This is a genomic window from Streptomyces sp. NPDC091377 (assembly GCF_044757045.1).
GTDB lineage: Bacteria > Actinomycetota > Actinomycetes > Streptomycetales > Streptomycetaceae > Streptomyces.
In genome coordinates this window covers 112047-225217 of record NZ_JBIVUE010000003.1, presented here as the reverse complement: position 1 = coordinate 225217, position 113171 = coordinate 112047, and the positions used below count along the sequence as shown (strand labels likewise).

At 72.2% G+C, this 113171-nt stretch carries 101 protein-coding genes and 1 tRNA gene (1 of these 102 only partly in view); 42 read left to right on the top strand and 60 right to left on the bottom strand.

All coding sequences use genetic code 11. The features are described from left to right. The 24 genes from ACIQNG_RS08730 to ACIQNG_RS08615 all read right to left on the bottom strand — a co-directional run. A protein-coding gene (locus tag ACIQNG_RS08730) for an NtaA/DmoA family FMN-dependent monooxygenase (protein ID WP_401483388.1) crosses the window boundary here: on the bottom strand, positions 1–686 show its start. The gene continues 688 nt to the left of window position 1, outside the view; the window shows 686 of its 1374 coding nt (coding positions 1–686); it begins with the start codon at positions 684–686; its stop codon lies off the left edge, out of view. A gap of 20 nt (positions 687–706) precedes the next feature. After that, entirely contained in the window at positions 707–1927 is a 1221-nt protein-coding gene (locus ACIQNG_RS08725) for an LLM class flavin-dependent oxidoreductase (protein ID WP_401483386.1), read from the bottom strand. A 42-nt stretch (positions 1928–1969) separates the two neighbouring features. Continuing rightward, positions 1970–3007 (bottom strand): transporter substrate-binding domain-containing protein, encoded by a 1038-nt coding sequence (locus ACIQNG_RS08720; protein WP_401424303.1) that lies wholly within the window; start codon positions 3005–3007, stop codon positions 1970–1972. A gap of 89 nt (positions 3008–3096) precedes the next feature. Continuing rightward, positions 3097–3912, bottom strand: coding sequence for an amino acid ABC transporter ATP-binding protein (locus ACIQNG_RS08715; RefSeq protein WP_401483384.1), 816 nt, complete (start codon positions 3910–3912; stop codon positions 3097–3099). Continuing rightward, positions 3909–4901, bottom strand: a complete 993-nt coding sequence (locus ACIQNG_RS08710; RefSeq protein ID WP_401483382.1) for an amino acid ABC transporter permease — start codon at positions 4899–4901, stop codon at positions 3909–3911. Before ACIQNG_RS08710 ends, ACIQNG_RS08715 begins: the two co-directional genes overlap by 4 nt. A 202-nt stretch (positions 4902–5103) precedes the next feature. After that, positions 5104–5274 carry a hypothetical protein gene (locus ACIQNG_RS08705; protein ID WP_401424306.1) on the bottom strand — a complete coding sequence of 57 codons (171 nt, stop codon included), beginning with the start codon at positions 5272–5274 and terminating at the stop codon, positions 5104–5106. A 173-nt stretch (positions 5275–5447) separates the two neighbouring features. Further along, on the bottom strand, positions 5448–6329 hold the full coding sequence (locus ACIQNG_RS08700; RefSeq protein ID WP_401424307.1) for a glutathione S-transferase C-terminal domain-containing protein: 882 nt from the start codon (positions 6327–6329) through the stop codon (positions 5448–5450). A gap of 105 nt (positions 6330–6434) precedes the next feature. Then, entirely contained in the window at positions 6435–6518 is an 84-nt protein-coding gene (locus tag ACIQNG_RS08695) for a putative leader peptide (protein ID WP_401483863.1), read from the bottom strand. Between the two features lie 513 nt (positions 6519–7031). Continuing rightward, positions 7032–8465, bottom strand: a complete 1434-nt coding sequence (locus ACIQNG_RS08690; RefSeq protein ID WP_401483861.1) for a cellulase family glycosylhydrolase — start codon at positions 8463–8465, stop codon at positions 7032–7034. A gap of 279 nt (positions 8466–8744) precedes the next feature. Next, complete coding sequence (locus tag ACIQNG_RS08685) at positions 8745–10403, bottom strand: oxidoreductase (RefSeq protein ID WP_401483380.1); 1659 nt, start codon at positions 10401–10403, stop codon at positions 8745–8747. A gap of 28 nt (positions 10404–10431) precedes the next feature. After that, complete coding sequence (locus ACIQNG_RS08680; RefSeq protein WP_401483378.1) at positions 10432–12195, bottom strand: pyruvate, phosphate dikinase; 1764 nt, start codon at positions 12193–12195, stop codon at positions 10432–10434. A 61-nt stretch (positions 12196–12256) separates the two neighbouring features. Further along, the gene (locus ACIQNG_RS08675) at positions 12257–12907 is read right to left on the bottom strand and encodes a transcriptional regulator (protein WP_401483377.1); all 651 of its coding nucleotides are present in this window, start codon (positions 12905–12907) and stop codon (positions 12257–12259) included. Continuing rightward, positions 12904–14139 carry a TetR/AcrR family transcriptional regulator gene (locus ACIQNG_RS08670; RefSeq protein ID WP_401483375.1) on the bottom strand — a complete coding sequence of 412 codons (1236 nt, stop codon included), beginning with the start codon at positions 14137–14139 and terminating at the stop codon, positions 12904–12906. The genes ACIQNG_RS08675 and ACIQNG_RS08670 overlap by 4 nt, the downstream gene beginning before the upstream one ends. Before the next feature lie 117 nt (positions 14140–14256). Next, positions 14257–14565, bottom strand: coding sequence for a muconolactone Delta-isomerase (locus ACIQNG_RS08665; protein ID WP_401483374.1), 309 nt, complete (start codon positions 14563–14565; stop codon positions 14257–14259). A 43-nt stretch (positions 14566–14608) separates the two neighbouring features. Then, positions 14609–16114 carry an aldehyde dehydrogenase family protein gene (locus tag ACIQNG_RS08660; RefSeq protein ID WP_401483372.1) on the bottom strand — a complete coding sequence of 502 codons (1506 nt, stop codon included), beginning with the start codon at positions 16112–16114 and terminating at the stop codon, positions 14609–14611. Beyond that, a complete protein-coding gene (locus ACIQNG_RS08655; RefSeq protein WP_401483371.1) occupies positions 16111–17190 on the bottom strand; it encodes an ABC transporter ATP-binding protein in 1080 nt (359 codons plus the stop codon). The genes ACIQNG_RS08660 and ACIQNG_RS08655 overlap by 4 nt, the downstream gene beginning before the upstream one ends. After that, positions 17187–18212 carry an ABC transporter ATP-binding protein gene (locus ACIQNG_RS08650; protein ID WP_401483369.1) on the bottom strand — a complete coding sequence of 342 codons (1026 nt, stop codon included), beginning with the start codon at positions 18210–18212 and terminating at the stop codon, positions 17187–17189. Before ACIQNG_RS08650 ends, ACIQNG_RS08655 begins: the two co-directional genes overlap by 4 nt. 14 nt (positions 18213–18226) lie before the next feature. Next, positions 18227–19177: an ABC transporter permease gene (locus ACIQNG_RS08645; protein ID WP_401483367.1), complete on the bottom strand. Its 951-nt coding sequence runs from the start codon at positions 19175–19177 to the stop codon at positions 18227–18229. Positions 19178–19211: 34 nt separating this feature from the next. Further along, positions 19212–20114, bottom strand: a complete 903-nt coding sequence (locus ACIQNG_RS08640) for an ABC transporter permease (protein WP_401424319.1) — start codon at positions 20112–20114, stop codon at positions 19212–19214. 13 nt (positions 20115–20127) lie between these two features. After that, on the bottom strand, positions 20128–21810 hold the full coding sequence (locus ACIQNG_RS08635) for an ABC transporter substrate-binding protein (RefSeq protein WP_401483365.1): 1683 nt from the start codon (positions 21808–21810) through the stop codon (positions 20128–20130). After that, positions 21807–23411, bottom strand: coding sequence for a phytoene desaturase family protein (locus tag ACIQNG_RS08630; RefSeq protein WP_401483363.1), 1605 nt, complete (start codon positions 23409–23411; stop codon positions 21807–21809). The genes ACIQNG_RS08635 and ACIQNG_RS08630 overlap by 4 nt, the downstream gene beginning before the upstream one ends. 60 nt (positions 23412–23471) lie before the next feature. Beyond that, entirely contained in the window at positions 23472–24455 is a 984-nt protein-coding gene (locus tag ACIQNG_RS08625; protein WP_401483361.1) for a dipeptidase, read from the bottom strand. A 62-nt stretch (positions 24456–24517) separates the two neighbouring features. Then, positions 24518–25246: an aspartate/glutamate racemase family protein gene (locus tag ACIQNG_RS08620; protein ID WP_401483359.1), complete on the bottom strand. Its 729-nt coding sequence runs from the start codon at positions 25244–25246 to the stop codon at positions 24518–24520. A gap of 421 nt (positions 25247–25667) precedes the next feature. Then, a complete protein-coding gene (locus tag ACIQNG_RS08615) occupies positions 25668–26507 on the bottom strand; it encodes an IclR family transcriptional regulator (RefSeq protein WP_401483357.1) in 840 nt (279 codons plus the stop codon). A 609-nt stretch (positions 26508–27116) separates the two neighbouring features. On the opposite strand from ACIQNG_RS08615, the gene ACIQNG_RS08610 reads away from it, so the two are divergent. Further along, complete coding sequence (locus ACIQNG_RS08610; RefSeq protein WP_401483355.1) at positions 27117–28190, top strand: TauD/TfdA family dioxygenase; 1074 nt, start codon at positions 27117–27119, stop codon at positions 28188–28190. Between the two features lie 45 nt (positions 28191–28235). Here the strand turns inward: ACIQNG_RS08610 and ACIQNG_RS08605 are convergent, their stop codons facing one another. From ACIQNG_RS08605 to ACIQNG_RS08590, 4 genes are read right to left on the bottom strand one after another with little or no spacing between them, the layout of a single operon-like run. Beyond that, a complete protein-coding gene (locus tag ACIQNG_RS08605) occupies positions 28236–29432 on the bottom strand; it encodes a hypothetical protein (RefSeq protein ID WP_401483354.1) in 1197 nt (398 codons plus the stop codon). Further along, positions 29396–30607, bottom strand: coding sequence for a Dabb family protein (locus ACIQNG_RS08600; protein ID WP_401483352.1), 1212 nt, complete (start codon positions 30605–30607; stop codon positions 29396–29398). Before ACIQNG_RS08600 ends, ACIQNG_RS08605 begins: the two co-directional genes overlap by 37 nt. 21 nt (positions 30608–30628) lie before the next feature. Then, positions 30629–31153, bottom strand: coding sequence for an aromatic-ring-hydroxylating dioxygenase subunit beta (locus ACIQNG_RS08595; protein WP_401424329.1), 525 nt, complete (start codon positions 31151–31153; stop codon positions 30629–30631). After that, positions 31150–32502: an SRPBCC family protein gene (locus tag ACIQNG_RS08590; protein ID WP_401424330.1), complete on the bottom strand. Its 1353-nt coding sequence runs from the start codon at positions 32500–32502 to the stop codon at positions 31150–31152. The genes ACIQNG_RS08595 and ACIQNG_RS08590 overlap by 4 nt, the downstream gene beginning before the upstream one ends. Positions 32503–32708: 206 nt before the next feature. Here ACIQNG_RS08590 and fdxA point away from each other — a divergent pair, with 206 nt between their 5' ends. The 3 genes from fdxA (at position 32709) to ACIQNG_RS08575 (ending at position 34951) form a co-directional block, all read left to right on the top strand. Beyond that, a complete protein-coding gene (fdxA, locus tag ACIQNG_RS08585; RefSeq protein ID WP_401483859.1) occupies positions 32709–33023 on the top strand; it encodes a ferredoxin in 315 nt (104 codons plus the stop codon). After that, positions 33020–34009 carry an NAD(P)/FAD-dependent oxidoreductase gene (locus tag ACIQNG_RS08580; RefSeq protein WP_401483350.1) on the top strand — a complete coding sequence of 330 codons (990 nt, stop codon included), beginning with the start codon at positions 33020–33022 and terminating at the stop codon, positions 34007–34009. Before fdxA ends, ACIQNG_RS08580 begins: the two co-directional genes overlap by 4 nt. Positions 34010–34165: 156 nt before the next feature. Continuing rightward, positions 34166–34951, top strand: a complete 786-nt coding sequence (locus ACIQNG_RS08575) for an IclR family transcriptional regulator (protein ID WP_401424333.1) — start codon at positions 34166–34168, stop codon at positions 34949–34951. A 246-nt stretch (positions 34952–35197) separates the two neighbouring features. Here the strand turns inward: ACIQNG_RS08575 and ACIQNG_RS08570 are convergent, their stop codons facing one another. Genes ACIQNG_RS08570 through ACIQNG_RS08555 form a run of 4 tightly spaced genes read right to left on the bottom strand, consistent with a single transcriptional unit; the run spans position 35198 to position 38596 of the window. After that, positions 35198–35554: a cupin domain-containing protein gene (locus tag ACIQNG_RS08570; RefSeq protein WP_401424334.1), complete on the bottom strand. Its 357-nt coding sequence runs from the start codon at positions 35552–35554 to the stop codon at positions 35198–35200. Beyond that, on the bottom strand, positions 35551–36375 hold the full coding sequence (locus ACIQNG_RS08565) for an HpcH/HpaI aldolase/citrate lyase family protein (protein ID WP_401483348.1): 825 nt from the start codon (positions 36373–36375) through the stop codon (positions 35551–35553). The genes ACIQNG_RS08570 and ACIQNG_RS08565 overlap by 4 nt, the downstream gene beginning before the upstream one ends. A 27-nt stretch (positions 36376–36402) precedes the next feature. Then, positions 36403–37566, bottom strand: a complete 1164-nt coding sequence (locus tag ACIQNG_RS08560; RefSeq protein ID WP_401424336.1) for an amidohydrolase family protein — start codon at positions 37564–37566, stop codon at positions 36403–36405. A 43-nt stretch (positions 37567–37609) separates the two neighbouring features. Further along, a complete protein-coding gene (locus ACIQNG_RS08555; protein ID WP_401483346.1) occupies positions 37610–38596 on the bottom strand; it encodes a fumarylacetoacetate hydrolase family protein in 987 nt (328 codons plus the stop codon). Positions 38597–39014: 418 nt separating this feature from the next. On the opposite strand from ACIQNG_RS08555, the gene ACIQNG_RS08550 reads away from it, so the two are divergent. From ACIQNG_RS08550 to ACIQNG_RS08535, 4 genes are all read left to right on the top strand, one after another. Beyond that, positions 39015–40067, top strand: coding sequence for a zinc-binding dehydrogenase (locus ACIQNG_RS08550; protein WP_401483344.1), 1053 nt, complete (start codon positions 39015–39017; stop codon positions 40065–40067). Further along, positions 40064–41197 carry a methyltransferase gene (locus tag ACIQNG_RS08545; protein WP_401483342.1) on the top strand — a complete coding sequence of 378 codons (1134 nt, stop codon included), beginning with the start codon at positions 40064–40066 and terminating at the stop codon, positions 41195–41197. The genes ACIQNG_RS08550 and ACIQNG_RS08545 overlap by 4 nt, the downstream gene beginning before the upstream one ends. Continuing rightward, complete coding sequence (locus tag ACIQNG_RS08540) at positions 41194–42597, top strand: amidohydrolase family protein (protein WP_401483340.1); 1404 nt, start codon at positions 41194–41196, stop codon at positions 42595–42597. The genes ACIQNG_RS08545 and ACIQNG_RS08540 overlap by 4 nt, the downstream gene beginning before the upstream one ends. Positions 42598–42836: 239 nt before the next feature. Continuing rightward, positions 42837–43304 carry a VOC family protein gene (locus ACIQNG_RS08535; RefSeq protein WP_401424341.1) on the top strand — a complete coding sequence of 156 codons (468 nt, stop codon included), beginning with the start codon at positions 42837–42839 and terminating at the stop codon, positions 43302–43304. 125 nt (positions 43305–43429) lie between these two features. Here ACIQNG_RS08535 and ACIQNG_RS08530 read toward each other — a convergent pair whose 3' ends face one another. The 7 genes from ACIQNG_RS08530 to ACIQNG_RS08500 all read right to left on the bottom strand — a co-directional run bounded on the left by ACIQNG_RS08530 (position 43430) and on the right by ACIQNG_RS08500 (position 52376). Further along, positions 43430–43813, bottom strand: coding sequence for a nuclear transport factor 2 family protein (locus tag ACIQNG_RS08530; protein WP_401483337.1), 384 nt, complete (start codon positions 43811–43813; stop codon positions 43430–43432). A gap of 20 nt (positions 43814–43833) precedes the next feature. Then, complete coding sequence (locus ACIQNG_RS08525; RefSeq protein WP_401424343.1) at positions 43834–44748, bottom strand: ABC transporter permease; 915 nt, start codon at positions 44746–44748, stop codon at positions 43834–43836. Further along, positions 44745–45923 carry an ABC transporter permease gene (locus tag ACIQNG_RS08520; protein WP_401483335.1) on the bottom strand — a complete coding sequence of 393 codons (1179 nt, stop codon included), beginning with the start codon at positions 45921–45923 and terminating at the stop codon, positions 44745–44747. The genes ACIQNG_RS08525 and ACIQNG_RS08520 overlap by 4 nt, the downstream gene beginning before the upstream one ends. Further along, complete coding sequence (locus ACIQNG_RS08515; protein ID WP_401424345.1) at positions 45920–47476, bottom strand: ABC transporter ATP-binding protein; 1557 nt, start codon at positions 47474–47476, stop codon at positions 45920–45922. Before ACIQNG_RS08515 ends, ACIQNG_RS08520 begins: the two co-directional genes overlap by 4 nt. A gap of 35 nt (positions 47477–47511) precedes the next feature. Continuing rightward, positions 47512–48600 carry a BMP family ABC transporter substrate-binding protein gene (locus tag ACIQNG_RS08510; protein ID WP_401483332.1) on the bottom strand — a complete coding sequence of 363 codons (1089 nt, stop codon included), beginning with the start codon at positions 48598–48600 and terminating at the stop codon, positions 47512–47514. 415 nt (positions 48601–49015) lie between these two features. Then, entirely contained in the window at positions 49016–50395 is a 1380-nt protein-coding gene (locus ACIQNG_RS08505; RefSeq protein WP_401483330.1) for an amidohydrolase family protein, read from the bottom strand. A gap of 532 nt (positions 50396–50927) precedes the next feature. Next, positions 50928–52376, bottom strand: coding sequence for an aldehyde dehydrogenase family protein (locus tag ACIQNG_RS08500; protein WP_401483328.1), 1449 nt, complete (start codon positions 52374–52376; stop codon positions 50928–50930). A gap of 73 nt (positions 52377–52449) precedes the next feature. Here ACIQNG_RS08500 and ACIQNG_RS08495 point away from each other — a divergent pair, with 73 nt between their 5' ends. Continuing rightward, positions 52450–53532, top strand: a complete 1083-nt coding sequence (locus ACIQNG_RS08495) for an NAD(P)-dependent alcohol dehydrogenase (RefSeq protein ID WP_401483326.1) — start codon at positions 52450–52452, stop codon at positions 53530–53532. 169 nt (positions 53533–53701) lie between these two features. After that, entirely contained in the window at positions 53702–55909 is a 2208-nt protein-coding gene (locus ACIQNG_RS08490; protein WP_401483324.1) for a cytochrome P450, read from the top strand. Positions 55910–55937: 28 nt separating this feature from the next. Here ACIQNG_RS08490 and ACIQNG_RS08485 read toward each other — a convergent pair whose 3' ends face one another. Next, a complete protein-coding gene (locus ACIQNG_RS08485; protein ID WP_401483322.1) occupies positions 55938–59795 on the bottom strand; it encodes a helix-turn-helix domain-containing protein in 3858 nt (1285 codons plus the stop codon). Positions 59796–60226: 431 nt separating this feature from the next. Between ACIQNG_RS08485 and ACIQNG_RS08480 the strand changes: the two genes are divergently transcribed. The 8 genes from ACIQNG_RS08480 (at position 60227) to ACIQNG_RS08445 (ending at position 67949) form a co-directional block, all read left to right on the top strand. Next, positions 60227–61123, top strand: a complete 897-nt coding sequence (locus ACIQNG_RS08480) for a hypothetical protein (RefSeq protein WP_401483320.1) — start codon at positions 60227–60229, stop codon at positions 61121–61123. 78 nt (positions 61124–61201) lie between these two features. Beyond that, entirely contained in the window at positions 61202–61702 is a 501-nt protein-coding gene (locus ACIQNG_RS08475; RefSeq protein ID WP_401483318.1) for a hypothetical protein, read from the top strand. A gap of 87 nt (positions 61703–61789) precedes the next feature. Next, positions 61790–64048 (top strand): ATP-binding protein, encoded by a 2259-nt coding sequence (locus tag ACIQNG_RS08470; protein ID WP_401483316.1) that lies wholly within the window; start codon positions 61790–61792, stop codon positions 64046–64048. Positions 64049–64170: 122 nt separating this feature from the next. After that, positions 64171–64869, top strand: coding sequence for an alpha/beta fold hydrolase (locus tag ACIQNG_RS08465; RefSeq protein WP_401483314.1), 699 nt, complete (start codon positions 64171–64173; stop codon positions 64867–64869). Between the two features lie 127 nt (positions 64870–64996). Continuing rightward, positions 64997–66211: an FAD-dependent monooxygenase gene (locus ACIQNG_RS08460; protein WP_401424357.1), complete on the top strand. Its 1215-nt coding sequence runs from the start codon at positions 64997–64999 to the stop codon at positions 66209–66211. Further along, a complete protein-coding gene (locus ACIQNG_RS08455) occupies positions 66208–66450 on the top strand; it encodes a hypothetical protein (protein WP_401483312.1) in 243 nt (80 codons plus the stop codon). The genes ACIQNG_RS08460 and ACIQNG_RS08455 overlap by 4 nt, the downstream gene beginning before the upstream one ends. Then, positions 66447–67262: an SDR family NAD(P)-dependent oxidoreductase gene (locus ACIQNG_RS08450; protein WP_401483310.1), complete on the top strand. Its 816-nt coding sequence runs from the start codon at positions 66447–66449 to the stop codon at positions 67260–67262. Before ACIQNG_RS08455 ends, ACIQNG_RS08450 begins: the two co-directional genes overlap by 4 nt. A gap of 93 nt (positions 67263–67355) precedes the next feature. Next, positions 67356–67949 carry a TetR/AcrR family transcriptional regulator C-terminal domain-containing protein gene (locus ACIQNG_RS08445; protein WP_401483308.1) on the top strand — a complete coding sequence of 198 codons (594 nt, stop codon included), beginning with the start codon at positions 67356–67358 and terminating at the stop codon, positions 67947–67949. Between the two features lie 34 nt (positions 67950–67983). Here ACIQNG_RS08445 and ACIQNG_RS08440 read toward each other — a convergent pair whose 3' ends face one another. Further along, complete coding sequence (locus ACIQNG_RS08440; protein ID WP_401483306.1) at positions 67984–68829, bottom strand: helix-turn-helix transcriptional regulator; 846 nt, start codon at positions 68827–68829, stop codon at positions 67984–67986. Positions 68830–69095: 266 nt separating this feature from the next. On the opposite strand from ACIQNG_RS08440, the gene ACIQNG_RS08435 reads away from it, so the two are divergent. The 3 genes from ACIQNG_RS08435 (at position 69096) to ACIQNG_RS08425 (ending at position 71762) form a co-directional block, all read left to right on the top strand. Then, positions 69096–69938: a helix-turn-helix domain-containing protein gene (locus ACIQNG_RS08435; RefSeq protein ID WP_401483304.1), complete on the top strand. Its 843-nt coding sequence runs from the start codon at positions 69096–69098 to the stop codon at positions 69936–69938. Positions 69939–70042: 104 nt separating this feature from the next. Further along, positions 70043–70882, top strand: coding sequence for an SDR family NAD(P)-dependent oxidoreductase (locus ACIQNG_RS08430; protein WP_401483302.1), 840 nt, complete (start codon positions 70043–70045; stop codon positions 70880–70882). A 97-nt stretch (positions 70883–70979) separates the two neighbouring features. Next, on the top strand, positions 70980–71762 hold the full coding sequence (locus tag ACIQNG_RS08425) for an SDR family oxidoreductase (RefSeq protein WP_401483300.1): 783 nt from the start codon (positions 70980–70982) through the stop codon (positions 71760–71762). Positions 71763–71913: 151 nt separating this feature from the next. Here the strand turns inward: ACIQNG_RS08425 and ACIQNG_RS08420 are convergent, their stop codons facing one another. Further along, positions 71914–72399, bottom strand: coding sequence for a MarR family winged helix-turn-helix transcriptional regulator (locus ACIQNG_RS08420; protein WP_401483299.1), 486 nt, complete (start codon positions 72397–72399; stop codon positions 71914–71916). A 202-nt stretch (positions 72400–72601) separates the two neighbouring features. Between ACIQNG_RS08420 and ACIQNG_RS08415 the strand changes: the two genes are divergently transcribed. The 3 genes from ACIQNG_RS08415 (at position 72602) to ACIQNG_RS08405 (ending at position 75132) form a co-directional block, all read left to right on the top strand. Continuing rightward, complete coding sequence (locus ACIQNG_RS08415; protein WP_401483297.1) at positions 72602–73228, top strand: isochorismatase family protein; 627 nt, start codon at positions 72602–72604, stop codon at positions 73226–73228. Between the two features lie 260 nt (positions 73229–73488). Beyond that, the gene (locus ACIQNG_RS08410; RefSeq protein WP_401483295.1) at positions 73489–74034 is read left to right on the top strand and encodes a helix-turn-helix domain-containing protein; all 546 of its coding nucleotides are present in this window, start codon (positions 73489–73491) and stop codon (positions 74032–74034) included. A 36-nt stretch (positions 74035–74070) separates the two neighbouring features. Then, entirely contained in the window at positions 74071–75132 is a 1062-nt protein-coding gene (locus tag ACIQNG_RS08405; RefSeq protein WP_401483293.1) for a threonine aldolase family protein, read from the top strand. A 39-nt stretch (positions 75133–75171) separates the two neighbouring features. On the opposite strand, the gene ACIQNG_RS08400 is transcribed toward ACIQNG_RS08405, so the two are convergent. Further along, on the bottom strand, positions 75172–76467 hold the full coding sequence (locus tag ACIQNG_RS08400) for an MFS transporter (protein WP_401483291.1): 1296 nt from the start codon (positions 76465–76467) through the stop codon (positions 75172–75174). A gap of 408 nt (positions 76468–76875) precedes the next feature. Between ACIQNG_RS08400 and ACIQNG_RS08395 the strand changes: the two genes are divergently transcribed. Both ACIQNG_RS08395 and ACIQNG_RS08390 read left to right on the top strand, forming a co-directional pair. After that, positions 76876–77568, top strand: a complete 693-nt coding sequence (locus ACIQNG_RS08395; protein ID WP_401483289.1) for a TetR/AcrR family transcriptional regulator — start codon at positions 76876–76878, stop codon at positions 77566–77568. A 213-nt stretch (positions 77569–77781) separates the two neighbouring features. Beyond that, a complete protein-coding gene (locus tag ACIQNG_RS08390) occupies positions 77782–78888 on the top strand; it encodes a hypothetical protein (protein WP_401483287.1) in 1107 nt (368 codons plus the stop codon). 41 nt (positions 78889–78929) lie between these two features. Here the strand turns inward: ACIQNG_RS08390 and ACIQNG_RS08385 are convergent, their stop codons facing one another. The 6 genes from ACIQNG_RS08385 to ACIQNG_RS08360 form a co-directional block, all read right to left on the bottom strand. After that, positions 78930–80051: a peptidase C39 family protein gene (locus ACIQNG_RS08385; RefSeq protein ID WP_401483285.1), complete on the bottom strand. Its 1122-nt coding sequence runs from the start codon at positions 80049–80051 to the stop codon at positions 78930–78932. 74 nt (positions 80052–80125) lie between these two features. Further along, entirely contained in the window at positions 80126–82228 is a 2103-nt protein-coding gene (locus ACIQNG_RS08380; RefSeq protein ID WP_401483283.1) for an iron ABC transporter permease, read from the bottom strand. Then, positions 82225–83298 carry an iron-siderophore ABC transporter substrate-binding protein gene (locus tag ACIQNG_RS08375; protein WP_401483281.1) on the bottom strand — a complete coding sequence of 358 codons (1074 nt, stop codon included), beginning with the start codon at positions 83296–83298 and terminating at the stop codon, positions 82225–82227. The genes ACIQNG_RS08380 and ACIQNG_RS08375 overlap by 4 nt, the downstream gene beginning before the upstream one ends. 59 nt (positions 83299–83357) lie before the next feature. After that, positions 83358–84221 carry an ABC transporter ATP-binding protein gene (locus tag ACIQNG_RS08370; protein WP_401483279.1) on the bottom strand — a complete coding sequence of 288 codons (864 nt, stop codon included), beginning with the start codon at positions 84219–84221 and terminating at the stop codon, positions 83358–83360. A gap of 165 nt (positions 84222–84386) precedes the next feature. Continuing rightward, complete coding sequence (locus ACIQNG_RS08365) at positions 84387–85262, bottom strand: helix-turn-helix domain-containing protein (RefSeq protein ID WP_401483278.1); 876 nt, start codon at positions 85260–85262, stop codon at positions 84387–84389. Positions 85263–85309: 47 nt separating this feature from the next. Beyond that, a complete protein-coding gene (locus tag ACIQNG_RS08360) occupies positions 85310–86356 on the bottom strand; it encodes an AraC family transcriptional regulator (protein WP_401483277.1) in 1047 nt (348 codons plus the stop codon). 392 nt (positions 86357–86748) lie between these two features. Between ACIQNG_RS08360 and ACIQNG_RS08355 the strand changes: the two genes are divergently transcribed. From ACIQNG_RS08355 to ACIQNG_RS08335, 5 genes are all read left to right on the top strand, one after another. Next, positions 86749–87771: a Gfo/Idh/MocA family protein gene (locus ACIQNG_RS08355; RefSeq protein WP_401483275.1), complete on the top strand. Its 1023-nt coding sequence runs from the start codon at positions 86749–86751 to the stop codon at positions 87769–87771. A gap of 160 nt (positions 87772–87931) precedes the next feature. Further along, a complete protein-coding gene (locus ACIQNG_RS08350) occupies positions 87932–89242 on the top strand; it encodes a DegT/DnrJ/EryC1/StrS family aminotransferase (protein ID WP_401483273.1) in 1311 nt (436 codons plus the stop codon). Positions 89243–89247: 5 nt separating this feature from the next. Next, positions 89248–89937, top strand: coding sequence for a methyltransferase (locus ACIQNG_RS08345; RefSeq protein WP_401483271.1), 690 nt, complete (start codon positions 89248–89250; stop codon positions 89935–89937). Positions 89938–90046: 109 nt separating this feature from the next. Next, positions 90047–90832: a histidinol-phosphatase gene (hisN, locus tag ACIQNG_RS08340; protein WP_401483269.1), complete on the top strand. Its 786-nt coding sequence runs from the start codon at positions 90047–90049 to the stop codon at positions 90830–90832. A gap of 91 nt (positions 90833–90923) precedes the next feature. Further along, entirely contained in the window at positions 90924–92489 is a 1566-nt protein-coding gene (locus ACIQNG_RS08335) for a carbamoyltransferase C-terminal domain-containing protein (protein WP_401483268.1), read from the top strand. A 45-nt stretch (positions 92490–92534) separates the two neighbouring features. Here the strand turns inward: ACIQNG_RS08335 and ACIQNG_RS08330 are convergent, their stop codons facing one another. The 3 genes from ACIQNG_RS08330 to ACIQNG_RS08320 all read right to left on the bottom strand — a co-directional run bounded on the left by ACIQNG_RS08330 (position 92535) and on the right by ACIQNG_RS08320 (position 94691). Further along, a complete protein-coding gene (locus ACIQNG_RS08330) occupies positions 92535–93017 on the bottom strand; it encodes an NUDIX hydrolase (protein WP_401483266.1) in 483 nt (160 codons plus the stop codon). 9 nt (positions 93018–93026) lie between these two features. Next, positions 93027–93887, bottom strand: coding sequence for an SAM-dependent methyltransferase (locus ACIQNG_RS08325; RefSeq protein WP_401483264.1), 861 nt, complete (start codon positions 93885–93887; stop codon positions 93027–93029). 288 nt (positions 93888–94175) lie between these two features. Then, positions 94176–94691, bottom strand: coding sequence for a flavin reductase family protein (locus ACIQNG_RS08320; RefSeq protein WP_401483263.1), 516 nt, complete (start codon positions 94689–94691; stop codon positions 94176–94178). 335 nt (positions 94692–95026) lie between these two features. Between ACIQNG_RS08320 and ACIQNG_RS08315 the strand changes: the two genes are divergently transcribed. The 5 genes from ACIQNG_RS08315 (at position 95027) to ACIQNG_RS08295 (ending at position 99759) form a co-directional block, all read left to right on the top strand. Beyond that, the gene (locus ACIQNG_RS08315; protein ID WP_401483261.1) at positions 95027–95869 is read left to right on the top strand and encodes a class I SAM-dependent methyltransferase; all 843 of its coding nucleotides are present in this window, start codon (positions 95027–95029) and stop codon (positions 95867–95869) included. After that, on the top strand, positions 95866–96675 hold the full coding sequence (locus tag ACIQNG_RS08310; protein ID WP_401483259.1) for an SDR family NAD(P)-dependent oxidoreductase: 810 nt from the start codon (positions 95866–95868) through the stop codon (positions 96673–96675). The genes ACIQNG_RS08315 and ACIQNG_RS08310 overlap by 4 nt, the downstream gene beginning before the upstream one ends. Before the next feature lie 37 nt (positions 96676–96712). Beyond that, the gene (locus tag ACIQNG_RS08305) at positions 96713–97942 is read left to right on the top strand and encodes a styrene monooxygenase/indole monooxygenase family protein (protein WP_401483257.1); all 1230 of its coding nucleotides are present in this window, start codon (positions 96713–96715) and stop codon (positions 97940–97942) included. Between the two features lie 9 nt (positions 97943–97951). Further along, positions 97952–99031 (top strand): histidinol-phosphate transaminase, encoded by a 1080-nt coding sequence (locus ACIQNG_RS08300; RefSeq protein WP_401483255.1) that lies wholly within the window; start codon positions 97952–97954, stop codon positions 99029–99031. A gap of 74 nt (positions 99032–99105) precedes the next feature. Then, the gene (locus tag ACIQNG_RS08295) at positions 99106–99759 is read left to right on the top strand and encodes a response regulator (RefSeq protein ID WP_401483252.1); all 654 of its coding nucleotides are present in this window, start codon (positions 99106–99108) and stop codon (positions 99757–99759) included. On the opposite strand, the gene ACIQNG_RS08290 is transcribed toward ACIQNG_RS08295, so the two are convergent. After that, positions 99737–100105 carry a response regulator transcription factor gene (locus tag ACIQNG_RS08290; protein WP_401483251.1) on the bottom strand — a complete coding sequence of 123 codons (369 nt, stop codon included), beginning with the start codon at positions 100103–100105 and terminating at the stop codon, positions 99737–99739. The two genes, ACIQNG_RS08295 and ACIQNG_RS08290, sit on opposite strands and share 23 nt — an antisense overlap. Positions 100106–100208: 103 nt before the next feature. Then, positions 100209–102038, bottom strand: coding sequence for a GAF domain-containing protein (locus ACIQNG_RS08285; protein ID WP_401483249.1), 1830 nt, complete (start codon positions 102036–102038; stop codon positions 100209–100211). Between the two features lie 487 nt (positions 102039–102525). Between ACIQNG_RS08285 and ACIQNG_RS08280 the strand changes: the two genes are divergently transcribed. Further along, entirely contained in the window at positions 102526–102777 is a 252-nt protein-coding gene (locus ACIQNG_RS08280) for a hypothetical protein (protein WP_401483247.1), read from the top strand. A 134-nt stretch (positions 102778–102911) separates the two neighbouring features. Here ACIQNG_RS08280 and ACIQNG_RS08275 read toward each other — a convergent pair. The 3 genes from ACIQNG_RS08275 to ACIQNG_RS08265 all read right to left on the bottom strand — a co-directional run bounded on the left by ACIQNG_RS08275 (position 102912) and on the right by ACIQNG_RS08265 (position 104083). Continuing rightward, positions 102912–102985 (bottom strand) — tRNA-Pro (locus ACIQNG_RS08275). 80 nt (positions 102986–103065) lie between these two features. Then, entirely contained in the window at positions 103066–103728 is a 663-nt protein-coding gene (locus tag ACIQNG_RS08270; protein ID WP_401483244.1) for an SRPBCC family protein, read from the bottom strand. Further along, the gene (locus ACIQNG_RS08265; protein WP_401483242.1) at positions 103721–104083 is read right to left on the bottom strand and encodes an ArsR/SmtB family transcription factor; all 363 of its coding nucleotides are present in this window, start codon (positions 104081–104083) and stop codon (positions 103721–103723) included. Before ACIQNG_RS08265 ends, ACIQNG_RS08270 begins: the two co-directional genes overlap by 8 nt. Before the next feature lie 193 nt (positions 104084–104276). Here ACIQNG_RS08265 and ACIQNG_RS08260 point away from each other — a divergent pair, with 193 nt between their 5' ends. After that, positions 104277–104621 (top strand): cupin domain-containing protein, encoded by a 345-nt coding sequence (locus ACIQNG_RS08260; protein ID WP_401483241.1) that lies wholly within the window; start codon positions 104277–104279, stop codon positions 104619–104621. On the opposite strand, the gene ACIQNG_RS08255 is transcribed toward ACIQNG_RS08260, so the two are convergent. Then, positions 104611–105642, bottom strand: a complete 1032-nt coding sequence (locus ACIQNG_RS08255) for a LacI family DNA-binding transcriptional regulator (protein WP_401483239.1) — start codon at positions 105640–105642, stop codon at positions 104611–104613. The genes ACIQNG_RS08260 and ACIQNG_RS08255 overlap by 11 nt on opposite strands. Positions 105643–105874: 232 nt before the next feature. On the opposite strand from ACIQNG_RS08255, the gene ACIQNG_RS08250 reads away from it, so the two are divergent. Continuing rightward, a complete protein-coding gene (locus tag ACIQNG_RS08250) occupies positions 105875–107035 on the top strand; it encodes a Gfo/Idh/MocA family protein (protein ID WP_401483237.1) in 1161 nt (386 codons plus the stop codon). Positions 107036–107062: 27 nt separating this feature from the next. Here ACIQNG_RS08250 and ACIQNG_RS08245 read toward each other — a convergent pair whose 3' ends face one another. After that, positions 107063–108106: a LacI family DNA-binding transcriptional regulator gene (locus tag ACIQNG_RS08245; RefSeq protein WP_401424391.1), complete on the bottom strand. Its 1044-nt coding sequence runs from the start codon at positions 108104–108106 to the stop codon at positions 107063–107065. A gap of 121 nt (positions 108107–108227) precedes the next feature. Between ACIQNG_RS08245 and ACIQNG_RS08240 the strand changes: the two genes are divergently transcribed. The 3 genes from ACIQNG_RS08240 to ACIQNG_RS08230 all read left to right on the top strand — a co-directional run bounded on the left by ACIQNG_RS08240 (position 108228) and on the right by ACIQNG_RS08230 (position 111408). Continuing rightward, positions 108228–109403 (top strand): phytanoyl-CoA dioxygenase family protein, encoded by a 1176-nt coding sequence (locus ACIQNG_RS08240; protein WP_401483235.1) that lies wholly within the window; start codon positions 108228–108230, stop codon positions 109401–109403. A 139-nt stretch (positions 109404–109542) separates the two neighbouring features. Continuing rightward, complete coding sequence (locus tag ACIQNG_RS08235) at positions 109543–110319, top strand: SDR family oxidoreductase (RefSeq protein WP_401424393.1); 777 nt, start codon at positions 109543–109545, stop codon at positions 110317–110319. Positions 110320–110403: 84 nt separating this feature from the next. Continuing rightward, on the top strand, positions 110404–111408 hold the full coding sequence (locus ACIQNG_RS08230) for a Gfo/Idh/MocA family oxidoreductase (protein ID WP_401483233.1): 1005 nt from the start codon (positions 110404–110406) through the stop codon (positions 111406–111408). A 61-nt stretch (positions 111409–111469) separates the two neighbouring features. On the opposite strand, the gene ACIQNG_RS08225 is transcribed toward ACIQNG_RS08230, so the two are convergent. Beyond that, on the bottom strand, positions 111470–112852 hold the full coding sequence (locus ACIQNG_RS08225; RefSeq protein WP_401483231.1) for a glutamate decarboxylase: 1383 nt from the start codon (positions 112850–112852) through the stop codon (positions 111470–111472). Positions 112853–113171 lie beyond the last annotated feature (319 nt).

Here is a 113171-nt window from a genome sequence, read left to right as displayed (position 1 = left end):
GCGAACTCGCGGCCCTCGTCGGAGTCGCCCGCCTGGAAGATCACGGGGCGGCCCTGGGGGCTGCGCGGCACGTTGAACCGGCCGTGGATGTCGAACTGCTGTCCTTCGTGGACGAAGGCCCCGGCCTTCGCGTCGCGCAGGAAGACCCCGGCGGCCTGGTCGGCGACGATCTCGTCGCCCTGCCAGGAGTCGAAGAGTTCGTTGGCGGTGGCGAGGAACTCCTTGGCGCGGGCGTAGCGGTCCTCCTGGGGGAGGAAGCCGCCGCGGCGGAAGTTCTCGCCGGTGAAGGCGTCCCAGGAGGTGACCACGTTCCAGGCGGCCCGGCCGCCGGAGAGATGGTCGAGGCTGGCGAACTGCCGGGCCACCTCGTAGGGCTCGTTGAAGGTGGAGTTGATGGTGCCGGTCAGGCCGAGCCGTTCGGTGACGGCGGCGAGCGCGGCCAGCACGGTGAAGGTGTCGGGGCGGCCGACCACGTCGAGGTCGTAGATCTGCCCGCCCTGCTCACGCAGGCGCAGCCCTTCGGCGAGGAACAGGAAGTCGAACTTCGCGCGTTCGGCGGTGCGGGCGAAGTGGGCGAAGGAGTCGAACTCGATATGGCTCCCGGCCCGGGGATCGCTCCATACGGTGGTGTTGTTGACCCCGGGGAAGTGCGCGGCGAGGTGGACCCGCTTCTTCGGCTTGCTCATGGTCGGATCGTCCTTCCGGCTCAGGCGGTGGTGGTGGCCGCGGTCGTCGCGTACCGGTTGGCGGGGCGTTCGAGGCCCAGGAGTCCGCGCAGGGTGTCGGCCTCGTAGGCGGTGCGGAAGGCGCCGCGCCGCTGGAGTTCGGGGACGAGGCCGCGGGTGATCGCGGGCAGGTCGTGGCCGTGGACGGCGGGTCGCAGCCGGAAGCCGGTCAGCCCGGCGGCCTGGAACTCCTGGAGCAGATCGGCGAGTTGGGCCGGGCTGCCGGTGAAGATCCTGGCGTCGCTGGTGTACGGCTCCCCCGCGAGGGTCTCCAGGCGTTCGCGGCGGGCGACGGCCTCGGCGGGGTCGTCGTCCAGCAGGACCACCAGGTCGCCGAAGACATGCAGGGGTGCGTCGGCCCGGCCGGCCGCGGCCTGCTCGGCGCGGATCTCGGCGACGATCGCCCGGGCCTGACCGGCGTCGTGCGGGGTGGTGTAGCCGATGTCGGCCTGCCGGGCGACCAGCCGGTACGGCACGGTGGCGTGGGCCAGGGCGGTCACCGGCGGCTGTCCCTGCGGCGGGCGGGGGGTGATGGACGGGCCCTTGACGTCGAAGAAGCGGCCCTCGAAGTCGATGTAGTGGAGCTTGTCCCGGTCGATGAACCGTCCGGTGGCGACGGAGCGGATCTCGGCGTCGTCCTCCCAGCTGTCCCAGAGGCGGCGCACCACCTCGACGTAGTCGGCGGCCTCGTCGAACAGGTCGGTGACCACGGGTTCGGTGGCCGCGCTGTCGTAGGACTCGATGCGGGTGAGGGTGCGGCGGCCGAAGTGGGCGGCCTCGTTGGGGCGGGCGGTGATCTGGACGCGCAGTCCGGCGCGGCCGGTGCTGACGTAGTCGAGGGTGGCGATCGCCTTGGAGAGGTGGAACGGTTCGGTGTGGGTGGCGACGACGGTCGGCACCAGGCCGATGTGCCGGGTGAGCGGTGCGACCCGGGAGGCGATCAGGACCGCGTCGAGCCGGCCGCGCACCTGGTCGGTGCGGTCGTCGGGGTCGAGCCAGTGGGACGACTGGGGGCCGAGGCCGTCCTCGACGGTGACGAAGTCGAGCAGCCCGCGCTCGGCCTCGGTGACGAGGTCGGCCCAGTAGCGGGCGGTGAACAGTTCGTTCGGCCGGGAGACCGGCTCCCGCCAGGAGGCGGGGTGCCAGCCGGTGCCGTCCAGGGCGACGGCGAGGTGCAGCGGGGTGCCGGTGAGGGCGGACATGGTGGGTGCCTTCCTTCGGTCGCGGGGCTGCGGCGCTGGTCGTCAGGCGTTGTCGAGCGGCAGGCCGGGCGGGTCGATCTCGGACTTCTCGACGGCGTCGCCGGTCAGGTTCCATGCCGTGAGCCACTGCTCGTACTGGCCGTTCTCGATCAGATGGTTGATCGCGGCGGCGAGCGGCTCGGCGAGTCCGCTGTCCTTCTTCGCGGCTGCGGCGATCAGGCCCTGGAGGGTCTCCCCCGCGCCGGAGAACTGGCCGGCTATCCGGGTGGCGTTGGGGGTGCCGGCCGTCTTGGTGGCGTGGTAGGAGAGGTTGGGGCTCGGTCCGAGGTAGGCGTCGATCTTGCCGCTTTCGAGGGCCAGGTAGAGGCTGTTGGTCTCCTGGTAGTACTTGACCGTGAGGTCCTCGCCCTCCTTGGCCAGCTTGTCCTTCCACTCCAGGAGGATCTTCTCCTGGTTGGTGCCGCTGCCGACGCTGACCGTGCGGCCGGCCAGGGCGCGGTAGTCGCCGTCGAACGTCCAGTCGCTGTCGTCGGTGACCTCGAAGGCGAGATCGTCCTTGCGGTAGGTGGCGAACTCGTACTTCTTCTTGCGCTCCTCGGTGACGGTGACGTTGGAGATGGCCACGTCCACCTTGCCGCCGTCCAGGCCGATGAACATGTTCTCCCAGGTGGAGGGGGAGACATCGGGTTCCAGTCCGAGGACGGCGGCGATCAGTCTGCCGAGGTCGGGTTCGGAACCGGTGAGGGTCTTCTGGTCGTCGCCGATGAATCCGAGGGGCGGGGAGCCGGAGGGCAGGGTGCCGGAGCCGATGACCAGCTTGCCGCTCTTCTTGACCGCGTCGGGCAGCAGGGCGCTGATGGACTTCACCTCGGCGACCTCGACGCTGGTCTCCTCGGCGGCCCCGTTGGACAGCCGGCCCACGGTGACCGTGCCGGCGGCGGCCTTCGTCGTCGTGGCGGCGTCGCTCTCCCCGCCGCAGCCGGCCAGGGCGGTGCCGAGCGCGGCGAAGGCGGTGACGGCGGTGATGCCGCGCAGCAGATGACGTCGGGAGAAGGTGCGTCGGGAGACGGTGCTGGGCATGACGGTCCTTGTCTGTCGGTGAATCGCTGGATCGATGGGAGCGATGGGATCGATGGATCGCTGAGGGGGCTGGGGGTGGAGGGGCGGGGTCAGAGGACCCGGCTCAGGAACTCCCGGGTGCGCTCGTGCCGCGGCTTGTCGAGCACGTCGGCGGGTGGGCCCTGTTCGACGATCCGGCCGGCGTCGAGGAAGACGACCCGGTCGGCGATCTCGCGGGCGAAGCCGATCTCGTGCGTGACGATGACGAGGGTGGTCCCGCTGGTGGCGAGGGCCTTGATGACGGCGAGGACCTCGCCGACGAGTTCGGGGTCGAGCGCGGAGGTCGGTTCGTCGAAGAGGATCACTCCGGGCCGCAGGGCGAGGGCGCGGGCGATGGCCACGCGCTGCTGCTGGCCGCCGGAGAGCTGGCGCGGGTAGGCGTCGGCCTTGTCGGCGAGTCCGACCCGGTCGAGCAGGGAGTCGGCCAGTTCGTGCGCCTGCCGTTTCCCGAGGCGGCCGGTGGCGAAGGGCGCGGCGGCGACGTTCTCCCGTGCGGTCAGATGCGGGAAGAGGTTGAAGTTCTGGAAGACGAAGCCGATCCGCCCGCGCTGGGTGAGGATGGCCCGCTCGCTGAGTTCCTTCAGCCCGTCGCCGTGGCGTCGTACGCCGATGGGTTCGCCGTTGACGCTGACGTACCCGATCTCCGGCTTCTCCAGGTGGTTGATGACACGCAGCAGGGTGGACTTGCCGGAGCCGGAGGGGCCGACGATCACGGTGACCTCGCCGGGCCGGACGGTGAGGTCGATGCCGTCGAGGACGCGGTGGGTGCCGTACCACTTGTGCACGCCGTGCACCTCCACGGCGGCGGCCGGGAGGGTGCCGCCGGCCAGGGTGGCCGGGGTGGCCGGGGTGTCTGTGGTGGTCATACGGCGGTCTCCCTGCGGGCGCGGTCCCGGACCCCGCGCAGGCTCGCGCGCAGGCGTTGCAGCGGGGTCGGCGGCAGGGTGCGGGTGGCGCCCCGGGCGTAGTGCCGCTCGACGTAGTACTGGATGACGGAGACGACGCTGGTCAGGATGAGGTACCAGACGGTGACGACCGCGAGCAGCGGGACGATGTCGCCGGGGTAGGTGGCGCCCATGGTCTGCGCCGTGCCGAAGAGGTCGAGCAGGGACACGTAGAACACCAGCGAGGTGCTCTTGATGAGGCCGATGAGCTGGTTGACGTAGTTCGGGGTGATGGAGCGCAGGGCCTGCGGGAAGACGATGCGGAGGAACTGGTAGCGCTTGGGCAGGCCGAGGGCGGCGGCGGCCTCGTGCTGGCCCTGGTCGACGGAGAGGATGCCACCGCGGACGACCTCGGCGGCGTAGGCGGCCTCGTTGAGGCTGAGGCCGATGACGGCGACGGCCATGTCGGTGGCGAGACGGGACTCGTCGAAGGTGAAGAAGGCGGGTCCGAAGGGGACTCCGAGGCTGAGGGTCTGGTAGAGGGCGCTGAAGTTGTAGAGGAAGAGCAGGACGACGATCAGCGGGATGGAGCGCAGCGCCCAGACGTAGGTCCAGCTGACCGCGCGCAGGACGGGGCTTCTGGAGAGCCGGGCGAGGGCGAGCAGGATGCCGCCGAGCAGTCCGAGGACGGCGCTGTAGGCGGCGACCTCCAGGGTGATGAGCAGTCCGTCGAGGATGGTGGGGCGCAGGAACCAGTAGCCGAAGCGATCCCATTGGTAGAAGGGGTTCGTGACCAACCCGTGGACGAACTGGGCGACCAGGACGAGGACGACGGCGGTGGCGATCCAGCGTCCGGGGCGGCGCAGCGGCTGGACACGCTGGGCGGTCAGGGGTGGTGACGGGGGGTCGGGTGGCGGCGGTGCGGATTTCGCGTCGGCGAGGGACACGGCGGCGCCCGGGGGTTCGCTCATGGGGACTCCGGCTCGGTGGGATCGCCCCGGGCCCGGGCGGAGCACGCGCCGCCGGGCCGCGCCGACGGCCGGGGAGGGCGCGGTGGCGGGTGGGGCGGGGAGCGTGCGGGCGCACGTACCGGGGGCTCTGGCGGGCGGGGACGGCACACCCGGGGGGCCGGGGTGCGTCGGGTGCGGGCCGGGGTCGGACTCGGGAAGGTGGTCAGACCCGGCAGCGGGCTCGGCCCGGAGCGGTACACAGTGCGCTGCTGACGCGGAGCAGATCGACGGCGCGGTCGGCGACGAGGCGGTTGGCGACCAGACGGTCGGCGCGGGGGCTCACGCAGCGGTCGGAGGAACGGCGGTGGGCCGCCGTCCTGCTCGCTGCGCGCATGTCCTTCGTCCTTCGTCGTCTCGGCCCGGGGCCTTGTCGGGCCGACCCCTGGCGGGATTCCGGGCAACCCGCCACCCCTTCGTCCACACTGGTGTCCGAATATGAGGCGGGTGCCCGAAAGTTAAGGACGCGGCCTGCGTCGATGTCAATGCCGGTCCACTGAATGGGACGAGTCAGGGACGGTCGGCCTGGACGCGCGCGTCCGCCGCGTGGGCGGCCCAGTCCAGGATCTGGACGGCGGCACCGGCCCCTTCCAGGCCCTGGCAGTGCGCCTGGTGGCGGCGGGCGATGCCGTCGAGGTCGAGCCGGTCGGCGAAGGCGGGGTGGGCGGTCAGCCGACGGGCGTGCTCCCACAGCGCCGGGTGGTCGGCGACCCGGTGCACCACGGCGGCGTCGAGGTGATGCCGGTGCACGGTGTCGAGTTGGAGCAGGGTGACCCATACGACGACATCGGCGGCGGTGAGCCGCTCGCCGAGCAGATACGGCCGCCGGGCGAGCCGCCGCTCCACCTCCCCCAGCGCGGTGAGCAGGGTGTCCACGGCGGCCGTCCGCTCCCGCGCTTCGGTCCCGGCCGCGCCGGCGCGCTGCGCGGCGGCCTCGATCCCCTCGGCGCAGAGCCGTTCCACCGCCTCGATCTCCGCGTCCAGCGGGTACGGGTGGAGCGCCGGGCGGTCGCTGCCGAAGTGCCGGGCGAGGTCGCGCACGATGTCGGGGGCGTGGCCGCTGACGATCCGTCCGGACCAGTCGTCGGCGAGCACGGGCGCGAGGGCGGGCCCGGTGTGGCGGTGCGCGCTCGCCTCGTACAGCGGGCGCAGCGCGGCGTGTCCGCCCCCGGGACAGTCGGGGACGGCGGGCAGCAGGGTGACGGGACAGCAGTCCGCGAGGCCGAGCAGGCTATGGGTGACGGCGATCCGCAGTCCGTCGGGGTCGGCGGTCGAGAGGTGCAGGCGGTAGCGGCGGGGCACGGCGTAGTGGCCGCTTCGGGCGTCACGCCCGATCCGGCCGCGGAAGGCGGGCGCGGCCGGACGGGTGATGGCATGCGGTGCGACGGTCATGGGTCTCCCCGGATTCGGGCGCGCGGACGGGCGCGCGGTGGGTTCGACGCGCGGTGTGGGGGGCGCGGTGTGGGGGGCCTGGGTGGCCGAAGGCGGGGCGGGTGGTCAGCCCCGGCGGCTGATCGCGCTGCAGACGCGCAGCAGATCGATGTGGCGGCGGGAGGTGAGCAGGGGCGACGCGGGCGGCATCGGCGACCGACGCGATAGGGCCGTGCCCTCGGTGGGGGGCGGCGCGGACGGCAGGGACGCTCGCCGAGCCGTGCGGCTCACCCGGCTGGAGACCGGCTCAAGGCGCCCCATGATTCCCTACCCGTTCACTAGGATTCCCTACTGGAGTGTCGATCGCGCCGGGTCAACCGTCAAGACCATGTCCACTGTCCGGGCGGAAAGTGTCCGGGAGGCGGGCGGGAACGCCCTCGGGGCCGGTCGGACACGGCACCGCCCCGGGCTCCATCGGCGGGGGCCCGGGGCGGTGGGTGTGCGGCCGTGCAGACGGCCGGTCGGGTCGGTCGGTTCGGTCGGCTGGTCGGTGGACCAGGGGTTCAGAGGTTCAGGGTTTCAGAGGTCGGGCCCTTCAGGTCCTTCAGGTCCTTCAGGAACTCAGGTCCTTCAGGAACTCAGGTCCTTCAGGGACTCAGGGACTCAGGGACTCAGGGTTCAGCCAGTCAATCGGTGCGGAGGGTGAGTCGGTGAGCCTTTCGTTCAGCCGGTGGGGAACGCGTCGGGGGTCCGGATGCGGTCGCGGATCCAGACTCCGGCCTGCTTCAGCGCGGAGGTGCCGGCCCAGGGGCCGCCCGCGTTGCAGGTGCCCGCGTTGAAGACGGCTCCGCTGCGGCCGTCGTCGGAGAAGTTCCAGTTGACCCAGGAGATCTTCTTGGCGGCCATCAGGTCGAGGTACCGCTGGGACATGGCGAAGTCGTTCGCGCCCTCACCGGCGTAGTTCTGGGTGCCGAACTCGGTGACGAAGACCGGGATGCGGTCGGCGGCGCGGGAGAGGGTGTTGAGGTACTCGTCGCGGTGCGAGTACGCGTAGAAGTGGAACGTGTACATGATGTTGGCGGCGTTGACCGGGTTGTTGACGACCTCGGACTCGTCCGCGCCCTCGGAGACGCCGAAGGACGACCAGGCGCGGGTGCCGACGAGGACGGGGGCGTTGGAGTCGATGGTCCGGATGACCGGGATGATCTGCTCGGCGTAGGACTTGATGGTGCTCCAGGAGACACCGGAGGGTTCGTTGGCGATCTCGTACAGGACGTTGGGCTTGTCCTTGTGCCGGTTCGCGATCTCGGTGAAGAAGGTCCGCGCGCGGGAGAGGTTGTAGTGGGGGTCGCCGGGGCTGAGCATGTGCCAGTCGACGATGACGTACAGGCCGCGGCTGCTCGCCTGGTCGATCAGCCGGTGGGCGAGGTCGGTGAACTTGCGCGGGTCGGTCTCGTAGCCGCCTTCCTGCACATAGGTCGACACGCGCAGGACGTCGGCGTTCCAGTCCGTGGCGAGGGCGTCGAGGGAGCCGTTGGTGAGGCACTGCGGGTACCACTGGGTGCCGTGGCTGGACATGCCCCGCAACTGGACGGGGTTGCCGTACTGGTTGCACAGCTTGGTGCCGCAGACCCTGAGCTGACCGTTGATGCCGACCGGGGTGGCGACGGGGGTGGGGCCCTGGCCGCCGGTGGTGAGGTGGTCGACGTTGGGGCCGCCGTTCGCGGTGGTGGCGGTGGCCCGGATGGTGTTGGTGCCCGCCCGGAGGGAGGCCGTCACGCTGGTGCTGCTCCAGTTCGTCCAGGCGCCGGTGGGGTGGAAGGACTTCCCTGACGCGACGAGGGTGCCGTTGACCCGCAGGTCCATGGGGCGGTCGGCCGAGGTGCCGTTGGCGAAGCGCAGCGCGACGGTGGTGCTGCCGGCCGTGGTGGCGTCGACGGTCCATTCGACCGAACTGCCGCTCACATTGTCGTAGTTGACGAATCCACTGCCGGTGAACCCGGCGTGGTTCGACTCCACGACGCCCCGCGTCACGGTGGCGCGCTCGGCCTCGTGGATCCGGTCCGCGGCGGCGTCCACCGCGGACCGCGGGGCGTCGGCGGACGCGGACCCGGCCGCGTTCGAGTCGGGAGCCGGTACGGCGGACGCCTGCGGCATCACGAGAGCGCCGGTCAGGGCGGTGGTGAGGAGGACCGACCGCGCCCACAGGCGCCGACGGGTGGTGCGTGGGGGAATCACCATGGTCTCCGTCCGTGTTCGTAAGGAAACTTTCCTAACAGTGAGATAGCAGCGCGGACCTGCGTCGGCAAGGGGTGTGACGGCGAAACACGTACGGGACTGCGGGGGCCGGTTGCGGTGCGGCGCGGGCCCCGCCTCCGGCCGAGCGCCCCTCGCCCGCCCCGGGGCTCGACCGGCACCGCCCCGCCGCGACAGGCCCTAGTTCTTCTGGAGGGTGCGGGTGACGCCCGCGATGAGGGTGGTCGTCAGGATCCAGCCGAAGGCGATCAGCAGGTAGGACAGTGCCTGGAGTCCGTCGTGGTCCCAGTACCAGGCGGTCCGCTGGCCGAGGCCCCCGATGGGGATGAGGAGGTCGAGGGTGTAGACGAAGGGCTGGAACCGGCCGCCCTCGCCCTGCTTGACCGGGGTGGGGGTGTGCGTGTCGAAGGCCAGGCTGCCCAGTGCGGTCAGCGCGAGCAGCCAGACACCGGCCAGCCAGGGGCGGTAGCCGTAGCCCACCGTCGCGTCGAGCAGATGGCCCCACACCCGGGCGGCCGGGGGCAGTGTACGGCGGCGGTGGCGCTGTTTGGCGAGGAGGACGCGGCGGGCGTCGTCGTCGTGGCCGGCTGTGCGGTACCAGCCCGCCAACTGCTCGTAGGGCTGCGGACTGTAGCCCCGGCCGCGTCGTATCCAGGCCACCCGGCGGGCGGCGGAGTCGCGCTGTGCGGATGCCTCACGCCGGGCGCCCGTGGCGTCGTCCGTGGTGATGGAGCCGTAGCCGAACCCGTCCAGTTCCACGGAGTCCGGCCAGCTGCGGTCGTTGTCGTGGAGGTGGGACACCTGGGCCCCGCGCAGGTCGACGGGGCCGCCGGGGGTGCGGGCGAGGGTGAGGTCGAAGTCGACGGCCTGCATGCGGGTGGCGGCGAGGGCGGGGCCTCGGGCGGGGGACGCGGTGGCGGGCAGGACGTCGGCGAGCGGGGCAGGGGCGGGCGGGACGTCGGCGAGCGGGGCGGGGGCGGGCGGGGCGGCGACCGGGGTGGCGGTGGGTGGCCCGTTCAGGATCGCGCCCGCGAAGGTGAGGTCGTCCGCGATCCGGGCGCCCCTGAGCCGTACCGTCCCGTCCGCGGTGAACCCGTCGGAGAAGTCGAGCGTCGAGGCCACGGCGTTGTCCAGGGCGAGCGCCACTCCGCCCGGTCCGGGGTGGCTGACCCGGGCGCCCCGCATGTGCAGTCCGCCGGGGAACTGGGCGCCCATGAACCGGAGTCCGCCCTGGGCGGTGAATCCGTCCAGGCAGTAGAGGCCGCCCTCGGCGACCAGCCCGCCTGCGGACACCGCCCACTCCCCCGGCGCGATCACCTCGGCTCCGCCCAGGTTCACCACACCGCCCACCTGGGTGTTGATGAGGGACAGGGCGGTGATCTTGCGGTGCAGCGGCGAGACGGCACCGCACTCGAAGCGTGAGCGCCGTAGGTCGAGACGGCCCTCGATCCGGGCGATGCCCGCTTCGAGTCCCGGTACCCGGCTGCCCAGCACCACGATCGACTGGGCCGACACCCCGGAGAGGTCCACGCCCTCCTCGAACCAGCAGTCCTCGATCCAGAGGGAGTGGGCGAGTTGCGCGTCGGCCAGGTCGAGCGCCCCGGTGATCCTGGCCCCGCTGAGCCGCAGCCCCGCGACGGCACCGGGGCGTGCCGGGTTCGCCTCCTGGAGCAACGCCGTGAGGACGGCGGCCCGGACGGTCCGCTCCTCCCCCCATCGGCCGCCCCCGGCCACCCGGTCGTCCTCGGGCACCCCGGTCCGCAGATCCACTCCGCGCCGTTCGGGGAACGCGTCCCACAGCGCACGCTCCGGCGGGGTCAAGTCGTCGTAGGAAAGCACCTGTTCAGGGTAGTGATCTCGCCGGGTCCTACGACAGCCGGTGCGGGCCCGGCCGCCCCGCCCTCGGGTCGGCGGGCGGGCGGCGGCGCAGGACGGCCTGGGCGGAGGTGAGACGCGCGGCCTCGTCGTGGGGGCGGTCGTCGTGGGGGCCGTCGTGACGGTGGCTCCCGGCACGGTGGCTGTCGGCGCCGGCCCCGGACCCGGACCCGGCGAGTGGGGCGGCGTCAGCCCCGGTGATCGCGTCGGCCCAGTCCAGCAGCCGTTCCACGTGCGGGTCCGCGGGGTCCGTGACGACCTCGACCGCGCCGACGACGACCTGTCCGCTGGTGCCGTCGATGGTGATGAGGGTGCCTTGGGGCAGGGTGCGTCCGCCCGCCCGGACACAGGCGGCGACGGGGTCGACGGTGAGGTCGGCGGCGCCCACCACCGCCGGTTTCCCCAACGCCCGTGCCACGACGGCCGCGTGGCTGGTCGGTCCGCCGCGCGCGGTGACGATTCCGGCGGCGGCGGCCAGACCGTGCAGGTCGAGCGGCGAGGTCTCCGGCCGCACCAGCACCACCGGCCCCCGCGCCGCCAGCCGTACCGCGTCGTCGGCGGTGGTCGCCACCCTGCCGACCGCGACGCCGGGTGAGGCCGCCAGCCCCCGGGTGAGGAGGTCCCCGGTGCCGGTCGTGGCCGGCCGCGGTGTCCGTGCCTGGCGGAGATGCGCGGGCGAGACACGGAGCAGCGCCTCGTCCCGCCCGATCGTGCCCGCGTCGGCGAGTTCGACCGCGACCCGTACGGCGGCCCGTCCGACGAGCCGTCCCGCCCGTACCTGGAGGAGCCACAACTCCCCCGCCTCGAAGGTGAACTCGACCTGGCACGCGTCACGGCCGTGTTCCTCCAGCCGCCTCAGCGCGTCCGTCAGCCGCTCCCACACGGCGGGCTCGCGCTCGGCCAGCGCGGTCAGGGGCGCGGTCAGCGACGTACCGGCGACCACGTCCTCGCCCTGACGGCCGAAGAGCACCTCGCCGTAAGGGACGTGCTCCCCGGTGGTGGGGTCGTGGCTGAAGGCGACGCCGGTCCCGCTGTGTCCGTCGCGGTGGCCGTAGACCATCGCCTGCACGGTCACGGCGGTGCCGAGGTCGCCGGGGATGCCGTGCAGATGGCGGTACGTCCGGGCGCGCGGGGTGTCCCAGGAGGCGAACACGGCGGCGATCGCCAGGTCCAGTTGGTGCGCGGCGTCTTCGGGGACGGGCTCGCCGGTGCGGTGGAGGATCAGCCGCTCGACCTGCCGGACGGCCTCGGTGAGGCGGGCGAGGGCGGTGCCCCGGTCGGTCTCGTCCCGCCCGGCGTCCATGCCCGCCAGCGCCTCGCGGCTCACCCCCACCACCGTGGCGAAGCCGGTCAGGAACCTCAAGCGGGCGTCGAGCGCGAAGCGCGGGTCCCCCGTCTCCTCGGCGAGGGCGGCGGTGGCCTCGGTGGTGAGCCCGAGGTTGAGGACGGTGCTCATCATCCCCGGCATCGACACCTCGCCCCCGGACCGCACGGCCACCGCCAGCGGGCGCCGGGGGCCGCCGAGCCCGCGGTGCGTGTCGGCTTCGAGCCGGGCCACGGCAGCCGCCAGTTCGGTGCCGAGCCCGTCGGGGAACCGGCCGGACCGCAGGAAGGCGCGGCACGCCTCGGTGCTGATGACGAACCCGGGGGGCACGGGCAGTCCGAGGCGCCGCAGCGCGACCAGGCCGTGCGCCTTGCCGCCGAGGACCGCCGCGCTCTCCTCGACCTCGGCGGAGAGGGGGTGGATCCAGGTCATGTTGTCGACTCCGCGTGGTCGTGCCGTCGACGGGCCGGGCCCGGGCGCCGGCCGGTCGCTGTCAGTGGCGGGTGAGCCCGAGCGTGGCGAGCAGGTCCTCGTGCAGGTGGAACCAGACCGAGTGGTACGACGACGGCGTGTCCGTCAGCTGGTCGAGCGCCCCGCCCCGGGCACGGGTGAGGGCTTCGGCGAGCCGGACCCGGTAGCGGCCGAACCGGAGCATGACGTCGGACAGTTCGGCGCAGTCGGCCTCGGCACGCCGGTCGAACGCCACGAACCGCTCCAGCACGCGGGCGTCGTAGTCGTGGTCGGTGTGGTCGTTGAGGGTCGTGCCTTCGCCGTCGGGGCGCAACTGCCAGGCCGTGCACAGGTCGAGCAGTTCGGGGTTGAGCACGAGGAACCGTTCGTACACCGCCGTCACCGTGGGCCGGGCGCCGCTCACCGTCAGCTCGTGGGCGATCCGCTCGGCGTCCGCGGCCCGGCCGGCCTCCGTGAGCCCCCACCCGCCGAACTCCCCGGCGGTACGGGTGACCAGCCCGGCCACGGCCAGGTCGATCAGCTCGGACTCGACCTGCGGTTCGGTGAGCCCGCTCGCCGCGGCCACCGAGCCGACGCCGGAGAAGCCGATGCAGCGCAGGGTGTGCAGTACCAGCAGATCGTCACCGGTCGCGTGGGCCGGGGCGGGGGAAGGGCGGGAAGCGCGCTGTGTCATGAAGGGACCTCATCGGAGGGAGTGGTGTGTGCTCCGGCGCCACCGGACGCGGCGGACACACCGGACGCACCGGACGCACCGGCATCCGGGGCGCCGTTGCCGGAGGGGGTGGGGGGAGTCGCCGTGCTCGACGGGTCGGTACCGACCGCGGCGGCGAGTCCGGCGCCCCGCCCCCGGGCGCGGGCGATGAGCACGCCCTGCTGGACCCGCACCGCGCACTCGGTGCCGTCGTCCGCCTCCGGCACCCCGACGGCCGCGGCCAGCAGACCGTGCTCGTCCGGCACGAGACGCAGCCGCGGCAGGGCGTCCGGCGGGAACACCCGGCGCAGACAGCCGGTCAGATCACCGACCCTCAGCCGGACGAGGCGCCCGATCTCGGCCGGGTCGGTCGTGGTGATGGCCACGGTGACCTGGTCGCCGGGCCGGGCGGCACGGACCGCCTCCTCGGCGGCGTCGAGCCGGTCGACGCCGAGGACGGTGATGACACCGTCCCGCCCGAGGTCGACCGGGTGCCCGGTGATCAGATCCCGCGGCCCGGCGGGCGGAGCCCACGGTTCCCGGCAGGGGGTGGCGGGAGTGACGTACGGCAGATGGGGCGGATCCCATACGTCGTCCAGAGCGAGCCCGCCGAGATGCGCGCACGCCCCGGCGACGTCGAAGGGGTCGCCGATCTCCAGGGCCGGATCGACCGACGCACCCGGCCCGTCGAGGAGCCGCAGCACCAACCGCGCCCGCCGCACCTGCCGTTCCGGCGGCCGACCGGCGGGGGTCCGCGCCTCCAGCGTGAGCGCCAGCAGCAGTGCCTGCAGCCGGGACGCCCGTGCGAACGCGCCGCGCGTCCGCCCGTCGTCCAGCACCCCGGCCAGCGCGCGCGGATGCGGCTGCCCGGCGCCGGGCGCGCGGTCCGCCAGGGGCAGTCCGTGCAGCCAGGCGCGGGCGAAGGCGCCGAGCGCGTCGGTGAGACTCCCCGGACCGGACGGCCCGGCGAGCGGCGCCCCGCCCGCCGCCCCGTCGGTGCCCTCGGCCTCGACCAGGTCGACCAGCACCGCCAGATACAGCGCGCGCTTGCCCGGGAAGTTGGAGTACACCGCGCCCCGCGTCAGTTCGGCCCGCTCGGCGATGCCGTCCACCGTGGCCGCCGTGTACCCCCGCTCCACGAACTCCGCCCGCGCGGCGGCGAGTACGGCCGCACGCGTCCGTTCCTGCTGCTGTGCCCGGGTCAACCGCGCCATTCCCCGCCTCCTCGCGCCCCTGCCTCCCCTTCAAGATACACAGAACATCTGGATGACGACATCATTCGAAAAGCTCTGCCGACGGATCGTGATCCGGGCGGGCCCGGTGTGCGGGGCTCAGGGGCCGGTGCTCGGGGTCGGGACCGGTGGCAGCGGGTCGACCGGGTGGATGGCGAGCGGGTGCACAGTGACGTCCATCCACGGCCAGACGGGAAGGGAGGAGACAAGGGTGTGCAGTTCGGTGGCGTCGGCCGCCCGCCACAGGCCCCAGTTCTCGGTGCGACCGGGCACGCGCCACATGCGGACGAGGTGCCCGCGGGCGGCGAGTTCAGCGGCGTGGGCGCGTTCGGCGGTCGAGACGGACTCCTTGTGGGCCGGATCCATGTCGTGGGGCCAGCCGATGCGGATGTGGACGAGGAATTCCATGGCGTGCTTGATCTCCTTCTCTCTTATGGCCTGGTGACGTCCCTCAGCCGCCGAAGGGGTCGGCGGGAACGCCGTGTTCCGTGATGACCGACTTCGTCTGGAGGAACTCGTGGACGGCCTCGACGCCGTTCTCACGGCCCAGGCCGGACTGCTTGTGACCGCCGAAGGGGACGGACCAGTGCAGCATCCGGTAGGTGTTCACCCACACCACCCCGGCCTCCAGCCGGGCGGTGACCCGGTGGGCGCGGGCCGGGTCGCGGGTCCACAGGCCCGCGGCGAGCCCGTATTCGAGGGAGTTGGCGAGGGCGACGGCCTCGTCCTCCGTACCGAAGGGCTGGACCGTGGCGACCGGTCCGAAGATCTCGTCCCGGCACACCGCCATCTCGGGGCGTACGCCGGCCAGGACCGTGGGCAGGTACCAGAAACCGCCGCGTGCGCCGGCTTCGCCGTCGGCCGGGCCGGGCCGGCGGCCACCGGCCACCACCTGGGCGCCCGCCCGTACCGCCTCGTCGACATACGACTCGACCCGGGTCAGCGCCGCCGCCGAGGCGAGGGGACCGATCTGGGTGCGCGCGTCGCGCGGATCGCCGACCCTGAGCCGTTCCACCGACCTGGCGAGGCGGGTGAGGAACTCCTCGTACACCTCGTGCTGGACCAGGAGCCGTGAACCGGCCACACAGGTCTGTCCCGCGGCCGAGAACGCGCCCTGGCGGGCGGCGGTCACGGCCGCGTCCAGGTCGCCGTCCGCGAAGACGACATGGGCGGACTTGCCTCCCGCCTCGCAGACGAAGCGCTTCATCCGGGACGCGGCGAGGGCGCCGAGGTCACGGGCGACGGCCGTACTGCCGGTGAAGGTGACCATGGCGACGTCCGGGTGTTCCGTCAGTCGCCGGGCCTCCTGCGCGCCGCCGATGACGGTGGTGACCACGCCGGGCGGGAAGCCCGCCTCCAGGGCCAGTTCGGCCAGGCGCACCGAGGAGGCGGGGGCCTGCGGCGGAGGCTTGAGCACGACGGTGTTGCCGGCGGCCAGGGCGGGGGCGAGTTTCCAGGAGCCGAGGGAGAGCGCGCCGTTGAAGGGGGTCAGCGCGGCGACCACGCCGAGGGGTTCCTGGCGGACGACCGCGCTCGCGGTGGCGCTCAGGGTGCGGGAGCGGTCCTCCAGGGTCTCCGCGACGGCCGCGAAGTACCGGTACCAGCGTACGAGGGCGGCCACCTCGGCGCGGGTGGCGGCGAGGGGTTTGCCGTTGGCGCGGGTCTCCAGGGCCGCGAGTTCGTCGCCGTGGGCGGCGAGGACGTCCCCGAGCCGGTGGAGGAGGTCACCGCGGGCGTGCTGGGGCAGCCCCGCCCAGGCGGGGGAACGCAGCGCGGTCCGGGCCGCCGCCACCGCGCGGTCCACCGCCGCGGGGTCCTGCCAGGCGGTGCCCCAGCGGGCTCCGGTGGCGGGGTCGAGGAGGGCGACCTCGGCCCCGGCGGGCGCGTCCGTCCGGTTCCCGGTGAACGAGGTCCACACCGAGGGGGCGGGGCCGGTCGGGCTGTCGGGCGCGGTCATGGTGTGGCGGTCCTCTCGCTGGTGAGCGCGGCGCGTACAGCGGGCGCGTCGTGGTGGTGGCAGGCCACGGTGTGGTCCTGGGTCCCGGCGACCCGCACGGGCGGCGGTGGCTCGCTGCGGCACTCTCCGGTGGCGTAGGGGCAGGCTCGCTGGAAGCGGCAGCCGGGCGGTGGGGCGGCCGGGTCCGGGGGTTCGGCGCGCGGTCGGACACCCGCTCCGGGCGCCGGGGCCCGCGGGTCGGGCACCGGGACGGCGGCGAGCAGGGAGTGGGTGTAGGGGTGGCGGGGCTCGGCGAAGACCGCGGCGCACGGTCCGCTCTCCATGATCCGGCCGCCGTACATGACGACGACCCGGTCGGAGATGTGCCGGACCACGCTCATGTCGTGGGAGATGAACAGGAAGCTCACGTCGCTGTCCCGGCGGAGGTCCTTGAGGAGGTTGACGATCTGTCCCTGGACGCTGACGTCGAGGGCGGAGACGATCTCGTCGCAGACGACGAAGCGTGGTTCGACGGCCAGGGCCCGGGCGATGGCGGCGCGTTGCCGCTGCCCGCCGGAGAGTTCGTGCGGGTAGCGGTCGGCGAGTTCGGGCGCGAGACCGACCTGGGCGAGCAGTTCGGCGGCCCGCGCGCCGGCCTTCTCGCGGGGGACCGTGCGGTGGACGTGGACGACCTCGCGGATCATGGCGCCGATGGTCATGCGGGGGTTGAGGCTGGCGTACGGGTCCTGGTGGACGATCTGGGCGACCCGGGGCAGGGACCGGTCGGCGCGGAGTCCGGCGAGCGGGCGGCCCTCGATGAGGATCCGGCCGGCGACGACCGGGGAGAGTCCGACCAGGGCGCGTCCGGTGGTGGTCTTGCCGCTGCCGCTCTCGCCGACGAGGGTGACGATGCTGCGGGCGGGGACGGTGAAGGAGACACCGTCGACCGCCCGGGCGGTGCCGGTGACCCGGCGCAGCACTCCGGTGCGCCGGGGGAAGTGGACCCGGAGATCCTCGACGGTGACGGCGTCGGGCCCCGGGGGTCCGGTGGGCGCTCCGGCGGCGGGGGGACCTGGGCTGCTGCTGAGGGCGTTCATGCGGGTGCTCCTGCGGGGTGCGGCTCGTCGGCGGCGGGCGCGGGGTAGGGGCAGCGGACGGTGTGGGAAGGGAGCGCTCCGGGCGGGCGGAGCAGTTCGGGTACGGAGTCCGCGCAGGCGGGGCGGGCTTCGGCGCAGCGTGGCTGGAAGGCGCAGCCGGGGGGCGGGTCGGCGGGGTGCGGCGGGAAGCCCGGGATGGCGGGGAGCCGGTCGACCCGGCGGTCCATCCGGGGGACGGCGGCCATCAGGGCGCGGGTGTAGGGGTGGCCGGGGGCGTCGAAGAGCGCGGTGGTGGGAGCGGTCTCCACGATCCTGCCGCCGTACATGACGGCGATGCGGTCGGTGACCCCGGCGACGACTCCGAGGTCGTGGGTGATCAGGACGAGGGCCATGCGCAGTTCGCGGCGGAGGCGGTCGATGAGGCCGAGGACCTGGGACTGGATGGTGACGTCCAGGGCGGTGGTGGGTTCGTCGGCGATCAGCAGCCGGGGTTCGCGGCTGATCGCCATGGCGATGAGGACCCGCTGGCGCATCCCGCCGGAGAGTTCGTGCGGGTAGTTGCCCAGCCGGTCGCGGGGGCCGGGGATGCCCACCAGGTCGAGGAGTGCGGCGCACCGGTCCTTGGCACCGCGGCGGCTGTGGCCGTCGTAGCGGACGAGGGGCTCGGCCATCTGGGCGCCGATGGTCATGGCCGGGTTGAGTGCGGAGAGCGCGTCCTGGGAGACGAGGGCGATGTCGCTGCCCCGTATCGCCCGCAGCCGCCGCGGGCCGAGGGTGGTCAGGTCGTGGCCGTCGAAGACGATCCGGCCGTGGATCTCGGCGCCCTCGTGGCCGAGGAGACCGAGGACGGCGAGCATGGTCTGGCTCTTGCCGCACCCCGACTCGCCGACGACTCCGAGGGCCTCGCCCTCGGCGACACGGAACGAGACGTCCCTGACGGTTTCCACGGCGGCCGGGCGGGCGCCGGTGCCGGCGCGGCCCCGGTAGGTGACCCTGAGCTGTTCCACTTCGAGGACGGACACGGTGGTGCCTCCCGCTAGGCGAGCTTGATCTTGGGGTTGAAGTACGCCTGGACCACGTCGACCAGGAAGTTGATGAGGACGAAGGCGACGGCGATCATCAGGATTCCGCCCTGGACGAGGGGGATGTCGCGCGTGGAGATGGCCTGGTGGAGCGCCAGGCCGATGCCGGGCCAGGAGAACACGGTCTCGGTGAGCACGGCGCCGCTGAGGAGGAAGCCCGCCTGGAGTCCGATGACGGTGATGACGGAGGGCATCGCGTTGGGCAGGACATGGCGGGTGATGACCCGGAACTCGCCGATGCCGCGGGACCTGGCGGTGCGGACGTAGTCGTTGCCGATCACCTCCAGCACCGCCGAGCGGGTCATCCGGGCGATCACGGCGAGGGACCAGGCCGACAGGGTGATCACCGGGAGCACCATGTGGGCCGCGATGTCGAGGGCCCCTCCCCCGCCGCCGATGGAGGTCATGCCGGTGGCGGGCAGGATCCGCAGTTGGAGCGAGAAGACGACGATCAGGACCAGCCCGAACCAGAACGAGGGCACGGAGTTGAGGAAGAGGACGCCTACGGTCAGTCCCCGGTCGCGCGGGGAGCCCGGCTTCATGGCGGCCCAGGTGCCGATCGCCACTCCGGCCACGGCGGCCACCAGGATCGCGGTGCCGGAGAGCAGGAAGGTGTTGAGGAGCCGTTCGGAGAGCACCTCGGAGACGGGCCGGCCGAAGGAGAGGGAGCGGCCGAGGTCGCCGCCGAAGAGGTTGCCGAGGTAGGTGAAGTAGCGGGAGAGGGCGGGTTCGTCGAGGCCGAGGTCGGTGCGCAGGGCCTGCCGGTCCTCCTCGGAGGAGGTGGGGCCGAGCAGGGCGGTCGCCTGGTCCCCGGGGATGATCTGACCGAGTCCGAAGGTGGCGATGGTCACCCCGATCACGACGGGGATCATCTGGAGCGCCCGGCGCAGGGTGAAGGTCAGCATGGCGCGACTCCTGAGCGGTTCATGAGGGTGCCGTTCACGACCGGCTCCGGCGGCTGCGCGGGTCGAGCCGGTCGCGTACGCCGTCGCCGAGCAGGTTGAACCCGATGGCCAGGACGACGATGACGAGTCCGGGGACGGTCGCCACATGGGGTGCGGTGACCAGCAGGGCCCGGCCGCCGCTGAGCATCTGGCCCCAGTCCGGTGCGGGCGGCTGGGCGCCGAGGCCGAGGAAGGCGAGGCTGGAGCCGAGGATGACGTTGCGTCCGGTCTGGAGGGTGGCGAACACGGTGAGTCCGCCGAGGAGGTTGGGGACGATGTGCCGCAGGGCGATCCGGCGGTGCCGGTAGCCGAGGACCCCGGCGGCCTCGACGTACTGCTCCTGGCGCAGGGACACCACGCTGCCGCGGACGATCCGGCCGAACTCGGGGACGGTGACCACGACCATGGCGATCACCATGGAGGTCAGTCCCGGTCCGAGGGCGACCCCGATACCGAGGGCGAGGAGGATGCCGGGGAAGGAGAACATGACGTCGAACAGGCGCATGAGGGCGCTGTCGGGCCAGCCGCCGACGTAGCCGGAGACGAGGCCCAGCGCCCCGCCGATCAGCAGGGCGATGAGGGTGGGGACGACCGCGACGAGCAGGGCGAGTCGGCTGCCGTGCATGAGCCGGCTGAGGATGTCTCGACCGACCTCGTCGGTGCCGAGGAGATGGCCGTCGCTGAAGGGGGCGAGGCCGATGGCGGCCGGGTCGGTGGCGAGCGGGTCGGCGGGGGCGAGCCAGGGGGCGAACAGGGCGACGAGGACGGTGAGGGCGACGATGCCGCCGCCGATCAGCGCCGTGGTGTCGCCGCCGCGTGCCGCGCGCAGCCGGTCGCGCAGGGGGCGGCGGGAGGCGCGGGGGACGGTCGGGGGAACGGGTGCCGCAGTGGCCTTCATGGCAGGAACCTCCTCACCGGCGGCGGATGGTGGTGTAGTCGATGTAGACGGACGGCGCCGCGACGACGCCCTCGACCTTGCGGCTCAGCAGCCGGGGCAGCCGGTCCTGGTAGAGGAAGACCCAGGGCGCGTCCGTGGCGATGGTGTCCGCCGCCTCGCGGTAGAGGTCGGTGCGGGCCGCTTCCCCGGGTTCGGCGCGGGCGCGGTCGAGCAGGGTGTCGACGGCGGGGTTCCGGTACCAGCCCCGGTTCACCCCGTTCGGGGGGTGCAGTGCGCCGCTGAACATCCGCTCCAGGAAGTCGGCGGCGTCGGCGCCGGTCGTCCAGCCGTTGAAGGAGCCGTGGACGCCGTCCTTGTATCCGGCGCCCTCCTCGGCGACGAGCGAGGCGAACTCCATGTACTGGACTTCGAGCCGTACGCCGACCGCTTTGAGGTCCTGCTGGATGAGCGACATGATCTCGGTGGCCTGGGAGAAGCCGGGACCGCTGTCGGGTGCGAGGAGCCGCAGCCGGACGGGGGTGGGTACGCCGCTCCGCGCGATCAACCGTCGGGCGAGGGCGGGATCGTGGGCGTAGCGGGGGTCCTCGGCGGCGCTCTGCCGGTACGCCTCGTTGCCGAGGGGCAGTGGGCCGTACGAGGGGACGATCTGGTCGCCGGTGAGGGTGGCGAGCGCCTCCCGGTCCACGGCGTGGTTGAGCGCGCGTCGTACGAGCGCGTTGTCCGTGGGGGCGGTACGGGTGTTGAGGCGCAGGAAGTACTGGTTGGCGGGTTCGGGGTACTGGACGGTCATGGTGCCCTGGCCGGCGAGCTGGCGGACCTGCTGGGCGCCCGCGCTGAGGACGGCGTCTACCTCGCCGGTCTGGGCGGCGATGGCCAGGGTGGTGGGGTCGCTGACGGACTCGACGATGATGGACTCGGTCTTCGGCACACCGCCCCAGTAGGCGGTGTTGCGTCGCAGCTCGACCCGTTTGCCGTGGTCGGCGTCGTGCTGGCGGTAGGGGCCGGTGCCGACGGGGTGGAGACCGACGTCGTCGGGGTCGTGCTCACGCAGCACGGTGGGGCTGATCAGGGACATACGGCGGTCGGTGAGCACCCGGGGCAGTCCCGCGTACGGGGTGGTCAGTCGCAGGTCGACGGTGTGCGGTCCGCGGATCTCGACCCGTTCGATCCAGCGGGTGAGGAACTTCATGTTGCCCGCGGCGGTGGCGTCGTGGACCGGGGACTTCTCGTCGGTGATCCGGTCGAAGTTCAGCTTCACGGCGGCGGCGTCGAAGGGGGTGCCGTCGGTGAAGGTGACGTTCTCCCGCAGGGTGAGGGCGTAGGTGAGGGCGTCCGGGGAGACCTCCCACGAGGTGGCCAGGGCGGGGCGCAGCGCGGGCGCCCGGTCCGTGGTCGTGGAGAGGTCCTCGCGGATGAGCGGGTCGTAGAGGGCGTCCACGACGCGCAGTCCGACGGTGCCGGACAGGCGCTGCGGATCGAGTACGGGGATCTCGCCCTCGGCTCCGATGACCAGGGTCCGCGGGTCGCGGCCGAAGCTGGGCGGTGAGGCGCAGCCGGTGAGCAGCAGGGCGGCGGCGATCAGGGCGCCGAGGGCACGGCGCAGGGTGGTGCCGGATGGTCTTCCTGGTGGTCCGGGGGGTCTTGCCGGTGACCCGGCTGGTTCTCCCGGTGCCCCGGGTGGGCGCGTGAGCCTCATGTGTGCGGCCTTTGTTCGTGGGCGAGGTCGCGCAGGACCGCGGTGGCGGCGTTCCTGCCGGGGGTGCCGGTGACATATCCGCCGGGCCAGGTCCCGCTGCCGCCGACGTAGAAGCCGGGCAGGGGGGTGCGGTAGGCGGCGAGGGCGGGGTGCGGGCGGGCGCCGAAGAGTGCGGCGGGGAGCATGTCGCCGTGGGTGATGTTGCTGCCGACGAGGCCGAGTTCGCGTTCCATCTCCACGGGGTTCATGAATCGGTGGGCCACGATCCGGTCGGCGAGGCCCGGCATGAGCAGGCCGAGCTGTTCGACGCAGCGCTGCCCGAAGCGTTCGGTGCGTACGGCGTCCCAGGGGCCGTCGTGCGGCCGGTAGGGGGCGTGCCAGGCGTTGACGCTGATGAGGTGGGTCGGGCCGGGGGTGAGTCCGGGCGAGGTGAGGGTGGGGGTCAGGCCCCACAGGAGGAGTTCGTCGCCGCATCTGCCGTCGAGCGCGGCGGTGATCGCCTGTTCGATGCTCCGGGGTGAGGAGCCGAACCGGAACTGACAGGCGCGTACCGCCTCGGGGTCGGTGTCCCGCGGCAGCCCGGCGTAGGGCGGCAGCGAGTCGACCTCCAGGACCACTTTGAAGGCGGAGCCGCGCATCGGTGTGGTGAGGACGGTGTCCCGGACGCCGGGGCCCATGACCTCCTCGTCCAGGAGGTCGCGGAAGAGATGGTGCGGGTTGACGGTGGAGATCACCCGGGGTGCGGTGAACTCCTCGCCGGTGGGCGTGACGACGCCTCGCACCCCGTCGGGGCCGTGCAGCACCCGCGCCGCGGGGGTGCCGGTGCGCAGGTCGACACCGTGCTCGCGGCAGGCCCCGGCCAGGGCGTCGACGATGGCGCTCATCGAACCGACCGGGAGCCCGGTGGAGCCGCGCAGTGCGAGGCGTTCGGCGGCGTCGTTTCCGGCGCCGGCCGCCGCGGCGAGGGCGAAGGGCCGCATCATCAGGCCGACGGCGGTGCCGGGGGTGGTGGGCGGGACGAGCTGGGCGTTGAGCGCGAGCAGCATGAGCAGCGCCTTGGCCCGGTCGGAGCGGAGGTGGTGGTCGAGCAGCGCGGTGAGTCCGCCGTCGAAGACCTGCTCGAACAGCCGGAGGTCCGCCGCGTCGGACAACCGTTTCTTCAGGAGGTGGGTCTCCGGTGGCGGCCGGTCGAGCCGGACCTGGAGCCGGGCGCCGAGCCGTTCCAGCCCGTCGATGAGGGCGCGGTAGCGGACGGCCTCTCCGGGGGCGAAGGAGTCGAGTTGGGCGTCGACGCGGGCGGGGTCCCGCCAGCCGACGAAGCAGCCCTCCTCGAAGCGGTGGACCACGGTCGGGTCCACCGTGACGAACCGCAGTCCGTGCCGGGCGAGTTCCAGTTCCGCGACGACGGCCGGGTTGAGCGAGCCGGGCGAGTTGGTGAAGGACAGGCTGCGGCCGGGCAGGAACTCGTAGCCGCCGCAGGGGCCGCCGAGACCGGGCCGGGACTCCAGGAGCGCGACCCTCAGCCCCGCGCGCCCGAGGTAGGCGGCGGTCACCAGTCCGTTGTGGCCACCGCCGACGATGACTGCGTCGTAGCGGTTCATCCGCGAGTCGTCCTCCTGGTCCGATGGGTGGTGCCGTCGGGGCTGCCGTGACCGGCCATCTCAGGTGCGCGGCGCGGCGGTGAAGCCGTCCTCGAACAGGTCCACCCAGTTGCCGCCGGAGATCCGCTCGACGTCCGCGGCCGTGAAGCCCCGTTCGCGCAGTCGCCGCTGCACGTCCGCGTAGCCGCGTCCGGCCGCGTACCAGTCGGGGAACTCGACGGGCCCGGAGATGGGGACCATCGGGCTGCGGCTCCACCGGCCCTGCCGCCACCAGTGGAGTTCCTCGTCGCCCTGTCCGGCGTAGTAGTCCGAGCCCAGACCGATGTGCTCGACGCCGATGAGGTCGGCGGTGTAGGCGACCATGTCGCAGAAGCGGTCCACGGTGCAGTGGACACCGTCGGGGGCGATCCTCGGGTACATGCTCAGCCCGACCACCCCGCCCGACGCGGCGGTCTGCTTGAGGACCGTGTCGGACTTGTTCCGCAGGGCCAGTTCCACGTCCTCCCCGACGAACGCGCGGGGGTTGGCATGGGTGACGGCGACGGGCCGTTCGGACGCCTCGATCGCCTCCAGCGAGGTGCGTTCGTTGCAGTGGGAGATGTCGACGACCATGCCGACCTGGTTCATCTCGCGGATGAGGTTGACGCCGTACGTACGGGAGAGCCCGGCGTCCTCGCCCTCCCAGCAGCCGGCCCCGGCCGAGTTCTGGGTGTTGTAGGTGAGTTGGGCGATGCGGACACCGGCCTGGTGGAAGGCGCCCACGAGGTCGAGGTCGTCCTCGAAGGGGCTGCTGTTCTGGAACCCGAGGACGACGGCGGTGCGCCCCTCTTCCTTCGCCCGGCGGATGTCGGCGGCGGAGCGCCCCTCGCACAGCAGGTCGCGGTGGTCGGCGAGCAGACGCTGCCAGCGGCCCACCTCACGCATGGTCTCGGTGGAGTCCTCCCAGATCGCCACCGTGGCGTGGATCGCGGTGATGCCCGCGGCGTGCCACTCCTCGAAGCGGTCCCGGGACGGTTTCACGAATTGCAGTGCGTCGACGAGCACGTCGTTCCTTCTCCTCTGGGTGGTCCGGTACGTCTGTTCCTGTGCGGTCGGCGGTGCGGGGCTCAGCACTCCGGGATCAGACCGAGGCGGCCGAGCGCCGGGATCTCGTCACGCAGACCGAGGTGGCGCAGCGCCCGCCACAGTGACGCCTGATTGCTGGTGACGACCGGCACTCCGGTGTCCAGCTCCAGGTAGGGCAGCACCTCGAAGGTCCGGAAGGTGCCGCACGAGATCAGCAGGGCGTCCGCGTCGGGGGCGGCCCGGTGCAGCCTGCGTCCCAGCCGGTAGGCGCTGTCCGCGTCGTGGACGCTGGCCTCGTACGGGTCGGTGATCTGGAGGCCCTCGATGACCGGGACCTCAAAGCCGACGGCGGTGAGATACCGGCGCAGCGCCTCGTTGACCTCGTCGGTGTAGATGCTTCCGACGGCGACGGAGCGGGCGCCGACCGCGCGGAGGGCGTCGACATGGGCCTGCATCATGGTGATGGCCGGGATTCCGGTCTCCGCCGTGATCTGGTCCGTGACCTTCTCGTCGGTGCAGGGCCCGGGGATGAAGGTGCCGGGCGCGCCGCACTGGACGATGAGGTCCACCTTGGCGGTGGCCAGTTGGCGCGACGCCTCCAGTACCTGGGACATCATCGTCTCCAGCCCTTCGGCGTCCACCCGGGGGACGATCGTGCGCGCGTCGGCGAAGGCCACGCCCGTGGGGGCGACGGAACGCCACTCCTCGGCGCCTTCGATGGCCGTCGCGGGACGTATCTGCCCAATACGGGCACGCCAGCCAAGCAGCATGGGAACTTCCTCTTTCCGATGGGATGACGAGGGGGCCGGTTCACCGGCTCAGGACCCCTGGGGGCAGGGGGAGAAGAAGGGTGCCGCCGGGGTCTCCGGCCAGTCCGGCACTCGATCTGGGACAGTGGACCAGATCCGTTTGGGACAACGTACCCACGGGGCGGAAGCAGGTCAATGGGGTGGAAGAAAGCTCCTGGCGCGCCATACGGGCATCGTCTTCCGGCCATCCGGGACAGGGCCGGGCACGCGCGGACCGCCTCCGGGGACAGGACCGGGCACGCGCGGACCGCCTCCGGGGACAGGGCCGGGGCCGGCCGGGGCACCGCACATGAAGCGGTCCGCCCACCGACCGAGGTGGACGGACCGACGGGTCTTCTCCCCGGGGTCTATCGCGAGGGAGGACGCGGGGGCAGGCCGGACGTCAGGCCGGCTGACGCCAGCGGACGGTGATCTCGGCCGCGGCGGACCGCAGGAGCGGGACGAGTTCGGCCGCGCGCTCGTCCGTCAGCCGGGCCTGCGGCCCGTAGATGCTCAGCGCCGCGACGACACTGCCCTGGGTCCCGATGGGGACGGCCACCCCGCAACCGCCCGGGATCCACTCCTCGCGGCTGATGGCGTAACCCTGGCGGCGCGCCGCGTCGATCCGGCTCAGCAGGTCGGACCCGGACCCGGTCTCCGTCGCCGCGTGTTCCCGCACGAGATGGTCGAGCCGCTCGGACGGCAGCATCGAGAGCAGAACCCGCCCGGTGGCACCGGAGAAGAGGGAGTAGGGGCGGCCCACTCCGGTGATCAGCCGCAGCGGCTGGGGGCTCTCCGCCTCGTAGACCGTGACCCGGCGCCCGTCGACCACGGTGGAGACACAGGCCGTCTCCCCCGTCATGGCGGCGATGCGGGAGGCCGTCGCCGAAGCGGCGCCGACGAGGTCGCTGTTGGCCGTGTGCTTCCAGGCGAGCGTGAGGGCGGCGGGGCCGATGACGTACTTGCGGGTGCTCTCGTCGGCGACGGCGAGCCCCTCGCGTTCCAGGGAAGCGAGGATGCGCTGTACCGAACTCTTGCTGATCGCCAGGTCCCGGCTCAACTCCCGCACTCCGCGCGGGCGGTCCGCCTCGGCGATGGCCTTGAGGACCTGGAGGGCGTGATCGACGATCTGCACGGTACCGGCGGGGCGGGCACCGGAGGCCCCGGGCGCCTCGCCGCCGCCGGAACCGGCGGACCGGCGGTCCGCCCCCTCAGGGGCCGCGGAATCAGGTGCAGTCGCCATGGAACGCGGCAATCTCCTCATGAGCACGAGCGAAAACACGACCGGGTGGGGCGCGGGGTGGCGGACGCGAAGGTACGCCGGCTCCGTGATTCACCGAAACGGCAGTATCACACAGCAGGTCCGGCAGGTGACAACGCCGCCCGTGCGGCCGGTCGGCCGGCGCCGGGGTCCGACCGCGTCCCACGACCGCCCCGCCCGTACACCGTGGAGGCGTCACCCTCCGCGGATCCACTCCCCCGACGCACCGACCCACAAGATGCCGTCTCGCATATTGACGAGCACCCGGGCCCCTCCTATCGTGAGGGCACTTCTCGAAAGGACGGGACCAGCATGAGGCCAGTCGCTCTCATCGGTGTCCTGCTCGTGTCGTGCGCCGGTCGCCGGAGCTATGACCAGCCGCTTCGCTACTCCCCGCCCCGGCAGGGGTTGCGTCCGGGTACGGCCGCCGGTGAGCCCCAGACGCCGTTCTGAGCGGGCTCCGCGTGCTGTTCGTCCTGGTCCGGGTGCCGTGCGTCGCCGTGCGACGCGGAGCGGTCGCCCTGTCGCAACGCCGGCCCGTCGTGGCTTCGCCGACGGGCCTTCCACCAGAGCTTCGAGGAGCGCCTCAGCATGACCAGCACCGTCGGCCGTGAGCCGATCTCCGGGCCGTCCGCCTGGCGCGGCGACACGCTGTCCCGGTCCACCGAGTGGATCCACGTCCTCTCCGACGCCGAGCGCGCCGAACTGGAGTCCCTGGGGCGGCGCTTCGTCACCGAGGATCCCGATCTGCGGACCGTCACCGCCGCCGACTACCCGTTCGACGTGTGTCGTGCGCTGAACGACGAATGCGCCCGCCAGATGGACGCGGGCCGGGGCTTCGTCCTGGTGCGTGGGCTGCGCACCGAGGAGTACGGCGACGCCATGGCCGCGGCCGTCTTCTACGTCATGGGTCTGCACCTCGGCCGGCCGATCGGGCAGAACCAGCGGGGCGACCTGCTGGACCATGTGGTCGCCACGTCGAACAAGACCCTGTCGGACGAGGGCGCGCTGCCCTCCCGCGTGCGGGACCGGCTGCCGTTCCACTCGGACAGCTCCGACGTCGTTGCCCTCATGTGTCTGCGGGGCGCCAAGGAGGGCGGCGCCTCCAGCCTGGTCAGCGGCACCACCATCTACAACGAGATGCTGCTGGTCCGGCCGGACCTGGCCCCGCGGCTCTTCGACACCTATCACTGGGACTGGCGGCGCCAGGACCCCGACTCCCCGGAGCTGACGTACACCTCGCCGATCCTCAGCCACGTCGACGGTGTCTTCAGCACCTACGCGGGCAGCTCGATGATCCTCAGCGCCCAGGACTACCCGGGTGTCCCGAAGCTGACGCCCGATCAGATCGAGGCCATCGCCCTCTTCGACGAGATCTCGCAGCGGCCCGGGCTGCCGATCGACATGGACTTCCAGCCGGGGGACGTGCAATGGCTCCTCAACTACGCCGCGCTGCACTCGCGCACCAGCTATGTCGACCACCCGGAGCCGGAGCGCCGCCGGCATCTGCTGCGGCTGTGGCTCAAGCGCGATGTCGGGCGCCCGCTGGCACCGCGCTTCGGCAAGCATGTCGTGGAGCTGGGTGAGCCCACCACCCCGCCGCTGGGCGGCGGCCGGTTCCGTATCGCCGACGCCGTGACGGTCAACGACGACTGGGGAGTGTGACACCGTCCCCTCGCGGTGACGGTGGTCCGGCGTGGCACCTCGGTGTCACGCCGGCGACTCCGTCAGCAGTCGGCGGTAGAGACGGGCGTAGGCGGTCAGCCGGGTCAACGACAGCGCGTCGCGACGCGGATCGTCGGCGGCGGGCCCCGCCTGCGGGCCGAGGCGTACGGTGTCGACGCCGTGGGCGCGCAGGACGACGCCGTCGGTCGATCCCGTCCAGCCGGTGAGGGGCGGCGGCGGTGCGCCGAACTCGTCGAGCCAGGCCGTGCGGGCGGCGGTCACCACCGGGGCGTCGGCGGGGGTGGCCGCGGCCGACGCCACCGGCTCGGCCTCCACCTCGACCGCGCAGTCCCGCAGCGCGGAGCGCGCGCACCGCGCCCGCAGCCGGTCGGCGAGCCCGGCCGCCAGCTCCTTCGGCTCCACCGGGTCACCGGCGACGACGTACAGGTCGACGCGCAACCGGGCGGGCAGCAGGTCGGGTTTCTCCGGCCAGCCCCCGCTGACGGCGCCGATGCCGCAGGCCCGGCCGGTCTGCCCGGTACGCGGGTCGGCGGCCAGGTAGTCGGCGCGCCAGTGGGCCAGTTCGGCCAGGACGACACCGGCCGAGGCGATCACTCCCCCGGGCGGGGTGGCCGACTCCGCCAGCATCGCGGCCCCGGAGCGGCCGGTCACCCGGACGGTGAGGTAGAGCGCGCCGGGCTCGTGCCACAGCAGGGTGGGCGGGCCGCACTTGGCCACGATCGCCGAGCGCGGCAGCGGGTACGACCCGGTGTAGGCGTCCAGGCCGGTGATGCCGTCGCCGCGGCGGTGGGTTCCGGAGCCGGCGAGCAGCAGCCGCCCGGCGCCCGCCTCGGCGAAGGCGACCAGCGCGGCGGCCACGGGCCCGCGGGCGACGCCGAGGCCGAAGCCGGTCACCCGGTCGCCCGTCACGTCGAGCGGACCGACCGGGGTGGTGTCGCCGGTGACGAGCGGGGTGCCCGGCCCGTCTCGGTCCAGTGAGGTGTCGAGGTGGGAGTAGAGCAGGGGTCCGGCCCCGTGGTCGGCGATCAGGCTGCCGCCCTCGGGGCCGTGCTCCAGCACCTGCCATGCGACGTGCGGCCACCGGTCCGCGCACCAGCCGCGCAGGCGGTGGGCCGCCGTCCGTTCCCGTCCTCGCGGGGCGGGGACGGTGTCGAGGAGCCGCAGGACGTCCAGCAGCCGCTCTCTCAAAAGCGTCCCCAGTCGTCGGACGCCGGACGCCACACGTCGATGTTGCGCGGGTCGGCGGGCATCCGGCGGGGCCGGTGCGTCTCGTGCTCCTCGGGGGTGAACACCCGGTGCCGGTCGCACAGTTCGTAGCGCGGGCCGAAGCGCAGATCGTGCATGTAGAACGCGATGGACGTCGACGCCGAGTGGTTGACGATGTCGGAGGCGATCGGGGCGCCCTTGTACAGCGCGCGGGCCCGCATCCGCATCACATGGTCGAGGCTCTTCATCGCGAAGCACAGGTGCGCCACATAGTGCTCGGTGTTCTTCTGCACGGCGAGGCTGTGGTGGTAGCGGTCCTCGCAGCGGAAGAACGTGGTGGAGCCGACGACATGGTCCGAGGGGAGGAACTTGAGGACGTTCTGGTAGAAGTCCAGGGTCTCCTCGAACTTGGCGGTGGCGATGAAGGGGTGCACCAGGTCGAGCGGCCTGATCTCGATGTGGGGCGGTTCGGCGTACTCCTGGAACTCGGTGAACAGCTCGATGATCAGGCCGTTCGGGTCCTTGACGGCGAAGCCGTCGGTGCACAGGGCCCGCTGCCGCTCCTGGAGTTCGAGGACGTCGAGGCCGGCGTCGAGGACGCTCTTGCGCAACTGGTCGAGGACTTCCTCGCTCTCCACGCTGTAGCCGACCGCGGTCGTCCACCCGTCGGTGCGCCCGGGCGCGTGGATCAGCTCGATGGCGTGGTGCTCGATGTCGGCGCGCAGATAGGCGTGGTCGTCGGTGCGCTGTTCCAGTTGCAGTCCGACGTGGTATTCGAGGAAGTCGATGGTGGCCTGGAGGTCGGGCACCTCGATCCGGGCGTACTCCATGCCGTACGGGCCGTGCGGGCGGGTGCTCACCGGCGGTGTCCTTCCTGCCGTGAGCGACGCACGCTCGGTGAACTCGAACGAGGTGATGGCCTGCTGGGCGATGACCGGCCGCCAGCGGGTGCGCACGAAGTGCTCGTGGGACGCGCTGCCGAGGTAGGCGAGCAGGTCGTCCTGGCTGTCGAAGTCGACGGCCATGGTGTGGGTGAAGGTCCGGTCGCGGGTGCTGATGTTCTCGCCGAGGACGAAGCCGCGCATGGCCGGGTACCGGTCGGGGAAGGTGCGCAGCTCGCCCAGCACGGACTCGCGTGTCGCCCGGTCGGCCCCGTCGGCGAAGCGGAAGGACAGGGTGTGTCTGATCATCGGGTCACCGTCCGTCGCCGGTCAGAGGATGAAGCTGAGCCGGGCGCCGGCGGCCAGCGACTCATGGCCGAGGACGGAGCGCCGCAACCGGAACCGGAGTCCGTCCTCGCCCGGTACCAGCAGGTGGTCGTACCAGCCGACGTAGGCGTCGAAGTGACCGTCGCGGGCGCGGTGCACGACGAAGGCGGCGGCCACCCGGAAGGCGTCCGGTGTCTCCGCGGAGAGCCGTACGTTGGACACCAGCCGGTGGGTGCGCGAGTGCGGGTTCTCGGCGTGCGCCTTGCGGGACTTCAGGCGCTTGACCCGGGCGCGCAGCAGGTCCCAGTCGTCGTCCACGAAGGAGCCGGTCTCGTGCGGTGACCAGCCGGGCCGGTGGTCGGTGGTCGGGATCTCGTAGCGGGCGCCGGGTGCGAAGAGGGCCAGCCAGCCGTCGTAGTCCCAGTGGTCGAGGAGGTCGGCCTCGGCGTAGAGGAAGTCCTCCACCTCCTGGCGGGTGACGGTGCGTCCCGCGCACCGCACGGCGGCGCGGTTGCTGACCGTGGTCATCGCACGTCCCTTCCCGCCAGGAAGGTGGCCGGGCGTTCGCCGCTGATCTCGATGCCGTCGTGGAATCCGACGGCTTCGGCCCAGTGGCGCCAGAAGCCGCGCATCGCGCCTTCGTCGATCGACCGGCCCTGCACCCCCTTGACCTCGTCGGCCATGCCGCGTGACATGTCGCTGAAGTCCAGTTCGGGCGCGCCGGTGCCGGCCGTGGCCTGGATGCCGCGCTGGACCGCCTCGTACGCCTCGATGTCGTCCGGGGTGGCGAGTCCGCCCGGGCCGACGAAGCTGACGACCGTCTTCATGCGCAGGGCGCGGGTGTCCGGGTCCTCGGCGCGCGGGACCAGTTGCCAGGCGCGGACGTCGGTCTGGTCGGGTGCCACCGGTTCCAGTTGCCGGATGGACAGGCCCTCGATGTCGAAGAGCAGCAGGTTGGGGAAGACGAACAGGATGTGGCTCTCGTCGGCCACGTGGTGCGCCCGCTGCTCGCCCAGCCGCCGGGTCATCTCGGCCCGGTGGGCGTCGGTGCGGATCCGCTCGTCCTCGCCGAAGCGCGGTTCCCAGATCATGCTGATCCGTCCGCCGTGCCCGGTCAGGACCAGCAGACCGTGGCCGTTGCCCAGGTTGTACGCGTACTGGTCGTCGTCGGTGACGGCGTAGCCGCTCTCGCGCAGGTAGCCCACGAACGTGTTGTGCGTCGGCGCGAAGTGGTAGCCGTCCATGGCGTTCTCGACGGCGAGTTTCCAGTTGCCGCGCACGCTGTAGAGCTGGGTACCGGGCAGGGTGGTCATACCGCCGTCGTGCTGCTGCTCGATCATCGTCATGTAGTCGGCGGCGTCGCCGAGGTGTTCGAGCAGGGGCGGGACGTCGGGGTCGAAGGAGACGAAGACGAATCCCTCGTGGATCTCCAGGCGCGGCACGCTGCGCAGCCCCATCGTGGCGCGGAACTCGTCGCTCGACTCGTAGGCGCCGGCGTCGGGGATCGCGGCGACCTCACCATTGTTGCGGAAGGTCCAGGCGTGGTAGAAGCACTGGAACAGCCTGGTGGAGCCCTCGTTCTCGCGGCACAGCACGGTGCCCCGGTGGGGACAGGAGTTGAGGAAGGCGTGCACCTCGCCGGCGCTGTCCCGGCAGAAGATCAGCGGTCGGCCGCCCAGGGTGCGGACCTTGAAGTCGTTGGGCCGGGGCAGCTCGGTCTCGTGGCCGAGGTAGAGCCAGGTGTGCATCCACACCCAGCCGCGTTCCCGGGCGAAGATCTCCGGGCTGCGGTACGCCTCGCGGTTGACCCGGAAGGTGAGCTGGTCCCAGTCCTCGACGATCATCGGTGCTGGTGTGGTCCGGGGATTGCTTCCCATGGGGAGTTTGCCTCTCACACGTCCCGACCCGAGTGGCATCTCGTGAGACACCGTCTCGTATGTCGCATCAGAGTCCCTCAGTGAACTCGACGGTGTCAAGCATCCGTCGCGCTGTTGACACCCCGGCCCCGCGCAGCCATCATCCAATTCCACATTGAGATACACCGTCTCGCATTCTGTGCGACCGTGTGAAGGGCAACACGCTCATGCCGTATGTCATCACTGACGCCTGTGTCGACGTCATGGACAAGTCCTGCATGGAGGAGTGCCCGGCCGACTGCATCTACGAGGGCGATCGGATGCTCTACATCCAGCCCGACGAATGCGTCGAGTGCGGGCGCTGCGAGCCCGTCTGCCCCCAGATCTCCATCTTCCACCACGAGGACCTGCCGGAGCGGAGCAAGCGGTTCGAGCAGGTCAACGCGGAGTTCTTCACCCTCGGCACCCCGCCCCTCGGCTCCCCCGGCGGGGCCCGCAAGGTCGGCCGGGTCGGCCACGACCACCCCGAGGTGGGCGCGTGAGCGGCGGTCCGGCGGACCCCGGGATCCAGGTCGACCTGCTCGTCATCGGCGCCGGTCCGACCGGGCTCTACGCGGCGTACTACGCCGGGTTCCGCGGGATGAGCGTGGCGGTCGCCGACGCGCTGCCCGAGGTGGGCGGCCAGGTCACCGCGCTCTACCCCGAGAAGCTCATCTACGACGTGGCCGGCTTCCCCGCCGTCCGGGGCCAGGATCTGGTGGACCGGCTGGCCGAGCAGGCCGGCCGCTGGAACCCCACCTATCTGCTGGGGCACGGGGTCACCGGGCTGGACGACACCGACGGGGGCCTCGTCGCCACCACCGACGCCGGCGCCCGGATCACCGCGGGCGCGGTGCTCGTCTGCGGCGGGATCGGCAACTTCATCCCCCGCGAACTCCCGGTGGGCTCGGAGTACCTGGACCGGGGGCTGCGCTACTTCGTGCCGCGGCTGAACGAGTTGGCCGGGCAGGACGTCGTGGTGGTCGGCGGCGGGGACTCCGCGCTGGACTGGGCGCTGTCACTGGAGCCGATCGCCGCCTCGGTGACCCTGGTGCACCGGCGCACCCGGTTCCGCGCCCACGAACGCACCGTCGAGCAGGTGCACACCTCCTCCGTGCGGGTCCTGACCCCCTACGAGGTCGAGAAGATCCACGGCGACGGACGGGTGTCGGAGGTCGTGGTCGCCACCTCCGACGGCGACCGGATCACCCTGCCCGCCCAGACCGTCGTGGCCGCCCTCGGCTTCATCGCCGACCTCGGCCCGGTCGAGCGGTGGCGACTGGAGCTGCGCCGGCGGCGCATCCTCGTCGACCGCACCATGCGCACCAGCCGGGAGCGCGTCTTCGCGGCCGGCGACATGGCCGACCACGACGGCAAGGTCACCCTCATCTCGGTCGGGTTCGGCGAGGCCGCCGTGGCCGTCAACCACATCGCCGCCGTGCTCGACCCGGCCCGCTCGATCACACCCGGGCACTCCTCCGACGTATGAGCCGCGCCCACCGGCCGACGGCCCGAGCGCCCCGTGGTGAAGGGGCCTCGGGCCCCTGCACCCGCCGTTACACTCCCCCTTGTCACTACTCTATTCGATACGGCGTTTCATTTAATGTCTTATGACTGGCCACATACGGTTGGGAGCGATACGTCCATGCCCACGAAGGCGCAGCGCGGCACCGGCGAGCAGGACGGCCCGGAGAGGACCGCCCCGACCATCCAGACGGTGCAGCGGGCCGCGCTGATCCTCGGCTCCTTCACGGTCGGCAAGCCGCACATGAGCCTCAACGAGATCACCGCGCGTCTCGGGGCGAGCAAGGCCACCGCGCACCGGTACACCAAGGCCCTGCGGGCGGCGAACCTGCTGCGCTACGACGAGCGCACCTCGCTGTACTCCCTCGGCCCCCAGGTGCTCACACTCGCCTCGGCGGCACGGGCCGGACTGCCGATCGTCGCCGCCGCCGAGCCCTACATGGAGGAACTGGTCCGGCGTATCGACGAGACGATCGTCCTGTCGGTCTGGGACGGCGAGTCGGCGACCGTGGTGCGGTCGGTGGACAACACCGACCACATGGTCCGCATCAGCGTCCGGGTCGGCTCCCGGCTCAACCTCACCTCCTCGGCGCAGGGACGCGTCTTCCTCGCGCTGCTGCCGCCGGAGCAGGTACCGACGCTGCCGCGCTCGGTGCGCAGGTCGGCCGAGCTGACCGAGGAACTGGAGGCCATCCGGGAGCACGGGCTGTCGGTCAACTCCCCCACGGTCAACGGGGTCCGCACCATCGCGGCGCCGATCTTCGAGGGGGACAAGATCAGCGGGACCCTCGCCATCGTCGGCACGACGGCGACGGTGCCGGACGATGTCACGTCACCGATGGCACAGGCGCTGCTGGAGACGGCGCGCGCGTTGTCGCAGCGGCTGGGGAACTCCGACGGCGGCTGAGCGGCGTACGACCGGCGGCTGAACCTCGTACGACCGGCGGCTGAGCCTCGTACGACGGCAGGGATGGCGGCGGCCGAGTCGCACACCACTGCAGGGACGGCGACGGCTGAGCCGCGTACGACGGCAGGGACGACGGCGGCCGAGCGGCGCACGACGGCAGGAAGACTGCGCCCGAGTCGCGCATGAGGGGAACGGACGGCGAGGCCCACCGCAGCGGCGGTGGGCCTTTCGGCTTCCCTCGGGGGATCAGGGCAGCAGGTCGGCGCGCGGCGGGACGAAGAAGTCGATGTTCACGCACGGGGCCTCGACCGGCTCCACATAGTGCTCGCTGCCGCGTGGCACCAGCAGGAAAGACCCGGCGCGCATGTCGTGCGCGACACCGTCCACGTAGTAGTTCGCCCGCCCCTCGGCGATGTGGACGAGTTGGTCGAAGTCCTCGTGCCGGTGCGGGTTGAGCGTCATGCCGACGTCGAGTTCGTGGTGGCAGATCATCACCTCGTCCGTCGCGTACACGCGGCGACGGACACCCGCCCGTACCTGGGTCACCGGCAGGTCGGCCCAGTTGACGACGGTGTGGAACAGGGCTGCGTTGCGTGTGCTCACTGATCTCCCTCTCCGGCGGCGGCCCGCAGGCCCGCCGACAGCATCTGCAGGTCCGAGCCGACCACCAGGTAGCCGGCGTCACCGAGGCCCAGGTCCTTCGCCGCGGCCCGGGTCGGCGCCCAGCCGCCGAACGCCACCCCCGCGCCGCGGGCGGCGTCCCTCACCCGGTCCACCGCCGCGCGCAGCACCGCCGGGTCGGCGGGCAGGCCCAGGTCGACCGCGAGGTCGGTGCTGCCGAGGAAGCACACGTCGAGGGCGGCGACCAGTTCCGGCAGAGGGTCGGTCCGTGCCGTCTCGATCTGGCCCACCAGCACCGGGGGATCGTTCTCCTCGGCGCGCAGGAACCCGGCCAGCGGAGCCGCGCCGAACCGGGCGGCCCGGTTGGCGAGGCTCACCGACCGGCGGCCGGCCGGGGCGAACCGGGTGGCCGCCACGAGCGCCTCGGCCTGGGCGAGGCGGGTCAGCATGGAGAGCTGGATCCCGGCCGCCCCGGCCTCCAGGAGCCGGTTGACGCAGGCGGCGTCCACCTCGGGCACCCGGACCAGGGCGGGCAGGCCGCAGACGTCCGCGTGGCGCACCAGGTCGACGGCGTCCCGCTCGGTGAGGGTGGAGTGTTCGAGGTCGACCACCACGAACCCGAACCCGGCCGCCGCGGCCAGTTCCACCACGTCGGGCGAGGCCAGCTTGACGAACGTGCCGACGGCGGGTTCCCCGGCCTTGAGGGCCGTACGGAGGCGGCGGCGCAGCGGGGGGATGGGGACGTCAGCGGCGGCCATCGGGGCCCCGCGCGGGTTCGTCGGATCCTCGGTGGGTGGGGTCATCGGCTCCCTCTCTCCGTGCCGGGTGGGTCAGGCCGAGCGCAGACCCCGCCACGGCACGATGTCGACCTCGGCGCCCCCGTGCAGCACCACGGTCGGCTCCAGACGGGGCGCCAGGAGGGTGTTGCCCGCGGCGTCGGGGAGGGTGACCTCGTCGGTCTCGGTGACCACGGTGACATCGGCCCGCCCGCCGACCTCCAGACGTCCGTAGCCTTCGGCGTCGAGGCCGAGCAGGCGCGCGGGGACGACGGTGGCCCGCCGTACGCACTCCTCCAGCGGCGCGCCGAGCGCGACCAGCTTGGAGACGCTGGTGAGCAGGTCGAAGACCGGGCCGCGCCAGTTGCGGGCGCTGGTGTCGGAGCTGAGGACATCGGGCAGGAAGCCGTCGGCGATCGCCCGGCGGGCCACCTCGAAGCTGAGGTTGCTCCTGCCGTGGGCGGAGTCGAACAGCACCCCGCGTTCGCGGGCGGCGGTCACGGCGGGCTGTACCCGGTCGCCGTCGAGGATGCCGTGCGGCTTGCCGGTGTAGCAGTGCGCCACTATGTCGCCGGGGCGCAGATGGTCCAGGACGACGGGCAGCGGTTCGGCGGTCTCGCCGATGTGCAGCATCAGCGGCAGACCGGCCTGTTCGGCCAGTGACACGGACTTCTTCAGCAACGACTCCCAGTTCTCGCCGACGACGTCCTCGGAGAGCCGGATCTTGAAGCCGCGCACGATGTCGGGGTGGGCCTCGGCGGTCGCGAGCGCGTCCTCGGGGACCAGGGTGTCGGGGTTCAGCAGTTCACCGAACCTGAAGTCGATCAGGCCGAGCACCGAGACGTTGAGGAAGTTGACGATGCGCAGCGGGTTGGCCTCGACCACCAGCTTGCGGAAGGCCGGGAAGGTGGAGGCGCCGGCGGTGCCGGCGTCCGCGGCGGCGACCACCCCGCGGCGCAGATGGGCCTCCTCGGCGGGGGCGCCGACGGCGGAGACGTACTCGAAGATGTGGGTGTGGCCCTCGACGAGGCCCGGCAGCACGGTGGAGCCGGTGACGTCGATCGTGCGGGCCGCGTGTGCCGCCAGCCCCTCGCCGATCGCTGCGATGCGGTCACCGGTGACCGCCACGTCGAGCCGGGCGTGGGTGGCCGATGCCGGGTCGATGACGGTGCCGCCGGCCAGGACGAGGTCGTAGGACGGCACAGAGGAGAGGGACATCGGTGTGGCTCCAGGGTGAGGGGCGGTCGACTGACCGGTCCGGTCAGCCGGTGGTGCGCGGTGGGGTGCCCGCGGGCCGCACGACGGGGGCGGCGAGGGGACGTGCCACAGGGGTGGGGTGGGGACGCTCTACGGGGGTGGCGAGGGGGCGCTCGACGGGGGTGCGGTGGGGACGCCCGTCGCGGGGGGCCAGGGGCGGCTCGACACGGGTGGCCAGAGGGCGCTCGACGCGGGTGACGAGGGGCAGTACGCCGTCCACCTCGACCCGTACCTCGTCGCCGTCGGCGAGGAAGCACGCGCGGTCCTGGCCGGTGCCGGCCGGGGTGCCGGTGAGGACGACATCACCGGGTTCGAGCGCGGCGAACCACGACAGCCTGCTGAGCAGATCGGGGATCGGGAAGATCATCCCGGCGCTCGTGTCGTCCTGCCGGAGGGTGCCGTTGACCCGGGTCCGTACGCGGATCGCGTCACGGTCGGCGAGGTCGTCGGGGGTGCGGAGCGAGGGGCCGAGCGGAGTGAAGCCCGGGTAGCTCTTGGCGAGGGCGGGGATGCCCGTGGCGCGCATGACATCACGGGCTGTCATGTCGTCGGCGGCGGTGACAGCGGCGATCGCCGGCCAGACCTCCGCCTCGGTCGCCTGGTACAGCCGGCGTCCGAGCACGACGGCGATCTCGCCCTCGTAGTCGGGTTCGTTCACGCTCCGCGGGATCACCACCCGCGTGCCGGGGGCCACCACGCCGGAGGCGGCGGCCAGGTACAGGATCGGCTGGTCGGGCAGGGCCCGGCCGGTGCGGGCCGCCTTGGAGCGGTAGTTGAGCCCGACGCCCCACACCGCGCGGGGGCGGCCCAGCGGGGCCATGAGCACGGCCTCGTCGAGCGGGATGCGCCGGCGCACCGCGCAGGACGCCAGACGGTGCAGTGAGCCCTCTTGTTCGAGGACCGCGGCGATGTCGGGAAAAGCAGTGTCCAGCAGAGCGGCAGCGCCGTCCTCGATCCGGCCGAGGCCGGATTGCGTCGTCACTACGTGCATGGCGAGCATCTTTCAATGCGAGACAGCATCATGTCAAGCGATACGCAATGTGGGATGTGGACGCACGGAATCCCGGGCCGCCGGGCCACGGGGACCCCGCCTTCACCCGCGGTGGACGGGGCGTCTCCGAGCCAACACCGCACGGTGCGGCGGGCCTTGCCGGCAGGCGGGGGTCAGGGCCGCGACCGGCGGCCCCACAGGGGCGGATCCCGCCCGGTGACCTCGTCCGAAGACGTTCGGAACAGGACATTGACAACCGTCGAGGGCCGCGAATACGTTCGGGCCGATCCGGTCGATGGGCAACAAATCGATCGGAGGGAGCACGCTCACGGCGCTCCACGGAGACCGTTGCATGCCGACCAGGCATGCGACGAGCTGGCCGGCAACCGAAGCACACAGCCAGCGGAGGTCTCACGCAATGAAGGTTGTCATCCATCGAACCCACGGCGGTCCGGACGTGCTCCAGGTCGCCGACGTCCCCCTACCCGAACCAGGACCGCACGAGGTACTCGTCCGTGTCGCGGCCTGCGGCCTCAACCACCTCGACGTGCTCCAACGCCGCGGACCCGCGCTGATCCCCGGCTTCACACTGCCCCACGTGGGCGGTATGGACATCGCGGGCACGATCGCCGCGGTCGGCCCGACGGACGACCGGCGGGCGGGCAGCGCGACCGCCCTCGCCGAGGGCACCCGCGTCGTCGTGAATCCGGCCGTGCCGTGCGACCGCTGTGAGAACTGCGCCGCCGGAGCCGACGGCGGATGCCCGAACGCGGGTGTCATCGGCGCCACCCGGGCCGGCGGCTACGCCGAGTACGTCGTCGTCCCGGCCGCCAATGTGCACCCTGTGCCGGACCATGTCGACCTGGTCGACGCGGCCGTCGTGCCGACGGTGTGGATGACCGCCTGGCACGCGCTCATCGAGATCGGCAAGGTCCGCCTCGGCGAGACGGCGCTGATCCACGCGGCCGGCAGCGGCGTCAGCACCGCGCTGATCCAGCTCGCCAAGGCCGCCGGTGCCCGGGTGATCACCACGGTCGGCTCGGACGCGAAGACCGAGTACGCCCGCGCCCTGGGCGCCGACATCGTCGTCAACTCCACCACCGGCGACGTCGTGAAGACCGTACGCGAGGTCACCGGCGGGCGCGGCGTCGACCTCGTGCTCGATCATGTCGGCCCCGCCACCTGGAACACCGGCATCCACAGCCTCGCGCCGCGCGGCCGGCTGGTGTTCCTCGGCAACACGACGGGCAACCGGGCCGAGTTCGACCTGGTGTACGCCTACCATTTCGGCCTGCAACTGCTCGGCTCGGACCCGTACGACCGTCGGGAGTTCGCCACGATGCTGGACGCCTACTGGGCCTCACCGTTCCGCACCCCCATCGACAGCGAGTTCCCGCTGGCCGAGGCCGCGGCGGCACAGGAGCGGATGGAGTCGCGGCAGGCCACGGGCAAGATCGTGCTGCGCCCGTGAACACGGCGAGCGCCACCCCGGTCGGCCCGGCGCCGGTGTGGGACGTGATCAACGGCTTCACGTCCTACTGGGCGCTCTCGGCCGCGCTCGACCTGGGGCTGTTCGACGCCCTGGCGGAGGAGGCCGGTTGCGGGGCCGGGCTGGACGCCGGGCAACTGGCGGCGGCGGTCGGTGCCGCCGGGCCGGGCCCGGTGACGGTGCTGGCCGAGACCCTCGTGGCGCTCGACCTGCTCGACGCCGTCGGGGACCGCTTCCGGCTCACGCCCGTGGCCGAGCGCTACCTCGTGTCGACGGCGCCCGCCTCGATGGCCGCGCTCGTACGGTACTCGCCGGGGCCGCCAGCCGCCTGGCCCGGCCTCGCCGACACCGTCCGCACCGGCGGCCCCGAACCGTCCGTGACGGCGGACCTGAACGCGCTGTACCCGGCGCTGGTGGGCGCGACCGGCCCGACCCAGGCGGGCGTGGCGACCGCTGTCGCCGCCGAGTTGGAGCGCCGCGGATGGTGGCCGAAGCAGCCGACCGTCGTCGACCTCGGCTGCGGCTCGGGGGCCTGGGCCACCGCGCTGTTGCACGCCCGGCCGGACGGCACAGTGATCGCCGTCGACCGGCCGGATGTGCTGCCCCTCGCCGAACGGGCGGCCGGGGACGCCGGTCTGGGTGACCGGGTGGTCCCGGTCGCCGGGGACTATCTTGACGCCGTTCTCCCGGTGGCCTCGGCCGATGTCGTCGTCCTGGCCCATGTGCTGCGGGCCGAACCGGCCGACCGGGCCCGGCGGTTGCTCACCCGCGCGATCGAGCTGGCCGGTGCGCGCGGGGTCGTCGTGGTGGCCGACTACTGGCGCCCCGACCCGCCCCCCGACCCGCCCCCCGCCCGGCGCCACGACGTGAGCGCCCGCGAGGACGACGGCCGCGCGGAGGACGAGGACCGCGGCGCCCTGTGCCGCGCCGCCCGCCACGAACTGCTCCTGTCACTGACGATGCTGGCCTCGACCGCGGGGCTCGGGGTCACGGCCGCGGAACTGCGCGCGTGGGCCGAGGCCGCCGGAGCCGAGGTGGTCGGCTCGTTCGAGCCGGTGCCGCGCCAGCACGTCCGCCTCATCCGTTCCCGTACTCCGGAGGCCCTCTCGTGAACCCCGCGAACTCCACGGCACCCGCCGACACCCTGATCGTGAACACCCTCGTCGTGACGGTGGACGACTCCCGCCGGGTGATCAGCGACGGCGCCGTCGCCATCCGGGACGACCTGATCGTGGCCGTCGGCAAGACCGCCGACGTCACCGCCCGATGGCACAGCGACACCGTCATCGACGGCCGGCGGTTCGTCGTCACCCCGGGGCTGATCAACACACATGTGCACATCACCGGCGAGCCGCTCACCCGTGGCTTCGTCCCGGACGACACCCCGTTCCTGGAGAACGTCTTCGAGTGGCTCACTCCGATCCACACCCACTACACCGAGGAGGACGAGCACATCTCCGCCCAGCTCGCGGCACTGGAGATGCTCAAGAGCGGGACGACCACCTTCCTGGAGGCGGGGACGATCCGGTTCATCGACCCGGTCGTGGAGGCCCTCACCGAGATCGGCATCCGCGCCCGTGTCGGACCGTGGGCGTGGGACCTCGTACCGGAGCCGGCCGTGCTGCGCATGTCCACCGCCCAGGCGATCGCGCGCCTGCGCGACACGATGGAGCGATACGCCTCCGTCGCCGACGGCCGGGTCCGGGCCTGGCCGATCATCATCGGCCACACCTGTTGCAGCGACGAGCTGTGGCGGGCCGCGAAGGCGCTGTCGGTCGAGTACGGCACCGGGTTCAGCTTCCACATGTCACCGGCCGCGATGGACCCCGAGGGCTTCCTCGCGACCCACGGGCAACGGCCCATGGTGCACCTCGACAAGCTCGGTGTGCTGGGCCGGAACGTGATCCTGACCCACGCCGTCCATGTCGACGACGAGGAGGTGGCCCTGCTCGCCCGCACCGGCACGAGCGTGTCGCACTGCCCCACCACCGCGCTCAAGGTGTCCTACGGGGTGACCCAGATCGGCAAGTTCCCCGAGATGGTGGCCGCGGGCGTCAACGTGGCCATCGGCACCGACGGCAACAACGCCTCGAACTACCACGACCTGATGCGCGCGACGTACCTGGTCGCCGGACTGTTCAAGGACGCCCGGCGCGATGCCACGGTCTTCCCGGCCGAGGACGCCTTCGCGATGGCGACCCGGGGCGGCGCCCGCGGCCTCCAGGCCGAGCACGAGATCGGCTCGATCGAGACGGGCAAGAAGGCCGACCTGGTCCTGCACGACACCCACCGGCCGGAGTGGCGGCCCCTGCACAACGTGGCCAACCAGCTCGTCTGGTCGGCCGACGGACGGGGGGTGCACACCGTGTTCGTCGACGGGCGGCGCGTCGTGGACAACTACCGTTGCACGACCATCGACGAGGACGACCTGCTGCGCCGCGCCCAGACGGCCGGCGAGGGCATCGTGGCCCGCTCCGGGCTGCCCGACCGCGCCAAGTGGCCCACCGTCTGACCGCCCCGCCGCGCGTGACGGCCGGGCCGACCGGAGCGCTCAGGACCGCCGGCCGAACCGACGATGAAGACCACGAAGCGGACCACTAAGCAGACCGACGACACATACCGACGACGAAAACCGGCGACGAAAGCCGACGCAGAGAACCGACCCAGAAATCCGACCCAGAATCCAACACAGATCCGACGCGGATCCAACACAGATCCGACGCAGATCCGACGCACGAGGAGAGCCGAACCATGGCAGAACTGACCGAACCCCGCTGGACCCATGTCGCCATCCCGGTCAGCGACCTGGACCGATCGATCGCGTTCTACGAGCACATCACCCCGTTGGTGCTGGTCACCAAGAACGAGGACAGCAACGGACGCGGCGCCTGGCTGTCGAACAAGGGCCAGGTCGACTCGGCGTTCGTCCTCGTCCTGGCCGAGTTCATCCCCGAGGTGGGGGCCCGCTTCGGCATCGAGCCGGGCAAGAAGATCCCGACGCTGGCACCGTTCGCGCACATCGGCATCGAACTGCCCCACCGCGAGGACGTCGACGCCGTCGCGGCCAAGGCACGCGAGATGGGCAACCTGCGGTGGGAGCCGATGGACATGGCCGCCCACATCGGGTACATCTGCGCCGTCAACGACCCCGACGGCAACACCATCGAGTTCTCGCACAACCAGAAGGTGTTCTCGACCATCCAGGAGCTGTGGGGCTGAACCACCGGCAGGCAAGCAGGCAGACCAGCAGGCAGACGAGAGTGCCCGGCCGCCGCAGTGGCGCCGGGCACTCGGCGTCAGACCGGTCGACCCCGGGACATCGCCCTCAGGCCGGCGGGTTGACCTCAGGCCAGTTGGCGCCGTACCTCGCCGCTGTCCCAGTAGTCCGTGCGGCGGGTGACGAGCCCGTCCGCGACGGTGAACACGAAGACCCCCCGGATCCGTACGGGGCGGTCGCCCGCCGAGCGCATCCGGAACGTCATGACGTACGGCACCGCGGCCGAGTCGCCGTCCACAAGGACCCGCTCGGGCACGTACCGCAGGTCCGCGAAGTCCTGGAGGAACGCGGGCAGGGCCGCGCGGTACTCGGCGCGGCCCCTTCGGCTGTGTCCCGTCGCGGAGGTGTGTTCATTGACGAAGTCCTCGGCCACACAGGCCGCCACGGCGTCGGCGTCGTGCGCGTTCAGCGCCGCCAGGTACGCCTCGACCGCGGCACGGGTCTCGTTCACGCTGGACCTCCTCGTGGTGATCAGGTCGAGCCGCGTTGGAAGGGCCGGCCCAGCGCGGCGGGTTCCCGGTGCTGGGTGGCGAACAGCAGCATGGCGAGGAGTGCCAGCAGGTACGGCGCCGCGACGAGCAGTTGGGCGTTGAGGGTGACTCCGAGCGCGGGGAGCGCCAGGCGCATCGCGTCGGAGAGGCCGAACACCAGACAGCCGACCAGGGTACGGCCGAGCCGCCACGCCCCGAAGATCACCGCGGCGATGACGATGTAGCCGCGTCCCGCGGTCATGTTCTGGTTGAACGATCCGACCTCGCCGACCGCGAGGTAGGCGCCGCCCAGTCCGGCCAGCGCGCCGCACCACAGCAGGGCCTGACGGCGTCGTACGTCGACCTTGATACCGGTGACGTCGGCGGCCTGCGGGTTCTCCCCCACCGCCCGTAGCTCCAGGCCCCAGCGGCTGCGCTCCACCAGCCACCAGGTGAGCGGTACCAGCAGGATCAGGAGGTAGGCGGGCCAGCGTCCGGAGAACAGCGCCGGGCCGATCAGCGGGAGGTCCCTCAGCAGCGGGATCGACAGCACCCCGACCTGGTGTCCGGTGAACTGCCGGGTGGTGATCAGGTAGCTCGTGAGCCCGAGGACCAGGGCGTTGAGCACGAGGCCGACGACGAAGGTGTTGATCCGCGCCCGGTGGGAGAGGTTGCCGTGCGCGAAGCCGATGACGAGGCCGGTCACGACACCGGCCACCAGGCCGGCGGTGGCGCTGCCGGTCGCGCCGGCGGTGGCGATCGAGGTGAACGCGGCGCCGAGCATCATCGCCTCGACGGAGATGTTCATCGCTCCGGCGCGCTGGGCCAGGTACTCACCGCAGGCGGCGAACGCGAGCGGCACGGTCAACCGGACACCGCTCGCCAGGATGGTCGTGGTGTTGTCCAGAACGCTCACACTGCCGCCTTCAGCTGGGTCGTGACAACGGGCGGGGCGGACGGCGTCGACGGTGCGGCACCGCGCCGTCCGCGGAAGCGGCCGACGAGAAGGGGCGGCGCCACGAACGCGAGGACGAGCAACGCCTTGACGATGTCGACGAGGTAGTAGGGCACCCCGGTGGCCGAGAGGAAGTCGCCGCCCGCGCGCAGCGCGGCGAACGCGAAGGCCACCGGGATCGCCACGAGGGGTTGGTTGCGTGCGACGAGCGCGACGAGCAGGCCGTCCCAGCCGACATTGTCGGACAGTCCCGCCTGGAGCCGGTTGGGGCTGACCGGGCTGGCCAGCAGCAGCCCTCCCGCCAGCCCCGCGAAGGCCCCCGACAGTGCCAGGGTGAGACCGCCGAGGGCGGCCACCCGGACACCGGTGTGCTGGGCCGTCAGCGGATTCAGTCCGACCATGCGCACGCGGAAGCCCCAGCGGCTGCGGCTCAGGACGAGCGCGACGCCGACGGCCGCGAGGAGCGCGAGGAACAGCCCCGCGTTCACCTGGAGCGCCGGGTACTGTCCGAGGCCGCCGAGCAGGGCGTTGGCGGGCAGGGGGTTGGACTGGGCGTCGGCGATGCCCGAGGAGCCCTGCGCGCTCTCCTGGAGCCACGGGGTGCTGACCGCGAAGGTGACCAGCTGGAGGGCGAGGAAGGTCATCAGCAGGGTGCTCACGACGACGTTGACGCCGCGGAAGCGGTGCATCAGCGCGCTGAGCGCGGCCCAGAGGCCACCGCCGACGGCCGCGGCCACCATCACCACGACCACCAGCATCGGGCCGGGCAGCGCCAGCCGCAGCCCCACCCACGCGCCGAACAGGCCGCCGATGAGGACCTGCCCCTCCTGTCCGATGTTGAAGGTGCCGGCGGACGCGCAGAGGGTCGCGCCGACCGCCACCAGCAGCAGCGGCGCCGCGTTGAGCAGCGTCGTCGTCCATCCGGTGGTGTTGGCCAGGCTCCCCGTCCAGATCGCGGAGAGCGAGGCGCCCGGCGAGGCTCCGGTGAGGGTGAGCAGCAGCGCCGACGCGCCCAGGGCGACGGCGACGAGGACGACGGTGAAGCCCGCGGTCAGCCAGCCGTCGCGCCCCGGCCGCAGCCGCATCAGGAAGCGCCGGCCGAGGTCGTCCGCCTCCCTCGACGTGGGGCGACTCATGCGGCCTCACCGCCCACCAGCATGCCGAGCCGCTCAGGGGTCGCCTCGGAGACGGGAAGTGCTCCGGTGATCCGCCCCGAGGAGATCACTGCGATCCAGGATGCAAGGGCCATGACTTCCTCAAGTTCGGTGGAGATGAGCAGCACGCCGACGCCTTCGGCCGCCGCCCCGCGCAGCCGGGCGTACATGTCCTCGATGGCGCCGACGTCCAGCCCGTGGGTGGGCTGCGCGGCCACCAGGACGCGGGTGCGGCCGGAGAGTTCCCGGGCGAGGACCACCCGCTGCTGGTTGCCGCCGGAAAGGCTGCGCACCGGCGCGTCCAGGGACGGGGTGACGATGTTGAACTCGTCCGCGAGGCGACGGGCCCGGGCGAGCATGGCGCGGCGCCGCAGCAGGAACCGGCCGCTGACCTCGTCCAGCGACTTCATCGTGAGGTTCTCGGCGACGCTCATGTCGAGGACGACACCGCTGTGGTGCCGGTCCTCGGGCACGATGCCGAGCCCCGCCTTCGACAGCGCGCCGGGCCGGGTCACGTCGACCCGGTCCCCGTCGACCTCGATGGTGCCGTCGGCCGGTGCGACCAGCCCGGCGAGGACATCGCCGAGGGTCGCCTGGCCGTTGCCCTCGACGCCGTAGAGGGCGACGATCTCGCCCGCGCCCACGGTCAGATCGAGGTCATGGAGCGTGGTGACGCCGCCTTGTACGACGGTGAGTCCGGCCAGGCGCAGGACGGGCCGGCGCCGGTCCTGTGCCCCGCCGTCGTCGGTGTGCGCGGACTGTACGGGGAGCAGGCCGAGGGCCGCGGCTTCCTCGCCCAGCGACACCTCACGGCCCACCATCTTCCGGGCGAGCAGTTGCGGTGTGGTCTCGGCCGTGACGGCGCGGAAGGCGACACGGCCCTTGCGCAGGACGGTCACCCGGTCCGTCGCCTGGGCGATCTCGGCGAGTTTGTGGCTGATGAGGATGACGGCGCGGCCCTCCTCCTGCACCACCCGGCCGAGCACGGCGAACAGTTCCTGCGACTCGGCCTGGGTCAGCACCGACGTGGGTTCGTCCAGGATCAGGATCTGCGGGTCGCGCCGCAGGCACTTGACCACCTCGACCCGCTGGCGCTCACCGGCCGAGAGCGTGTCGACGCGCGCCTCGGGGTCGATGGGCAGCGCGTACCGGGCGCAGACCTCGGCGATACCGGCGCAGACGGCCTGCTTGTTCACCTTGCCGGTGTCGCCGAGCGCCACGTTCTCCCACACGGTGAGCCCGTTGATGAGGCTGAAGTGCTGATGCACCATGCCGATACCCAGTTCGGCGGCTTCCTGCGGGCTGTCCAGCGCGACCTCCTCGCCGCGCACCAGGGCGGTGCCGGCGTCGCGTCGGACCAGTCCGAGCAGGACCTTCATGAGGCTGGACTTGCCCGCCCCGTTCTCGCCCAGGAGCCCATGGATCTCGCCCGCGTCGACCCGGAGGTCCACGGCGTCGCAGGCCATGACGGATCCGTAGGACTTCGTGATGCCACGCAGTTCGAGGATCGGAACCGCTGAGGTCGTCGATGTCATCGCTGATCTTCCTCGTGGAGGGGGGCGCGGGCGCGTCAGCCGAGGCGCTCGACCTCGGCCGCCGGGTCGATCTCCTTGCTGCCGATCTTCTTGATGAACTCCGCGAGCTGCGCGGCCTCGTCACCCTGGGCGTCGCAGATCTTGACCGTGGGGTAGGGGTCGACGCCCAGGTGCCACACGCGGGTCGTGCCCATCTTCAGGTTGTCCTTGGCGAACTCCTCCAGCGCGGCACGGAAGTAGTCACCCGGGCTGAACAGGACGGAGATGTCGAACTTCGGGCTGGTGGAGGCGCAGCGGTCGGTGCCGGGGGTGAGGGTGAGCGCGCCGCTGGCGTTCGCGAGCTTCGCCGAGGCGTCGGTGGCGCCGCCGAGGTAGGGGTAGATGACCTTGGCGCCCTGGCTGATCTGGGCCTGGGTGGCCTCCTTGGCCTTCGCCGAGTCGTTGAAGTCACCGGTGTAGGTGGTCGTCAGGGTGGCCTTCGGCACCACCTCGCGGATCCCGGCCAGGAAGGCCGTGGAGGCGGCGACGCTGAAGTCGGCCTTCATACCGGTGATGAACCCGGCCTTGGTGTCACCGGCCGCCTTCATCTTCAGGCCCGCGGCGTAACCGGCGACGAGCATGGACTGGTTGGGGTCGTCGGTGGACAGCAGGATCTTCGGGGTCTGGTCGATGTTGCCCTGCATCGGCACGTACCAGGCGGACTTGCCGCAGACCGGCTCCTCCGAGGCGGGTATGGCGGTCTTGAGTTCACTGGCGCCGATCGCGACCATGTCGACCTGCTGCTGGCACAGCGCGCGGGCCGCGGTGAGCGCGTCGCTCGGCGGTACGCTGCCGCGCTTGATGACCGTCCAGCCCTGCTCCTTCGCGAAGGCGTCCGCCGAGTCGACGAAGCTCTGGTAGTAGCCGTGGTCGTTGATGTCGCCGGGGCTGAGGACCCCGATGACGACCTTTCCGTCGCCGTTGACGTCGGGCTGTCCCGCGCCGGAGTCGCTGCCGCCGCTCGCCTCGGGGGTGGTCTTGGGCGCCGTCGCCTCGTTGCTGGCGCAGCCGGACAGCGCGAGGGCTCCCGCGAGGGCGAGGCCGACCGCGGCCCCACGACGCCAGAGCATGCTGTGAGAGGTCATGTGCGTGCTTCCATTCGCTGGGTGGCACCGCCCCGGGAGGCGGTCGTGGCGGCGGGGGGTGGTGGTTCGGTCGGTGGGTCCGACGCATGGGGTGAGCGGGGCACGGGGAGCGCGCCGGTGGTGGGGAGGTGACGTGACCGGGGTCGCCGGTGGTGCCGCCGGTGCTCTCCGCGGGACCGCCCTGTGGTGGCGGTCGGCGGGGTACGGGGTGGTGCGGCGCGGGGTCGGGCCGTGGGTCGGGGCGAGGGGCGGGACGAGGGTGACGGTCAGCGCGATCGGCTGCGAGGGCAGCGGTCGCGACGGTCGGGGAGGTCGGGGAGGTCGCGATGACCGTGGTGGTCGCGGGGGCGACCGGGCCCGTCTGCGCCGTGGTGAAGGTCCCGGTACGTCGACGGCGTCCACCGGTGTGTCCCCCTCACCGGTCGGCCACCCGCTCCATGGGCCAGGTCGGGCGGGGCGTGATGCCGGCGCGCCGCAGGAGAGCGGCGGAGCGGTCGGCGGCGGCCTCGGCGACGGCCTCCAGATCGACGCCGGTCGGCCGCCGGTCGCGGACGACCACACGGCCGTCGACCAGTACGTCGCGGACGGTACGCGAGACATGGCCCCATACGAGCTGGCGGGCCAGATCGCCGCGGGGCGTCCAGGCGGGGTCGCGGGTGTCGAGCACGACGAGGTCGGCCGCCTTGCCCACCTCCAGGGAGCCGATCCGGTCGCCGAGCCCGATCGCCTCGGCGCCGTCGACCGTCGCGAGCGCGAACGCCTGCTCGGCGCGGATCGGTTCGGGCAGATCACGGTCGCGTTCCAGACCGGCGAAGAGGTAGGCGGCCAGGAGGAGGTCCGGGGCGTCGCCGGCGTTGTGCGCGTCGCAGCCCAACGCCACCCGGCCGCCCCGCCGCACCAGTTCGGCGTGGCGCGAGGCCCGGGTGTACCCCTGACCGAGACGCAGGTAGGCCCCCGGGCAGGCGGCGACCGCGGTACCGGTCTCCAGGATCGCGTCGACCTCCGCGTCGTCGAGCCATACGGCGTGCCCCAGCAGCAGGCGCGGACCGAGCACCCCCAACTCACGGAAGTGGACCACCGGTCGACGCGCGCAGCGCAGGGCGTACGCCTCGACGTCGGCAGGTCCCGGCGAGATGTGCCAGGTCAGTCCGGTGTCCAGGCGTTCGGCCAGGTGCGCGGCCCCGGTGAGGAGTTCGTCGCCGGCGAGGTCGTGGCCGACGAGCGTCACCCACCCGGTGACCGGCCCGGTGGTGGGCAGGGACCGGACGATGTCCTCCTGCCGGGCGAGCACCTCGTGCGCGGGCGCGCCGAACGGGACGTCCTTGGCGTCCCAGCCCCAGCCGCCGACCCGGGCGCGGACACCCGCGGCGCCGAGTCCTTCGGCGACCCGTTCGGGGTAGGCCACCGTGCCCGGCTCCAGCACGGTGGTGATGCCCCGGGACAGACACTCGACGGCCGTGATGGTCGCGGCCAGTTCGTCGTCGTCACCGTCGGCGTGGGCGTGCAGCGGGACGATCCAGTCGAAGATCGACTCCTGTCCGCCGATGTGGTCCGGGATCACACTGCGCACCAGGGGGTCCACGGTGGTGTGCTGGTGGGCGTCGATCAGGCCCGGGATGACGACACAGCCCGACGCGTCCAGCTCCCGTGCCCCCGGGAAACGGGCACGCAGGTCCTGGGCCGTGCCGAGCGCGGCGATGCTGTCGCCCGACACGGCGACGGTCGTACCGGTGAGGACGCGTCGGGCGGGGTCCATCGTGACGACATCGCCGCCGACGATCAGCAGATCGGTCATGGCTGGTTCACCACCTTTCCGAGGGTGTCGCGGGCCGTCGCGGGGACGGGCACTTCCCGTGGGGGGTGGTGCCGCCGATGATGCGGGGACTGGACTTCGGTTCCGGGACATCGTGCGGGAACTCGGCCTCGGGCCCGCCCCGATCGGTCTGCACCATGACACGCACCGCGCAGCCTCCTCACCCTCACCCGTCTCGCATTGCGAGGCGGTGGAACGTATTGTGAGGTACTCTGCCCCTGCCGTCGGGTGCTGTCAACGCTCCTGCACCACGTCTTCGCGGCATCGGTGTTTCGCCTGTTGACAGGGGTGACGGGGCTGACAGAACAGGTGGAGGCCGTACGGGGCGAGGCACCGCCGGGCGGCTCGACCCAGGGACGCCGGAGGCCCGACTCATGGGCTCTGGAGGCGCGGGGGGCCGGAGCGCGGGGGGCCGGAAGCGCGGTTGCCGGAGTGCGGGGTGCCGGAGTGCAGGGTGCCGGAAGCGCGGTTGCCGGAAGCGCGAGGCGCCGGAGACCCGCCGGCGTGTCCGCTCTCAGCGGTCCAGCAGCCGGATGGCCACACCCTTCTCCTGGGTGTACTCGCGCAGGGCCGCGTACCCGCCGCCCCGGCTGAAGCCGCTGTCCTTCTGCATGTTGAACGGGAAGCCGATCACTCCGGCGTCGTGGAACTGGTTGACGGCGACCTGACCGGAGCGGACGTCCTTCGCCAGGCGCAGCGCCCGGGAGATGTCGTTGGTCCAGACGCAGGCCAACAGGCCGAAGTCCGTGGCGTTCATCTGCTCGGTCGCCTCGGCCGTGCCGCGGAACGACTGCACGGCGAGAACCGGCCCGAAGACCTCCTCGCGGGCGAGGCGCATGTCCGCGTCCACCCGGTCGAACACGGTGGGCCGTACGAACCATCCATCGTCGGCGGCCGTGCCACCGGTGACCAGTCGGGCGCCGTCACGCGGCGCGTCCTCCAGGAAGCCGCCGACACGGTCGAACTGCGCGGCACTGACCAGCGGTCCCATGTCCAGGTCGGCGTCCCAGGGCCCGGTCCTGACCGCGGCCATCGCGGCGGCGACCCGCTCCACCACCTCGTCGTGCACGGAGGCTTCCACGAGCAGCCGCGAACCGGCGTAGCAGTTCTGCCCCGCGTTCTCGGTGATGGAGGTGACGATCGCGGGGATCGCGATATCGAGGTCGGCGTCGGCGAAGAGCACGTTCGGTGATTTCCCGCCGAGTTCCAGCTTCACCGGGACGAGGTTCCGCGCCGCCGCCGCCATGATGGCGCGGCCCGTGGCGGTGGAGCCGACGAAGCTGATGTGGTCGACGTCCGGATGCGAGGTGAGGGCGACGCCCGCCTCGGGGCCGAGCCCCGCCACCACATTGACGACCCCCGGCGGGAAGCCCGCGCGACGGGCGAGTTCGGCGAGCGCGAACGGGGCGAGCGGCGCGATCTCGGACGGCTTGAGGACGACCGTGTTGCCCGCGGCCAGCGCCGGCGCGACGTTCGCCGCGGTGAGCACGGCCGGGACGTTCCACGGAATGACGACCGCGCAGACGCCGTACGGCTCGGGAACCGTGTAGCCCAGGTAGTCGGGGCTACGGGTCGGCAGGGTGACACCGGTGAGCTTGTCGGCCGCGCCGGCGAAGTACTCGATGATGCCGTGGGCGATGTAGATGTTCGTACGGCCCCCCGACAGCGGCTTGCCCACGTCCCGTGCCTCGACGGCCGCCAGCGCCTCGGCCTCGGCGATGATCAGGTCCGCCCAGCGTCGGAGCAGCGCCCCGCGCTCGCTCGGATCGGTGGCCGCCCAGTCGGGGAAGGCGCGGCGCGCTGCGGCGACCGCGTCGTCCACATCGGCGCCGTCCGCCCGGGCCACCTCGGTGATGACCTGCCGGGTGGCCGGGTCGAGGACGTCCAGCGTGCCGCGGTCACGGGCCGCGACCCACGCGCCGTCGATGAAGTGCCGGGAGGGAGGGAAGTCAACAGCCGCCATGGGGGGAACATTGACCGACCCTGTCACGCATGTCAATATGCAGTCTCGCTTTGTGAGGCACCGAGGAGGCCCTGTGCGCGCCACCGCCGCTCTGCTGGAACAGGCCGGACAGCCGTTCGTCCTGACCGAGGTGGACCTGGACGACCCCCGTCCGGACGAGGTGCTCGTCCGCGTCGCCGCCGTCGGCGTCTGCGGGACCGACCTGGAGTTCGCCGGCTTCTTCCCGACGCCCGCGCTGCTCGGGCACGAAGGGGCGGGCGTGGTGGAGAAGGTCGGCGCGCACGTCACCTCCGTACGCCCCGGCGACCATGTCGCCCTGTCCTTCACCTCCTGCGGCACCTGCTCCCTGTGCCGCACGGGCTCCCCCGCCTACTGCCGCGGCTTCGACGCGGTCAACTTCTCCGGCCGCCGCCCCGACGGCACCACCGCGGTGACCCACGGCGGGCGGGACGTCAACGCCCACTTCCTCGGCCAGTCGTCGTTCGCCGACCATGTCGTCGCGCCGGAGCGGGCGGTCGTCAGGATCGACCCCGCGTGGGATCTGCTGCGGGCCGGGCCCTTCGGCTGCGGCTTCCAGACCGGAGCGGGCGGGGTGCTCAATGTGCTCCAGCCGCGCCCCGGCTCCTCGATCGCCGTCTTCGGGGCGGGGGCGGTCGGCACGGCCTCCGTCATCGCCGCCTCGCTGAGCGGCTGCAAGGTCGTCGCGGCCGTCGACGTGAACCCGGCCAAGCTCGACGCGGCCCGCGGTTTCGGAGCCACCCACTGCGTCGACCCCTCGGCCGGGGAGACCGCCGGGCAACTGGCCGCCCTGGTCCCCGAGGGGTTCGACTTCGTGATCGACACGACCGGGCGCGCAGACGTGCTGCGCACCGCGGTGGAGGCGCTCGGGCCGCTCGGCCGCGCCGGTGTCATCGGGGTGGGACCCAGTGAATCGATGAGTTTCGAGTGGCGCAGCATCCTCAACGGGCGCACGGTCACCGGCATCGTCGCCGGGTCCAGCCTCCCCCAGGTGTTCCTGCCGTATCTGCTCGAACTCAACGCCGAGGGCCGGTTCCCGGTCGAGAAGATGATCACCTACTTCCCGTTCGAGCAGATCAACGAGGCCGTCGCCGCGGTCCGGTCCGGCTCGGTCGGCAAGGCCGTACTGACCTTCTGAGCCGCGCGGAGCCGCGGACGGCGTGCATGGCGTCGTACGGCGTCGCCCACGAGACGTTGTCAGGCTCATCGGCACGGCTTAGGGTGACCGACACCGATGAGGCTGCTGACATCCGGTGGCGCGGCCGGACAACACCGCGCACTGTTCCGAGCACGTGGAGCGTGCCACCATGTCCGCCGACTTCGACCTCGAATTCGACCACCACTCCGACGCGGCCAACGCCGATCCGGTCGCCTACTACGCCGCCTTCCGTGAGCGCTGCCCCGTGGGCCGCTCGACCGCCCACGGAGGCTTCCACTACACGACGCGTCACGCCGATGTGGCCCGGATCGCCCGCGACGACGCGCTGTTCTCCTCGGCCCGCAGCGAGCACGGCGGGACGGGGGTCGGCATCGTCATCCCCAAGGGTCCGGGGCTGGAGCAGTACCCGATCGAGCTGGACCCGCCGCGCGCGACCGAGTACCGCGCGCTGATCAACCCGCTGCTGACCCCGGACGCGGTGGCCCACCTGGTGCCCATGATCGAGCGGCACGCCGCCCGCGTGGTGGACGACTTCATCGAGCTGGGCTCCTGCGACCTCGTCCGCGACCTCACCAACCCGCTGCCCGCCGCGGTCACCCTGGACTGGCTGGGTTTCCCCGAGGAGGACTGGGCGAAGCTGGCCGGCCCGATCCATGACATCTTCGCCGCACCCGCCGGCAGCGAACGCGCCCTGCGCGGGGCCGCCGGACTTTCCTCCATGGACCAGCGGATCCGCGACCTGGTCGCCGAGCGCCGCCGCGCGCCCCGGGCCGACGCGGTCAGCGCGCTGGTGGCCGGGCGGCGGGCCGACGGCAGCGCGTTCGGCGACGACGAACTGGTGTCGGTGGTCGGTCTGCTCATCGCGGGCGGCGTCGACACCACCACTTCCCTGACCGGATCGACACTCGTCCACCTCGCGCGCCACCCCGAGCAGCGCCGGCGGCTGATCGACTCCCCCGACCTGCTGGACGGCGCGACCGAGGAATTCCTCCGCGCGTTCGCCCCGTCCCAGTCGATGGCGCGCACGGTCACCGGGGACGTCGAGGTCGGCGGCTGCCCGATGCGCGCGGGTGACCGGGTGCTGATCCCCTGGGTCGCCGCCAACCACGACCCGGCCGTGTTCCCCGACCCCGAGCGGATACGGCTCGACCGCGACGCCAGTCGGCACCTCAGCTTCGGCATCGGCTCGCACCGGTGCGCCGGCGCCCATCTCGCCCGGGCCATGTTCCGCGCGATGACGGCCCAGGTCCTGACCCGGCTGCCCGACTACCGGGTGATCGAGGAGGGGCTCGTCCCCTACCCGACCCGCGGCAACCAGTCCGGCTGGGACGCGGTCCCCGCGGTCTTCACCCCCGGCCCCCGGGCGACCGCGACGACGGGCCCGGTCCGCGCACTGACCACACCCACCGCGCTGCGGGTGACCGCGGTGCGCACCGCGGCCGAGAACGTCGTCGCCGTCGACCTGGCCCTGCCGGACGGCGGTGAACTCCCCGTATGGCGCCCCGGCGCCCACATCGAACTGCGCCTGCCCTCGGGCCGACTGCGTCAGTACTCCCTGTGCGGCGACCCCGCCGACGCCACCACCTGGCGCATCGGGGTCCTGCGCGAGCCCCTGGGCCGGGGCGGCTCGGTCGAACTCCATGAACTCGCGGGCCCCGGGGCCACGTTCGCGGTGCGCGGGCCGCGCAACCACTTCCCGCTCACCGAGGCGCCGTCCTATCTGTTCCTCGCCGGGGGCATCGGCATCACCCCGATCCTCGCCATGGTCCGCGAGGCCGCCGGACAGGGCACACCCTTCACCGTCGTCTACGGCGGACGCACCCGCTCCACGATGGCGTTCGCCGACGAGTTGTCCGCCGTGGCCGGTGCCGCGCTCACCCTGCTCCCGCAGGACGAGGCCGGCCTCCCGGACCTCCCCCGGCTGCTGGGCGCCCTGGCCCCGGACACCGCCGTCTTCGCCTGCGGCCCGGCGCCGATGCTGGCGGCCGTCGAGCGCGAGTGCGCCCGCCTCGGTCTCTCCGACCGGCTGCATCTGGAGCGCTTCACGGCGGGCGACGACCTCGAAACGGCCTTCGACGCCTCGGAGAACCGGAGCTTCGAGGTCCGACTGGCCCGTACCGGGGCCACGTTGACCGTCCCGGCCGACCGCCGCCTCATCGAGGTCCTGCGCGACGCCGTGAGCGGTCTGTCCTACGACTGTGAGAAGGGCTACTGCGGCGCCTGCGAGACCCGGGTCCTCGCCGGGACGCCCGAGCACCGGGATTCGGTGCTCGGCGAAGAGGAACGCCTCGCCGGACGCACCATGATGATCTGCGTCGGACGCTGCCGGGGCGACCGACTCGTCCTGGATCTCTGAGCCCGTCCACCGGGACACCGCAGCCGGCTCAGGGGCAGCTCCGCCGGTACGGGAGGTCGGGCAGGTGCTCGCTCCACTCCTCGCGGGAGAGCCCCTTGCCCACCCTGCCGCACACGGCCCGGGCGGCGGACCGCGGTGCGATGTCGTAGGCGTACGGCGGTGAGTGATCGCCCACCGTGTGGAGCGTGCCGTGGTCGGGGGTGAACGCCAGCGCCTTGATGGTGTCGCCGGCGGTCGGCAGCGGTCCGCCCGTCCGCCGGTGCGAGGAGGTCTCCCAGAGCTGGAGGGTGCCCTCGTCACCGGCCACGGCCAGCATCCGGCCGTCCGCCGAGAAGGCCAGAGCGGAGACGTACTGGTAGGTGGTGGTTTCGGGGGCGGCGAGTTCCCCGAGCCGCCGCCGGAGCGCGCCGTCCCACAGCACGACCCGGCCGGATCCCTCGCCGACGGCCAGGTACGTCCCGTCGGGACTGAACGCCAGCGCCGTCGCCCGGCCGGGACTTCGGGTGTGCGGCAGCCGGGTGCCGGACGGCAACCGGTGCGCCGAACCGTCGTCCAGGGCCAGCGGATCGCCGTCGGGAGACAGCGCCATGGTGCCCGCCGCCCCCGCGAGCGTGGTGGTGGTCCTGCCGCGCCGCAGGTCCCAGATCCGGGTGTGCGGGGCGGGCGCGCTGGGATGGCCGGCGAGCACGAGGGCACGGTCGCCCGAGGTGAAGGCCAGATCGCCCCAAGGCCGTCCGCTGAAGGAGGGGCCGTCGAGGACGGTACGGACCCTCCGGCTCCGGAGGTCGTAGAGCGTCACCCGTCCGGAGGGGGCCGGATCCGCGCTCCCGCCGCCGACGGGGCTGGTCGGATCGGCCGCGGTCACACTGTGGGCGAGTGTCCTGGCGGTGGAGTCGAAGGCCAGGGCGGCGTCGCAGTACGTGACCGCCCCTGTTTCCCCGCTGGTCGCGCACGGTACGGGCGGTGGCTCCGCCAGGAGTGCGCCGGTACGTCCGTCGAGGAGACGGAAGCGGACCTCCTTCCCGTCCGGATCCTGGTGGGCGAGGGCCAGTCGCTTCCCGTCCCCGCTGAACTCGGCGGCCAGAAGCTGACTCTGCTCCCAGCGCGGGGAGGCGGCCCTGCCCAGGGCGAGGGTGCGGACCCTCGACCCCCAGGAACTCTCCGGCCCCCCAAGGTAGCGGAGTGTGCCCGTGGCGGTGTCCAGCCGGAGATCTCGGACGGTCTCACCGGAGAGTCGGTACCGGAACGCGGGGAACGGTGAGTCGCTCGGTCGCCACAGGAGGATCTCCCGGCCGTCGGACGCCACCACGAAGGTGCCGCCGTCGCCGGGTTCCGCGATCACCAGCCCCTTGTGGGTGATGGGCGGGAGTTCCCGGCCGGAGGCGAGGTGCCAGGTGCGGTAGCCCGTCTCGGTGATCAGCCCGACGTACTCGCCGTCCGGGCTGAACCTGACCTGCTCCTGGGCACATTGCTGGACGGTGGCGTTCGGCAGCCACGGTGCGGGCAGCCGGCGGCCCTTCTCGACGTCCCACAACTGAAGCCGTCTGCCGGGCAGGCACAGGGCGAGCAGACGGTCGTCCGCGCTGAGGACGGCGTCGGGGGAGACGGGAAATCCGCGGTGTTCCGCCTCCAACTGGTGTCTCAGAGCCATGACCCCGACCCAGGACATCCCGTCCCCGCTGTCGGCGGGAAGATCGGGGTCCCGGGACTGGTGGGTGTCGAGGAGTACCTCTCGGCGCTGCGCGTGCCACAGCTGGATCCGGGCCCCGGTGGCGTCGTAGCGGTAGACGAGCAGGGTGCGACCGCTCGGCCCCGTCTCGACACCGCCGTAGGGCGAGGTGAGCGGTTTCCCCGTCGGCCGGCCGGTGGCGAGGTCACGCAGGGCGATCCCCTTCTCCGTGAACACGGGCAGCCATCCGGAGTCCGCCCGGGGGAAGCCGGCCGTGCCCAGGTCCTCGCCGAGCCCGGGGCGCACATCGACGCGCCGCCGGGTGGTGACGTCCCAGCGGGTCACCTGGTCGGCGCCGACGCTGACGAGGGTGCGGCCGTCGGCGCTGAGATGCCGCATGGTGCCGGTGGCACCGTCCGGGTCGGTGAAGACGTCCTCTTCCGGCTGGGCCGTGGCGGCCAGCAGTGCCGAGCGGGTCTCCGGGAGGTCGGCGGCCCGCCAGGCGGCGAGGCTGAGGCGCATGGCGGTCCGCGGGTCGGACAGGCGGAGGCTGTCGGCGACGCCGACGAGGCGGCGGGCCTCGGCCTCGACCCGGCGGCGCTCACCGGACTGGTTCTGCTGCCAGGCGATGAGGCCGGCGAGCAGGCCGAGGACGAGAAGGGTGGCCAGAGCGGCGGTGCGGACCCGGCGGTGGCGGTGCTCACGGTGGCGGGCGTCGAGGCCGGCCGTGAGGAACTGCCACTCCAGTGAGGTCAGGTCGCCGCGCCGGCCGGCGGGGGTCAGATGCTGTTCGGCGGTGGACAGGCGCAGTCCCCGGTAGAGGGCGCCGGGGTCACGGCCGAGTGCCTGCCAGGCGCGGGCGGCCTCGGTGAGGTGGCGCTGGACGCGGAGCCGGTCGCGGTCCTGGTCGATCCAGGCGCGCAGCCGCGGCCACGCCGCGAGGACGGCCTCGTGGGAGAGGTCGACGGTGTCGTGGTCGAGGGTGACCAGACGGGCGTGGGCGAGGCGTTCGAGGACGAGGTCCGCGTCGGCGGCGGGGCCGGGGCCCAGTGCGGTGATGTCGGCGCGGTCGGCCGGGCAGCGGGTGTCCTGGCTCCCCTGGCCGGGGACGACCAGGCGGAGCAGGATCCTCCGGGCCGTCTCGGCCTGGTCCGGGGAGAGGCGCGCGTAGAGGTCTTCCGCGGTACGGGCGATCGCGCCGTGGATGCCGCCGGCGGCGTCGTAGGCCGCCTCGGCCAGGACCCGGCCCTTGCGCCGCCGCCAGGTCTCCAGCAGGGCGTGGGACATCAGGGGCAGGCCGCCCGGCGCGTCGGTGACGTCGTGGATGACCCGGGCGGTGAGGCTGCGTTCCACGACGAGACCGCCGAGAGCGGCGGGCTTGACGATGGCTTCGCGCAACTCGTCCCGGCTCATGGGGGCGACCAGCAGCGTGGCGCGCTCGGCGGCCTCGGCGAGCGGGCGGTGCTGCGAGAGATGGCCGTAGAAGTCGCCGCGGACGGCGAGGACGACCCGTAGGCGGTGCTCGGGCCGGGCGGCGGCGCACAGCAGGTCGAGGAACCGGGTGCGGTCGTCCGGGTCGGCGCAGAGAGTGAAGACCTCTTCCAGCTGGTCCACCACGATCAGTGTGCCGGCGGGGGCGGTCCGTGGGTCGAGGACGTCGGCGTGGGTGCGTACGGGGGTCGGTCCCGGGGTGAGGATCCGGATCGCCGCGGGCCGCGTCCGTGGTGGCTCGGCCTGCTGGAGGCGGGCGATCAACCCGGCGCGCAGCAAGGAGGACTTGCCGCTTCCGGAGGGTCCGGCCACGACCACCAGGTGGTCGCGCCGGATCAGCTCCATGAGCCGGCCGGCGAGCCGATCCCGGCCGAAGAAGCGGTCGGTGTCGTCGGTGCCGAAGCGCGCCAGCCCCAGGTAGGGCGGCTCCACGTCGGTGTCGGCGGCCCTGGCGTCCTCGGCCGCCGCCCGTGCGGCCTCGTGCCATCGGCGCTCCCATCGGGTGGGGTCGCCGCCGCAGGCTTGCGCGTAGGCCAGGGCGACGGCCAGGGACGGCAGTCGGTCTCCGGCCGCCGCCTGGGCGAGGGTCGCCGTCGAGTAGTGGGCCTTCGCCGCCATCGCCCGGTAGGTGAGGCCCCCGGCACCCTGACGCAACTTCCGCAACTCGATTGCAAAACGCGCGATCGGCCCCTGCGCGGGATCGAGCGGCTGTTCACGACGCCCCATGACTCCCCCATCAGCACGACGACACCGCGCCACACGCTACGTCCGTCGCCCGCCGCCCCCTGCGCGAGAGCGCCATCGAACAACGGGCCATCACCACCATCGCCCAGTAGCCGAGGCCCCAGCACCCTGACCCAACTTCCGCAACTCGATCGCGAAACGCGCGATCGACCCCTGCGCGGGATCGAGCGGCTGTTCACGACACCCCATGACTCCCCCATCGGCGCGACGCGTCGCACGCTACGCAGCGGAGCCGGGGCGGACCAGGCGGCGCGAGCGGCACGGCACGCACCCTGGCCGCCGCACGGGATTGTCCGAAGTGGTGAAAGGGGCCTGCCATACAACGGGCCGACGGCGAAAGCTGAGGTCACGGCAGCCCGGGGCCATGGAGTGGACCACGGGGAGGGCCGCTGAGGGAACGGGGGAACATCACCATGCGACGCACCGTCACCGCGCTCGGCACGGGAGCAGTCATCGCCCTGTGCGCGCTGACCGCGTGCACCGTCCCGGCCACCACGGACCCCGCGGCCTCGGCCCCGGAGCTGACAGCCACCCAACAGGACCGGATCGAACGGGCCGAGGAACAACTCGTCCAGACGTGCATGACCGGGCACGGTTTCCGCTACTGGCCGGAGCCTCCGGCCGGCGACGCGGAGGAACACGGCACCGACTTCGTCCTCGACGACATCGCCCGGGCCCGCGCGCAGGGCTACGGCAGCCGCGTCCAACGCGGGCTCCTCGCCCGCCGGCAGCGCGGCCCCAACGCCACATACAGGGAGTCCCTCTCCGCCCGGGATCGGGCGCGCTACTCGGCCACCCTGGCCGGCGACCCGGCGGACGGGGCCCTGACCGCGGAACTGCCCACCGGCGGCACGCTCGTCACTCCGCGCGGCGGCTGCCGTGCCACGGCGCAACAGGAACTCTACGGCGACCGCGCCGCATGGTTCCGTGCCAACGGCATCGCCATGAACCTCACCCCGCTCTGGGTACCGGCGCTGGTCGAGGACCCGCGGTTCACCGAGGCGCTCACCGCCTGGTCGGCCTGTATGCGCGGCAAGGGCCACTCCTTCGCGGACCCGCGGGCCGTCCGTACGGCCCTGCCCCGCCTGACCGAAGGACAGCGCGAGGCGAAGGCGTACGCGACCGAGGTGCGTCTGGCGGTCGCCGAGGCGACCTGCGCGCGCGACTCCGCGCTCGCCGACACCGCCCGGGCCCTCAAGCCCGTCTACGTCGCACGGGCGAGGGCGCGCTACGGCGAGGAACTGGCCCTGCACGGCCGGCTCCAGCGGGCGGCCCTGGCCCGCGCCGAGGACCTCATCGGCCGGGACTGACCCCCACCACAGAAGCCTCCGCGGTACGGAGCCGCGGACGATCACGCCCCGGACAAGCGGGGCGGAAGAGGAGACATCATGCGTACAACAGCCAGAGCCACCGCCACGGCGGTTGCCGTCTGCCTCACCGCGCTCGGCCTCACGATGCCCGCCACCGTCGCCCGGGCGACCCCCGGAGCGGACGTGGGCGTTCTGGCCGACTGCTCCCCCCACGGCACCGACGGCAAGGTGTACGCCTGGGGGAACGCGAACTGCTCGGGCACCCGGCTCGGCTCGGACGTCGGCAATGACGCGAACTGGGGCAACAACCTGGGACAGTTCCGGGGCAGCGACGACAACAACGCCACCTCCGTCGCCAACAACGGCCACGTCGGCGGCAACGACGTGGTCGCGTTCTATCGGACGACCGGGGGCGCCGACGCCTGGGGCCGAGGATTCCTCTGCGTCGGCCCCGGGGTGTCCCTGGTGGATCTGCGCGGATACGCCTTCACCACGGGAGAGAACGCGAACGACAGGATCTCCTCCCACCACTGGGTGACGCCCGGAGCCTGCGACCGCGCGGCGTTCATCAGCGACTGATCCGCCGCCCCCGACGGCCCGCCGAGGGACGTGGTTCCTCGGCGCGGGTCGGTGGTGGTAGAACGTGCCCGGTGGGGGTGGGGTGCCATGACAGGACGTCCCGGTTTCGGGGAGGTGCTGCGCGCGCATCGGCGTGCGGCACGGCTGACGCTGGAGCAGTTGGCCGAGGTGTCGGGCGTCAGTGCCCGGACACTGTCGGACATGGAGCGTGGCCGCAGCAAAGGGCCCCAGCACCGGAGTGTGACGGCTCTGGCGGATGCCCTGGCGCTGGAGGGGGAGATCCGCGGCCAGCTCGTCGAACTGGCGCGTGAAGGCCGACTGCGGGACCACTGGACGCGCCCGACCGGACTGTGTGAACTGCCCCGGTCGGTGGACGACTTCACCGGCCACGCCCCGGAACTCGTCTGGGTCAGTGAACTGGTGTACGCGGAGAGTTCACCGGGGGTCGGCGTCGTGGGACTCATCACCGGTTCCGCGGGGCTGGGGAAGACCACGTTCGCCGTCCGTGCCGCTCATACGGTACGACCGAGCTTTCCCGACGGGGTGTTCTTCCTCGATCTGCTGGGCATGTCCCAGCGGCCCCTGGCGCCCGCCGAGGCCCTGCGGTCGCTGCTGCGCGCGCTCGGTGTCGCGGACCAGCAGATCCCGGGCGACATCGAGGGCCGCGGCTCGCTGTACCGGTCGCTGCTCAGGGACAGACGTGTCCTGGTGGTGCTCGACAACGCCGCGTCGGAGGACCAGGTACGCCCGCTGCTGCCGGCCGGGGGCGCGGGCCGGGCGCTGATCACCACCCGTCGGCTGCTGGCCGGGCTGGAAGGGGTCCGCAGGCTCGTCCTCGGGCCCCTGCCGTTGCCGGAGTCCACCCGGCTGCTGGCCGGGATCCTGGGTGAGCGTTCCGCGTCCGACGGGGAACCGGCCCTCGTCCGGCTCGCCGAACTGTGCGGCGGTCTGCCGCTGGCCCTGCGGATCATCGGGAACCGGCTGGCCAGCAGGCCCGGATGGGGCGCCGCCGAACTCGCCGCCCGGCTGGCGGACGAGGAGCGCAGGCTGGATCAGTTCAAGGCCGGTGATCTGAAGATCGCCAACGCGTTCGGGATGTCGTACGAGCAACTCACCGCATCCGCGCGGCGGATGTTCCGGCGGCTCGCCGTGGTGCCGGGACCGGATTTCGACGCCGCGCCGGCGGCCGTGGTGGGCGGGGTGCCGGTCGAGGACGCCTGGGAGGCCCTGGACGACCTTGTCGATCTCGGTCTGCTGCACGACGGCGCCGCGGGCCGCTACCGCTTCCACGACCTGGTCCGGCTCTTCGCCCGCGACCGGCTCCACGAGGAGGAGGGTGCGGACGGGCGCGAGGCGCTGACGGTGAAGGTGACCTCGTGGCTGCTGCGGATGGCCACCCTGTGCGGACGGTGGTTCGAACCCGGCTACGGCCGTCCCGCCCGGCCCGACCCCGATCTCACCGTCCCGGCCTCGCCGGAAGAGGCCGAAGGGTGGCTGCGGGCGAACATGGACGGCTGGCTGGGAGCGATGCGGACGGCGGCGGACCGGGACCGGCACTCCCTCGTCCTCGACTGCGCGGAGTCGATGCACTGGTTCTCCGACCTGTGGGCGCACAACCCGCACTGGCACGAGGTGTTCACGCTCGGCGCGGAGGCGGCGCGCGCCCTCGGCGACCTGCCGCGGCGGGCGAGCCAGCTGAACTACCTGGCCTGGGCGCGTTCGCTGCCGCCCGGTGATCCGGAGGCCGTGTTGCGGTACGCGGGTCAGGCGCTGGAGCTGGCCACCCGGTCCGATGCCACGGCACAGATCGCCTGGTCACAGCAGTACACCGCGTCGGCGCTGCGGCTGCTCGGCCGGTTCGGTGAAGCCGTGGCGGCGTCCTGCCGGGCGGCGGAGACATTCCGGACCACCGGCGACATCGACTCCAGCGTCCAGTGCCTCGCCCATGTCGCCCACTGTCTGCTGGACGAAGGCCGCCACGCCGAGGCGCTGGAGCGCTACCGCGGACTGCTCGCGGTGCTGGAGGATCCGGAGTCGGGGATGACCCCGAGCGTCGCGCGTCTCAGCAGGCCCCTCGCGCTGCTCCGCGTCGGCCACTGCCTGGAACGCCTGGGCCGCCGCGTGGAGGCGATCGCCGCGCTGACCGAGGGCATCGACGTCATCGAGACGCTCCAGATGTCCGACTTCCGGCAGGCGCTCGCACTGGAGACCCTGGCCGCCCTGCTGGCCGACGAGGGCCGGGGCGAGGAGAGCCGCCACGCCTCCGCGCGGGCGGCGCGGGTCTTCGAGGCGATCGGCGACCCCGTGGCGGCCGACCGCTGCCGCGCCCTGGCGGCCACCCCCTGACCCGGTCCGGCGGGCGGGTACTTCTGCGTGCTGTTCTGCGTGGTCCGGCCGCGTTCCTGCGGCTTGACTGGTGGGTACCGGGACAGCCGTCAAGGCGCTGCCCCTCCAGGTCGGGAGTGACCATGGCGACCCTCAGGAACATCGTCCTCGTGCACGGCGGCTTCGTGGACGGATCGGGCTGGCAGGGTGTCTACGACCATCTGAGCGCCGACGGGTTCACGGTCGCCGTCGTGCAGAACCCGACCCTGTCGCTGGCCGGTGATGTCGCCGCCACCCGTCAGGTCCTCGACTCCCTGGACGGTCCGGCCGTGCTGGTCGGCCACTCCTACGGTGGGGTGGTCGTCACCGAGGCGGGCGCTCACCCCAACGTCGCGGCGCTCGCCTACATCGCCGCGTTCGCGCCGGACCGGGGCGAGTCGGTCAGCTCCCTGATCGCCGATCCGCCGCCCGGGGCGCCGGTCCCGCCGATCCTGCCGCCCCAGGACGGGTTCCTGTTCCTGGACCGGGAGCGGTTCGCGGCCTCGTTCGCCGCCGACGTACCGGCGAAACTGTCGGCGTTCATGGCCGACTCGCAGGTCCCCTGGGGTGTCGCGGCGCTCGAAGGTGCCGTGTCCGAACCGGCCTGGCGGACCAAGCCGTCCTGGTACCTGGTCGCGACGGACGACCGGATGATCCCGCCGGCCGCCCAGCGCGCCATGTCCGAGCGGGCCAGGGCCACCGTCTCCGAGACCCCCGGCAGCCATGCCGTGTACGTCTCCCGCCCGGCCGTCGTGGCCGCGGTCATCGCCCAGGCCGCCCAGGGAGTCAACGGCCAGGCGTAACGCGGCGGGACCTGCCCACCGCACCGCCCCCGACCCGCACCGGTTGACTTTTGGTCGCTGACCAACTCTACTGAGTCAGAGATTTGGTCAGTGACCAAAACGGCGGTGGGGAATGAGGTGGGGAACAGTGCCCGGAATCAAGGTGCTGGTGTCCGGTGCCGGTATCGCGGGCCCGGCGCTCGCGTACTGGCTGACGCGGTACGGGGCGCGGGTCACGGTGGTCGAGTCCGCGCCGGAGCGGCGTACCGGCGGACAACTGATCGACATCCGCGGCACCGGCCGTGAGGTGATCGCCCGGTCGGGCCTGGCGGAGACGGTCCGTGCCGCCCGGACAGGCGCTGACGGGCTGTCGTTCGTGGACGCGCGAGGGCGGCGGCAGGCGTCCGTGCGGGCGGACGGCTTCGGCGGGGACGGGCCGATCGCCGAGATCGAGATCCTGCGGGGCGCGCTGGTGGAGATCCTCCACGGGGCGACGGACGGCTCGGTCGAGTACGTCTACGGCGACCGCATAGGCGCACTGGACGACCGGCGCGACGGGGTGCGTGTCACCTTCGAGAAGTCCGCGCCGCGCCGGTTCGACGCCGTGGTAGGGGCCGACGGACTGCATTCGGGGGTGCGCGGCCTGACGTTCGGCCCGGACAGCGCGCGGCTGCGCCACCTCGGCTACTACCTGTCGTTCTGGACCGCGCGGAACACGCTGGGGCTGTGCGACTGGGCGGAGATGTACTCGGAGCCGGGCCGCTCCGTCGCCGCCCGCGCCGTGAGCGGCAACACCCGGCTGATGACGATCCTCGCCTTCCGCTCCGCCCCGTTCCGCTACGACCCCCGCGACACCGCCGCGCTGAAGACCGTGGTGCGCTCACGCGCCGCCGGGATGCGCTGGCGCACCGCCGAGTTGGTCGCCCAGTTGGACGACACCCCGGACTTCTACTTCGACGCGTGCAGCCAAGTGGCCCTGCCGCACTGGTCGTCGGGCCGGATCGGGCTCGTGGGCGACGCCGCGTTCTGCGCCTCGCCGATGTCCGGGCACGGCACGACCATCGCGCTCGTCGGGGCGTATGTGCTGGCCGGTGAGCTGGCCAGGGCGCGGGGCGATGTCGCCGCCGGACTGCGGGCGTACGAGGAGCGGCTGCGGCCGTGGATCACCCGTGTCCAGCGGTTCGGGCAGGGCAACGGCAGGACGATGACGCCGCGAACCTCGGCCGGCATAGCGTTCCGGCGCGGTGTGGTGGCGCTCCAGGAGCGGCTGCCGCTCGGTGATCTGCTGATGCGCGACGAGATCCGGCTGTCGAACGGCTTCACGCTGCCCGACTACACCGCCTACGAAAGGGCGCGGCCGTGATCGAGCATGTCGGCCCGCCCGCGCCGGCCCCGCCGGTCGGCGATCTCTACCACCCTCTCGCGATCGTCCGCTCGGGCTGCGTCGTGGCGGTCGCGGGGCAGATCGGCGTGCGGGCGCTCGGCCGGCCCGCAGGGCTCATCGAGGTCGACGGGCCGGCCGTCGTCCCCGCGCACTCCCCGCTCACCCAGGACGGTCGGCGGGCACCGGCCGGCACCGAGGAAGACAGGAGCACGACATGACCGCGAAGACATGGTTCATCACCGGCGCGTCCAAGGGCTTCGGCAGGCAGTGGACGCAGGCGGCGCTGGAACGGGGTGACCGGGTCGCCGCGACGAGCCGGACCTCCGACGCGTTCGGCGACCTGGTCGACACCCACGGCGAGCGGCTGCTGCCGATCCAGTTGGACGTCACCGACCGGGCGGCCGTCGATGCCGCGGTGCGTCGGGCCGTCGACCGCTTCGGCCGTCTCGACGTCGTGGTCAACAACGCCGGCTACGGCCTGTTCGGCATGGTCGAGGAGGTCGGCGAGGAGGAGGCCCGGGCGCAGATCGAGGTGAACCTGCTCGGCCCGCTGTGGGTCACCCAGGCCGCGCTGCCGCACCTGCGCGCCCAGGGCGGCGGGCACATCGTCCAGGTCTCCTCGGTCGCGGGGGTCATCTCCCTGCCGGGCCTCGGCGTCTACCACGCCTCCAAGTTCGGCCTGGAGGGATTCACCGCGAGCCTCGCCAAGGAGGTCGGGGACTTCGGCATCAAGGTCACCCTCGTGGAACCCGCCGGTTACGCCACCGACTGGGCGGGCCCGTCCGCCGTCCAGGCCGCACGCCTGCCCGCCTACGACGCCCTCCGCGCCGGCATGCAGCGCCCGGCCGGTGTGCGCGGTGAGCCGGACGCCACCCGGGCGGCGATCCTCACGGTGGTCGACGCCGACGAGCCGCCGCTGCGGATCTTCTTCGGCAAGGGCCCGCTCGACGTGATCCGGGCGGAGTACGCCTCCCGTATCGAGGAGTGGGAACGCTGGGACGCGGTGTCCCGGGCGGCGTTCGGCGCCTGAACAGGGCCCTCGGCAGCCCGCTTGTAGCATGACCGGTGGATCGCCGGTGGGTGACGGGGTGCGGAACGGAACAGAACGGAACGGGACACGAGGATGCGCTGGACGCTGGACGACGTGATCGCGGCGGCGTTCACCACGCTGGAGGCCGAGGGGCTCGACAGGCTGACGCTGCGCGGGGTCGCCCGCACCCTCGGCTCGCATCTCAACTCGGTGAGTTCGTACGTGAAGACGAAGCAGAGCCTCATCGAGACCATGGCCGACCACATCATCGGCTCCGTCGATGTCACCCATCTGCCGGACGAGCCCGTCGAGCGGGCCCGCGCGGTCGCCACCCGCTATCGGGACGCCCTGCTCGCCCACCGCGACGGCGGGCGTCTGGTCGCCGGCACCTTCACCGGCACGGGCAAGACCCTGCGCGTCGCCGACACCGTCGTCGGCGCGCTGCTGGACGCCGGGTACGACGAGCGGGACGCGGCCCGGCTGTGCTGGTCGATCGTCTATTTCACGCTCGGTCTGACCCAGGAGGAGCAGACCCCGGCCGGTGATCCCGGCCGCTCGTTCCACCAGCTCATCGCCTCCGGCGGCTATCCGTCCCTCGCCCGGATCGGCGAGCACCTCATGGTCACGGACTCCTTCGACGACCGCTTCCACTACGGACTGTCCCGGTTGCTGCCCCCGAGAGACTGACCGCGCGAACGGGGCACGGGAACGGCGGTGGTGCTCAGGGCGCGCTCCAGGCCGGACCGTCCTCGCGGGCGGCCATGGCCCTCAGTCTCTCGAAGGCGGCTGCCGTCGGGCCGGCCGGTTCGGCTTGATAGACCACCAGTTGCTGGTGGGGAGCGCCGTTGACCGTGAAAGCCGCGAACTTGATGTGCAGGTCCCCGACCTGGGGGTGCCTGAGATGCTTGCCCTCCTGGGACTTTCCCTTGACCTCGTGTCGGCGCCAGAGCGCGGCGAACTCCTCGCTCCGGGCGGACAGGGTCGCCACGACGTCGGCGATGCGGGCCGATCCGGGGTCGTGTCCGTAGGCGGCTCTGATCTCGGCGACACAGGAGTGCGCGGCGCGCTCCCACTCCTGGTAGAACGCGCGCCCGGCGGGGTCGGCGAACACCATGCGGGCGAGGTTGTCGAACTTCTCGAATCCGCTGTGGAGGGCTGTGGCGAGGGGGTTGGCCGCCATGATGTCGAGGGCCGCGCCGACGACGAAGGCCGGGGTGTGGTCCCATCCGTCCATCAGCTGCGCCAACTGCGGGCTGACGGCGCTCTCGCCCCGGTCGCGCGGGCGTTGCGAGGCGGTGAGGCAGAGGCGGTTGAGATGGGCGGTGGCTTCCGCGTCCAGTCTCAGCGCCTGCGCCACGGCGTCGAGGACCTGCGGGGAGGGGCTGCTCTCCCGCCCCTGCTCCAGTCGGACGTAGTAGTCGGAGCTGACTCCGGCGAGCAGCGCGACTTCCTCTCTGCGCAGTCCCGGCACCCGGCGTCTGCCGTGCTCGGGCAGACCGACATCGTGAGGCTTCAGGGCTTCTCGGCGGGCTCTGAGAAAGTCACCCAAGGGTGTCCCGTTGCTCATGCGGCAACACTAGAGGGATTTCCCCGGCCTGTCGCCGAGGAGCGGACACCCGGCGGACACCCGCCGGACACCCGCCGGACCTCTGCCCGGACACTGCCCGGACCTCTGCCCGGACCTCTGCCCGGACCTCTGCCCGGACCTCTGCCCGGACACCTGTCCTGGGCCGTCGTGCGCTGTCGTCTCCCGAGGGGTGTGCGCGTTCCTGGGTGTGACGCACCCACCGTCGGCAGCACTTCGCCGGGCACTCCCCGCCTAGCCTTGGCGGTATGGACAGCAGCACACGCCCCGACCCGGCCGGCGGGCTGGGCGGGTTCCTGCGCTCCCGCAGGGAGCGCCTCAGCCCCACCGCGGCCGGACTGTCCGTGGCGGGCCGGCGGCGGGTGCCCGGTCTGCGGCGTGACGAGGTCGCGCTGCTCGCCGGGGTCAGCCCGGGCTACTACAGCCGTCTTGAGCAGGGGCGTGAGGTCAGCCCCTCCCCCCGGGTGCTGGAGGCCGTCGCCCGCGCGCTGCAACTGGGCGACCGGGACAGGGGGGAGCTGTTCCGGCTGGCCCGGCCGTCGTCCCGCCGTACGACACCGCGGGCGCGGGTCGAGCGGGTCCGCCCGCATCTGCGGCACCTGATCGAGAGCTGGACCGGGACACCGGCCTATGTCGTCGGCCACGCCCAGGACCTGCTGGCCAGCAACGCCCTGGCCGACGCGCTCCACGGTGACTTCGCCCAGCGCGACAACGTCCTGCGCATGCTCTTCCTGGACCCGGCGGCGAAGACCTTCCACCGGGACCCGGAGCGGGCCATGCGTCGCGCGGTCGCCGCTCTCCGGCGGACGGCCGCGAGCGCACCGGAGGATCCCCGCGTCCGGGAACTCGTGGGTGAACTGTCGGTGTGCAGCGGCGAGTTCCGCTCGCTGTGGGCCCGGGAGTACCCGTGGATCCCGCCGGGTGAGGTCCAGCGGGTGCACCACTCCGTGGTGGGAGATCTGGAGCTGCGGTACGAGGCGCTCGACATCCGCAGCGCGCCGGGACAGCACCTGGTCGTCCTCCAGGCCGAGCCGGGCTCACCGTCCGCCGACGGTCTGGCGCTGCTGGGCCTGTCGTCCCTGGGTGTGTGACTCCCAGGAAAAGCACGGCCTTCATGGCGCCGTGGCCGGCGGCCAGACTCGAAGACGTCAGCAGGAGATCCCCGCGAAGGGGAATCGACGAAAGAGGTTTTCCCATGGCTACGTGGTTCATCACCGGCGCCTCCCGCGGTATCGGAGCGGAGATCGCCCGCGCCGCCCTGGCGGACGGCAACGAGGTCGTGGTCGCCGTACGCGACCCGGACGGGGTGCCGGACGACCTGAAGAACTCCGACCGGGTCCTCGCGGTCGCCCTGGACGTCACGGACCACGACAGCATCCCCGGGGCGGTCGGGGCCGCGGTGGACCGGTTCGGCGGCATCGACGTCCTGGTGAACAACGCCGGGCGCGGTCTGCTCGGCGCCCTGGAGGAGATCACCGACGCGGAGGCCCGCTCGCTGTTCGACCTCAACGTCTTCGGCCTGATCAACGTCACCCGTGCCGTGCTGCCCGTCATGCGTGAGCAGGGGGCCGGCAGGCTGGTGCACCTCGGTTCCCGCTCGGGCTTCGAGGGTGAGCCCGGCGTCAGCATGTACTCCGCGTCCAAGTTCGCCGTCGCCGGCATCAGTGAGGCGCTCTCCGCCGAGATGGCCCCGTTCGGGATCCAGTCGATGGTGGTCGAGCCGGGCGTCTTCCGCACCGACTTCCTCGACTCCAGCTCGCTCTCGGTCGCCGCGCACCGCATCGCCGACTACGACGGCACCCCGGCGCACGTGACACTGGACTGGATCGACCGCGCCAACCACGCCCAGCTCGGCGACCCGGTCAAGGGCGCCGCCCTGATCGTGGAGGTCGCGTCCGCCGAGAAGCTGCCCACCCACCTCTACCTCGGGCGCGACACCCTTGAGCGGCTCGACGTCAAGTATCAGCAGGTGCGCGACGATCTCGCCCCGTGGCGCGAGAAGTCCGCCGCGACCGCCCACGACGACGCCGCCTGACACCCCGGGGCAGCCTCGCCCTCGCGTCCCCGCACCCCCTCCGACCGGCCCGGCTCATCCCCCCTCGGGCCTTTCCGATCCCAGAGATTGAGGTTCTGTGATGTCCGCTGCCCTGCTCACCGGTACCCCGCTCACCGGCCGTGTCGCCGTCGTCTCCGGCGCCTCCAGCGGCATGGGCGCCGTCACCGCCCGGCGCCTCGCCGAACTCGGCGCCACCGTGGTCGTGCTCGCCCGCCGCGAGGACAAGCTGAACGAGGTCGTCAAGAGCGTCGAGGCCGCCGGCGGCACGGCGTTCGCCCTGGCCGTCGACGTCACCGACCGTGCCGCCGTCCAGAGCGCCGCCGACCAGGTCGCCGCCCGCTTCGGCCACGCCGACCTGGTGTTCAACAACGCCGGTGTCCAGCTCATCTCCGGCATCGAGGAACTCAAGGTCGACGAGTGGCAGCGCCAGATCGACCTCAACATCGGCGGCCTGATGAACGTGATCGCCGCGTTCCTCCCCCACCTGACCGCCTCCGCCGCGCAGGGCGGGGCCGCCGACCTGATCAACACCTCGTCCATCGCGGCCACCCGCATCCTGGAGAAGTTCTCCGTCTACTCCGGCACCAAGGCGTACATCAGCCATCTGACCCGGCTGCTCCGCGTCGAACTCGGCCCCAAGATGGTCCGGGTGGCCACCGTCGAACCCGGCATGGTCGACACCGAACTCCCCGACCACGTCACCGACCCCGACGCCTCGAAGCTGATGGCGGACCTCATCCACGACATCGACGTCCTTCAGTGCGCCGACATCGCGGAGACCATCGCCTTCATGGCCGCCGTCCCGCGTCATGTCAACCTCACGGAGATCACCATCATGCCGACCGCCCAGGCCATCTGAGGGCGATCAGCTTCTCCACCGCGCCGGGGTGACCGACCGGGGCAGGTTCGATCGAGCCCGGGCCATCGCGGCGCCACGCCCGAGCCGCGCGTCGCCCCACGACCGGTGGAGCGCCGGCCCGAAGACCGGCGGGCCCGCGCTCCGCCGCCGCTCAGTTCGGTCTCTCGACCGCCCCGCTCTGACCCTGCGCCACCTGCTTCAGGGCTTCCTTGAAGGCGGCGTACGGCTCCTCGCCCAGGGCCTTCGCGTGCCGTTCCTCGATCGCGCGCATGATGGCGGCGGCCGTCTCCATCTGGAGCAGACCGCGCTCGGTGGGGCGGACCAGCTTGGCGCGGCGGTCGTCGGGGTCGGGGGCGCGTTCGACGTAGCCGAGGCGCTCCAGGTCGTCGACGAGTGAGCCGACGACCTGCTTGTGCTGCCCGGACAGCCGGGCCAGTTCGCTGGCGCGGACGCCCTCGGGGCGCAGATGGGCGAGGACGGCCCCCGAGCGTGGCTGGATGTCGTCGAAGCCCTGCTCGGCGAGGGTGGTGAACAGCTCGCGCTGGACGGAGAACAGGACCCGGGCGGCGAGCACCCCGAGATCCGGTTCCGGTCCCGGTTCCGCCCCGGTCCGCCGGTCGCCGGTCAATGCCCTCACCTCTTCCGTCCGTCTGCCTCGTACCGCCGTAGGTCCGCGGTCCCACCCCGGGTGGTCCGACCGGCGAGTTTAGCCGCCCGGCCGGGTGGTGCCCCGCCCCGGCCCAACTGCCGCTTGCCACATGGGCGATGTTCGCCTACATTCCAAGTCGTCATCAAAATTGACTATCAAGATTAGTGACTAAATCCTAGGGAGAAGAAACATGAGCGAGCGCAGCACGTACCTGGAGCTGGTCACCCGCGACAACGCCGCCGTGGTCCTGGTCGACCATCAGGTCGGCCTGCTCTCCGGGGTCCGGGACATCCCGGTCGCCGAGCTGAAGCACAACGTGGCCTCGTTGGCGCGGGCGGCGACCGCGCTGGGCATCCCGCTGGTCGTGACCACCACGGCGGCCGAGAGCATGTGGGGACCCACCGCCCCCGAGCTGGTCGAGGCCCTTCCGGCCGGCCAGAAGATCATCGACCGCAGCTCGGTCAACGCCTGGCACGACGACCGGGTCCGCGAGGCCATCGAGGCCACCGGCCGCCAGAAGCTGATCTTCGCCGGGGTGTCCCTCGAAGTGTGCGCGGCCCTGCCCGCGTACGCCGCGACGGCCGCCGGCTACCACGCCTACGTCGCCCTGGACGCCTCCGGCACCTTCAGCCAGGCCAAGCGCGAGGCCGGGCTGGCCCGGATGCAGCAGGCCGGCGTGACCGTCAGCGACTACGCCACGCTGATGGTCGAGGCGCTGGCGGACAACGCCGCCCCCGAGTCCGGCGCCGTCTACGCCGCTCTCGACATGCCGTTCGCCGTCCTGGTCGGCCAGATCGCCGCCGCCCACCGGTCCTGAGCACCGCGCCGGATCACCCCCGGCCGAGCGGTCGGGGGTGATCCGGCGGTCACGCCCCCGCAGACACCCCCCCCCCCCGACGCCCTTCCCGACACCCGTCGATCACACGGACCCACCACCTCGGCGTTCATTTAAATAAACTCAGGGTCCATCAAACCAGGCAACGGCTGTTATAGTGAACGCATGGTTCACTCAGATCACACCCCCGACCATGCTGGGGGCCGCCGATGAGCCCGCCGTCCGGGACCGGGCGCCAGCCGGTGAGCAGTACGGCCGCCGCGGTCGGCGCGAAGATCCGGCTGCGCCGTCAGCAGCGCGGCATGAGCGCCGCGGAGATGGCACGCCGGGCCGGGCTGAGCAAGGCCACGCTGTCGCAACTGGAGGCGGGCAAGGGCAACCCGACCATCGACACCCTGGACGCCATCGCGATCGCCCTGCGCATCCCGATCGCGGACCTGCTCGCGCGCGACGCCGACACCGGCCCGGTCCACCGGCCGGGCACGGACGCCGAACCCGGCGTAGTCACCCGCGAGTTGCTGCGCCGCATCAGCAGCGGCAACAGCCTGGAGATCTGGCGGCTGCGCATCCGGCCCGAGACCGAGCTGGCCGGGGTCCCGCACGCCACCGGCACCATCGAGCATCTGCTCATCTCCACCGGGCACGTCACCGCGGGACCCGTCGACGCCCCGCGGGACCTCGGCCCCGGCGACATGCTCGCCTTCGCCGGTGACGCCCCGCACTTCTACCGCACCGGCGCCGACGCGGTGGACATCACCGTCGTCTTCGCCTCCCCCATCAGCACCTGAGAAGCCCGACCCGTCTGAGAGGGGGGCACCCCACCCATGAACACCGCCATCGCCACCACGCCCTCCGGTCTGTCGTTCATCAGCGACAACATGGCCGGAGCCGCCCCGCCGATAGCCCGCGCCGTCGCCGAAGCCGCCGTAGGACAGGTCCTGCCCTACGGCAACGACCCCTTCAGCGAGCGGGCCCGCCGCAGGTTCGGCGAGATCTTCGAGCGGGACGTCGACGTCTTCCCCGTCTCCACCGGCTCGGCCGCCAACGGTCTGGCCCTGGCCGCTCTCACCCCGTCGTGGGGCAGCGTCCTCGCCCATCACGACAGTCACCTCCATCACGACGAATGCGGTGCCCCGGAGTTCTTCACGGGTGGCGCCAAGCTCGTCGCGATCCCCGGTGTCGCGGGCCGGATGGACCCCGAGGCCCTGCGGGCGGCGGTGCGGCGGCGCGCGGGAGACGTCCACAGCGTGCAGCCGTCCGTGGTGAGCATCAGTCAGGCCACCGAGAGCGGCGGCGTCCACACCGTCGAGGAGATCCGCCGGCTGTCCTCGATCGCCGGGGACGCGGGCCTGCGCGTGCACATGGACGGCGCGCGCTTCGCCAACGCCCTGGCCCACCTCGGGGCCACCCCGGCCGAGATGACCTGGAAGGCGGGTGTCGACGTCCTGTCCTTCGGCGCCACCAAGAACGGGGCGATGACCGCCGACGCCGTCGTCTCCTTCGACCCCGCCCTCTCCGCCGAACTCGCCTTCCGCGCCAAGCGGGCCGGCCAGCTCACCTCCAAGATGCGCTTCCAGACGGCCCAGCTCGACGCCTACCTCACCGACGGGCTGTGGCTGGCCAACGCCCGCCGGGCCAACGCCATGGCGACCCGTCTCGGGGACGGCCTCAAAGCCGTCCCCGGCATCACCCTCCTGGCCGCCCCGCAGGCCAACATCGTCTTCTGCCGCCTCCCCCGGCACCTCACCGACGCCCTCCTCGCCGAGGGGTACGCCTTCTACCACGACCGCTGGGAGCCGGGCACCGTCCGCCTCGTCACCGCCTTCTCCCACGACGGCGACGACATCGACCAGTTCCTCGACGCGGTGCGCCGCCACAGCGCCTGAGGCCCACCCGGCACACAGGCGCCCGTGGTGCGGTGCGCGTCAGTCCGTCCGCCGGGTGACCAGCCATACGCAGCCGAGGCTGACCAGCGTCACCCCGGTGAGATACAGGCTGATGGGTACGGTCGACTCCCAGCTGTTGTAGAGACCGGTCGCCACGGTCGGGGCGATGCCGCCGCCCAGGATCGATCCGATCTGGTAGCCGAGCGAGGCCCCGCTGTAGCGCACCTCCGCCTTGAAGAGTTCCGAGAACAGCGCTGCTATCGGCCCGTAGACGACCCCCATGAACACGGCGGTGATCAGGAGCGCGATCAGGATGAGGGCGGAGTCGGCCGTGTTGATCATGGGGAAGAGCAGCAGGGTGGAACCGACGAGCCCGACGGACCCGACCATGAGCACCTTCCGCCGGCCGTGCCGGTCCGACAGGGCGGAGGCCCAGGGGATGACGGCGAGCCAGACCAGGGACGCGATGAGCGTGAAGGTGAGGATGAGGTTCCTGCTCAACTCCAGTACCGCAGTGGTGTACGACAGGAGGTAGGCCATGAAGATGTAGCCGACCGCGTTGATGCCGATGAAGGCCCCGGCGGACAGCAGCACTTCCTTCCAGCTGTCCCGCACCACGGTGACCAGCGGCATCCGCTGCCCGGAGTCCGTCTTCTTGACCTCCTGGAACTCGGGGCTCTCCGAGAGGGTCAGCCGGATCACCAGTCCGGCCACGACCATGACGGCGCTGGCCAGGAACGGGATGCGCCAACCCCAGTCCAGGAAGGCTTCGTTGCTGAGGTTGTTGGTGAGGGCGAGGAACACCAGATTGGCGACGATGAGTCCGCCCGGCACACCCATCTGCGGGAAGCTTCCGTAGAACGCCTTCTTGCGGTCCGGGGCGTGTTCGACGGCCATGAGCACGGCACCGCCCCACTCGCCACCGACCCCGAGTCCCTGGATGAACCGCAGGGTGACCAGCAGGACCGGCGCCCAGACACCGATGGTCTCGTACGTCGGCAGCAGCCCGATCCCCACGGTGGCGAGCCCCATGGTGAGCAGCGACAGCACCAGCATGGACTTACGGCCGACCCGGTCACCGAAGTGACCCATGATGATCCCGCCGATGGGACGGGCCGCGAATCCGACCGAGTACGTGGCGAACGCGGCCAGCGTTCCGGCGGCCGGGGACACCGACGGGAAGAACAGCGGGCCGAACGCGATGGCCGCGGCCATGCCGTAGATGAAGTAGTCGTACCACTCGATGGCGGTTCCGATGAAACTGGCCGTGGCCACCCGCAGCGGGCGAACCGGCTTCCGCGCAGCCGTCTCGGAGGATCTCTGATCGATGGTCACTGCTGTCTCCTGACAGGGGGAACGCGCACGGCCGCGGCCCGCGTCCCGGCATGACGACATGACGGCTCGGCGTCTCGGCATGACGGAGCGAACCGGGGGACGGCCACGCTCGGTTGATGTGCGGATCGAGGCAGTTCTGGTGGTCTTCCTCGCCTCAGCTCACGACGGGTCCGGTCGGCGGGCAGGGTGGGGCCGACTGAGGGACCGGCGTGGCGCAGAAGGAATGACATCGTCCGACCAGGTCGTGCGTCATGTCGGCACAGACGCTCGGACCGCACGGCTGCTGTAGCGCCCCGGATGTACCGACCGAACGATTGGTCGTTTGATGATTGGTAAGTAAAGGCAGCCGCACTACCCGTGTCAAGAGTGCGGAACGCGGTGGTTGAACCGCAGGGCTACCCTGGGCCCATGAACGACGGTTCCCGGTCCAGCAGCCCACGGGACGGTGACCGTCCGCTGAGGCGCGACGCGGCGCTCAACCGGGAGCGGATCCTGCGCGCGGCGCGCGAGATCTTCGGCCGGCGCGGGCTCGGCGTCACCCTCGACGACGTGGCCCACGAGGCCGGGGTCGGGGTCGGCACCGTGTACCGCCGCTTCCCCAACAAGGAGGCGCTCGTGCGGGCCCTCTTCGAGCAGGACCTCGCCCTGCGGCAGCTCTCCGCGCGGAGGGCCCTGGAGCATCCGGATCCCTGGCAGGGGTTCGTGGACTTCCTGACGGAGATGACGGCCGACCTGGCCGAGAACCGCGGCCTCCATGAAGTGATCATGCTGGGCAGCCACAGTTCCGGGCCCATCGAGTCGGCGCGCGGCGGGATGCTCCCCTTCCTGGAAGCCCTGATCCGCCGCGCCCAGGAGAGCGGCGACCTCCGCGCGGAGGTGACCCCCTCCGACATCCCCGTCATCCAGGAGATGCTGAGCGCCGCGACCCAGTTCGCACAGGGCCGGCGGCCCGAGATCTGGCGCCGCTACCTGGAGATCCTGCTGGAGGGCCTGCGCCGGCGCCCGGACAACCGCCCCCTGACGACGCAGAGCCTGGGCAACCGGACGGTGGAGGAGCTGATGGGCCTCCCGACCGCCGGGCCCGTTCCGCCCCGGCACTGATCAGCGCGGTGCCGCGACCGCGTTCCACACCCTTCCGCCGGGGCATTGCCATGACCCCTATGTGGAGATACCTTCTCCGCATAGGTCGCACGGCTGCGTCCAGACGGTTCGGCGTGATCCCGAAAATCCACGGCCCTCGGTCCGGTGGACGAGAGAAGGTGAGCGTGCTCAGCGCCCTGACCGACAGGGCGTACCACCCCTGCGGAGGGACCTTTGCACGTTTTCGCCTGCGCGGGGTGCGATGCCACCCTGACCGTCCCCCTGTCCGAGGTGTGCCTGCCGGTCCACGCCCGTCAGCAGTACGGGAACGGGGCCCAGCTCCCGGTGCTCATGGAGTCGGGGACCTTCGCCTCGGACCCGGACCCCTGGGGAGGGCCGTGGCGGCTGTGGAACGAACTCGAACCGGGCGAGGCCGAGGCACGCGGTGTCCACGCGCCCGTCCATGCCCTGTCCCGCAGGACGGCCGGGGCGTTCGTCATCGCACCCGGTGACCTCCGCGGCACCCGGATCATGCCCGAGAACGGGGGCGGTTCCTGCTGCGGCCTCGACGGGGCCGACGGACCGAACACCGCCTGCGAGGCATGTGACCTGCCCGTGGCGGCCCGGATCGACGACTGCTCGCTCTGGCAGGCGGTACGGCTCGGCACGGACACCGTGCGGCGCGTCCCCGTCGAGGGCGCCGATCCCGCGCCGCTCCCCTGGACGGAGCTGGCGGAGAGCGGGGAGAGAACGGCCCTGTTCGAGCCGATCGCCACCTGGGGAGGGGGCCTCGGACCGAGCCACTACTGGTCGTGGAGTCCGCGCTGGGAAGCGGCAGCCGGCCATGCGCTCGCCCATCTGCTGGTGGCCTCCGAGGGCCGGCCGGTCGACGTCCCCGACGGTCTGACCGCGGAGGTGTTCCGACGCGCGCTCGACGCCCTGCTGCCCGCGGGCCCGCCCCGCAGGCGCGCTGTCCTCGCCGGGCCGGGACTGCCCTCTCCCGATCCGGACGGCGCCGTCCTCCTCGTACCGATCCATCCCCGGACGGGTCGGACCTGGACCCCCGAGGGCCCGGCCGCATCGGCGTATCCGGTGCCCCTGCCGCTGGGGGTGTGGCTGGGGCTGGCCTCTCCCCGGCCGTACCGGCCCGTCCCCGCGTCGGGTGGCATCCCCCGGGACGTGCTGCGTGACGAACCGCTCCCGCCGCGCCCCGGCCGTCTGTTCCGCGCCGACCGGGGAACGTTCCAGCACACCCTGGTCCGGCTACCGGCTGTCCGCAGCCCTTGGATGCGCGCGATCCTCAAGAAGCTGGCATCCCGACGAGCGGCAGACCTGTTCTGATCCGCGCCCCGTCGGGCAACGGCCGGACAGCCGTCGCGTCCTCAGGGTCGGGCACCGTGCCCCTCTGACCCGGCGGAGGCCGCACCGCCCCGCTGCGGGCGGCCGATGGTCACCGCGCCGCTGAAGCCGTCCGCCGAGACGGTCGACATCGCGTCGAGCGCGGCGTCGGGGACGGGCAGCAGATGGGCGTCGACCCAGGTGTCCCCCGTCGCCGCGTTGGCCCACGGGTCCTCGATCACGACGGCGCCGGGCACGGCACCGTGACAGAGCACCCAGTGCGGCACGTCGAACCCCTGCATCCCGGCGAGCGAGACCAGGAGCAGCACCTGTTCCCCTCGGCCGATCGTGCTCCGGACCTCGGCGGTGGCGAGGCGACGGGGGGAGATCGGGACGCCGATCCGTTCGGCGTCCGCACGCGACATGCGTTGGAGGTGGGCACGCCACTCCTGCTCGCTCTCCGGGTGGTGGTCGATCAGGACGGGCCGGTCCACGTCGAGGTGGACCGTGACGGGGGACGACGGCCACGCCCGGCGCACGGCGACGCCCAGTCCCACGGGCTCACACACCGGGAAGTTGGTCGCGTCGCGCCACAGCGTCAGTTCGGCCCGGCGGTCGAACTCCTCGCGCGCCAGCGCCCCCGCATGCGTCTGGGCGACCAGGGCGGTGACGGCGCCGCAGGTGAAGTGCGTGGTCTGCCGGTAGTACGGAGGCTCGCTCAGCGTGGTGTCGTGCAGCCAGCGGACGTACCCGGTCGCGGGCCCCTCGGTGCCGTCCGGCCGGGTGAGCGGAGGGGCCGACGGGGCGAAGCCGGCGGCAGCGGCGTCCTCGGGACGTGCCGTCCACCCTTCCCACTTGACCTGTGCGAGCCCCCGCTCGCGCGCGTGGGCCACGACGGCCGCGACGGCCGCCGGAACGTCACCGACGGCGTCGACGATCTTCAGGTACGCCGTCTGCGGGCGGGCTGTCACCAGCGCGGCGGCGGTCCAGTCCGCCGCGTCCTCCCCCGGGACGGCCACGAGGTGAGGGGCGTGGGCGGAGCGGTCGACCGCGTGCCAGCGCTCCAGCACCTCGTGGTGGCCGAGCCGCCTCAACGGGGTCGGCGGGACACCGGCCTCGAACGGGACGACGACGGGCTTCACGGAGGTGTCCTGCTGGGAGGGCATTCCGGTACTCCTGGCGGATCGGGGAGGGCGAAGGGGGTGAGGGATGTGCGGGTCGGCGCGGGTCGCCGCCGATGTCATGCGCGGGACTGGCGGAGCACCCACACGAAGTACGGGGCACCGACCAGGGCGATCATGAGGCCCGCCGGGATCTGGGCGGGCGCGACGAGCGTACGGCCGAGGGCGTCGGCCACGCACACCAGCAGTCCGCCGAGCAGCATCGCGACCGGGATCGCGCGGCCGTGCCGGGCGCCCACCAGGGACCGGGCGAGATGCGGGGCGACGAGCCCCACGAAGCCGACGACGCCGACGGCGATCACACTGAGCGCCGCGAGCACGGCGGCGATCGCCAGCGCGACGAAGCGGGTGCGTTCCACCCTGACGCCGACGATGCGCGGGGTGTCCTCGTCCACGGCGAGCAGGTCGAGCCGGCCGCGCAGGGCGACCAGCACGGGAAGCGCGAGCGCCAGGGCCACCGCGACCGGTACGACGTCGGGCAGGGTGCGGCCGTAGGTCGTACCGGAGAGCCAGGTGAAGATGCGGGGCGTGTTGTACGGGTCGGCGCGCAGCAGCAGGAAGGTGGTGACGGAGCTGAGGCCGTACCCGCAGCCGATGCCGATCAGTACGAACCGGTCGGGCAGGAAGCCACCGCGCCAGGCCAGCAGGGCGATCAGCGCGAAGGTGGCGAGCCCGGCGGCGACGGCGACCGCGACGAGCACCGGCCGTCCGCCGGACAGGCCGGAGGTGACGACGCTCGCCGCGCCCAGCCCGGCGCCCGCGGTGATGCCGAGCACGCCCGGCTCCGCGAGCGGGTTGCGTACCGCGCCCTGTACGACGCATCCGGCGAGCCCGAGGGCCGCGCCGGCGACGACCGCGGCGGTCACGCGCGGGACCCGGTCGTCGAGCGCCATGCCGATCAGGTCCGGGGCGGTGCCGCGGAACCACAGCGCGAGGTCCCCCGTCCGCAGCCAGAGGCTTCCCGCCAGAACGGCCAGCAGGGCCGCCCCGGCCAGGAGGATCAGCACGACGCACACGACGAGGAGGAACGCGCGGCGTGACCGGGCGGCGACCCGTGCGTGCGGGGGCTGCCGGAGCCGGCCGGTGTCCCGCAGGCGCAGTGCGAGGACGACGATCACGACGGAGCCGAGCAGCGCGGTCGGCACCCCGGTGGGAATGGAGGCGGCCCCGTCGGCGCCCTGCACCGCGCGCAGGGACGCGTCCGCGAGCAGGATGAGCAACGCGCCGAGCAGCCCGGCCGTGGGCACCAGGAAGAGGTGCCGGCGCAGCGCCCGGACCCGGCCGGCGATCAGCCGGGCCAGGACGGGGGCGCCGAGGCCGACGAAGGAGATGGGGCCGGCGAGGGTGACCGCCGTGCCGGCCAGGAGTACCGCGCAGATCACGGCGGTCACCCGGGTGGTGCGGATCGGCACGCCGAGGCTGGACGCGGCGTCGTCGCCGAGGTTCATGACGTCCAGCCGCCGGGACAGCATCAGGGCGACGCACAGCACCACGGCCACGAGGGGGAAGGCGCGTGCCGAGGCGTCGATGTTCAGTTGGGCGAGCGAACCGCTCCCCCAGGCGAAGAGGCCGGTCGTGTTCTGGTCGAACAGGATGAGGAGCATCCCGGTCGCCGCGTCCAGGGCGAGGGCTGTCGCCGATCCGGCGAGGATGAGGCGGGTGCCCGCGGTGCCCGCGGCCCGGCCGGCGAGGAGCAGCACGAGTGCCGCCGCGACGAGGCCGCCGGCGAAGGCGACGGCGCCCGACGCCCACAGGGGTACGGAGAGGCCGAAGGCGGCGACGAGGGTGAGCGTGAAGTAGGACCCGGCCGTGACCGCGAGGGTGTCGGGGGAGGTGAGCGTGTTGTGGGTGACGGACTGGAGCAGCGCGCCGGCGACGCCGAGGGCGAAGCCGACCGCGACGCCCGCGAGCAGGCGCGGCAGGCGTGAGCCGGTGAGGATCTCGCCGACCGGCGCCCCCTCGGTGTGCTCCGGTTCCCCGGCGAGATGGCGCACCAGGTCGCCGACGCCGACGCCCGAGGTCCCCTGTGTCAGGTGCCACAGGCCCACCAGGGCGGTCACGAGGAGCAGAAGGGCCAGGACGGACACCCCGCCGGGGCCGCCACCGCGCTCGGTGCGCGGCAGCGGTCTCCCGTCGGGTTGTGCTGTCCGCGGTGTGTTCACTTCTTGTCGAGTACGTCGACGTACGCGTCGATCGCCTGCTCGCAGGAGCGCGGACCGCCGGCGCCCCACACCCGTGCCGGGAACGCGTGGGCGCGGCCTTCCTTCACGGCCGGGAGGGACTTCCAGATCGCGTTCTTCTCCAGCGCCTCGACGTAGCCGCCCGCTCCGTCGTCGTTGGCGTAGAAGAGGTTGGCGTTGCCCACCGCGGTGAGTCCTTCGACGTCGGTCTGCGCGAGGCCGTAGGCGGGGTCGACGCCGCCGTCTCCGTGCTTCTTGTTGACGTCCTTGGTCCAGGCGGGGTTCATGCCGAGTTCTTTGCCTATCTCGGTGAAGAGGGCGCCGTCGCTGTAGGGGCGGACGGTGAGGTTGCCTCCTTGGAGCCATCCGTCGAAGAACACGAAGTCGTTGGTCGGCAGTTCGGCGTCGGTGACCTTCTTCTTGGCGGTGGCCAGGTGCTGGTCGAACTCCTTGAGCACCTGGTCGGCGCGCTCGGTGCGGCCCGTCGCCTTGCCGATCATGCTGAACACGTCGCGCATGTTGCCGATCGGGTCGGCCGGGTCGGCGCCTCGCGTGGCCATCACGGGGACGCCCCGCTTCTCCAGCTTCGCGATGGTCTCGTCGTCGGCGTCGAACGCCTCCACGACGATGAGGTCGGGCTTGGCGGCGTAGAGGGTGTCGAGGTCGGGTTCTTCACGGGTGCCGATGTCGGTCACCCCGTCGGGCAGCTTCTCCGCGCTGACATAGGTGCTGTAGCCCTTCGTGTCGGCGACCGTGGTGGGGGTGACGCACAGGGTCAGCGCGTCCTCGATCTGCTGCCATTCGAGGACCGCGATCCGTTCGGCGGGCTTGTCGAGCGTCACCTGGCGGCCGACGCCGTCCTTGAAGGAGACCGGTTCGGTGGAGGTGGCCGTGGTGTCATCGGCACAGCCCTTCGACGCGGGCGACGCGCTGGTGCCGCCGCCGGCGGCCTCGGCCTCGGCCTTGTCGACGTCGGTCGTGCCGCAGGCCGTTGCGGCGAGGAGGGCGAGCCCCGTGGAGGCTGACGCCGCCAGGCGACGGGCACGGTTCATGAAGGGTCCTTCTTTCTTGCGGTTCGTTCGGGGTGCGTGGGTGGGGCGGGTCTCCTGTTTCAGGAGGGGTGCCGCCCGAGCGGGTCGATACGGAGGCGGCCCGTGCGGGGGTCGACGGCGACCTCGACGCGGATGTCGTAGACCTCGCCGATGTGCTCGGCGGTGAGGACTTCGGCGGGGGCTCCGGCGGCGTGGACCCGGCCGGAGTGCATCAGGACCAGGGTGTCCGCGACCCGGGACGCCTGGTCGAGGTCGTGGAGGACGACTCCGACCGCGATGCCGTGTTCCTCGACGAGGTCGCGGATCAGGTCGAGGGTCTCGAACTGGTAGCGCAGGTCCAGATGGTTGGTGGGTTCGTCCAGCAGCACGACGCCGGTGTCCTGCGCGAGGCAGGCCGCGAGCCAGACACGCTGCATCTCCCCGCCGGAGAGTTCCCCGACCGGTCGGCCGGCCATGTCCTGTACGCCGGTGATGCCCATGGCGCGGTCGATGGCGGTCCGGTCCTCGGCGGTCTGTCCGGCGAAGCCGCGCCGGTAGGGGTGGCGTCCGAAGGCCACGACCTCCGTGACCGTCAGCCCTTGGGGCGCGGGCCGTGACTGGGAGAACAGGGTGACCTCGCGGGCGAACCGGCGGGGGCTGAGCAGGGCCGCGTCCCGTTCGGGTCGCCCGTCGCCGGAGCCGAGGGTCACCCGGCCGGCGTCCGGTCGGTGCAGTCGGGACAGTGCCCGCAGCAGCGTGGACTTCCCGCTGCCGTTCGGCCCCACCAGGGCGGTGACGCGGCCGGGCTCCAGGGCGATCGACACGCCGTGGACGACCGGCGTGCCGCCGTACCGCAGCACCAGGTCGTGCCCGCTGAGGGCGGCGACCGGTGTGGCGGGGTCGGTCGCGGGGCGACCGGCGTGCCGGGAGGGGCTGGTGAACATCGAAGGATCCGGAGGGTCGCAGGGGCAGAGGCGGCGGCACCGTCCGTCCGGCCTTCACCGGCCGGGGCACGGCTCGGCCACGCACGGAGCACACCGTTCGCGGCGAGGAGCAACTAAGGGTCGCCTAACTCGGTGAAGGTTATATTCCGGCCGCCCAGTCGACAATCAAGCGTTCTGGACATCCGATACGGCGTTCCGGACACGGCCTGGGGTCCCGTCGGCCGGGTCGAAGAACGCGCCCGGCGTGGTTCCCATGACCCGCCGGAAGGCCGCGATGAAGGAGCTGGGCTGCCGGTAGCCGAGTGTCTCGGAGACGGTCGTCACATCGAAGCCGTCGGAGAGGAGCATCAGCGCCCGGTGCACCCGCAGCATCTGCCGCCACTGCGCGAAGGAGAGACCGGTCGTGTGCCGGAAGGCGCGCGTGATGGTGCGGTCGCTGATCTCCAGGGACCGGGCCCACTCCTCCAGCGAGCGGCCGTCGGCGGGATCGTCCAGCAGGGCTTCGGCGATCGGGTCGATCCTGGCGTCACCGGGCAGGTGCAGGGCGAACTGGCGCTCCGCCGGCTGGAGCACGTCGAACACGACCGACTCCGCGCGTGCCCTGGCCTCGGTGTCGAGATCCGTGCGGGACAGATGGGTCAGCAGTGATTCGAGCAGCGGTGTCATCGTGATCGCCTTCGGTTCCCCGAACGCGAACGGTGTGCGGTCCGGGGCGAAGAAGGCGTCGTGGAACTCCGCGCCCGCCGTCGCCCGGCCCCCGTGCACCACTCCGGCGGGCATCCACAGCCCGCTGCCCTCGAAGACGGTGAAGACCCGGTCGGCCACCCGGGACGTCAGTGTTCCCCCGCGCACCCAGACCAGCTCGTGCATGGCATGCGCGTGCGGTGCCCACTCCGTGGGGACGTGGGGGATCTGGACCCCGGCGACGATGGCGTGGGGGGTGCTCCTCTCCTCCGGCAGGGCCTCGGCCCGGCGCAGCGCGGTGCCCGCCTCGCGCCGCCACATCCCGGGGGTCGCCTCACCACAGGACGATCGAACCATGGTGACGAGTCTATGCGGGCCCCGCACCGGCCTGTCCCGGACGCCGGTCAGCGCCTCCGCCCCGGCGAAGGTGTCCGCCGGGCCGGGTGGGGCACCCCTCGGCAGGTGGCGGTCACCACGCGGGCGACCTCGTCGCGGCTGCGCGGTACGCGTGCGGCGTCCCGGAAGTGTTTGGGGGCGACGCCGGTCTCGCGCTTGAAGGCGTGGCTGAAGGCGCTCTCGGAGGCGTAGCCGAGGGAGAGCGCCAGCTCCGAGACCGGAGTGTCCTCATGGAGCAGGGCTCGTTCGGCGAGGCGCATGCGCCACTGGTGGAGGTAGGTGAGCGGTGGCACTCCCGCCATGGAGGTGAAGGCTCCGGCGAAGGCGCTGCGGGACATGGCCGCCGCCCGGGCCAGCTCGGTCAGCTGCCAGGGCCGGGCGGGATCGGTGTGCATCAGATGCAGGGCCGGGGCGATGCGTTCGTCGGCGAGGGCCCGCAGCCAGCCGGCGGGATAGGACTCGCTCCGGGCGAGATAGGCGCGCAGGATGTGCGCGAAGACCATCTGGGAGAGGTGGTCGGTCACGTTGTTCCCGCCCGGGCGGTCGGTGCTCGTCTCGCGCAGCACCTGTTCGAGGAGCCAGCACAGCGTGGACGCCTCCTCGCCGTCCCGTGACACGTGTATCACCGGGGGCAGCACATGGAGCAGCAGGTCCTCGCCCGCGGTGTTCAGTTCGAAGTGGGCCCCGATCGACACGACCTCGGTGACGTCCTCGTCCCCGGCGTGCGCGAAGAGGTGGGGGGAGGCGCCGAGCAGGGCCGGCGCGTCCTGCGGGGGCAGGGACGGATCGGCGGCCAGGACGTAGGGCCGGCCGCCGTTGAAGGCCACGACGTCCCCCGACTCCAGCAGCACGGGCCGCTCGTCGCCGTCGATCGTCAGCCAGGTGACGCCGCGCAGCACGGCGTGGACCTTGAGTCTGCCGGGGGCCGGGAACCGCAGGGCCCAGCCTCCGCCGGCGGTGAGACCGCGCGCGAGAACGCAGCGCGCGCTGGTGACGTCGAGGGTGTGGGTGAGTGGGTCAGGATTGGTCGATCCCGGATAAGGCGGTGCACCCATGGAAGGACTCTCGCGCAACTTATCTGGACGGACAAGCATGTACCGCGGTCGACGCCCGATGCATTCTGGATGAGCCACGTCCCGAACCGACAAGCGGCGCATTGCAGAAGAATCCCTACGCTCATTCGTACGCCTGACGTCAATGTATTCGAATATCTGGGTCCTGGTGATTCCGGGGCCTTGTGGACCCGTGGCAAGACACCGCCCGAACAGGCAGTGGTCCTGACGGTCGGGCCCTCGGTGAGCACTCCTCCCGAACTCCTCCCCCCTGCCCGTCGGTTCACGTCGGTCACCGGGGCAGGACGTCGGGACACCCCGGGGGCCGCCGTCCGGCGCCCAGGAGTCCGACTGCCCGCGTCATCCTCACCTGATGTTCCGCGAGGGGATATTGCATGCCCGGTGACAGAGTGAAGAAAACGCGTCCACGACCGCGCGTGCTGGTGGTCGGATTTGCTGGACATCAAGGAACGGAATATCTGCCGATCGTACGGGAGAGCGCGGATGTCGTCGGCGGCGTCGACCCCGCCCCTGCGGCCTCGCCACTCGCCGACGCGTGGGGATTCCCGCATTACGACACCCTCGGTCAGGCACTTGAGAACGTCGACTTCGACGCCGCGGTGGTCACCGTGCCGCACAGTGAGCACTTCCCGGTCTGTACGCAACTCCTGGCACACGGCAGGCATGTCATCAAGGAGAAGCCGTTCGCCGTCACCGAGCGGGAGGCCCGGCACCTCATACATCTGGCGCAACGGGCCGACCGCAGCGTCTTCACCCTGCTGCAACGCAACTTCGACCCGGTGTTCCGGTTCGCCCGGGAGAACCTCGCGCGGATCGGGACGCCGTACTGGTTCTCCTACGACTACCACTTCAACCTGGCTCATCCGAGCACGGGGTGGCGCGCCTCCAGGGAGCGGGCGAGAGGGGGTGTGCTCCTCGACATGGGCTACCACCTGATCGATGTGCTCAGCGGACTGTTCCCCGAACCCGAACCCCCTCGGGTGCACTCCGCGTTCGTGCATCAGTACCAGGAGATGCGCGATCGTCGGCTGGAGGATCTCGTGAGCCTCATGTGCAGCTATCCCTCGACGGGGCTCGCGGGCTCGCTGCGTGTCTCACGGCACAACTACGAGAAGGTCGAACACCTCTGCGTGCTCGGTACGGAGGGCGCGTTGAACGTCGCCCCGGGGGTGGCCGTCCTGCACTCCGTCGGGGGGCTGCCGTTGGAGCGCCGTACCTGGGACGGCCCCAAGACCGACGTCGTGCGCTCCATGATCGCCCACTATCTGGGGCACCTGGACGACCGCTACTACCGCCAGGGGCACCTCCAGAGTCAGCTCACCACGGTGCGGACGATCGACGGGATCTACCGGGACCGGTCGCGCGAGCGGAACAAACTGGCCGACCGGTGCGCCTGAACCGCGTCTTCTCGACGCGCCCGACCTCACCTCTCCATCCGCCCGACCGCACCTCTCGACGCGCCCGACCTCACCTCTCGACCCGCCCGACCGCACCTCTCGACCCGCCTGACCCCACCTCCCGACGCGCCCGGCCCACCCTCGAACGCAGGAAGGACACATGACCACCGCCGAGCACCTCGCCCTCCTCGGAGGCGCGCCCGCCATCGCACAGCCACTGCCGCACGAGGTGTGGCCGCCTCCGGCCGACGAGGCGGAACTGTCCGAACTGGCCGAGCAGCGGAACACTGACATCTCCATCAAGGGCAACAGCGGCCCCATCGGCCGGTTCGAGGCGGACTTCCTCGCCTTTCTGGACGACGGTGCCCGCTTCGCGGTCACCTTCAACTCCGGTACCAGCGCCCTCCTCGCCGCCTACTTCGCGCTCGGAGTGCGCGACGGCGTGGACGTCGTGGGACCGGCACTCACCTACCACGCGGCGCTGAGCCCCGTCTTCGCGCTCCGCGGCGACGTGGTCCTGGCCGACATCGACCCCGACACCCGCGGCCTGGACCCCAAGGCGCTCCAGGCCGCGCTCACCGAGCACACCAAGGTCATCACGGTCGTCCACCAGTGGGGCCACCCCTGCGACCTGGACCCGATCCTGCGGATCGCCGAGCGACACGGGCTGCGTGTCCTGGAGGACTGCTCGCACGCCCACGGCAGTCGCTACAAGGGCAGGCCCGTCGGCACCTTCGGCGACGCCGCGGTCTTCTCCCTCCAGGCCAACAAGGCCGTCTACGCGGGGGAAGGCGGCATCCTCGTCACGAGCGACCCCCGGGTGCACGACCGGGCCACTCTCCTCGGGCACTACCGGGACCGCTCCCGGGACAGTGTCCTCGACGCGGACCTGCGTGCGCACTGGGTCACCGGCTTCGGCCTCAAGCTGCGCATGTCGCCGTTCAACGCCATCGTCGCCCGGCACGCGCTCGCTGCGTTCCCGGCACGCAAGGAAGCCCGGCACCGCTGTCTGCGCCACTTGGGCGAACAGCTCGCCGACGTGAGCTATCTGGAGCCGGTGCACGTCGCCGACCACGTCGACATGGGCGCCTGGTACGGCTACAAGCCGCTCTACCGGCCCGCGGCGCTGGGCGGCGTCCCTCGCTCCGTGCTCATCGAGGCGCTGCGCGCGGAAGGCATGGAGGTGGGCGCCCCCTCCGGCCCCCGGCTGTCGACCCTGCCGCTCTACGCCCGCCCCGAGAACCCCCTCTTCCCCGGCACGCCGAAGAAGGGCATCGCGCCGGACACCGGCTCGCACGCCGAGCACGTCGAGCAGCACGCGCTGTCGCTGCCCACCTTCAGCAATTGGCCCGAGGACACGAAGCTCATCGACCAGTACGCCGAAGCCTTCCGCAAGATCGGTCGTCACCGCGAGACGCTCGTGCGGTACGCGGCCGACCCGTCCCGACGACCCACGGCACCGAAGAGGTAGCGACCATGACTGTCAAGGAATCCCCCGAGGCCGTGGCCCAGGTCCTGGAGCATGCCCTGGTCGGTGACGACCTGCCGGACTCCTTCACCCTGCTGGGGCGGGAGTGGAGCCTGCACCGGGGTGTCTTCCCCAGCACCCTGAGCGCCGCGACCGAGGTGATGGCCTCGATCGTGCCCTATCCCGAGGGCGGCTCGTTCCTGGAGGTCGGCTGCGGCACGGGCGTCATCTCCGTGACGGCCGCGCTCAAGGGCTGTGCCTCCGTCACCGCGCTGGACATCAACGAGAAGGCCGTCGCCAACACGGCCGCCAACGCCGAGCGGCACGGTGTGGGCGACCGGGTGCGTGTGCTCCACAGCGACATGTACACGGCCCTTGGGCCGGGGGAGCGCTTCGACGTCGTCTTCTGGAACGTGCCCTGGACCTATGTGGAGGACGGCTTCTCCCTCTCCACCGATCTGCACTCCGCCGTCTTCGACCCGGGCTACCAGGGCCAGGCCCGGTACATGGCCGGCGCCCATGAGCATCTGACCGACGGCGGCAGGCTGCTGCTGGGCACGGCCGACCTCGGCGACCGCGAACGGCTCGACGCCCTCGCCGAGGAAGCCGGCCTGCGGATCGAACTGCTGCGCCGGGTGCGCCGGATCGAGGAGGTGCGGGTCATGGAGTACTACGTGCTCGAACTGCACGCCAAGTGAACCGGAACCGTCGCCTGCACGCGACGACCCTCGGCGCCCCGCCCCGCCCCGCCCGGACCGCCGACGACCGCCCGCCCCCGAACCACGACGCCGTGCGATGAGGCACCCCATGCCACCACCGTCCGATCTCGACCTGGCCCTGCACCTCGGCGATCTCGCCGACAGCATCACCAACCGTCGTTTCCAGGCCCGTGACCTGCGGGTCCGGGAGAAGCCGGACCGTACGCCCGTGACCGACGCGGACACCGCCGTCGAGACAGCCGTACGCGCGGCAGTGAAGTCCGCCCGCCCGGACGACGCCTTCGCCGGGGAGGAGACAGGAGGCCGTGTCACGGCCGGTCGTACCTGGCTGGTCGACCCCATCGACGGCACCAAGAACTTCCTGCGCGGGGTACCGGTCTGGGCCACCCTGATCGCGCTGCTGGAGGGCGGCCGACCCACCGTGGGGGTGATCAGCGCCCCCGCCCTGCACAGCCGCTGGTGGGCGGCGGCCGGACAGGGCGCCTGGCTGCGGCGCGGACCGGCCGGCAGCGCCCCCCTGCCCCTGCGGGTCTCCGGCACCACCCTCCTCGCCGACGCCTATCTGTCCACCACCAGCACCTGTACCTGGGACGTCTTCCACTCGTCCGCGGCCTACCGGCGCCTGGCCGAGGCGTGCTGGGAGGACCGTGCCTTCGGGGACTTCCTCCAGCACTGCATGGTCGCCGAAGGAACCCTCGACATCGCGGCCGAACCGGTCGTGAATCCCTGGGACATCACCGCCGTGCAGCTCCTCGTGGAGGAAGCCGGCGGTGTCTGCACGGATCTCCTGGGCGCCTCGCCCCACAGCGGCACCGGGGCCCTGTCCGCCAACCCGCGCCTGCACCTCCTCGCCCTCAAGGCCCTCGCGCGATGACAGGGCGGGTCGACGGGCTCGGTCGGGCCGGACGTCACCGCCGTCCGGCGGTTCTCCACCTCCACCCGCGTCCACAGAGAAACGGACCATCATGCTGATTCTTTCCCTCAAAGAAGGCCATGACGGGGCGATGGCGGCCGTCGAGGACGGCAGGCTGCTCTTCTCCCTTGAGGCGGAGAAGGACTCGTTCCTCCGCTACAGCGGGCTGACCGCCGAGGCGTTCGCCCTGGCGTCGGAACGGCTGGACAAACAGCCGGACGTCGTCGCCCTGAGCGGCTGGGTCAAGGGGACCCAGGCCACCGACCAGCCCTCGCGCGCCGGGTACTACGGGGTGGGCGGATCCGCGATCTCGGACGAGGCCGGCCGGTTCTTCGGGAAGGCCGTGCGCGTCTTCTCCTCCACGCATGAGCGCTCCCACATCATGACGTCGTACGGCATGTCGGCGTTCCGTCGGGACCAGCCCTTCTACAGCCTGGTGTGGGAGGGGAACATCGGCTCGTTCTACCGCATCGACGAGCGCGGCCAGGTCACCCATCTCAAGGAGGTGCTCAACCACCCGGGCAACAAGTACTCCTACGGCTTCGCGCTCGCGGACCCCAAGTTCAGTCCGCACCAGGAGTTCGTCCGTTTTCAGGACGCGGGCAAGCAGATGGCCTTGGCCGGATTCGCCGAGAACCGATCGGCGACCCAGGAGGAGCAGGACGCCATCGACTTCATTCTCGGTCAGAAGGAGGTCATCACCGGCAACCTGAAAGACCGGATGACGGACTCCCCGTTCCACAACATCGGCGTGGAGTCGAGCGCGTACAAGAACCTCGCCGCCCGGCTGTCGAACGCCATCTTCGACCGGTTCCACGCCTACGCCAGGGAGCATCTGACGGAGGGGCTGCCCCTGCTCATCTCCGGTGGCTGCGGACTCAATTGCGAGTGGAATCGCCGCTGGCGCGAGTGCGGGCTCTTCCCCGCGGTCTTCGTCCCGCCGTGCCCCAACGACAGCGGCTCCGCGATCGGGACCGCCATCGACGCCCAGCACTTCTACACCGGCTCGGCCGACCTGGACTGGGACGTCTACGCGGGGGGCGAATTCGTCGAGGACATCGCGTTCGACCCGCAGCGCTACGCCGTCCGTCCGGTGCGCCACGACGAGGTCGCCCGCTACCTCCGCGACGGGAACATCATCGGGTGGGCGCGGGGCCGCTGGGAGATCGGCCCGCGCGCGCTCGGGAACCGGTCCATCCTGGCGGCTCCGTTCACCGTGGAGACGACCGTCAGGCTCAACAAGATCAAGCAGCGTGAGGGATACCGTCCCATCGCCCCGATCTGTCTGGAGCGGGACGCGGTCCGCTGGTTCGGCGGCGGGGTCCCCGACCCCTACATGCTGTACTTCAGCCAGGTCGAGTCCGGCGGACTGGAGGCGGTGACACATGTCGACGGAACGGCTCGCACCCAGACCGTCGACCCGGCGGCGAATCCGGAGATGGCCGATCTGCTGACCGTCTTCGGCGAGTTGACCGGCTTCAGCGTCCTGTGCAACACCTCGCTCAATTACTCGGGGCGCGGGTTCATCAACCGCACCAGCGACCTGATCGCGTACGGCGAACTCCACGGACTGGACGGATACGTCGTGAACGACACCTTCATCACCCCGCGCCGATGACGCCCGTCCGCGGCCCCGTTCCGGGAACGTACCGCCCCGGACCGTTCAGGAGTCTCCGCGGCTCTTCCGGGACGCCTCGGCGAGCCATAGGTGTGCCGCGGTCACGATGCCCTTGATGAAGGCGCCTCCGCCGCCCCCCAGGTTCTCGTCCAGCAGGGAGACGTCGTCGGCCGCCACCCAGGCGAACTCGGTGTGCTTGTCCCGTTCGAGTTCCGGCGACGAGAGGTCCCCGTCCACCTCCACGACATAGTCCGACTCGATGTGCCGCACCCCGTCCGCCGTCCACTCCTCCCGTGCCACCCGGGCGAGCACGCGGCGCAGCCGCCACCCGGTCTCCTCCGCGATCTCCCGGTGCAGGGCGTCCAGGAGGGACTCCCCTTCCTCCACGGCTCCGCCGACGACGTCCCAGCACCCGGGGAAGAGACGTCGGTCGAGCGCGCGGCGCTGGACGAAGATCCGGTCGCGCGGATCGCGGATCAACGCGCCCACCACGAGCCGGGGTTCGGTCACATCGGTCACGTCGGTCATGTCAGCCGTTCACCGTGCCACGGCCCGGCGGGCGACCAGGAAGACATAGCCGACCTGCGGGAGCGCACCGAAGCGGGGAAGGCAGCGGGTGGCGGTGAAGAACGCGCGATGGGGGTCGTCGGCGGCGGGTTCCACACCGTCGAAGGCATCGGCGAACGCCTGGTAGGTGCGGCGGACGTGGTCGGCGATGTCGTGGAACTCCACCACCTCAAGACCGGCCCGGTCCAGGGCTGTCCGCAGTTCCGCCGGTTCGGGCAGCGCGGGCGATCCGAACGCCCGGCACGCCTGGCGGACCGTCTCCGCGCTCTCCCCGGTCACCGGCGACCGGAGCAGCACGTCGGTGACGATCAGCGGGCTGCCGGGCCGCAGGGTCCGGGCGATCTCGGTGAGGGCGGTGGTCCGGTCGGCGATGTGCATCATGGACTCGATCGCCCAGGCGCCGTCGAAGGACGCGTCGTCGAAGGGCAGCGCGCAGGCGTCCGCGTACCGGAAGTCCACGCGGTCGGCGAGCGCGGTGGCGTCCGCCCGGGTGCGGGCGAGGTCGATGTCCTGGCTGCTGACCGACACTCCCGACACCTGGGCGCCGGTGGCCCGTGCGATGCGCAGGGCGGGCCGTCCGGTGCCGCAGCCGACGTCCAGCAGGCGGCGGCCGGGCGCGCCGGCGAGCCGCTCCGCCACGAGGTCGGTGAGCCGGTCGGTGGCCTGGTCGAGCGAGCGGTCGTCCGCGGCGCTGTCCCAGTAGCCGACGTGGATGTTGCCGTCGACGGCCGCACCGGCAGGGTTCCCGGTGTGCTGGGGGCGCTCGTCATGGGGCCGGTCGATGTCCGGGGACGGCGGGACGGTGGGACGCGGGGACGGGTCGTCGGTCATCGAGGTCTCCCGAGCATGGGGGGGCGGGTCGGCCGGTGAAGAGGCCCGGACCCGGAGGGAGTCGGCAACGGTGTGCGCGCCTCACCGAGGGGTGGGGTACGGCGTTCCGGCCCGTGGAGGGCCCGGCGGCGGGGCGGAACGGTGGGCACCGGCGGTCGATGCGGTGGTGGGGGCATCGAGCCACCATTGTCCTGGTGGACGCACATGCCGTCCAGGGCGCCCGGGAGAACCCACCGGAACGGGTGGAGGGTCCGGCCCGGCCCAAGGGCCCTTCGGGGCGGTCCGTGCTCAGCGGGGCCAGCGGTGGAAGCGGCGCAGGCCGTAGAGGAGCGGGACGTGGTCGGTCTGCCGGGTGATGCGGCTGATCCTTCCGTACACCGCGGTGTGGTCGCCGACGCGTTGGCTGAGGGCCACCTCGCAGTCCGCGACGGTGTGGGCGTCGCGGGTCAGATGCGGCCCCGCGACGCCTTCCGTGGCCCAGGGGACGCGTTCGAAGCGGTGCGGGTCGCCGGAGGCGAAGAGTTCCGCGACGGGGCGCGCACGGTCGTGGAGCAGGTTCACCGCGAGGCGTCCGGAGCCGGTGACCGCGTCGAGGGTGGGGCTGCCGTGGCGCAGACAGACCAGCAGGACGGGGGGCTCCAGCGACACCGAGCACAGGGACGAGCAGGTCATGCCCCGCGGTGTGCCGTCAGGGAGCAGGGCGGTGACGACGCTGACGCCACTGGGGAAGCGGCTCATCATCGTGCGGAACGCCGTCGCGGTCGTGGTCGGCGGGGTGGAGGTCGGCGATGCCTGGTCGGTCATGGGTGCGCCTTCCGGAGCGGGGGCGGGGCAGGGACTTCGTCGTGTCCGTCGCCGCGGTCGGCGCCGCACTCCCCAGAGGTACCGGTCCCGGACCACGACGGCATCACCGCCAGCGGCCGGGTGCCCTTCCCGCCAGCCCGACCTGCGGAGTTCCGGCTGGCTGCAAGAGCGGAGGTCAGTGCGCGCGGATTCCCGTTGGCGGTAGTCGCGTGTGGGTGCCAGCGGGCAGGACACGGCATTGCGGCCCGAGTTGAATGAGCGCTCGGGTGCTCGGCGAGGTGCCGTTCAGCGCGGCGACTGTCCGACCGGGCGTTCATGAAGGGTCGGGTGAAGCAGTGATCACATACAAGAAGGACGCGTACGGCGAAGGCCCGCTCTCTCGCGACAAGGAAGCCGAGAGGCACCGTCTCTGCGCGCTGACCGCGACATTGGATCCGGTCTCCATGAAGGTTCTCGACACCGTCGGGGTGCGACGGGGGTGGCACTGCCTTGAGATCGGCTCGGGTACCGGGACGATGGCGCAGTACCTCCTGGGAAGGGTCGGTCCCGGCGGCCGGGTGGTGGCGACCGAACTCGACCCGGGCCTGCTGACCACGGCAGGCGCCTGCGGTGCGGAGGTCCTTCGGCACGACGTCGTCGAGGACGACTTCCCGGCGGGGCACTTCGATCTCGTGCACGCCAGGTGTGTGTTCGAGCACATCGACCGCCGGTTCCGGGAAGCGACCCTGGCCAAGGTGGTGCGCTGGCTCAAACCGGGGGGCCGGCTGGTGGTCGAGGCCGCCGGCTTCGAGTCGGAGCGGCCGGACCGGTCGTCCACCGTCGGCAGGGCCGTGGACATCGTGAGCCGGTTCTTCGCCGAGGTGATGGGGACCGACCTGCACTGGCCGCGGACCCTGGGGCCGACGATGGCCTCACTGGGCCTCCAGGACGTGGACGTCACCCGCAGCCGCATGGTCGTCGGCAGGCACGGTCCCGCCGATCAGGTCATGGTGCTGACGTTGCGGCAGAACGAATCCGAGCTGATCGGGTCGGGGCTGCTGGACGAGGGGTTCGTGGACCGGCTGGAGCGGCACCTGGACGGCGCCGGGGCACCCGAATCGATGTCGACCCTGTACTCGGTGTCCGGTCGCAAGCCCGTCCCGGCGCGGTCCGGTACCGGAACGGAGGGAGTCGAATGAACGTGCACGCGGCCGAACGACATGCCCTGGTGACGGGCTCCAGCAGCGGCATCGGTGCCGCTGTCGCCGAGCGGTTCGCCGAGGAGGGCGTCCTGGTCTCGGTCCACGGGCGCGACGCGGACCGGACGCACGAGGTGGCCGAGAAGATCGCCGCGCGTGGCGCCAAGGTCCTCGCGCTGGTGGGCGACGTCAGCAGCGACCACGCGGTCGCGGCCATGGTCGAGGAGGCACAGGCCGTCCACGGCCCGATCACCATCCTGGTCAACAACGCGGGCCGGATGCCGAGGTTCTTCCCGGACTGGGAGATGACCTCGACCGGGGAGTGGCTCGACCTCTACGACACCAACGTCGTGGGCGCGGTCCGCTTCGTACAGAAGGTGCTGCCGCAGATGCGGCAGTCCGGGTGGGGGCGCATCATCCAGATGGGCAGCATCTCGGGGGACAGCCCGCCTCCGGGGTCGCAGATCAGCTACGGACCGACCAAGGCGGCGCTGCACAACTTCTCGGTCGGACTGGCCAAGATCCTGGCCGGCAGTGGGATCACCGTGAACTGCGTGAGCCCGGGCACGATCGACACACCTGGACTGGCGAGGATCTTCGCGGAGGGCGATCCCTCGTTCCCTCTCGGCAGGACCTGGCCCGAAGTCCGCGAGACGCTCATCTCGGGTTTCCGGAAGAACTACGCCGAACGCATGGGCGGGGCCGCCGAGGTGGCCGAACTTGTCGCCTTCCTGTGCTCCACGAAGGCCGACTACATCAACGGCGTCAACTACCGCATCGACGGCGGCACGGCGGGTGGCCGGTAGGCCAGGACGGTTCGCCCCTACTCGACGGGAAGTGACCATGCAGAGCATTGTCGTGATCGGCGCCGGACAGGCCGGCCTCCTGGTCTCCCTGGGACTCCAGCGGGCCGGGTACCACGTGCGGATCGTGTCGGACCGCTCGGCCGAGGAGATCAGATCGGGGCGGGTGCTGTCCGGTCAGTGCCTCTTCGAACCGGCGTTGCGCGAGGAGCGCGCGTTGGGACTGCACTACTGGGACGGTGAGGCGGCCCAGGTGTCGGATTTTCGTTTCTCGATGGGCGATCCCGAGTCGCACGGGCGACGGTTGCACTGGAGCGCCCGGTTCGACCGGCCGGCGAGTTCGGTCGACCAGCGGCTCAAGATGTCCCGGTGGCTGGACGAGTTCGTCGGCCGTGGTGGTGACCTGCGGGTCGGCCGGGCCGGTGTGGAGGACATCGACCGGTACGCGGCCCACCACGACCTGGTGCTGGTCGCCGCAGGACGGGGTGACCAGTTCGCCGCGCTGTTCCCGCGCGACGACCGGTTCTCCCCGTACCGGGCGCCGCAGCGCACGCTGGCGCTGATCTACGTCGCCTGCGACGGGAACTCCGCGACAGCGCCGCCGCGTCGGATGACGTTCAATGTGCGTCCCGGTGTCGGGGAGTTCTACTGGCTGCCGATCACCTCGGTCCACGGGCCGGTCCACGGGCTGTGTCTGTCGGGCCTGCCGGGTGGCCCCCTGGACTGCTGGGACGGCGTCACCGACACCGACCGGCAGTGGGAGATGACGGTCGGACTCATCCGCGAGCACTTCGCCTGGGACGCGGACTTCTTCTCGGACGCCCGCCCGGCCGGCCGCCTGGACGCGTTGATCGGACGCGTGACGCCCACCGTGCGCCACGCGGTCGGTACGCTGCCGTCCGGCCGGCCCGTCCTGGCGATGGGGGACGCGGCCATCACGAACGACCCGATCTCCGGCCAGGGCGCGAACAACGCCGTGCACTGCGCCGTCTCCTACCTCGACTCCATCGTCCACCACGAGGGCGGGCGGTTCGACCGGGAGTTCATGGAACGCTGCTACGCCCGCTACTGGAACTACGCGCGGCACGCCACCCGGCTCAGCAACGACCTGCTGGCGCCCCCGTCCGACCAGGTGCTGGCCACGCTGGAGGCGGCGCGGTCCACGCCCGGCGTCGCCCACCGGTTCGCCTCGATGTTCGTGGACCCGAGTGACTACGAGGTCTGGTTGGCGGATCCGGAATCCGTTCACCGGTACCGGCAGAGCGCCTAGGAGGAAGAAATGGACGTGCAGAGGACCGGACCCATGCCGGATCGGCTGCGGCCGTCGGCGGCAGCGCGGCCCGAACCGTCACCTCGGTACCGGGTCGACCTCAACGAGAGCCCGTTCGAGCCATCGGCCGACGTGCGGGAAGCCGTGCGTGCCGCGACGGCGGGGCTCAACCGCTACCCGGACGTGGCGGACAGCGAACTGGCCGAGGCCGTGGCCCATCACCTCGACGTGCCGGTCGCCCACATCGCGCCGGGTGCCGGAGGCGTCGCGGTGCTCCACCAGACGCTGACGGCCCTGGCGGACCGCGGCGACGAGGTCGTCTACCCGTGGCTGTCGTTCGAGGGCTACCCGATCCTGTGCGACCTCGCCGGGGCGCGCCGGGTGCCGATCCCGCTGGCCGGCGCGGACCACGACCTGGACGCCATGGCGGGCGCGGTCGGCGAACGCACCCGGGCCGTCGTGGTGTGCAACCCGAACAACCCGACCGGCACCGCCGTGCGCCGCCCCGCCCTGGAGCGCTTCCTCGACCGGATCCCCAGGCATGTCCTGGTGGTGATCGACGAAGCGTACCGGGAGTTCGTCCGCGACCCGGAGGTGCCGGACGGGATCGAGTTGTACCGCCGGAGGCCGAACGTGGCCGTGATGCGGACATTCTCCAAGGCGTACGGCCTGGCCGGGCTGCGGGTGGGGTTCCTGGTCGCGCACCCGCCGGTGGCCGAGGCCGTACGTCGGGCCACACTCCCCTTCAGCGTCACCGCGGCGGCCCGCGCCGCGGCCGTCGCCTCGCTGCGGGCGCAGCAGGAGGTGCGGGCCAGGGTGGACACGATCACCGCGAGGCGCCGGCGGCTCTGGACGGCGTTGCGCGGACTGGGTTGGTCCCTGCCGCGCGCCGAGGGGAACTTCCTGTGGCTCCCGCTCGGTGCGCAGGCCGTCGACTTCGGGCGACGATGCCGGCAGCGAGGGGTGCACGTACGGGTGTTCCCCGGCCACGGAGTCCGCGTCACCGTGGGCGAGGAAGCCGCCGCCGACATCTTCCTGTCCCTCGCGGCCGAGTACGTCCGACCGCCGGAAGACCGTCGATCCGCGTGAGGACCGTCTCGCGCCCCGAGGGCGCTCACGGGGCGGGCGGCCAGGTGCCCGATGTGTGGTCGATAATGCCGACCATGGCAGAAGTCAGGGTGGTGCTGGCCGACGACGACGTCCTGCTGCGCGAAGGGGTGGCCAGCCTGCTCGACCGGGCCGGGCATCTGGTCCTGGGGCAGGCCGGGGACTACGAGGGGCTGCTGGAGATGGTGCGGCGGTCCCGCCCGGATCTGGCGGTCGTGGACATCCGGATGCCGCCGACCCACACCACGGAGGGGCTGGCCGCCGCCCGGGTGATCCGGCAGGAGTTCCCCGAGGTCGCGATCCTGGTGCTGTCGGCCCACGTCGAGGTCGAGCACGCGATGGAACTGCTGGCGAGCGGGCAGGGCGTCGGCTATCTGTTGAAGAGCCGCGTGGCCGATGTGACGGAGTTCGTCGACACGCTGGAGCGGATCGCCAGGGGCGGCTCGGTGGTCGACCCGGCGCTGGTCCGGGAGTTGGTGTCGGTACGGCGCCGTCAGGATCCGCTCGACGTGCTCAGCGCGCGGGAGCGGGAGGTGCTGGCGTTGATGGCGGAGGGCCGTTCCAACGCGGGGATCGCCCACCAGTTGTGGATCACCGAGGGCACCGTGGAGAAGCATGTCCGCAGTCTGCTGGCCAAGCTGGACCTGCCGGAGACCGGGGAGGACCACCGCCGGGTGCTCGCGGTGATCACGTTTCTGGAGGCGCAGTAGCGGCGCCGAGCAGGTGGACGACGGCCCGTCCGGACAGGGACGTCTTCGGCAGGAACCCGATGGCCCGGCTCGCGGCGATCAGTTCCTCGTAGTCCTGCTCGGAGTGGGTCGAGATCAAGATCGTCGGGATCGCGTACAGGTGGAGGCGTTCGGCGAGTTCCAGCCCGCTCTCGCTTCCGAGGTCGAGGTCGACCAGCGCCACGTCGGGCCGTACCCGCTCGGCCTGCCGCAGTGCCTCCCGGCTGTCGGGCGCGACGCCGACGACGGTGATGCCCTGGTGCCGCAGCAGCTCGCCGGCCGCGGCCAGGAAGACCGGGCTGTCGTCGACGATCAGGCAACGCACCATGGGGACAGCCTCGCAGCACTCGTCCCCTGGCGCATTGCTGCTAGCTGATAGCCGACCGGGACGTGCGCGTAGCGAGGGGTGGGGAACTCCGCCGGCTGGGCGCCTACGGGTCGACGGGGCCGGGGCCCTGGTCCGATGGGTCGATGACCGGCGTGTGGGGCGGGCCGGTGCCCGTGGTGAGGGGCAGTGTCAAGTGCACGGTGGTGCCGGCGCCGGACGGGCTGCGCAGCGACAGATGGCCGCCGAGGGCCTCGACGCGGTCGGTGAGGCCGATGAGGCCGGAGCCGCGGCGCGGGTCGGCACCGCCGTGGCCGTCGTCGCGGACGGTGATGTGGAGCAGGCCGTCCCGGGAGGCCAGGTGGACGTCGGCGACGGTGGCGCGGGCGTGCTTGGCGGCATTGGTCAGGGCTTCGCAGACGCAGGAGTAGGCGGCGATCTCGATCGGCTCGGGGTAGCGCTCCCGGGTGAGCAGGTCGAGGCGGACCGGGATGGCGGACCGCCGGGCCAGGGCCTTGAGTGCCGGGTGGAGTCCGCCCTGGGCGAGCATCGCGGGGTGGATGCCGCGGGCGATCTCGCGGAGTTCGTCGACGGCGTCGGCGAGGCCGCCGACCACTTCGTCCAGTTGCCGGTCCAGTTCGTCCGCGCCTGGTGGCACCGCCAGTTGCGCGGTCCGCAGCCGCAGGGCCAGGGAGACCAGGCGTTGCTGGGTGCTGTCGTGCAGGTCGCGTTCGATACGGCGACGGGCGGTGTCGGCGGCGGTGACGATCCGCGCCCGGGACGCGGTGAGCGCCTCCTGCGCCTCGGCCTTGGCGATGGCGGTCGCGACGAGTTCGGTGAATCCGGCGAGCCGCACCTCGGTGTCGGGTGGCAGCGGCTCGTCCCGCATCGATGCCACGCTGACACACCCCCACAGCCGCCCCTCGACGCTGATCGGCATGCCCACCGCGGCGTGGAATCCCCACTCGCGGCCGATGTGGGCGGCCGAGCCCGAGGTGGTGGCGCCGTAGTCGTCGATCCGCGCGGAACGGCCCGACTCGAACACCAGGGTGTGGATGTTCCGTCCCCCGGGTTCCACCCGGACGCCGACCGGGAACGGGCGGTCGGTACTGGTCCAGGCGGCGACGTAGGTGGCCGCGCCGGTCGGCTCGTAGCGGCCGAGGACCGTGAAGTCGACCGTCAGCAGCCGGCCTGCCTCGGTGGCGACGGCGGTGAACACCTCCTGCGGAGGCGTCGCCCGCGCGACCAGGGTGGCCACCCGTCGCAGCGCCGCCTCCCCCTCGGCGAACCTGCGGAGTTCCCAGCGTGCCTGGGTGTTCGCGATAGCGGTCGCCATCAGTGCGGTGAACCCGGCCAACCGGTCCTCGGTGTCCGGCGGGAAGGGCCGCGCGGTCAACGCGATCACCATCACCACGCCCCACAGTCGGCCTTCGACGTGGATCGGTACCCCGACCACGGCGCGGAATCCCTTCTTCCGGGCGTGGTCGGCGGGCCGGCCGGACGCGTCGGCGGCGGTGTCGATCCGGGCCGGCCGCCCCGTCTCGAACACCAGCGTCACCGCGTTGTGTCCGCCGAGCGGTACCCAGGTGCCGAGCGGGAAGGGCAGGCCGTCGCCGTGACGGGACCAGGAACCGACGGCCGCCGCGGTGTCGTCGGGGTCGTACCGGCTGATGCCGACCAGATCGCTGCCGAGCAGATGACCGATCTCGGCGGCGACGGCGGCGAACACCCGTTCCGGCGGGGTGGCTCGGGCCACGAGCGCCGCCACGCGGCGCAGCGCCGCCCGCTCCTGGACGATCTGGTCGCTCGACACGACAGTGGTCGGGCCTTCCTGTCCGCCCACGGGACATCGCGCCCCGCGGGAAATCGCCGACACCGAGGCCGCGGCGTGCGGTTCGGCCGCGATCACCTCGCGGTCCTCGCGCGGCTGCCCCACCGCGACAGCATGCCCCGTCGCGGTGTCCGAACCGCTCTCCGGCCGACCGGTACGTCGGCGTGGTCGAGCATGTCGATCTCCTTACGGTTGCGTGGACGGCGTCGCGCGTCAATGGAGCCGAGTCGGCCTTCGATCGGCCGGAAGGCGATGCGGACGAGGACTCCGGCCCCGATGAGCCCGCCTTCGGCATCCTGTCGGCTCCGGCTGTCCCGCGTGACGCGTTCACCCGCACGGGTCCTCCGCACAAACGAGGGGCGTCCGTACACGCCCCGCTCACATGGAGCCCGCGGGGACGCTCCGGCGACACTGAACCCGTCGGTGACGAGGCGCACCGCCCGGCGTGTGCCGGCGTGCTCCGTCGCTCCAGCCCTGTAGCGAGGCGGTCCCATGAAACCCCCTGAGCCCGAACGCGTCCCGCGCACCCCCCGGGTGTCGCGAAGAGAATTCATCAGCCGCACCACGGCGGTGGGCCTCGGTGCCGGAGCACGTGACCATCTCGAAGCAGGCGAACGAGAAGGTCGGCACCCACACGCGGACGATCGTCCACGACCGCACGGCCGAGCGCGGCCAGCGGAACAAGGTGGTGGAGAAGGGCGCGAAGACCGAGGCCGGGAAGCGCACGCTGCCCCTGCCGAAACCCGTCCTTCGCGCGCTGAAGGCGTACCGCGCCACGCAGGCGGCGGATCGGACCTCGGGTTCACGAGGCGGACCTACGCGCACCCCGACCCGCAGTCGTTGAAGGCGGGTTCGGAGGAACCTGGCCGAACTGCTCGGCCGACCTGGATCAACAGTGTGGGTGAGAAATGGCGAGACGGCGCCCTGGGAACGATCAAGAGGGGCCCCGAAGGACCCCTCTGACCTGCTATCTCTCTGTCGGGACGACAGGATTTGAACCTGCGACCCCTTGACCCCCAGTCAAGTGCGCTACCAAGCTGCGCCACGTCCCGTTGCCCGTCGCGCGTCGGAGGCGCGATCGTGCAGGTCGAGCCTACCGCATACGCGCGACGCTCCCGGGCCGGGCGGGGCGTCAGTCCGTCGGGGCCTCGGACTCGTGCCCGGGGCCCTCGCCGCGGTAGAAGGCGAGGGTGCGGTCGGCGGCGGTGCGGGCGACCTCGGGGGTCTCACCGCCGGCCACGTCGGCCTCGTACCAGCCCTCGCCGGCGGCCGTGATGAACGCCTTGCCCTGGTCGGACCTGCCCCATGCCTCGAATTCGGCGGGGTCGACCGGCAGGGCTCCGGAGAGATGGCGGGCGAGGCCCATGACCGAGAGGTCCCAGCCGATACCGACCGCGCCGGGGCCGAACCGGGCCCAGCGTTCGTCGTCCACGTGCGCGATGTGCTCCAGTCGGAAACGGGTGCGGTCGTCGCCCTCGGGGGTCAGGCTCAGTTCGATCCAGCTGACCTCGCCGCCGTACTCCCAGGTGGCGAAGAAGCCCTTGGGCGGGTCGCAGCGCTCGATGGTGCCGGAGGCGTTGCCCTGCACGGCGTAGGTGCCGCCGAGGGTGAGGTCGCCGGTGACCGGGGCGAACCAGCGCGGGAGGCGCTCCGGGTTGGTGCAGGCGTCCCAGACGTCGTCCAGCGGGGCGTCGTACGCCTGGCTGACGGTGACGATCCGGGCCTCGCCCGCCTTGAAGACGCGCTTGCCGACCGTGCGGCTCACGGCGTTGATCTGGTGGTCGACATCAATCATGGGTGCTCCTCGGTGGTTCCTCGCCGCGCAGACGGCGCTCGCGTCGGCCCCGGGCCAGTTCCGTGGCCAAGGCGTCCAGTCGGGGGGTCCAGAAGCGCCGGAAGCGGTCCAGCCACACATCGACATCCCGCAGCGGTGCGGAGTCGACCGCGTAGAGCCGCCGGGTGCCCTCGGGACGCACCGTCGCGAATCCGTTCTCCCGCAACACCTTGAGGTGCTGGGAGACCCCGGGCTGCGATATCCCGAACTCCTCACGGATGATCTCGCTCACCGCGCCGGAGGCCATCTCGCCGTCGGCGAGCAGTTCCAGGATCCGGCGGCGTACGGGGTCGCCGAGCACATCGAAGGCGTGCATGCGGTTCAACGTATCACCCATCACTTATATAAGCTATTACTGATAGAGCGGGGTCCTCGCGGCCGTCGGTGGTGCTGCGCACGGCCGTCCGCGTCCGCCGCGCGCCGTACCCGACGAAGTGTCCGCCCGCGCCCGCCGATCACGCACACTGTGTCCGCCTCGCGGGCGGGTCGTCGCTGGCTAAGGTCGGCGCATGAACCACAGCTTCGTCGTCCACGTCCCCGACGCCGTGCTCGAACCCGAGCCGCTCGACCCCGCCCAGATCGTCTCCGGCACCCCCGAGGTGACCGGCAAGGTCGTCTGGGAGTCGGAGGACGGCCGCCAGGTCCGGGGCGTCTGGCAGATCACCCCCGGGGTGGTGACCGACACCGAGGCCGACGAGCTGTTCGTCGTGCTCAGCGGCTCCGCCACGATCGAGGTCGAGGGCGGACCGACACTGACGGTGGGCCCGGGCGACCTGGGCGTACTGCGCGAGGGCGACCGGACGACATGGACGGTGCACGAGACGCTGCGGAAGGTGTACGCGATCAACCTCTGACCCCGTGAGGCAGGGGCGGGGCGGCGGGACCCGTCGTCCCGCGCACCTGGAGCGTCGGCTCGGTCAGGCGCAGCCCGCCCGCTCCCCCGGCGCCTGCCAGCCGGTCGAGGAGGCACCGGGCGGCGAGGTGTCCCATCTCGTGGCCCGCGTGGTCGACCGTGGTGAGCCAGAGGTGGCGCAGCCGGGCGACACCGGTGTTGTCGTAGCCGGTCACGGACACGTCGCCGGGCACGGTCAGCCCCAGGTCGGCCGCCGCGGAGAGTGCTCCGACGGCGGCGATGTCATTGGCGGCGAGCACGGCGGTGGGGCGGTCGGGGCGGGCCAGCAGCCGGACGGCGGCGCGGTGCCCGCCCTCCTCGGTCAGATCGCAGGGCTCGACCCGCACCTCCCCCGTCAGACCGCGCTCCCCCATGGTCGTCTCGTAGCCGCGCCGCCGCAGCGCACCCACCGCGCCGTACCCGGCGAGATGGGCGATCCGGCGGTGCCCGAGCCCGATGAGGTGCTCGGTGACCAGCCGGGCGCCCCGTTCGTCGTCGCCCGCGACCACGTCCACGCCGTCCGGGACCGGTTCCCGGGCGCCCGCGACCACCGACGGCAGATGCGCGGCCACCGCGTCCAGCGCCGCCGGATCGGGCAGGGTGCCCACGACGATCACACCGTCCACCCCCAGATCGAGGAAGGGGCCGGGCAGGTCGTGACCGGCCCGGCGGTTCAGCCGGGCGTCGGCGAGCAGCATGCGCAGGCCCGCCGTGTGGAGGACGGAGTTGAGGCCGTCGAGGAGTTCCGCGTACCACGGGTTGCGCAGGTCGTTGACGAGGACGCCGACCGTGCGGGTACGGCGTTCGCTGAGGCTGCGGGCGGCGGCGTTCGGCCGGTAGCCCAGCTCACGGGCGGCCCTCAGCACCGCCTCCCGCTTCTCCCGGCTCACCTGGTCGGAGCCGCGCAGCACCAGCGAGACCAGCGACTTGGAGACCCCGGCGCGCTCGGCGACATCACGGATGGTCGGCGCTCTGCTGCTCATGCGGTGGACCGTTCCATGGGCACGGCGAGCTTGTCAAAGGACCCGTACCGACCTCGTCGCCGGGGCCGACACCAGCCACCGGACAGTTGACACGGGCCGTCGCGCCCGCCCATCGTGACCGGAGCAGTCCTTGGACCGGTCCAAAGCTGCTCCGGTCCAAAGACTGCTCCGGTCCAAAGGGAGCGCGCCGAATCCGCCGCGCTCGAAGCAGAAGCCGAAGGAAGAGGTCGCCATGGTGGAAGCGCTCGGTGTCGCCGTCGTCGGTTTCGGCTGGATGGGCCGGGTGCACACCCAGGCGTACGCCCGGGTCCGGCACCACTTCCCCGCCCTCGCGCTCCGTCCCGAACTGGTGGCGGTGGCCGACGAGGTGCCCGGACGGGCGGAGGCGGCGGCGGAGCAGTTCGGGTTCAGGGCGACGACACCCAACTGGCGGGAGGTGGTGGCCGACCCCCGCGTGCACGCGGTCAGCGTGACCGCGCCGAACTTCCTGCACCGGGAGATCGGCGTCGCCGTGGCCGAGGCGGGCAAGCATCTGTGGATCGAGAAGCCGGTCGGACTGACCGCCGAGGACGCCGGGGCGGTCGCCGACGCGGTGGCGAAGGCCGGTGTCCAGGGCGCGGTCGGCTTCAACTACCGCAACGCGCCCGCCGTGGAGGCGGCCCGCGCGCTCATCGCGTCCGGGGACCTCGGCACGGTGACCCATGTGCGGGTACGGCTGTTCAGCGACTACGCGGCCCATCCCGACTCCGCGCTGACCTGGCGGTACGAGCGGGCGCGGGGCGGCAGCGGGGTGCTGGGCGATCTCGCCTCGCACGGCGTGGACCTGGCCCGGTTCCTGGTCGGCGAGATCGCGTCGCTCAGCGCGGACACCGCGGTGTTCATCCCGCGGCGGGCCCGGCCGTCCGGTGCCACCGCCGGTCACGCGCGCGCGTCCGGCGGCGCCCTCGGCCCGGTCGAGAACGAGGACTACGTCGGCTGTCTGCTCCGCTTCGCCTCCGGCGCACGGGGTGTGCTGGAGGCGTGCCGGGTCTCGGTCGGTGAGCAGAACGCGTACGGCTTCGAGGTGCACGGCACCGAGGGCGCGGTGTTCTGGGACTTCCGGCGGATGAACGAACTCGGGGTCAGCCGCGGCACCGCCTACCAGGACCAGCCGGTCAGCACGGTGTACGCGGGTCCGGGCGACGGCGAGTTCGCGGCCTTCCAGCCGGGCGCGGCGAACGCCATGGGCTACGACGACCTCAAGGTGATCGAGGCGTACCGGTTCCTGCGCTCGATCGCCGAGGGCACCGCCTACGGCGCCACCCTCGGGGACGCCGTACGCAGTGCCGTGGTGCTGCGCGCCATGGAGCGCTCGGCGCAGCGCGGGGCGTGGGTGACCGTGCCGGAGGCGTAGGGCCCGTCGTACCGGGGTCGGCCGGTGTCAGCGGGCCGGAGGGGCCGGGGTGCCCGGGGGCATGTTGTAGGGCGTGACGATCTGGATGGCGGACGGGAGGGTGGGTCCGGCGGGCGGCAGCGCTCCGTGGGCCCGCATCACCAGATGGCACGCCTCGCGCAGGTCCTGGCGCAGGTCGTGGTGGAGGACGGCGGACAGCCGGTGTGCGCGCAGCAGCCGGGTGTTGTCGTGGTCGAGGTCGTGGGCGATGAACACCGCGCACTCCCGGCCGAGGTCGGCGAAGGCGCGCAGGGTGGCGTCGTTGCCGCCGCCGATGGAGTAGACGGCCCGGATGGCGGGGTCGCGTTCGAGGGCGGCGCGGACGGCGTCGTACTGGGTGGCGTCCAGGCCCTGGCCCTCGGTGATCTCGACCAGTGCCCGGTCGGGGTGGTGGGCGCGCATGACGGCGCGGAAGCCCATCTCGCGTTCCTCCTCGTTGCGGAAGAAGCCGCTGCTGAGGCTGGTGAGGACGGTGCCGGGGCGGTCGCCGAGCCACTGGCCCATGAGGTGGGCGGCGGTCGCGCCGGCCGCGCGGTCGTCGATGCCGACACAGCCGAGACGGGTGCTGGCGGGCAGGTCGGTGACGAGGGTGACGACCGGGATCCCGGCGGCGGTGAGCCGGGCGACCGCGTCGGTCACCTCGGGGACGTCGGGTGCCTTGAGGACGACGCCCTGGGAGCCGCGCCGGGCGATGCGGTCGAGGGTGCGGACCAGTTCCCCTACGGGTCCGGTCTCGCGGAAGTGGAAGCGGGAGCGGAGCACCGCCGGGTGCAGGGCGGGGAGTTCGGCCTCCAGGGCGGCGCGTACGGCGGTGGTGAAGCGTTCGGGTGCCTGCATCACGATGTCGACCATGAAGGTACGGCCGACCAGGCGGACCTGGGTGCGCTGCCGGTCGAGGTCGGCGATGGCCCGGCGCACCTCGTACGCGGTGCTGTCGCGGACGCCGCCCCGGCCGTTGAGGACCCGGTCCACGGTGGCCTCGCTCAGCCCCGCCTGACGTGCGATCTCCCGGATCGGGAAGGGGTGGCCCATCCGTCGGCTCCTCGGGTCGCCTGAGGGTTTTTTGATGGATTGCTGCTGGTTGTTCGAGGGGTTTGTAAGGACAAGAATGACAGGGCCGTGCCGCCTCTGTCACGTCTTCGGAAGGATGCCGATGTCCGTATCGACCGCCCCGTCGTCCGGGAACGACGGCGTCTGGTTCGCCGAGGGTGACGGCGACCTGGACGCGTTCCGCGCGCTGGTGGAGCGCGCCACGGACCCGGCCGCCTGTCCCCTCGCCGCCGCCGTGGAGCGGAACGTCCCGGTGTACGACGGCCGCCGGCCGCCCGCCGACCGCCGCGCGCTCCAGTGCGAGTTGGTGCGGGCGCTCGCCGACGGGCCCGGGATCGTGGTCTTCCGCGGGGCGTTCGCGGACGGGGCGGTGCTGGACCGGGTCACCTCGGTCTTCGAGGCGCTGATCGCCGAGCAGCGCGCCTCGGGCGCGGGCGCCGGGGACCACTTCGCGCGGCCGGGCGCCAACGACCGGGTGTGGAACGCCCTGGAGAAGACGGCCCTGCACGATCCCGAGGCGTTCGCCGACTACTACGCCGGCGATGTCCTCGCCCTGGTCGCGGAGGCGTGGCTGGGCCCCGCCTACCAGGTCACCTCCCAGGTGAACGTGGTCAACCCGGGCGGCGCCGCGCAGACCGCCCACCGCGACTACCATCTGGGCTTCCTCTCCGACGCCAGGGCCGCCGCGTACCCGGCGCACGTCCACCGGCTGTCCCCCGTGCTCACCCTCCAGGGCGCGGTCGCGCACTGCGACATGCCGGTGGAGACCGGGCCGACGATGTACCTGCCGTACTCGCAGACGTACGGGCCGGGGTATCTGGCGTGGCGGCGGCCGGAGTTCCGGGCGTACTTCGAGGAGCGGCACGTCCAGTTGCCGCTCGCGAAGGGCGACGCCGTGTTCTTCAATCCGGCGCTGTTCCACGCGGCGGGCACCAACCGGTCGCGGGACGTGCGGCGTACGGCCCATCTGCTCCAGATCTCCTCCGCCTTCGGGCGGGCGATGGAGACGGTGGACCGGGAGGCGGTCGTGAACGCCGTCTATCCGGTCCTGCTCCGGCGCCGCGCCGAGGGCGTGGACGAGCGCCTGCTGGAGAACGTGATCGCCGCGAGCGCCGAGGGCTACCCCTTCCCCACCGACCTCGACAGCGACCCGCCGGTGGACGGTCTCGCCCCGCCCTCCCAGGCCGACCTGGTCCGCCGGGCGCTGCGTGAGCAGTGGGCGCCGGAGGCCCTGCGGGAGGCACTGCGGGCGGCGGCGGTCCGGCGACGCGCGAGCTGAAACCGAAGCCGAGCCGGAGCTGAGGACGAGCCCGAAGGTCGGGCTGGAGCTGAGGCCGGGGCCGGCTCCGGCTCCGGCTCCGGCTCCGGCTCCGGGAGCCGACAAGGCCCCGCAAGCGGAAAGGACCTGGGAGAACGCGATGGGACTTCTCGACGACAAGGTCGTCCTGGTGGGCGGTGGCACACAGGGTGTCGGTGCAGCGGTCGCCCGCGCGGCGGTACGGGAGGGCGCGGTCGTCGCCGTCTCCGGACGGCGGCGCGGGCCGGGCGAGGCACTGGTGGCCGAGCTGGGCGCGGCGGGCGGCGAGGCCCTGTTCGTCCGGGCGGACCTGGCGGACCCGGAGCGGGCGAAGGCGTCGGTCGCCGAGGTGGTCGCCGCGTACGGCCGGATCGACTGCCTGGTCAACGCGGCGGGCCTCACCTCGCGCGGCACACTCCTGGACACCACGCCCGAACTCCTCGACGCGCATCTCGCGATCAACCTCAAGGCACCGTTCTTCACCATGCAGGCGGCGGTCGCGGACATGGTGGGGCGGGGGGCGCCGGGCACGATCGTCAACATCATCACGTCGTCGGCCCACGGCGGCCAGTCCTTCCTCGCCCCCTACGTCGCCGCCAAGGCCGGTCTGATCGGGCTGACCCGCAACGCCGCCCACGCCCACCGCTGGGACCGGATCCGGATCAACGGCCTCAACATCGGCTGGACCGCGACGGAGGGCGAGGACGCCACCCAGCGCGCCTTCCACGGGGCGGGCGACGACTGGCGCGAGCAGGCCGCCGCCCGGCTGCCGATGGGCAAGCTGGGCCGGCCGGAGGAGATCGCCGACTTCGTGGTCCTGCTGCTGTCGGAGCGGTCGGGCGTGGTCACGGGTTCGGTGATCGACTGGGACCAGAACGTGCTGGGCGCCCTGGACTGAAGCCTCGGGCCCGCTCGCCCCGGCCCTCGACACACCTCTCGGAAGTACGGCAAGCACCACCAAGGAGAAGGAGCAGCACAGCGCATGCGCATCGGTATCCTCGGCCTCGGCCGCATCGGCGCGTTCCACGCCGAGACCCTGTCCGGACTCGACGCGGTCCGGTCGCTCGTCGTCGCCGACCCGAACCCGCAGGCCGCCAAGGCCGCCGCCGAGCGGTTCGGCGCGCAGGTCGCGGACTCCCCGGAGGCGTTGCTCGCCGCCGGGATCGACGGCGTGGTGATCGCCGCGGCGACCGACGCCCATCCCGCTCTGATCCGTGCCGGGGTACGGGCGGGTGTGCCGGTGTTCTGCGAGAAGCCGGTCGCCGGGACCATGGCCGAGGGGGTCGCCGTCCTCAAGGACGTCGAACAGGGCGGCGTCCCCGTGCAGATCGGCTACAACCGGCGCTTCGACGCGGGCTTCGTGGCCGCGCGGGACGCCGTGCGCGGCGGTGAGCTGGGCGCCCTGCACACCGTACGGTCGACCACGCTCGATCCGGCGCCGCCGCCCGCCGCCTACGTGGCCGCGTCCGGCGGGATCTTCCGGGACTGCTCGGTGCACGACTTCGACATCATCCGGTGGGTGACGGGCCGTGAGGTGACCGAGGTGTACGCGGTCGGCGGCAACCGGGGCGCCGACTACATCCGGGAGGCGGGCGACGCCGACACCACCGGCGCGGTCCTCACCCTGGACGACGGCACGATCGCGGTGGTCTCCAACAGCCGCCACAACGGGCGGGGACACGATGTGCGGATGGAGCTGCACGGCTTCGCCGACTCGATCGCCGTGGGCCTGGAGGACCGGCTGCCGCTGCGCTCGGTGGAGCCCGGCGCGCGCTTCCCCGCGGGCACGCCGCACGACTTCTTCATGGACCGCTTCGCCGCCGCCTACCGCGCCGAGCTGACCGCGTTCACCGAGGTGGTGGCGGGCACCCGGCCCTCGCCCTGCACGGTCGCGGACGCGCTGGAGGCGGGCTGGATCGCGGAGGCGTGCACCTTGTCGCTGCGCGAGCACCGTCCGGTGCGGGTCGCGGAGGTGCGCACCGGGTGAGGCGGCCTCAGTAGTCTCGGTGGCCTCAGCGACTTCAGTGACCTCAGCGGCATCACCGGCCTCAGTGATGGAACCCGGGCTGCTCCGCCACATGGGCGGTCGGTCCCGCCGACAGGTGTTCGACGGCCTTGCGGATGTCCTCGGCCAGCAGCACGACCTTGTCGTAGCTGATGCCGTGCCGTACGAGCACCCGGGCGATGACGGTGTCCCCGCGGCTGGCGGGCAGCGGGTACGCGGGGACCTGCCAGCCGCGGCGGCGCAGTTGGTCGGTGAGGTCGTAGAGGGTGAAGGGGCTGGTGGTGGGGTCGGTGAGGGTCCAGGAGACGGCCGGGAGGGCGTCGTGCCCGTCGTGCAGCACGGTGAAGGGGCCCATCTCGCGCAGCCGGCCCGCCAGCATCTGCGCGGTCATGGCGCAGGCGCCGTGCACCTGGGTGTAGCCCTCGCGGCCGAGGCGCAGCAGGTTGTAGTACTGGGCGACGACCTCGCCGCCGGGGCGGGAGAAGTTCAGGGCGAAGGTGGGCAGGTCGCCGCCGAGGTAGTCGACGTGGAAGACCAGGTCGTCGGGGAGCATCTCGGCCTCGCGCCAGACGATCCAGCCGACGCCGAGGGGGGCCATGCCGTACTTGTGGCCGGAGGCGTTGATCGAGGCGACGCGCGGCAGCCGGAAGTCCCAGACGAGGTCGGGCTGGAGGAACGGGGCGACGAACGCGCCGCTGGCCCCGTCGACGTGGACCGGGATGTCGAGGCCGGTCTCGCGCTCGATCCGGTCGAGTTCCGCGGCGATCTCGGCGACGGGCTCGTACACACAGGTGTAGGTGACGCCGAGGATGGCGACGACGCCGATGGTGTTCTCGTCGACGTGGTCGCGGAGCTGGTGCGGGCGCAGGGCGAGCGCGTCCGGCTCCAGCGGCACCTGGCGCAGCTCCACGTCGAAGTAGCGGGCGAACTTCTCCCAGCAGACCTGGACGGGGCCGGTGACGATGTTGGGCCGGTCGGTGGACTTGCCCTCGGCGCGGCGCCGCTGCCGCCAGCGCCACTTCAGGGCGAGGCCGCCGAGCATGCACGCCTCGCTGGAGCCGGTGGTGGAGCAGCCGAGGGTCTGCGCGCCCTCGGGTGAGTTCCACAGGTCGGCGAGCATGTGGACGCAGCGGTTCTCCATCTCGGCGGTCTGCGGGTACTCGTCCTTGTCGATCATGTTCTTGTCGAGGCACTCGTCCATCAGGGCGTGCACCTCGGGCTCGGCCCAGGTGGTGCAGAAGGTGGCGAGGTTCTGCGCGGCGTTGCCGTCCAGGGTCAGCTCGTCGTGGATCAGGGCCCGGACCGCGCGGGCGTCGGAGACTCCCTGGGGCACCTGGTACTTCGGCAGCTCACGCCCGCTGATGGGCAGGGAGTAGACATCGTCGAACGGCAGCGCGTCCGCCGCGTTGGTCTGGTGCAGGGCCATGCGCCTTCCCCGGCTTCCGTGGGACGTCGTGCGGTCGGGGGTACGACCTGTCAGTTCCGTTTCCGGCCTTCCCTCCGTCGGCAATCTGGCACACCCGGCCACGTGCCGCCCTCCGGGAGGGGCCGGACGAGGGGCGCCCGGCGGGGGAAAACCGAGGGGCGCCCGGGGGTGGACGGAGGGGGGCCCGGGGGAATCCGAGGGGGCCGGGGGGAAACAGCCGTATCCGCCCCCGTTTTGTCATCCAGGTGCGTAGACGCACCCCCCGCACAGCTCCTACGGTCTGCGGGCAGCGCCGGTTCGCATAGCCGGATTCGCATAT

What these genes read in the sequence shown, in the direction of transcription:
- ACIQNG_RS08535 (WP_401424341.1), top strand. Translation starts at nt 42,837, where the DNA reads ATGGCAGAACTGACCGAACCCCGCTGGACCCATGTCGCCATCCCGGTC.
- ACIQNG_RS08350 (WP_401483273.1), top strand. Translation starts at nt 87,932, where the DNA reads ATGACCACCGCCGAGCACCTCGCCCTCCTCGGAGGCGCGCCCGCCATC.
- ACIQNG_RS08695 (WP_401483863.1), bottom strand. Translation starts at nt 6,518, where the DNA reads ATGCCGCCCGCGTCGCCCCTGCTCACCTCCCGCCGCCACATCGATCTG.
- ACIQNG_RS08575 (WP_401424333.1), top strand. Translation starts at nt 34,166, where the DNA reads ATGCCCACGAAGGCGCAGCGCGGCACCGGCGAGCAGGACGGCCCGGAG.
- ACIQNG_RS08500 (WP_401483328.1), bottom strand. Translation starts at nt 52,376, where the DNA reads ATGGCGGCTGTTGACTTCCCTCCCTCCCGGCACTTCATCGACGGCGCG.
- ACIQNG_RS08260 (WP_401483241.1), top strand. Translation starts at nt 104,277, where the DNA reads ATGAACCACAGCTTCGTCGTCCACGTCCCCGACGCCGTGCTCGAACCC.
- ACIQNG_RS08370 (WP_401483279.1), bottom strand. Translation starts at nt 84,221, where the DNA reads ATGTTCACCAGCCCCTCCCGGCACGCCGGTCGCCCCGCGACCGACCCC.
- ACIQNG_RS08300 (WP_401483255.1), top strand. Translation starts at nt 97,952, where the DNA reads ATGGACGTGCAGAGGACCGGACCCATGCCGGATCGGCTGCGGCCGTCG.
- ACIQNG_RS08620 (WP_401483359.1), bottom strand. Translation starts at nt 25,246, where the DNA reads ATGCTGCTTGGCTGGCGTGCCCGTATTGGGCAGATACGTCCCGCGACG.
- ACIQNG_RS08480 (WP_401483320.1), top strand. Translation starts at nt 60,227, where the DNA reads ATGCGACGCACCGTCACCGCGCTCGGCACGGGAGCAGTCATCGCCCTG.
- ACIQNG_RS08265 (WP_401483242.1), bottom strand. Translation starts at nt 104,083, where the DNA reads ATGCACGCCTTCGATGTGCTCGGCGACCCCGTACGCCGCCGGATCCTG.
- ACIQNG_RS08385 (WP_401483285.1), bottom strand. Translation starts at nt 80,051, where the DNA reads ATGCCCTCCCAGCAGGACACCTCCGTGAAGCCCGTCGTCGTCCCGTTC.
- ACIQNG_RS08670 (WP_401483375.1), bottom strand. Translation starts at nt 14,139, where the DNA reads ATGGCGCGGTTGACCCGGGCACAGCAGCAGGAACGGACGCGTGCGGCC.
- ACIQNG_RS08225 (WP_401483231.1), bottom strand. Translation starts at nt 112,852, where the DNA reads ATGGCCCTGCACCAGACCAACGCGGCGGACGCGCTGCCGTTCGACGAT.
- ACIQNG_RS08645 (WP_401483367.1), bottom strand. Translation starts at nt 19,177, where the DNA reads ATGCTGACCTTCACCCTGCGCCGGGCGCTCCAGATGATCCCCGTCGTG.
- ACIQNG_RS08430 (WP_401483302.1), top strand. Translation starts at nt 70,043, where the DNA reads ATGGCTACGTGGTTCATCACCGGCGCCTCCCGCGGTATCGGAGCGGAG.
- ACIQNG_RS08290 (WP_401483251.1), bottom strand. Translation starts at nt 100,105, where the DNA reads ATGGTGCGTTGCCTGATCGTCGACGACAGCCCGGTCTTCCTGGCCGCG.
- ACIQNG_RS08465 (WP_401483314.1), top strand. Translation starts at nt 64,171, where the DNA reads ATGGCGACCCTCAGGAACATCGTCCTCGTGCACGGCGGCTTCGTGGAC.
- ACIQNG_RS08235 (WP_401424393.1), top strand. Translation starts at nt 109,543, where the DNA reads ATGGGACTTCTCGACGACAAGGTCGTCCTGGTGGGCGGTGGCACACAG.
- ACIQNG_RS08365 (WP_401483278.1), bottom strand. Translation starts at nt 85,262, where the DNA reads ATGGTTCGATCGTCCTGTGGTGAGGCGACCCCCGGGATGTGGCGGCGC.
- ACIQNG_RS08485 (WP_401483322.1), bottom strand. Translation starts at nt 59,795, where the DNA reads ATGGGGCGTCGTGAACAGCCGCTCGATCCCGCGCAGGGGCCGATCGCG.
- ACIQNG_RS08505 (WP_401483330.1), bottom strand. Translation starts at nt 50,395, where the DNA reads ATGACCGATCTGCTGATCGTCGGCGGCGATGTCGTCACGATGGACCCC.
- ACIQNG_RS08295 (WP_401483252.1), top strand. Translation starts at nt 99,106, where the DNA reads ATGGCAGAAGTCAGGGTGGTGCTGGCCGACGACGACGTCCTGCTGCGC.
- ACIQNG_RS08445 (WP_401483308.1), top strand. Translation starts at nt 67,356, where the DNA reads ATGCGCTGGACGCTGGACGACGTGATCGCGGCGGCGTTCACCACGCTG.
- hisN (WP_401483269.1), top strand. Translation starts at nt 90,047, where the DNA reads ATGCCACCACCGTCCGATCTCGACCTGGCCCTGCACCTCGGCGATCTC.
- ACIQNG_RS08600 (WP_401483352.1), bottom strand. Translation starts at nt 30,607, where the DNA reads ATGATCAGACACACCCTGTCCTTCCGCTTCGCCGACGGGGCCGACCGG.
- ACIQNG_RS08690 (WP_401483861.1), bottom strand. Translation starts at nt 8,465, where the DNA reads ATGCCGCAGGCGTCCGCCGTACCGGCTCCCGACTCGAACGCGGCCGGG.
- ACIQNG_RS08550 (WP_401483344.1), top strand. Translation starts at nt 39,015, where the DNA reads ATGAAGGTTGTCATCCATCGAACCCACGGCGGTCCGGACGTGCTCCAG.
- ACIQNG_RS08660 (WP_401483372.1), bottom strand. Translation starts at nt 16,114, where the DNA reads ATGACCGCGCCCGACAGCCCGACCGGCCCCGCCCCCTCGGTGTGGACC.
- ACIQNG_RS08245 (WP_401424391.1), bottom strand. Translation starts at nt 108,106, where the DNA reads ATGGGCCACCCCTTCCCGATCCGGGAGATCGCACGTCAGGCGGGGCTG.
- ACIQNG_RS08595 (WP_401424329.1), bottom strand. Translation starts at nt 31,153, where the DNA reads ATGACCACGGTCAGCAACCGCGCCGCCGTGCGGTGCGCGGGACGCACC.
- ACIQNG_RS08565 (WP_401483348.1), bottom strand. Translation starts at nt 36,375, where the DNA reads ATGACCCCACCCACCGAGGATCCGACGAACCCGCGCGGGGCCCCGATG.
- ACIQNG_RS08475 (WP_401483318.1), top strand. Translation starts at nt 61,202, where the DNA reads ATGCGTACAACAGCCAGAGCCACCGCCACGGCGGTTGCCGTCTGCCTC.
- ACIQNG_RS08330 (WP_401483266.1), bottom strand. Translation starts at nt 93,017, where the DNA reads ATGACCGACGTGACCGATGTGACCGAACCCCGGCTCGTGGTGGGCGCG.
- ACIQNG_RS08515 (WP_401424345.1), bottom strand. Translation starts at nt 47,476, where the DNA reads ATGACATCGACGACCTCAGCGGTTCCGATCCTCGAACTGCGTGGCATC.
- ACIQNG_RS08490 (WP_401483324.1), top strand. Translation starts at nt 53,702, where the DNA reads ATGTCCGCCGACTTCGACCTCGAATTCGACCACCACTCCGACGCGGCC.
- ACIQNG_RS08360 (WP_401483277.1), bottom strand. Translation starts at nt 86,356, where the DNA reads ATGGGTGCACCGCCTTATCCGGGATCGACCAATCCTGACCCACTCACC.
- ACIQNG_RS08250 (WP_401483237.1), top strand. Translation starts at nt 105,875, where the DNA reads ATGGTGGAAGCGCTCGGTGTCGCCGTCGTCGGTTTCGGCTGGATGGGC.
- ACIQNG_RS08450 (WP_401483310.1), top strand. Translation starts at nt 66,447, where the DNA reads ATGACCGCGAAGACATGGTTCATCACCGGCGCGTCCAAGGGCTTCGGC.
- ACIQNG_RS08310 (WP_401483259.1), top strand. Translation starts at nt 95,866, where the DNA reads ATGAACGTGCACGCGGCCGAACGACATGCCCTGGTGACGGGCTCCAGC.
- ACIQNG_RS08665 (WP_401483374.1), bottom strand. Translation starts at nt 14,565, where the DNA reads ATGGAATTCCTCGTCCACATCCGCATCGGCTGGCCCCACGACATGGAT.
- ACIQNG_RS08630 (WP_401483363.1), bottom strand. Translation starts at nt 23,411, where the DNA reads ATGAACCGCTACGACGCAGTCATCGTCGGCGGTGGCCACAACGGACTG.
- ACIQNG_RS08375 (WP_401483281.1), bottom strand. Translation starts at nt 83,298, where the DNA reads ATGAACCGTGCCCGTCGCCTGGCGGCGTCAGCCTCCACGGGGCTCGCC.
- ACIQNG_RS08715 (WP_401483384.1), bottom strand. Translation starts at nt 3,912, where the DNA reads ATGACCACCACAGACACCCCGGCCACCCCGGCCACCCTGGCCGGCGGC.
- ACIQNG_RS08440 (WP_401483306.1), bottom strand. Translation starts at nt 68,829, where the DNA reads ATGAGCAACGGGACACCCTTGGGTGACTTTCTCAGAGCCCGCCGAGAA.
- ACIQNG_RS08590 (WP_401424330.1), bottom strand. Translation starts at nt 32,502, where the DNA reads ATGGGAAGCAATCCCCGGACCACACCAGCACCGATGATCGTCGAGGAC.
- ACIQNG_RS08675 (WP_401483377.1), bottom strand. Translation starts at nt 12,907, where the DNA reads ATGACACAGCGCGCTTCCCGCCCTTCCCCCGCCCCGGCCCACGCGACC.
- ACIQNG_RS08555 (WP_401483346.1), bottom strand. Translation starts at nt 38,596, where the DNA reads ATGCACGTAGTGACGACGCAATCCGGCCTCGGCCGGATCGAGGACGGC.
- ACIQNG_RS08560 (WP_401424336.1), bottom strand. Translation starts at nt 37,566, where the DNA reads ATGTCCCTCTCCTCTGTGCCGTCCTACGACCTCGTCCTGGCCGGCGGC.
- ACIQNG_RS08335 (WP_401483268.1), top strand. Translation starts at nt 90,924, where the DNA reads ATGCTGATTCTTTCCCTCAAAGAAGGCCATGACGGGGCGATGGCGGCC.
- ACIQNG_RS08240 (WP_401483235.1), top strand. Translation starts at nt 108,228, where the DNA reads ATGTCCGTATCGACCGCCCCGTCGTCCGGGAACGACGGCGTCTGGTTC.
- ACIQNG_RS08405 (WP_401483293.1), top strand. Translation starts at nt 74,071, where the DNA reads ATGAACACCGCCATCGCCACCACGCCCTCCGGTCTGTCGTTCATCAGC.
- ACIQNG_RS08520 (WP_401483335.1), bottom strand. Translation starts at nt 45,923, where the DNA reads ATGAGTCGCCCCACGTCGAGGGAGGCGGACGACCTCGGCCGGCGCTTC.
- ACIQNG_RS08510 (WP_401483332.1), bottom strand. Translation starts at nt 48,600, where the DNA reads ATGACCTCTCACAGCATGCTCTGGCGTCGTGGGGCCGCGGTCGGCCTC.
- ACIQNG_RS08320 (WP_401483263.1), bottom strand. Translation starts at nt 94,691, where the DNA reads ATGACCGACCAGGCATCGCCGACCTCCACCCCGCCGACCACGACCGCG.
- ACIQNG_RS08270 (WP_401483244.1), bottom strand. Translation starts at nt 103,728, where the DNA reads ATGATTGATGTCGACCACCAGATCAACGCCGTGAGCCGCACGGTCGGC.
- ACIQNG_RS08395 (WP_401483289.1), top strand. Translation starts at nt 76,876, where the DNA reads ATGAACGACGGTTCCCGGTCCAGCAGCCCACGGGACGGTGACCGTCCG.
- ACIQNG_RS08640 (WP_401424319.1), bottom strand. Translation starts at nt 20,114, where the DNA reads ATGAAGGCCACTGCGGCACCCGTTCCCCCGACCGTCCCCCGCGCCTCC.
- ACIQNG_RS08470 (WP_401483316.1), top strand. Translation starts at nt 61,790, where the DNA reads ATGACAGGACGTCCCGGTTTCGGGGAGGTGCTGCGCGCGCATCGGCGT.
- ACIQNG_RS08255 (WP_401483239.1), bottom strand. Translation starts at nt 105,642, where the DNA reads ATGAGCAGCAGAGCGCCGACCATCCGTGATGTCGCCGAGCGCGCCGGG.
- ACIQNG_RS08700 (WP_401424307.1), bottom strand. Translation starts at nt 6,329, where the DNA reads ATGACCGTCGCACCGCATGCCATCACCCGTCCGGCCGCGCCCGCCTTC.
- ACIQNG_RS08710 (WP_401483382.1), bottom strand. Translation starts at nt 4,901, where the DNA reads ATGAGCGAACCCCCGGGCGCCGCCGTGTCCCTCGCCGACGCGAAATCC.
- ACIQNG_RS08305 (WP_401483257.1), top strand. Translation starts at nt 96,713, where the DNA reads ATGCAGAGCATTGTCGTGATCGGCGCCGGACAGGCCGGCCTCCTGGTC.
- ACIQNG_RS08680 (WP_401483378.1), bottom strand. Translation starts at nt 12,195, where the DNA reads ATGACCTGGATCCACCCCCTCTCCGCCGAGGTCGAGGAGAGCGCGGCG.
- ACIQNG_RS08725 (WP_401483386.1), bottom strand. Translation starts at nt 1,927, where the DNA reads ATGTCCGCCCTCACCGGCACCCCGCTGCACCTCGCCGTCGCCCTGGAC.
- ACIQNG_RS08345 (WP_401483271.1), top strand. Translation starts at nt 89,248, where the DNA reads ATGACTGTCAAGGAATCCCCCGAGGCCGTGGCCCAGGTCCTGGAGCAT.
- ACIQNG_RS08230 (WP_401483233.1), top strand. Translation starts at nt 110,404, where the DNA reads ATGCGCATCGGTATCCTCGGCCTCGGCCGCATCGGCGCGTTCCACGCC.
- ACIQNG_RS08325 (WP_401483264.1), bottom strand. Translation starts at nt 93,887, where the DNA reads ATGACCGACGACCCGTCCCCGCGTCCCACCGTCCCGCCGTCCCCGGAC.
- ACIQNG_RS08610 (WP_401483355.1), top strand. Translation starts at nt 27,117, where the DNA reads ATGACCAGCACCGTCGGCCGTGAGCCGATCTCCGGGCCGTCCGCCTGG.
- ACIQNG_RS08720 (WP_401424303.1), bottom strand. Translation starts at nt 3,007, where the DNA reads ATGCCCAGCACCGTCTCCCGACGCACCTTCTCCCGACGTCATCTGCTG.
- ACIQNG_RS08415 (WP_401483297.1), top strand. Translation starts at nt 72,602, where the DNA reads ATGAGCGAGCGCAGCACGTACCTGGAGCTGGTCACCCGCGACAACGCC.
- ACIQNG_RS08655 (WP_401483371.1), bottom strand. Translation starts at nt 17,190, where the DNA reads ATGAACGCCCTCAGCAGCAGCCCAGGTCCCCCCGCCGCCGGAGCGCCC.
- ACIQNG_RS08435 (WP_401483304.1), top strand. Translation starts at nt 69,096, where the DNA reads ATGGACAGCAGCACACGCCCCGACCCGGCCGGCGGGCTGGGCGGGTTC.
- ACIQNG_RS08355 (WP_401483275.1), top strand. Translation starts at nt 86,749, where the DNA reads ATGCCCGGTGACAGAGTGAAGAAAACGCGTCCACGACCGCGCGTGCTG.
- ACIQNG_RS08635 (WP_401483365.1), bottom strand. Translation starts at nt 21,810, where the DNA reads ATGAGGCTCACGCGCCCACCCGGGGCACCGGGAGAACCAGCCGGGTCA.
- ACIQNG_RS08615 (WP_401483357.1), bottom strand. Translation starts at nt 26,507, where the DNA reads ATGGCGACTGCACCTGATTCCGCGGCCCCTGAGGGGGCGGACCGCCGG.
- ACIQNG_RS08705 (WP_401424306.1), bottom strand. Translation starts at nt 5,274, where the DNA reads ATGCGCGCAGCGAGCAGGACGGCGGCCCACCGCCGTTCCTCCGACCGC.
- fdxA (WP_401483859.1), top strand. Translation starts at nt 32,709, where the DNA reads ATGCCGTATGTCATCACTGACGCCTGTGTCGACGTCATGGACAAGTCC.